At 46.2% G+C, this 115,343-nt stretch carries 100 protein-coding genes and 6 pseudogenes (1 of these 106 only partly in view); 50 read left to right on the top strand and 56 right to left on the bottom strand.

Annotated features, from left to right (window positions below; translation table 11 throughout):
• The 4 genes from K7I13_RS06460 to K7I13_RS06445 all read right to left on the bottom strand — a co-directional run.
• A protein-coding gene (locus tag K7I13_RS06460) for a hypothetical protein (protein ID WP_255948873.1) crosses the window boundary here: on the bottom strand, positions 1-423 show its 5' portion. Its footprint begins 282 nt before the window's first position; only the first 423 of its 705 coding nucleotides appear in the window; the start codon lies at positions 421-423; its stop codon lies off the left edge, out of view.
• An 83-nt stretch (positions 424-506) separates the two neighbouring features.
• Entirely contained in the window at positions 507-1,493 is a 987-nt protein-coding gene (locus K7I13_RS06455) for a hypothetical protein (RefSeq protein WP_255948872.1), read from the bottom strand.
• Positions 1,486-2,478, bottom strand: coding sequence for a hypothetical protein (locus tag K7I13_RS06450; RefSeq protein WP_255948871.1), 993 nt, complete (start codon positions 2,476-2,478; stop codon positions 1,486-1,488). The genes K7I13_RS06455 and K7I13_RS06450 overlap by 8 nt, the downstream gene beginning before the upstream one ends.
• Before the next feature lie 380 nt (positions 2,479-2,858).
• Positions 2,859-3,407 carry an STAS domain-containing protein gene (locus tag K7I13_RS06445; RefSeq protein WP_255948870.1) on the bottom strand — a complete coding sequence of 183 codons (549 nt, stop codon included), beginning with the start codon at positions 3,405-3,407 and terminating at the stop codon, positions 2,859-2,861.
• 341 nt (positions 3,408-3,748) lie between these two features.
• Between K7I13_RS06445 and K7I13_RS06440 the strand changes: the two genes are divergently transcribed.
• The gene (locus K7I13_RS06440; protein ID WP_255948869.1) at positions 3,749-4,477 is read left to right on the top strand and encodes an RNA methyltransferase; all 729 of its coding nucleotides are present in this window, start codon (positions 3,749-3,751) and stop codon (positions 4,475-4,477) included.
• Positions 4,478-4,536: 59 nt separating this feature from the next.
• On the opposite strand, the gene K7I13_RS06435 is transcribed toward K7I13_RS06440, so the two are convergent.
• The 4 genes from K7I13_RS06435 to K7I13_RS06420 are packed head-to-tail and all read right to left on the bottom strand — an operon-like array spanning position 4,537 to position 8,745.
• On the bottom strand, positions 4,537-5,664 hold the full coding sequence (locus K7I13_RS06435) for a sigma-54-dependent transcriptional regulator (RefSeq protein WP_255948868.1): 1,128 nt from the start codon (positions 5,662-5,664) through the stop codon (positions 4,537-4,539).
• 49 nt (positions 5,665-5,713) lie between these two features.
• Positions 5,714-6,457: a WecB/TagA/CpsF family glycosyltransferase gene (locus tag K7I13_RS06430; protein WP_255948867.1), complete on the bottom strand. Its 744-nt coding sequence runs from the start codon at positions 6,455-6,457 to the stop codon at positions 5,714-5,716.
• Complete coding sequence (locus K7I13_RS06425) at positions 6,430-7,266, bottom strand: RsmE family RNA methyltransferase (protein WP_255948866.1); 837 nt, start codon at positions 7,264-7,266, stop codon at positions 6,430-6,432. Before K7I13_RS06425 ends, K7I13_RS06430 begins: the two co-directional genes overlap by 28 nt.
• A gap of 6 nt (positions 7,267-7,272) precedes the next feature.
• Entirely contained in the window at positions 7,273-8,745 is a 1,473-nt protein-coding gene (locus K7I13_RS06420; protein ID WP_255948865.1) for a S41 family peptidase, read from the bottom strand.
• A gap of 126 nt (positions 8,746-8,871) precedes the next feature.
• On the opposite strand from K7I13_RS06420, the gene K7I13_RS06415 reads away from it, so the two are divergent.
• The 5 genes and pseudogenes from K7I13_RS06415 (at position 8,872) to K7I13_RS15630 (ending at position 13,315) form a co-directional block, all read left to right on the top strand.
• Positions 8,872-9,255 carry a hypothetical protein gene (locus K7I13_RS06415; RefSeq protein ID WP_255948863.1) on the top strand — a complete coding sequence of 128 codons (384 nt, stop codon included), beginning with the start codon at positions 8,872-8,874 and terminating at the stop codon, positions 9,253-9,255.
• A pseudogene (locus tag K7I13_RS06410) lies at positions 9,246-10,382 on the top strand (P-loop NTPase). Before K7I13_RS06415 ends, K7I13_RS06410 begins: the two are co-directional and overlap by 10 nt.
• A gap of 222 nt (positions 10,383-10,604) precedes the next feature.
• Positions 10,605-11,051, top strand: coding sequence for a PTS sugar transporter subunit IIA (locus K7I13_RS06405; RefSeq protein WP_255948861.1), 447 nt, complete (start codon positions 10,605-10,607; stop codon positions 11,049-11,051).
• Positions 11,052-11,417: 366 nt separating this feature from the next.
• Positions 11,418-11,915 carry a hypothetical protein gene (locus tag K7I13_RS06400; protein ID WP_255948859.1) on the top strand — a complete coding sequence of 166 codons (498 nt, stop codon included), beginning with the start codon at positions 11,418-11,420 and terminating at the stop codon, positions 11,913-11,915.
• A complete protein-coding gene (locus K7I13_RS15630; protein WP_369413729.1) occupies positions 11,882-13,315 on the top strand; it encodes a cytoplasm protein in 1,434 nt (477 codons plus the stop codon). Before K7I13_RS06400 ends, K7I13_RS15630 begins: the two co-directional genes overlap by 34 nt.
• A gap of 92 nt (positions 13,316-13,407) precedes the next feature.
• Here the strand turns inward: K7I13_RS15630 and K7I13_RS06390 are convergent, their stop codons facing one another.
• The 6 genes and pseudogenes from K7I13_RS06390 to K7I13_RS06365 all read right to left on the bottom strand — a co-directional run bounded on the left by K7I13_RS06390 (position 13,408) and on the right by K7I13_RS06365 (position 19,246).
• Positions 13,408-14,160 (bottom strand): transglycosylase SLT domain-containing protein, encoded by a 753-nt coding sequence (locus K7I13_RS06390; protein ID WP_255948857.1) that lies wholly within the window; start codon positions 14,158-14,160, stop codon positions 13,408-13,410.
• 183 nt (positions 14,161-14,343) lie between these two features.
• On the bottom strand, positions 14,344-15,555 hold the full coding sequence (locus tag K7I13_RS06385) for a phosphoglycerate dehydrogenase (RefSeq protein ID WP_255948855.1): 1,212 nt from the start codon (positions 15,553-15,555) through the stop codon (positions 14,344-14,346).
• Positions 15,556-15,704: 149 nt separating this feature from the next.
• Positions 15,705-16,799 (bottom strand): 3-phosphoserine/phosphohydroxythreonine transaminase, encoded by a 1,095-nt coding sequence (gene serC / locus K7I13_RS06380; RefSeq protein WP_255948853.1) that lies wholly within the window; start codon positions 16,797-16,799, stop codon positions 15,705-15,707.
• Positions 16,796-17,440, bottom strand: coding sequence for a redox-sensing transcriptional repressor Rex (locus K7I13_RS06375; protein ID WP_255948851.1), 645 nt, complete (start codon positions 17,438-17,440; stop codon positions 16,796-16,798). The genes serC and K7I13_RS06375 overlap by 4 nt, the downstream gene beginning before the upstream one ends.
• 128 nt (positions 17,441-17,568) lie before the next feature.
• Positions 17,569-18,230, bottom strand: a pseudogene (locus tag K7I13_RS06370) (methionine ABC transporter permease).
• Positions 18,227-19,246, bottom strand: coding sequence for a methionine ABC transporter ATP-binding protein (locus K7I13_RS06365; protein WP_255948849.1), 1,020 nt, complete (start codon positions 19,244-19,246; stop codon positions 18,227-18,229). The pseudogene K7I13_RS06370 and the gene K7I13_RS06365 overlap by 4 nt, the downstream one beginning before the upstream one ends.
• Positions 19,247-19,721: 475 nt before the next feature.
• Here K7I13_RS06365 and K7I13_RS06360 point away from each other — a divergent pair, with 475 nt between their 5' ends.
• Together K7I13_RS06360 and K7I13_RS06355 are read left to right on the top strand one after the other, a co-directional pair.
• On the top strand, positions 19,722-21,983 hold the full coding sequence (locus K7I13_RS06360) for a glycogen-binding domain-containing protein (protein WP_255948847.1): 2,262 nt from the start codon (positions 19,722-19,724) through the stop codon (positions 21,981-21,983).
• A gap of 19 nt (positions 21,984-22,002) precedes the next feature.
• Positions 22,003-22,857, top strand: coding sequence for a hypothetical protein (locus tag K7I13_RS06355; RefSeq protein ID WP_255948846.1), 855 nt, complete (start codon positions 22,003-22,005; stop codon positions 22,855-22,857).
• 938 nt (positions 22,858-23,795) lie between these two features.
• On the opposite strand, the gene K7I13_RS06350 is transcribed toward K7I13_RS06355, so the two are convergent.
• Both K7I13_RS06350 and K7I13_RS15625 read right to left on the bottom strand, forming a co-directional pair.
• Positions 23,796-26,501: an alpha-amylase family glycosyl hydrolase gene (locus tag K7I13_RS06350; RefSeq protein ID WP_255948845.1), complete on the bottom strand. Its 2,706-nt coding sequence runs from the start codon at positions 26,499-26,501 to the stop codon at positions 23,796-23,798.
• 63 nt (positions 26,502-26,564) lie between these two features.
• Positions 26,565-26,630 (bottom strand): annotated as a pseudogene (locus K7I13_RS15625) (chitobiase/beta-hexosaminidase C-terminal domain-containing protein); the annotation flags it as partial.
• A gap of 717 nt (positions 26,631-27,347) precedes the next feature.
• Here K7I13_RS15625 and K7I13_RS06345 point away from each other — a divergent pair.
• A complete protein-coding gene (locus tag K7I13_RS06345; RefSeq protein WP_255948844.1) occupies positions 27,348-28,055 on the top strand; it encodes an SIMPL domain-containing protein in 708 nt (235 codons plus the stop codon).
• A gap of 209 nt (positions 28,056-28,264) precedes the next feature.
• Positions 28,265-28,552 carry a hypothetical protein gene (locus tag K7I13_RS06340; RefSeq protein WP_255948843.1) on the top strand — a complete coding sequence of 96 codons (288 nt, stop codon included), beginning with the start codon at positions 28,265-28,267 and terminating at the stop codon, positions 28,550-28,552.
• A gap of 91 nt (positions 28,553-28,643) precedes the next feature.
• Here K7I13_RS06340 and K7I13_RS06335 read toward each other — a convergent pair whose 3' ends face one another.
• The 4 genes from K7I13_RS06335 to K7I13_RS06320 form a co-directional block, all read right to left on the bottom strand.
• Complete coding sequence (locus K7I13_RS06335; protein ID WP_255948842.1) at positions 28,644-28,925, bottom strand: PG0541 family transporter-associated protein; 282 nt, start codon at positions 28,923-28,925, stop codon at positions 28,644-28,646.
• Positions 28,926-29,151: 226 nt separating this feature from the next.
• A complete protein-coding gene (locus tag K7I13_RS06330; protein WP_255948841.1) occupies positions 29,152-32,319 on the bottom strand; it encodes an efflux RND transporter permease subunit in 3,168 nt (1,055 codons plus the stop codon).
• Positions 32,316-33,242: an efflux RND transporter periplasmic adaptor subunit gene (locus tag K7I13_RS06325; RefSeq protein WP_255948840.1), complete on the bottom strand. Its 927-nt coding sequence runs from the start codon at positions 33,240-33,242 to the stop codon at positions 32,316-32,318. The genes K7I13_RS06330 and K7I13_RS06325 overlap by 4 nt, the downstream gene beginning before the upstream one ends.
• 1 nt (position 33,243) lies before the next feature.
• On the bottom strand, positions 33,244-34,536 hold the full coding sequence (locus tag K7I13_RS06320) for a TolC family protein (protein WP_255948839.1): 1,293 nt from the start codon (positions 34,534-34,536) through the stop codon (positions 33,244-33,246).
• A 139-nt stretch (positions 34,537-34,675) separates the two neighbouring features.
• On the opposite strand from K7I13_RS06320, the gene K7I13_RS06315 reads away from it, so the two are divergent.
• The 13 genes from K7I13_RS06315 to K7I13_RS06255 all read left to right on the top strand — a co-directional run bounded on the left by K7I13_RS06315 (position 34,676) and on the right by K7I13_RS06255 (position 48,884).
• Complete coding sequence (locus K7I13_RS06315) at positions 34,676-35,371, top strand: response regulator transcription factor (protein WP_255948838.1); 696 nt, start codon at positions 34,676-34,678, stop codon at positions 35,369-35,371.
• Complete coding sequence (locus K7I13_RS06310) at positions 35,368-36,717, top strand: HAMP domain-containing sensor histidine kinase (protein ID WP_255948837.1); 1,350 nt, start codon at positions 35,368-35,370, stop codon at positions 36,715-36,717. Before K7I13_RS06315 ends, K7I13_RS06310 begins: the two co-directional genes overlap by 4 nt.
• A gap of 659 nt (positions 36,718-37,376) precedes the next feature.
• Positions 37,377-37,724, top strand: coding sequence for a DUF4349 domain-containing protein (locus tag K7I13_RS06305; RefSeq protein ID WP_255948835.1), 348 nt, complete (start codon positions 37,377-37,379; stop codon positions 37,722-37,724).
• 26 nt (positions 37,725-37,750) lie between these two features.
• Positions 37,751-38,050 (top strand): DUF4349 domain-containing protein, encoded by a 300-nt coding sequence (locus K7I13_RS06300; RefSeq protein WP_255949232.1) that lies wholly within the window; start codon positions 37,751-37,753, stop codon positions 38,048-38,050.
• A gap of 27 nt (positions 38,051-38,077) precedes the next feature.
• Complete coding sequence (locus K7I13_RS06295; RefSeq protein WP_255948833.1) at positions 38,078-38,350, top strand: DUF3788 family protein; 273 nt, start codon at positions 38,078-38,080, stop codon at positions 38,348-38,350.
• A 211-nt stretch (positions 38,351-38,561) separates the two neighbouring features.
• A complete protein-coding gene (locus K7I13_RS06290) occupies positions 38,562-39,548 on the top strand; it encodes a sugar ABC transporter substrate-binding protein (RefSeq protein WP_255948831.1) in 987 nt (328 codons plus the stop codon).
• A 48-nt stretch (positions 39,549-39,596) separates the two neighbouring features.
• Positions 39,597-41,075: a sensor histidine kinase gene (locus K7I13_RS06285; protein ID WP_255948829.1), complete on the top strand. Its 1,479-nt coding sequence runs from the start codon at positions 39,597-39,599 to the stop codon at positions 41,073-41,075.
• Entirely contained in the window at positions 41,068-42,639 is a 1,572-nt protein-coding gene (locus tag K7I13_RS06280; protein ID WP_255948827.1) for a response regulator transcription factor, read from the top strand. The genes K7I13_RS06285 and K7I13_RS06280 overlap by 8 nt, the downstream gene beginning before the upstream one ends.
• Positions 42,636-43,682 carry a sugar ABC transporter substrate-binding protein gene (locus K7I13_RS06275; RefSeq protein WP_255948825.1) on the top strand — a complete coding sequence of 349 codons (1,047 nt, stop codon included), beginning with the start codon at positions 42,636-42,638 and terminating at the stop codon, positions 43,680-43,682. Before K7I13_RS06280 ends, K7I13_RS06275 begins: the two co-directional genes overlap by 4 nt.
• A gap of 230 nt (positions 43,683-43,912) precedes the next feature.
• A complete protein-coding gene (locus K7I13_RS06270) occupies positions 43,913-45,016 on the top strand; it encodes a sugar ABC transporter substrate-binding protein (RefSeq protein ID WP_255948823.1) in 1,104 nt (367 codons plus the stop codon).
• Between the two features lie 172 nt (positions 45,017-45,188).
• Positions 45,189-46,703, top strand: a complete 1,515-nt coding sequence (locus K7I13_RS06265; RefSeq protein WP_255948821.1) for an ATP-binding cassette domain-containing protein — start codon at positions 45,189-45,191, stop codon at positions 46,701-46,703.
• A gap of 11 nt (positions 46,704-46,714) precedes the next feature.
• Positions 46,715-47,875 carry a sugar ABC transporter permease gene (locus K7I13_RS06260; protein WP_255948819.1) on the top strand — a complete coding sequence of 387 codons (1,161 nt, stop codon included), beginning with the start codon at positions 46,715-46,717 and terminating at the stop codon, positions 47,873-47,875.
• Between the two features lie 328 nt (positions 47,876-48,203).
• Positions 48,204-48,884: a DUF2259 domain-containing protein gene (locus K7I13_RS06255; protein ID WP_255948818.1), complete on the top strand. Its 681-nt coding sequence runs from the start codon at positions 48,204-48,206 to the stop codon at positions 48,882-48,884.
• Positions 48,885-49,041: 157 nt separating this feature from the next.
• Here the strand turns inward: K7I13_RS06255 and K7I13_RS06250 are convergent, their stop codons facing one another.
• Positions 49,042-49,455 (bottom strand): hypothetical protein, encoded by a 414-nt coding sequence (locus K7I13_RS06250; RefSeq protein WP_255948817.1) that lies wholly within the window; start codon positions 49,453-49,455, stop codon positions 49,042-49,044.
• Positions 49,456-49,523: 68 nt separating this feature from the next.
• Between K7I13_RS06250 and K7I13_RS06245 the strand changes: the two genes are divergently transcribed.
• The 4 genes from K7I13_RS06245 to K7I13_RS06230 all read left to right on the top strand — a co-directional run bounded on the left by K7I13_RS06245 (position 49,524) and on the right by K7I13_RS06230 (position 55,546).
• Positions 49,524-50,579, top strand: coding sequence for a lipoprotein TP_1001-related protein (locus K7I13_RS06245; protein ID WP_255948816.1), 1,056 nt, complete (start codon positions 49,524-49,526; stop codon positions 50,577-50,579).
• Positions 50,580-50,634: 55 nt separating this feature from the next.
• Positions 50,635-52,839, top strand: coding sequence for a peptidase U32 family protein (locus tag K7I13_RS06240; RefSeq protein WP_255948815.1), 2,205 nt, complete (start codon positions 50,635-50,637; stop codon positions 52,837-52,839).
• A 143-nt stretch (positions 52,840-52,982) separates the two neighbouring features.
• Positions 52,983-54,389, top strand: a complete 1,407-nt coding sequence (locus K7I13_RS06235; protein ID WP_255948814.1) for a sensor domain-containing diguanylate cyclase — start codon at positions 52,983-52,985, stop codon at positions 54,387-54,389.
• A gap of 2 nt (positions 54,390-54,391) precedes the next feature.
• Positions 54,392-55,546, top strand: a complete 1,155-nt coding sequence (locus tag K7I13_RS06230) for a putative bifunctional diguanylate cyclase/phosphodiesterase (protein ID WP_255948813.1) — start codon at positions 54,392-54,394, stop codon at positions 55,544-55,546.
• Between the two features lie 6 nt (positions 55,547-55,552).
• Here the strand turns inward: K7I13_RS06230 and K7I13_RS06225 are convergent, their stop codons facing one another.
• From K7I13_RS06225 to K7I13_RS15875, 4 genes and pseudogenes are all read right to left on the bottom strand, one after another.
• Positions 55,553-57,997, bottom strand: a complete 2,445-nt coding sequence (locus tag K7I13_RS06225; RefSeq protein WP_255948812.1) for an EAL domain-containing protein — start codon at positions 57,995-57,997, stop codon at positions 55,553-55,555.
• 132 nt (positions 57,998-58,129) lie between these two features.
• Positions 58,130-59,002: a metal ABC transporter permease gene (locus K7I13_RS06220; RefSeq protein ID WP_255948810.1), complete on the bottom strand. Its 873-nt coding sequence runs from the start codon at positions 59,000-59,002 to the stop codon at positions 58,130-58,132.
• A complete protein-coding gene (locus tag K7I13_RS06215; protein ID WP_255948808.1) occupies positions 58,999-59,835 on the bottom strand; it encodes a metal ABC transporter ATP-binding protein in 837 nt (278 codons plus the stop codon). The genes K7I13_RS06220 and K7I13_RS06215 overlap by 4 nt, the downstream gene beginning before the upstream one ends.
• Positions 59,836-59,937: 102 nt before the next feature.
• Positions 59,938-60,839, bottom strand: a pseudogene (locus K7I13_RS15875) (metal ABC transporter solute-binding protein, Zn/Mn family).
• Positions 60,840-62,025: 1,186 nt separating this feature from the next.
• On the opposite strand from K7I13_RS15875, the gene K7I13_RS06200 reads away from it, so the two are divergent.
• The 3 genes from K7I13_RS06200 (at position 62,026) to K7I13_RS06190 (ending at position 66,590) form a co-directional block, all read left to right on the top strand.
• Positions 62,026-62,541, top strand: a complete 516-nt coding sequence (locus K7I13_RS06200; protein WP_255948806.1) for a hypothetical protein — start codon at positions 62,026-62,028, stop codon at positions 62,539-62,541.
• Between the two features lie 232 nt (positions 62,542-62,773).
• The gene (locus K7I13_RS06195; RefSeq protein ID WP_255948804.1) at positions 62,774-64,483 is read left to right on the top strand and encodes a cadherin-like beta sandwich domain-containing protein; all 1,710 of its coding nucleotides are present in this window, start codon (positions 62,774-62,776) and stop codon (positions 64,481-64,483) included.
• A 10-nt stretch (positions 64,484-64,493) separates the two neighbouring features.
• Entirely contained in the window at positions 64,494-66,590 is a 2,097-nt protein-coding gene (locus K7I13_RS06190; protein WP_255948803.1) for a formylglycine-generating enzyme family protein, read from the top strand.
• Between the two features lie 204 nt (positions 66,591-66,794).
• Here K7I13_RS06190 and K7I13_RS06185 read toward each other — a convergent pair whose 3' ends face one another.
• Complete coding sequence (locus K7I13_RS06185; RefSeq protein WP_255948802.1) at positions 66,795-67,094, bottom strand: hypothetical protein; 300 nt, start codon at positions 67,092-67,094, stop codon at positions 66,795-66,797.
• Positions 67,095-67,184: 90 nt separating this feature from the next.
• Positions 67,185-67,757 carry an Rpn family recombination-promoting nuclease/putative transposase gene (locus K7I13_RS06180; protein ID WP_255948801.1) on the bottom strand — a complete coding sequence of 191 codons (573 nt, stop codon included), beginning with the start codon at positions 67,755-67,757 and terminating at the stop codon, positions 67,185-67,187.
• A 774-nt stretch (positions 67,758-68,531) separates the two neighbouring features.
• Between K7I13_RS06180 and K7I13_RS06175 the strand changes: the two genes are divergently transcribed.
• From K7I13_RS06175 to K7I13_RS06145, 7 genes are all read left to right on the top strand, one after another.
• Positions 68,532-68,894, top strand: a complete 363-nt coding sequence (locus tag K7I13_RS06175) for an acyl-CoA thioesterase (RefSeq protein WP_255948800.1) — start codon at positions 68,532-68,534, stop codon at positions 68,892-68,894.
• Between the two features lie 35 nt (positions 68,895-68,929).
• Positions 68,930-70,246 carry a 3-phosphoshikimate 1-carboxyvinyltransferase gene (gene aroA, locus K7I13_RS06170; protein ID WP_255948799.1) on the top strand — a complete coding sequence of 439 codons (1,317 nt, stop codon included), beginning with the start codon at positions 68,930-68,932 and terminating at the stop codon, positions 70,244-70,246.
• Positions 70,247-70,349: 103 nt separating this feature from the next.
• Positions 70,350-70,706: a VOC family protein gene (locus tag K7I13_RS06165; RefSeq protein ID WP_255948798.1), complete on the top strand. Its 357-nt coding sequence runs from the start codon at positions 70,350-70,352 to the stop codon at positions 70,704-70,706.
• Positions 70,707-70,862: 156 nt separating this feature from the next.
• Positions 70,863-71,468: a penicillin-binding protein activator LpoB gene (locus K7I13_RS06160; protein ID WP_255948797.1), complete on the top strand. Its 606-nt coding sequence runs from the start codon at positions 70,863-70,865 to the stop codon at positions 71,466-71,468.
• Positions 71,469-71,612: 144 nt separating this feature from the next.
• Positions 71,613-72,443: a COG3014 family protein gene (locus tag K7I13_RS06155; protein WP_255948796.1), complete on the top strand. Its 831-nt coding sequence runs from the start codon at positions 71,613-71,615 to the stop codon at positions 72,441-72,443.
• Between the two features lie 8 nt (positions 72,444-72,451).
• Positions 72,452-72,934, top strand: a complete 483-nt coding sequence (locus K7I13_RS06150; RefSeq protein ID WP_255948795.1) for a COG3014 family protein — start codon at positions 72,452-72,454, stop codon at positions 72,932-72,934.
• The gene (locus K7I13_RS06145) at positions 72,922-73,989 is read left to right on the top strand and encodes an LPP20 family lipoprotein (protein ID WP_255948793.1); all 1,068 of its coding nucleotides are present in this window, start codon (positions 72,922-72,924) and stop codon (positions 73,987-73,989) included. Before K7I13_RS06150 ends, K7I13_RS06145 begins: the two co-directional genes overlap by 13 nt.
• Before the next feature lie 71 nt (positions 73,990-74,060).
• Here the strand turns inward: K7I13_RS06145 and K7I13_RS06140 are convergent, their stop codons facing one another.
• From K7I13_RS06140 to K7I13_RS06125, 4 genes and pseudogenes are all read right to left on the bottom strand, one after another.
• On the bottom strand, positions 74,061-75,119 hold the full coding sequence (locus K7I13_RS06140) for an MraY family glycosyltransferase (RefSeq protein ID WP_255948791.1): 1,059 nt from the start codon (positions 75,117-75,119) through the stop codon (positions 74,061-74,063).
• A 230-nt stretch (positions 75,120-75,349) separates the two neighbouring features.
• Positions 75,350-75,799 carry a LysM peptidoglycan-binding domain-containing protein gene (locus K7I13_RS06135; protein WP_255948789.1) on the bottom strand — a complete coding sequence of 150 codons (450 nt, stop codon included), beginning with the start codon at positions 75,797-75,799 and terminating at the stop codon, positions 75,350-75,352.
• Between the two features lie 262 nt (positions 75,800-76,061).
• Positions 76,062-77,710: pseudogene (gene purH, locus K7I13_RS06130) on the bottom strand (bifunctional phosphoribosylaminoimidazolecarboxamide formyltransferase/IMP cyclohydrolase).
• Between the two features lie 112 nt (positions 77,711-77,822).
• Positions 77,823-78,818 carry a magnesium transporter CorA family protein gene (locus K7I13_RS06125; protein ID WP_255948788.1) on the bottom strand — a complete coding sequence of 332 codons (996 nt, stop codon included), beginning with the start codon at positions 78,816-78,818 and terminating at the stop codon, positions 77,823-77,825.
• Positions 78,819-79,194: 376 nt separating this feature from the next.
• Here K7I13_RS06125 and K7I13_RS06120 point away from each other — a divergent pair, with 376 nt between their 5' ends.
• The 5 genes from K7I13_RS06120 (at position 79,195) to K7I13_RS06100 (ending at position 84,072) form a co-directional block, all read left to right on the top strand.
• Positions 79,195-80,439: an ABC transporter substrate-binding protein gene (locus K7I13_RS06120; RefSeq protein WP_255948787.1), complete on the top strand. Its 1,245-nt coding sequence runs from the start codon at positions 79,195-79,197 to the stop codon at positions 80,437-80,439.
• Positions 80,440-80,697: 258 nt separating this feature from the next.
• Positions 80,698-82,218, top strand: a complete 1,521-nt coding sequence (locus K7I13_RS06115) for a carbohydrate ABC transporter permease (protein ID WP_255948786.1) — start codon at positions 80,698-80,700, stop codon at positions 82,216-82,218.
• A gap of 211 nt (positions 82,219-82,429) precedes the next feature.
• A complete protein-coding gene (locus tag K7I13_RS06110; protein ID WP_255948785.1) occupies positions 82,430-82,774 on the top strand; it encodes an ABC transporter permease subunit in 345 nt (114 codons plus the stop codon).
• A gap of 119 nt (positions 82,775-82,893) precedes the next feature.
• The gene (locus K7I13_RS06105) at positions 82,894-83,037 is read left to right on the top strand and encodes a hypothetical protein (protein WP_255948784.1); all 144 of its coding nucleotides are present in this window, start codon (positions 82,894-82,896) and stop codon (positions 83,035-83,037) included.
• Between the two features lie 6 nt (positions 83,038-83,043).
• On the top strand, positions 83,044-84,072 hold the full coding sequence (locus tag K7I13_RS06100) for a LacI family DNA-binding transcriptional regulator (protein ID WP_255948783.1): 1,029 nt from the start codon (positions 83,044-83,046) through the stop codon (positions 84,070-84,072).
• A gap of 18 nt (positions 84,073-84,090) precedes the next feature.
• On the opposite strand, the gene K7I13_RS06095 is transcribed toward K7I13_RS06100, so the two are convergent.
• Positions 84,091-85,803, bottom strand: coding sequence for an ATP-binding protein (locus K7I13_RS06095; protein ID WP_255948782.1), 1,713 nt, complete (start codon positions 85,801-85,803; stop codon positions 84,091-84,093).
• 21 nt (positions 85,804-85,824) lie between these two features.
• Positions 85,825-86,988 carry an FIST N-terminal domain-containing protein gene (locus K7I13_RS06090; RefSeq protein WP_255948781.1) on the bottom strand — a complete coding sequence of 388 codons (1,164 nt, stop codon included), beginning with the start codon at positions 86,986-86,988 and terminating at the stop codon, positions 85,825-85,827.
• Positions 86,989-87,258: 270 nt separating this feature from the next.
• Between K7I13_RS06090 and rpmB the strand changes: the two genes are divergently transcribed.
• A complete protein-coding gene (rpmB, locus tag K7I13_RS06085) occupies positions 87,259-87,450 on the top strand; it encodes a 50S ribosomal protein L28 (RefSeq protein WP_255948779.1) in 192 nt (63 codons plus the stop codon).
• 269 nt (positions 87,451-87,719) lie between these two features.
• Here the strand turns inward: rpmB and K7I13_RS06080 are convergent, their stop codons facing one another.
• Positions 87,720-88,517 carry an MBL fold metallo-hydrolase gene (locus K7I13_RS06080; RefSeq protein WP_255948777.1) on the bottom strand — a complete coding sequence of 266 codons (798 nt, stop codon included), beginning with the start codon at positions 88,515-88,517 and terminating at the stop codon, positions 87,720-87,722.
• Between the two features lie 108 nt (positions 88,518-88,625).
• Here K7I13_RS06080 and K7I13_RS06075 point away from each other — a divergent pair, with 108 nt between their 5' ends.
• Complete coding sequence (locus K7I13_RS06075) at positions 88,626-89,255, top strand: hypothetical protein (RefSeq protein WP_255948776.1); 630 nt, start codon at positions 88,626-88,628, stop codon at positions 89,253-89,255.
• Between the two features lie 9 nt (positions 89,256-89,264).
• On the opposite strand, the gene uvrB is transcribed toward K7I13_RS06075, so the two are convergent.
• The 6 genes from uvrB to K7I13_RS06055 all read right to left on the bottom strand — a co-directional run bounded on the left by uvrB (position 89,265) and on the right by K7I13_RS06055 (position 97,412).
• Positions 89,265-91,253 (bottom strand): excinuclease ABC subunit UvrB, encoded by a 1,989-nt coding sequence (gene uvrB / locus K7I13_RS06070; RefSeq protein WP_255948775.1) that lies wholly within the window; start codon positions 91,251-91,253, stop codon positions 89,265-89,267.
• Between the two features lie 19 nt (positions 91,254-91,272).
• Positions 91,273-92,301 (bottom strand): S1C family serine protease, encoded by a 1,029-nt coding sequence (locus K7I13_RS06065; RefSeq protein WP_255948774.1) that lies wholly within the window; start codon positions 92,299-92,301, stop codon positions 91,273-91,275.
• An 834-nt stretch (positions 92,302-93,135) separates the two neighbouring features.
• The gene (locus tag K7I13_RS06060) at positions 93,136-96,789 is read right to left on the bottom strand and encodes a WD40/YVTN/BNR-like repeat-containing protein (protein WP_255948773.1); all 3,654 of its coding nucleotides are present in this window, start codon (positions 96,787-96,789) and stop codon (positions 93,136-93,138) included.
• A 121-nt stretch (positions 96,790-96,910) separates the two neighbouring features.
• Positions 96,911-97,015 (bottom strand): hypothetical protein, encoded by a 105-nt coding sequence (locus tag K7I13_RS15870; protein ID WP_439647482.1) that lies wholly within the window; start codon positions 97,013-97,015, stop codon positions 96,911-96,913.
• Between the two features lie 79 nt (positions 97,016-97,094).
• Entirely contained in the window at positions 97,095-97,259 is a 165-nt protein-coding gene (locus K7I13_RS15610; protein ID WP_369413711.1) for a helix-turn-helix domain-containing protein, read from the bottom strand.
• A gap of 3 nt (positions 97,260-97,262) precedes the next feature.
• Positions 97,263-97,412, bottom strand: a complete 150-nt coding sequence (locus K7I13_RS06055) for a hypothetical protein (protein WP_255948772.1) — start codon at positions 97,410-97,412, stop codon at positions 97,263-97,265.
• A 410-nt stretch (positions 97,413-97,822) separates the two neighbouring features.
• Here K7I13_RS06055 and K7I13_RS06050 point away from each other — a divergent pair, with 410 nt between their 5' ends.
• From K7I13_RS06050 to K7I13_RS15600, 3 genes are all read left to right on the top strand, one after another.
• A complete protein-coding gene (locus K7I13_RS06050) occupies positions 97,823-98,026 on the top strand; it encodes a helix-turn-helix domain-containing protein (protein WP_255948771.1) in 204 nt (67 codons plus the stop codon).
• Between the two features lie 110 nt (positions 98,027-98,136).
• Positions 98,137-98,301 (top strand): helix-turn-helix domain-containing protein, encoded by a 165-nt coding sequence (locus tag K7I13_RS15605; RefSeq protein ID WP_369413710.1) that lies wholly within the window; start codon positions 98,137-98,139, stop codon positions 98,299-98,301.
• Positions 98,276-98,485 (top strand): excisionase family DNA-binding protein, encoded by a 210-nt coding sequence (locus tag K7I13_RS15600; protein ID WP_369413709.1) that lies wholly within the window; start codon positions 98,276-98,278, stop codon positions 98,483-98,485. Before K7I13_RS15605 ends, K7I13_RS15600 begins: the two co-directional genes overlap by 26 nt.
• Here the strand turns inward: K7I13_RS15600 and K7I13_RS06045 are convergent.
• From K7I13_RS06045 to K7I13_RS06015, 7 genes are all read right to left on the bottom strand, one after another.
• Positions 98,474-99,199, bottom strand: coding sequence for a DUF3102 domain-containing protein (locus K7I13_RS06045; RefSeq protein WP_255948770.1), 726 nt, complete (start codon positions 99,197-99,199; stop codon positions 98,474-98,476). The two genes, K7I13_RS15600 and K7I13_RS06045, sit on opposite strands and share 12 nt — an antisense overlap.
• Before the next feature lie 195 nt (positions 99,200-99,394).
• Positions 99,395-99,853, bottom strand: coding sequence for a hypothetical protein (locus tag K7I13_RS06040; protein WP_255948769.1), 459 nt, complete (start codon positions 99,851-99,853; stop codon positions 99,395-99,397).
• Positions 99,850-100,065 (bottom strand): hypothetical protein, encoded by a 216-nt coding sequence (locus K7I13_RS06035; RefSeq protein ID WP_255948768.1) that lies wholly within the window; start codon positions 100,063-100,065, stop codon positions 99,850-99,852. Before K7I13_RS06035 ends, K7I13_RS06040 begins: the two co-directional genes overlap by 4 nt.
• Before the next feature lie 1,140 nt (positions 100,066-101,205).
• On the bottom strand, positions 101,206-102,135 hold the full coding sequence (locus K7I13_RS06030; protein WP_255948767.1) for a dihydroorotate dehydrogenase: 930 nt from the start codon (positions 102,133-102,135) through the stop codon (positions 101,206-101,208).
• Entirely contained in the window at positions 102,132-103,049 is a 918-nt protein-coding gene (locus K7I13_RS06025) for an iron-sulfur cluster-binding protein (protein ID WP_255948766.1), read from the bottom strand. The genes K7I13_RS06030 and K7I13_RS06025 overlap by 4 nt, the downstream gene beginning before the upstream one ends.
• Before the next feature lie 5 nt (positions 103,050-103,054).
• Positions 103,055-103,993 (bottom strand): orotidine-5'-phosphate decarboxylase, encoded by a 939-nt coding sequence (pyrF, locus tag K7I13_RS06020; protein ID WP_255948765.1) that lies wholly within the window; start codon positions 103,991-103,993, stop codon positions 103,055-103,057.
• A 77-nt stretch (positions 103,994-104,070) separates the two neighbouring features.
• A complete protein-coding gene (locus K7I13_RS06015) occupies positions 104,071-104,589 on the bottom strand; it encodes a YcxB family protein (RefSeq protein WP_255948764.1) in 519 nt (172 codons plus the stop codon).
• Positions 104,590-104,762: 173 nt separating this feature from the next.
• On the opposite strand from K7I13_RS06015, the gene K7I13_RS06010 reads away from it, so the two are divergent.
• Positions 104,763-105,404, top strand: coding sequence for a peroxiredoxin (locus K7I13_RS06010; RefSeq protein ID WP_255948763.1), 642 nt, complete (start codon positions 104,763-104,765; stop codon positions 105,402-105,404).
• Positions 105,405-105,832: 428 nt separating this feature from the next.
• Here K7I13_RS06010 and K7I13_RS06005 read toward each other — a convergent pair whose 3' ends face one another.
• From K7I13_RS06005 to K7I13_RS05965, 9 genes are all read right to left on the bottom strand, one after another.
• Positions 105,833-106,561 (bottom strand): amino acid ABC transporter ATP-binding protein, encoded by a 729-nt coding sequence (locus K7I13_RS06005; protein WP_255948761.1) that lies wholly within the window; start codon positions 106,559-106,561, stop codon positions 105,833-105,835.
• Positions 106,530-107,195 carry an amino acid ABC transporter permease gene (locus K7I13_RS06000; protein ID WP_255948759.1) on the bottom strand — a complete coding sequence of 222 codons (666 nt, stop codon included), beginning with the start codon at positions 107,193-107,195 and terminating at the stop codon, positions 106,530-106,532. Before K7I13_RS06000 ends, K7I13_RS06005 begins: the two co-directional genes overlap by 32 nt.
• The gene (locus tag K7I13_RS05995; protein WP_255948757.1) at positions 107,195-107,950 is read right to left on the bottom strand and encodes a transporter substrate-binding domain-containing protein; all 756 of its coding nucleotides are present in this window, start codon (positions 107,948-107,950) and stop codon (positions 107,195-107,197) included. The genes K7I13_RS06000 and K7I13_RS05995 overlap by 1 nt, the downstream gene beginning before the upstream one ends.
• A gap of 245 nt (positions 107,951-108,195) precedes the next feature.
• A complete protein-coding gene (locus K7I13_RS05990; protein ID WP_255948755.1) occupies positions 108,196-109,185 on the bottom strand; it encodes a sugar phosphate isomerase/epimerase family protein in 990 nt (329 codons plus the stop codon).
• Between the two features lie 9 nt (positions 109,186-109,194).
• Positions 109,195-110,283 (bottom strand): Gfo/Idh/MocA family protein, encoded by a 1,089-nt coding sequence (locus K7I13_RS05985; protein WP_255948753.1) that lies wholly within the window; start codon positions 110,281-110,283, stop codon positions 109,195-109,197.
• A 19-nt stretch (positions 110,284-110,302) separates the two neighbouring features.
• The gene (locus K7I13_RS05980; protein ID WP_255948751.1) at positions 110,303-111,289 is read right to left on the bottom strand and encodes an ABC transporter permease; all 987 of its coding nucleotides are present in this window, start codon (positions 111,287-111,289) and stop codon (positions 110,303-110,305) included.
• Positions 111,270-112,583 carry a sugar ABC transporter ATP-binding protein gene (locus tag K7I13_RS05975; protein ID WP_255948749.1) on the bottom strand — a complete coding sequence of 438 codons (1,314 nt, stop codon included), beginning with the start codon at positions 112,581-112,583 and terminating at the stop codon, positions 111,270-111,272. The genes K7I13_RS05980 and K7I13_RS05975 overlap by 20 nt, the downstream gene beginning before the upstream one ends.
• A complete protein-coding gene (locus tag K7I13_RS05970) occupies positions 112,580-112,786 on the bottom strand; it encodes an ATP-binding cassette domain-containing protein (protein ID WP_255948747.1) in 207 nt (68 codons plus the stop codon). Before K7I13_RS05970 ends, K7I13_RS05975 begins: the two co-directional genes overlap by 4 nt.
• Positions 112,787-112,867: 81 nt before the next feature.
• Complete coding sequence (locus K7I13_RS05965; RefSeq protein ID WP_255948745.1) at positions 112,868-113,860, bottom strand: sugar ABC transporter substrate-binding protein; 993 nt, start codon at positions 113,858-113,860, stop codon at positions 112,868-112,870.
• 301 nt (positions 113,861-114,161) lie between these two features.
• On the opposite strand from K7I13_RS05965, the pseudogene K7I13_RS05960 reads away from it, so the two are divergent.
• Positions 114,162-114,248 (top strand): annotated as a pseudogene (locus K7I13_RS05960) (hypothetical protein); the annotation flags it as partial.
• Positions 114,249-114,295: 47 nt separating this feature from the next.
• The gene (locus K7I13_RS05955) at positions 114,296-115,195 is read left to right on the top strand and encodes a substrate-binding domain-containing protein (protein WP_255948743.1); all 900 of its coding nucleotides are present in this window, start codon (positions 114,296-114,298) and stop codon (positions 115,193-115,195) included.
• Positions 115,196-115,343: the final 148 nt, after the last annotated feature.

Raw genomic sequence — 115,343 nt, 5'->3', positions numbered from 1 at the left:
CGACAGGCGCCTGATAATTTCCTGTAAATATACTCCCCCGGAGTAACTGTAAGTTTCCGCCTTGTCAAAAAAACGGAAAAGTGAAAGAAGGTTCATGGATTCAGGCCCCTTGTTGGAGGCAACCAGCAGGCTGAAATCCTCATACGCCATATCAAGAAGCAGAATGTTTTTTTCCAGTTCAGGAATTTTTCCGTAAATAACCTGGGGGACGCTGTCTTTTCCGGGGCTGTTCCTGTCAACCGCTCTCATCATTATTTCCGGTCTGGTGTACCCGCCGGAAAGGAAGGGGAACATTTTTGCATAGGGAACAAGTATCTGATACTGCAGGGTGTCCGTATTGTCAAAGCGGGCAAATTCAAATCCTCTGAAATATGCGACATCCTGGCCGCCGCTTTTTTTCCATGAAATTCCCCGGATATACACTGTGTCACGTTCGCCGCCTGCCCGGTTTATTACAAAAAAAAGGTCCCTGACCGTTTCAAAAAGCTGCAGATTTTCAGTTTCATCTATGAAAAAAATGTTTCCTGCAATCCCCGTTTTGCAATGTCAAGAAACCGTACGATATCAGGATCAAATTTCAGGTCGCCGGTCCGGTTATATTTTTCGTCCAAATCATTAAAAAGATAATAGGCTTTCAGATAGTCGCCGGCCTGCAGGGCGTCATAACCGCGTTTTTTTTCCGCAAATAATTCTTCATCCTGCCGTGAAGTAAGCATATCGGTTCCAAGCGTAATCTGGTTCCAGGCATTTGCCGCTATCCGCAATGCCGTATCGCGGATCGGGTCCGAGGGTTTTGCGAGCTGCCAGGCCAGCATGGCAAAATAATGAGCGTTAAAGAAATCGTAATCCTCCTCTGCCTCAATTGCCTTATCCAGCGCATCCATGACTGTAAGTCCGGGAACTGAAGGTACAATCCGCGTTTCTTCTTCGGGCGCAGGTTCTTGTTCCTGAGAGGATTCTGCCATCCTGTACTTGCTCAGTTCCGCTAATTCCGCCGCTTCCGCGCTTTTCGGCCAGATACGCTGGGCCGCATAGGCATTAAAACCAGCTTCATACAAAGCGCCTGAAACAAGAGAGGTCCGGGCTATTTCAATATAATCATAATAGTCTTCCGTGTTTGCGCGGGCCGTAGTCTGGGCTTCCTTGGCAAAGGGAACAAAACCTTCATTGAGAATAACATATAAGCCGATACAGCACAGACAGATAATAAAGGCGCCCTGCAGATAGGAAAGAAGAATTGCCGACCAGCGGCCGACCTGCGTAAATGCCGTTTTGCTGAAAGCAAAGGCATATCCGACAAGAATACCGCTTATCTGCAGAGCGGGCAGCAGCGAAACAAAAAGAATAAAAGCTTCGCGCATCCGGTACTGAAAAACAAAGGGCGGGATGAGGTCAGCGGAAAGAGGAGAAACAAATACATATATAACAGAGACAATAAACCCTGCGAGAAAGTGCAGCAAAATTACCGGTATAATCCGTTTCAGCTCAGACACGGTTTTCCCCTTTTGTCCTGAGTTTTCTTTTCAGCCAGATAAAAAGTTCGCAGAAAAAAAGAATCACTGAAATCAGAATATAACAGCAGGATGAAATGATCCCGGCGTCCGCAGGAACCGGCAGAACACCCGCTATAAGATTGAAAAAGGGTCCTCCGGAAATATATGGGTATATAAAGAAGAGCAGCAAAAAGGCCGTAATCAGGAGCAGCACATTCAGCATGCGCCAGTCTGTCAGATAACAAAATCCCCACAGTGCGCCGAAGGCAAGAAAAAAGCTTCCGGCAAGAAAAATATAACGCAAATAACTTTCCGCAAGAGCAGACCGGAATGATTCCAGCAGATTTTCCATGTTCCCCAAAAAAGACGCAATAAAGGCAGGCTGTCTGAGATATGAAACAATATGAGGATCCCTGCCTCCGATTCCGGGAAGCTCCAGGCCGTCCGGCATCCGGGCCGTCTTTGTTATGGCGTTATAGGAAGCCTCGCTGTAAATGGAAAGATGCGGAGAGGCAAACCGCGTTCTTGTATCAGCAATGATAACAGGAGAAATCCGTTCCCCGTCCTCCGAAGTGTGGTACCATACCGCCCTGTAATAGTTGTTAATAGCCCGGATATGTCCTGATGAAAAGGCCTGATTTGATACTGACTCTGTTTTTTCTCTTGCCCTTGCCAGCGCCGGTGAGTAGGCATTATAAAGCCTGTATCCTACCGGCAGAATAATTGCAACTGACAGTGCAAATAATAAAACAGTTATTGAAACGGAAATAATCCGTATGGTTTTGTGACGCATTAAAAACAAAAAAACTACCAGAAATGACAGCATGAGTGAAACAGGAAGTAAATACAGCCCTGTTCCCAGCAATTCTATTAAAAAAAAGCTGAAATTTCCCGAGGCCAGTGCGATGAGTGAATCATAATTCGTAAGTAACAGGCAAAACGGTAAAACAAAAAACCACACCACGAGATTCACTAAAAATGTCAATGGCACCATCAGGGTATTTTTCATGATTAGTATAAGATTATCACAGCCTGCTTTGGATTACAAGAATATTTCTCCGGTCAAAAAGTAAACAAGTTATCCACAGGTTTTCCTGTATACTTTTTTGAACGTATCACATTTCTTTACCAGATAAGAACTTCCGAAAATAAGGGAAAAAACTGTATACTTTTTTCTAACTATTTAAATCGTTATAATATATAGATTTAGAAAAACACACGTTTTTTGATTAAAAAGACTTATTTTTTTCATATGATTTTTTTACGGGAAATAAGAAAAAATCCCATTTTGGCCAAGTTATCCACAGGATATGCACAAGAGCTGAAGCCATACTGTATACTTTTATGTATGGTAAAATAACATATTTATCCTAAACTAATCAGGCCCTTTGTGTCAATAGAAATTACGGCTTCGCATTCAGAACATCTGAATTTTCCCGACTGTGTGGATTTGATTTTTCGCGAGCAGGAAGGACAGTAGAAAAATTTCGGGAAGATATCTTCATCACTCCCGCCTGTTTCCAAAAAGTAATCAAGGGCCTCATTCATAGACTGTTTTGTATTAAAAAACTGGGAAAACCCCAAAAGCTGGAATACTTCATAGGTCTTGGGCTGAATTTCAAGTAAAACTATGTCGCCGCCGTCAGGACGGACTGTTTTCAGGAATGTTGTAAAAGAGCCTATCCCGGTGGAAGAAATATAATTAAGGTCTGAACAATTAAAAATCAGGCGGACAAAGCCTGAGTCAATCAACTTGGTGATACGCGCCTGGAAAAAAGCGGAATTATACGTATCAATATATCCTGCCAGAAAAATCAGTGCGCATCCGGGTAAAGTGTCAACTTTTTCCAAACGAATCTTCAAGCTTGTATCTTCTTCATCGTCAAAACCAGGAACAATTTCATTATTTGTCATATATCCACCGCCCTGCTCATTGGAAATTCTCCAAGTATAAGGTGTTTTTACCCCCATGAATTCCAAAATACCTCTGTGTATTATAAACCCCATATATATAACTTGTCAAAATTTATTTATCGTTCTGCCTGATCGTAATTCTTTCCCGGTTCTGTCCGCATTATTTAATAAGACTCATTTATTCCGCAGTAATATACTCCTTTACGTTACATTTCTGATATAAAGAATCAGCTGATTCTTTATATCAGAAACACTTACAATCGGAGATAGTCAAATGCTTTGAGATTGTTTGACTATAGCGCTCTATTGACATAATAGCCGGCTTCCGTGAAAATCTTCCCGTGGAAGCCTTACCCTGCGCAATAGTTTTATCCCGCCCTGAGGAAAGCCGGAATATCGGTTCGGTCTGCCGGGCTATGATGAATATGGACTGTTATGACCTGCGGATTGTGGGAAACAGGGATGATTATTCCGAAAATCAGATAAAGACGCTGGCTCTTCACGCCTTTCCGCTATGGGAATCCGCAGTTTTTTTTGAACCTTCAGTAAAAGGTCTCCGGGAGGCTGTTGCGGACTGTTCCATCGCGGCCGGAACGACCAGACGCATGGGGCAAAAAAGGAAGTCCTGGGGAATGACCCCTGAACAGTTCGCCCGGACAGTCAGGGAAAACAGCTTTTCAAAGGCGGCCATTGTCTTTGGAAATGAGAGAACAGGGTTAACTGACGAAGAACTCGACTGCTGTTCCGTTGCCCTTAATATCCCTTCCTCAAAAAAATTCGGGTCCCTCAATCTTTCCCATGCGGTACAGATTATCACTTATACCCTGTTTTGCATTCTGGACGAACGAAAACGGGGATATGAACCCATTTCACTTTCCCGGGTTCAAACAATGACCGATTCAGTCTGCGGATATATTGACAGGCTCGGGCTGTATAAAAAAGCGGGGGGTGAAGAAAACCGGAATTTCCTTGAATCCGTATTTGCCCGGACCGCCCTGTCCGAGCGCGAGGCCCAGCGTCTGGAAAAACTCTTCAAGAGGATGGCTTTTATCCGCAGAGACGGGGAATAAGCTGTTCCCGCAAAAACGTTTGTCCGGGACTTGATTTGCATGGAATGTCCTGAATGTATTCAAAACTGGATTTTATCGGGATAAATTATATTGTCTTGTGAAAGACAGGCCGCGCGGGTAAGACAATTAAAAAGCTGCCGGACATTTCCGGGCCATTTATATGCCTGTAATTTATCAAGCGCAGCGCTTGAAAGTTTTTTGCTGTATTTTTTCAGGCAAAAGGCGGATAATTCCGGAATATCTTCCAGGTGAGTCCGCAATGGCGGTACCTGGATACGCAAAACATCGAGCCGGTAGAACAAATCTTCCCGGAATAAGCCTGATTTTACCGCCTGGGTCATGTTTCTGTTTGTTGCGCAAATAAGGCGGAAACTGACTTTTCGTTTTTTTGCCTCGCCCAGCCGGGTCACCTGTTTTTCTTCAAGGACCCGTAAAAACTTCGGCTGCAAAAATATCGGAAGTTCCGCAATTTCATCAAGAAAGAGGGTCCCTCCGTCTGCATGCTCAAAAAGCCCCTGTTTATTCTGGGCGTCAGTAAAGCTGCCTCTTGCGGTCCCGAAAAGAAGGCTTTCAGCAAGGGTATCAGGGATACAGCTCACATTGGACGCCATATACTGCCCTTCTGAAACAGGGGAGTATGTATGAACCATTTTTGCCACAAGTTCTTTTCCTGAACCGGTTTCCCCATAAATAAGAACAGGTTCATTTCGGTCACGTATCTGAAGAATATCCCTGCGGACTCTTTCCATTACCCCGCTGCTTCCGAGAATATTCTGAAATAAGATTTCTTCCGTACTGTCCGGATTTTTTCCCGGATGATCATTATTTTTTGCCGCGGTAAAATACTGTTCCAGTTTTTCCGCAATGTTCGCAAAGGTGTAGGGGATATGAAAGTATCCGCTGGCACCGAGCCGATAGCTCAGGGTTATAAAACAATAGGCATATTCTCTGGATAAGATAAAAACAGGCGGACAGTTTTCAATGGATGTTATTTTTGAAAGAAGATCAGGCGCATATCCGCCTGTTAACCCTATATCAAATAATACACAGTCATAAAATTCTGATTCTATGCGCTCCGGGGCGTCAAATATATTTGCCGCAGCGGTTATATCCCATACTTCGCGGGATTCATATACAAGACGCCGGATATCATTTAAGTTTGAAGTAACAAAAATAACTTTTCGCACAGGCGATCCTTTCCGGACGTGTCTTATAAGCCAATGCGGGTAATTATAGTTAAGAATTTCTTTTAAGCAGCCGGTAACATAATAATAAAATGTTATACCATAAATATTGGAAAATTCTGAAAATTCTTAAGGGATTCTTTAAAATTTGCGGAAAATATTCCAGGCCCCGTTTAAAGGTTTTTTCTGAAATACGTCTTTTCCGTTCTGAAAAAATATCAATAACATCAGGGTCCCATATAAAAAGACCGCTGTTAAGTTTCAGTCTGTTCCGGTTAATCCAGCGCTGGGCTCCCGGTATTCCATTCCCTGCAAGTATCAGGGACGGTTCCGCCTTTGTGATGGCTGTAAGAATGTTTTTTTCCATAGTCTTATGATAATATCCGGGGAAGCGGCCTACAATGCTCAGGTTCGGAAAAGTTGACCGGACATTTTTTTCTGCCTGCAGGAGACTCCGCTGATGCGCACCGAACAGATATAATGATTTATAATGCTTTTCCAGAATGCCCAGTACTTTTATAATAAGCGAAAAAGACTGATAGCGGTCCGGCGTATTCTTTTTCAGAAAGCGGATGCCGCGGATTAAACTTTTTGAGACAGGCAAAACCAGCGCCGCGTTTACGACCATCGTATGGAATTCTCCCCGGTGCCTTGCCCTCAGAAAGTCCCATAAAGAGAGAAGCATAATATGCTGGGGTCCTTTTTTCGCAAGTAAGTCAAGAATGGTCTGTTCAAAGTCCTCTTCCGGTACTACATCAAAAGGGACTTTCATAAATTGTATTCTTTCAGTTGCCACTTTCCTAACTCCGTCAAAGCGTTTTGTATAGCAGCGACCCCGTATAAGGCCGCTGTTTCCGAACGCAGAATATTGGTATTAAAATGAATTTTCAGAAAATTATTTTCCGTTAATGTCTCTGTTTCCTGTTCTGTCATCCCTCCCTCAGGTCCGACAGCCAGGGCTGCGCATACGGGAATATCTTCCCCGTCCTTGATATGTCTTCCAAGATACTCATGAAGCGTTTTTCGTTCAAGAGGTGTTTCCGTTAAAACAAAGGCAATTTTTCTGTTTTCCGGAATATCGCCTGATATATCATTCCAAATCCGGACAGCTTCGGAAAGCGACACCGGATTGAAAATTCCTGTTGGTATTGAAGACCCGCTCTGCTGCCGGGCTTCCCGTATAATCCGTTCCCATCTTTCCTGTTTTACCGGATAACTTTCTTTTTCGTTCCTGAACAGGGATCGCTCTCCTGTCACCGGTATAATTTCGCTTACACCCATTTCAGTCGCCTGGCGTACAAGCTGTTCCATTTTCGGGTTTTTAATCATCCATTGAAAAAGAATTATTCTGGGAAAAAAAGACGGAATGTCGGGCATGTTCTGTCCGCTCTGTCCGTTTTCTTCGGCGGCGGAAAGCCGGATTTCTTTTGTCTCTCTGGTTATATCAAGGATGCGGAACGTCCGGATGGAGCCGTCGGGCAGCCTGGCTTCTACACTGCTTCCGGATGTTTTCCGGAGGACCTTTGCCAGGTAATGATAATTACTGCCGCCCAGAACAAGAATCCCGTTCCTGTCCGGAAATTCGGAAAGAACAAGCTGCCTCATTTCCGGTCAGCTTGCTTCCGCTTCTTTTTCCGACATTTGCTGCATATCAAAAACCGTATAGGTGGTTTTCAGCAGTTCAGGAATATTCTCGGTATTCAGAATATCCACCGCAGCTTTCAGCTGTATATCATATTCAAGATCGTACAGGGGACTGATATGTGTACGGTAAAACTGCTGCATGACCAGACGTTTAAGGACCCGGAGTTCTACCGGATATGTTGCTGCAAGTTTCCGGGCGAAATCTTCCGCCTGGGAATTTGTCAGTTCTGGATTTGCCTCAACAAAATCCGCTATTTCCGTAGTCTGAAGGAGATCCGTGAGGGCTTTTTCTTCCGCCTCAGTCAGTTCTGGAAAAAGGACCTCTCTGTCAGGGATAATACCGGAGGAATCAATATTTGCGCCGCTTGGTGTATAATAGCGGGCCATGGTTATTTTCATTGCGTCGCCGTTCAGTAAATCGATAACCTGCTGAACAGAACCCTTGCCATAGCTGGTTTCTCCCACAAGATAGGCAAGCTTGTAATCCTTCAGCGCGCCCGCAAGTATTTCCGATGCGCTGGCCGCGCCCCTGTTTATCAGGACGACAATAGGGATATTCTTATCAAAAGTTGTTCTGTCAGGTCTGGCCCTGAATTCCCGGTTTTCAAAAGAAATCCTTGAACGTGTTGAAACAATAACTCCCGAATCAATGAATTTATTGGCCACATCAACAACGCTGGTAATCAGCCCGCCCGGATTATTGCGGAGATCTATAAGAAGTTTTGTGTACCCTTCTTTTTCAAAGAAATCAAGCGCATCCTGAACCCTCGCGGGAGTAAGCGGTGTGAACTCAACAATTCTGAGATACCCGATGCCGTTTTCCATCATGGCATACTTGACTGTCGGAACTTCAATAAGGGCGCGCGTAAGAGTTGCCTTGAATTCAAGCGATTTCCCCCGCCTGATTGTAACTGTTACATCGGTTCCGACCGGGCCGCGCAGAATGGCAAGAACTTCTTCCATTGTAATTTCAGCCGTATCTGTCCCGTCTATATCGAGAAGCAGATCGCCAGGCTGAATCCCGGCCTTCCATCCCGGCGAGTCTTCTATGGGAGACGCCACTTCAACATAGGCCGGTTTTTCAAATGTAGACACCACTGGTTTGGTAATTGAAAGCCCGACTCCCCCAAATGAACCTGTTGTCGTGTCTTTCAGATTTGTCCCCATAAGGCTGGAAGGGTCAATATATGAAGTATAGGGATCGTCAAGCGCTTCGAGCATTCCCTTCATTGCCCCCTCATATAATATACGGGGGTCAACCTCGTCCACATAGTTATTCTGGACAAAAGCGAATACATACTCAAAAAGCTGCAAATATCTGCCTGCGGATTTGTCAGTGGATGTGTTTCCCTGGGCAAAAACAGAAGGTGAAAACAGTACAAAAATGAGCAATACCGCGGAAAAAAGACCTGCCGTAAACCATATTTTTTCGGGTTTCATACTGATATTGTCAGTATATCTTCATTCTTTGTCAAGGGAAGAAGGGAATTACCTTTATCCGGGAAATTCCGGAAATAAAAAACCCTTGACCAATACTGGTTATCCTGCGTACACTTATAAGAACTTATGGAAACAAAAACAGTTTTTTATCCCTTTTTTCTTCTACTATATGAACTCTTAAGACTGTTTTTATTGCTGAGGCAGGGAATTGCGCTTGAAATTTCTTCATCCCTTGCGGTATATGCCGCCGCGCCTCTTTTAGTCATAACCCCGGTCCTTTTTTTTATGCTCATCTTTAGTGAGGACCAGTTTAAAACATGGCTGCCTCTTATAAGCCTGATAAAAATTATTGGAATACCTTTTCTCCTTCTTTTTATTATCCGGAATTTTTCATTAATATATGAAGAATTTGATCAAATTTCCGTTCTCTTGATTGCAATTTTTATCACAGTTGCCGATATAATAATTGCAGCGTTTTGTCTGGGGAGAAATCGAACATTATGCAAATAATACCTATAGCAAGCGGAAAGGGCGGTGTCGGCAAAAGCCTTCTTTCCGCAAACCTTGCAATTGCTCTCGGCCAGTCGGGAAAAAAGGTCCTGCTTGCGGACCTTGATCTTGGCGCATCAAATTTGCACCTGGTTCTCGGTGTTCAGTCACCCGGCGTCGGGATCGGGACTTTTTTAACAAAGACTACCCCGTTCAGCAGTATTATCCTGGAAACGCCCTATCCGAATGTGTCTTTTATTCCCGGAGATTCTGAAATTCCCGGCCTTACTTCTCTGAGGGCCCCCAGAAAAAATCGCTTACAAAAACCTCCTGGCCGCCGATGCAGATTACCTGCTTCTCGATCTCGGGGCCGGGACCCATCTCAGCATCCTTGATTTTTTTCTCATGTCGCCTCAGGGTATTGTAGTCACGGCGCCCTCGGTAACAGCTACGCTTAACGCCTATCTCTTTCTGAAAAACGCTGTTTTCCGTCTGATGTACGGGTGTTTTAAAAAAGACAGTCCGGCGTATAAATTCCTGGAGACAATGAAATCCCAGGGATCTTCCCTGCAGCGGATGTACATCCCGAAAATTACGGAAGAAATCGCCCGTATTGATCCTGAAAACGCCGCGAAATTCCGGGAACAGCTGTCCCGTTTTCATCCCAGGCTTGTGATGAATATGATCGAGGACCCAAAAGACGCGGACAAGGCCCTTAAAATCAGACGGTCGTGCCGGGAATATCTGAACATTGACCTTGAACATTTGGGGGTCATTTACCGTGATTCCCTTCAGGATACGGCCCTGTCATCGCGCCTTCCGATAATAATATATAAGCCCAGTCTCTATTATCCCAGGCAATTTACCGTATTGCCGATAAAATCCTCCAGTCCGAAACGGAAACATTCGGTGACTTTACCGCCTTTGTTGATGAAAGTTTTCAGTCAGCCGAGATGGAAGCTTCAATTGATTATGAATCCCGGATGAATTACATAGAAGAATTGATAGGCAGCGGGGCCCTGACAATGGGCGATCTTGCGGAAACAGTTAAATCACAGCAATTTGAAATCAATACCCTGAAAAAAGAAAACACCATGCTGAAAAACAGGCTGCTTAAGGCTATCCAGCAGGGATATACAGTCAAATAATCTCATATTATTTGACTGTTTCCGGTTGTAAGTATTTCTGATGAAAAGAATTGGTTAGTTCTTTACATCAGAAACTTAAATAAAAGGTGTATACAATCTGATTTTCAGCCGCAATATACCAGAAAAACCCTCCCGAATCCTGAAAACCTGAATTCCCGACATTTTCAAAAATGCCGCAATAAAAACCTTGACTTTTCCAATGAAGAACCGTACACTGATTCTATGAACTTGAAAACTGTTTTGACGCCGGACATTGTGGATTTACACCTGAAGGGTACAACAAAAGAGGAAATTATTGATGAACTGCTTGATATTCTTGTTCGGGCAGGGAAGGTGAAAGACAAGGAAGCCGCACGGGCCTGTGTTCTTGACCGTGAACGGAAAATGTCTACAGGAATGAAGCATGGTATTGCCATTCCCCATGGAAAGACCGATTCCGTTGATGATCTTGTCGCCTGTATGGGTATTTCCGATAATCCGGTCGATTTTGACTCCCTTGATCAGGAGCCATGCCGTATTTTCATTATGACGCTTTCTCCTGTCGATAAAACAGGCCCTCACCTGCAGTTCCTTGCGGAAGTAAGTCTGCTTTTCAAGAGTGCTGAAAAACGGCAGGAAATTCTCAAGTCTAATGATAAGGCTGAGGTTATCAGAATTTTAACTGAGTAGCTGTACCCGGGGACATGTAATGTGTTTTACCGCTTTTATATGTAACGTTTTGAACGTTATACTGTAATGTATTGTCATTCTGCTGCCTGCAGAGAGAAGGCCCCGCTGTAAGGGGTCTTTTTTCGTGCCGGCGGCGGATGAAATAAGTAAATGAGCCAATTTCAGAACTTGCTTAGTTTTGAAATTGGCACTCTGGAAAGCGTGTTGAACACGCTTTCTGCACTACATATAGAGAAACGATTTCAAAATCTGACATTTTGAAATCGCCTCAAATATTTGGTTCCGGCAGCCGATTGTTAAGCAAGGGGCTGCCTCCGGTGAAGAGCTTCGGGCATCCCGGGTATAACCCGGTAAAGAGGTGTGCAAATGAAAACTGAACCGAAATATCTGGTCGATGGTATCCACATAAAAGATCGGGACGGCAGAGCTGTAATTCTGCGCGGCTGCAATCTTGGCGGGGACAGTAAAATTCCCTTTTCCCCGGAGGGCAATCCGCTGAAGTATGACGTTTCCTTCTGCGGACGGCCTTTCCCCGAGGAGGAAGCCGACATACATTTTGCGCGGCTTGCCGGATGGGGCTTTACTTTTTTGCGGATGGTTATCACCTGGGAGGCCGTGGAACATGCCGGCCCCGGATATTATGATGAAGACTATCTTGCCTATCTCCGGTCTATTCTCAAAAAGCTGAAGCGTACGGAATATCCGTTTTTATTGATCCCCATCAGGATGTGTGGAGCCGCTGGACAGGCGGCGACGGCGCGCCGGGCTGGACACTTGAGGCCGCGGGTTTTGACCTCGACAGCATTACCGAGGCGGGCGCCGCCTTTACCATGGAGTCCGAGGGAGAAAACTATGCCCAGATGAGCTGGTCGCTCAATTATCTGCGCTATGCGGCCGCGACAATGAATACACTCTTTTTCGGTGGGAATATTTTCGCTCCCTCGCGCTATATTGACGGGACGCCGATCCAGGACTGGCTGCAGGATCATTTTATTGAAGCGATGAAGCATACTGCACGCCGGCTCAAGGATTGTTCTGCCGTTGTCGGTTTCGGCACCTTTAATGAACCTCATTATGGCTTTATCGGCCTGAAGGATCTGAACAAACATTATGCCGTAAACGCGGTTTCCGGAGCTGTCCCCACTGCCTTTCAGGCAATGGCATCCGCCTCGGGGTTTCCCCAGGATATTGTGCGGTATACGCTGGCCGGAAAAATAAAGAAGCCTGGGAAGGAAAAACTGAATCCTTCGGGGATATCCGTTTTCCGCAAGGGCTATACCTGTCCGTGGAGGGAAGCAGGAGTCTGGACTGTCGAGAATGATGTTCCTGTACTCAAAAAAAAGGATTTCTTTGCGACAATTCCGTCCCAAAGCGATACTGTAGGCGTCCGCCCGGCTGATTTCTGTGAATACTTCCTTAAACCGTTCCAGAAAAAATTTATGGAAACCGTTTCAAAAAAACATAAACATTATATATTTTTTACGGAAAGCGTTCCAATGTCTGAATGTGTTATATGGCATCCTGATGAACGAACCGGCCCTGACGGCAACCCTTTCAGTATTGTCGATGCCGTGCACTGGTACGACGGGCCGACCCTGCTCCTGAAAAAATGGCGTCCGGTGATAACCGCCGATTCGCTGAACCGGTCTCCCGTGATCGGAAAAGGGGCGACAAAGGAGAATATCAAGAAGCAGATTGCCGAAATTGCGGACAGGCCCCGCTCAAAGGGCGTAGCTTCATTCATTGGTGAATTCGGAGTGCCTTTTGATCTCGATGACGGCAAGTCATACCGGACAGGCGATTATTCGGCGCAGGAAGAGGCGCTCGGCGTTTATTATGACGGGATTGACGCGGCCCTGGTGCATTCGACAATATGGAATTATTCCGCATCGAATACTCATGAACACGGTGACGGCTGGAATAAGGAAGATCTCTCAATTTATTCCGCAAGTACAGGCGAGGGGCGTGCTGTAAAGGGTTTTTGCAGGCCCTATGCCATGGCAATAGCGGGCATCCCGGTCTTAATGCAGTTTGATCAGACAAAAAGAGAGTTTATTCTCGAATGGGAAGCTGTCCCCGGTGTGACGGAAATTTTTGTCCCGGAGATCTGGTACCCGGAAGGTTGGGAAGCAGAACTGGAATCCCTTCTTGCAAAAATTGACGCCGACGCCGTGATGGAAAAAAGTCCTGAAAAACAGAGATTGTACATTACCCTTACCCGAGGCAGCCATCTAAGAGTAAGAGTCTTTCCCCTTTCCGTATAGCGGCGGCTCAAAAAATAAAACCCCCGGTACCTCCGGGGTTTTATAAAAGTAAAGGAAGGTTTTTCGTGCTGACCGGCACGCGGTTTTAAAAGCTATCTTCTCGCGAGAGCGCTGACTGTTTCAGTTTCATCGGCAATAACATATTTAACAACAACGTCCTGGTTGAACATTCTCGTCAGGTTATCCCTGTTATTCAATATGCGCGATACATAATCAAGCGTCCGTTTCGGTGTTTTATCATTACTCACCTTTCCGGGGCCTGCATTATACATTGCCAGGGCTGTTACTTCATTGCCCGAGTGGTCCAGGCAATATCTCAGATGGGAAAGCCCGTAATAGGCATTGGTTTCAGGAGTGAAAAAATCCGTTTCAGTCAGTTTCGGGAAAGCCTTATTGTTAAGCTGGAAAAGGCCCCTGTCTACGGACGACGCGTTTTTATTAACAGCCATAATCTGGAATCTGCTCTCTTCCCATGCAAGCGCGAAGGCAAGGGGAGGCGCAATATTGTTTTTGCTGGCATTGTCCAGAATAATGCGGGTTATGCTCTCGTCGCCGGTAATCTGATTATAGAAGTTTACGACATCTTCGCGGGAAACTTCCGCCCGGTACAGAGCCAGACCCCGGTCAATCTGTTTTCGTGCGGTCATTGTTTTCTGCCGGAACAATTCCGGTTCAACCGCTGAAGCCAGCTGAGGCTCCGCTTCTGTTTCTGCGGAAAAAGCTACAGCGATTATATTGAACTGAGAATAAATGGATTTCCCTGCAAGAATTATTACGCCAAAAATAAAGACAGCAAGGAGAACCTTTTTCGGGTAAACCGTGTAAATTGTGCTTTTCTGTTCCATAATGCGAAATACTCCATCATTTTCAAGATTTTTCTTTCTTCTTGCATTAAACTATACTAATAGCGGAGAACTTAATCAAGCAGTTATTCGTAAAACTTTATAAAAAAAGGCAAAATTCAGTAACTATTATATAATATAGTAAGAATTTTGCCTTTTGCCAAATTATCCGTCTGTCGGAATATTTTAGTCTTCTTCGGTTACCGGAATAGTGTGTTTTCTTCCCGGAATTTCACGCACGGCAATAACACCGTCAATATTTATCAGATTTTCAATAACTTCGGGACCCAGTTTATCTTCCACATCGATAAGATTGTAGGCAACATCAGCCTTATTCTGGTTAGTCATTGAGGAAATATTGAGCTTGGCATTTGCAAGGATACTGGTGATCTGCCCTATCATGTTCGGAACATTTTTATTTGCAATGCACAAACGCACTCCGTCCTGGGGAATGGGGCCGTCGATTCTGCATTTGGGAAAATTGACCGAATTGGTTATATTTCCGTTTTCAAGAAAGTCCATGAGCTGGCGGACCGCCATAAATGCGCAGTTGTCCTCGGCTTCCGGAGTTGATGCGCCCAGATGGGGCAGGCAGATAACATTTTCGGTTTTGAGGAGCTCCTCATCGGCAAAATCGGTAACATAGCAGGCTACCTGGCCTTCGTTAATGGCCGCAATCATATCGGCGTTATTGACCAGTCCGCCGCGGGCAAAATTGAGTATCCTCACGCCCTTTTTCATTAAGCGGAGTTTTTCGGCATTTATGAATCCCTTTGTTTCATTTGTCTGGGGGATGTGGATGGTAATATAGTCGGTTTTTGCAAGAAGGGCGTCCAGGGTTTCCGCCTTGTGCACATTGCAGGAAAGAGACCAGGCCCCGTCAACGGAAATAAAAGGATCATATCCGATAACATCCATGCCCAATGCCAGCGCGTCGTTCGCTACCATGGCGCCGATTGCGCCAAGTCCGATAACGCCGAGTGTTTTCCCCTTGATTTCCGGCCCGACGAACTGGCTTTTTCCTTTTTCGGCAAGCGCCGGAATTTCATCCCCCTTGCCGATCAGGGTTTTTACCCATTCCGCGGCCTTGGTTACCGGCCGGCTTGAGAAAAGAAGGGCTGCGAGGACCAGTTCTTTTACCGCATTCGCATTGGCTCCCGGCGTATTGAACACAACAATGCCCTTTTCAGTGCATTTCGGGACCGGAATATTATTCACGCCGGCCCCTGCCCGGGCAATAGCCTTAACGCTCATGGGGATGTCCGTTTCATGCATTTCCGCCGAGCGGACCAGTACCGCGTCCGGGTTCAGGATTTCACTTGCGATTTCATAGCTGTCCCGCGGAAAAAGGGCAAGCCCTTCCGGGGCGATTTTATTAAGGGTCTGTATTTTAAACATAGCTATACTCCTTTAGCTTAAGTTTCTGATGCAAAGAATTGGTTAATTCATCACATCAGAAACACTTACGATCGGAAATAGTCAAATAATACGGATTATTTGACTATAAAATCTCCTTGCATGGTATCGGTCTGAAATTCTTCAGAATATCAGGCGTTTTCCTTCGCAAATTTTTCCATAAAAGCGATAAGCGCCTTTACGCCTTCAAGAGGCATCGCGTTGTAAATTGATGCCCTCATTCCGCCGACCAGCCGGTGTCCGGCCAGATTGACCAGCCCCGCTTTTTCCGCTTCGGCGACGAATTTTTTATTGATCACATCGGCTTTTTCAGGGTCGGTTTCTTTTGTTACAAACGGTATATTCATCAGTGACCGGCTGCCATTTTCCGCGGTCGCGGCATAATAGGGAGAAGCATCGAGATAGTCATACAGCATCGAAGCTTTTTCGGTATTCCGCTTTGCCATACCCTCGGCACCGCCGTTTTTCTGTATCCATTCGAGTACAAGTCCCATTACATAGATGGTGTAACAGGGCGGTGTGTTATACATGGAACCTTCTTTTACATGAGTGTCATAGCGGAGCATTGCGGGTGTATTTTCTACCGGTGTATCGGTAATCAGGTCTTCCCGGATAATAACCAGCGTAACTCCTGCCGGCGCCAGATTTTTCTGCGCTCCCGCATAGAGGATTCCGAATTTTGAAACATCCAGAGGTTCCGAAAGAACGCAGGAAGAAATATCGGCGACAAGCGGAATTGAACCTGTCTCGGGGATTTTTGCCCATTTTGTTCCCATGATTGTATTATTGAGCGTAATATGCGCATAGTCATAATCTCCCGAAATGGTGCCGACGTCCGGAATCATGCGGTAATTTGAGTCCTTTGAAGAAGCAATAACATCTACTTCCATCCATTTTCCTGCTTCCTTGATGGCCTTTTCCGCCCAGACGCCGGTGTTGACATACGCGGCCTTTCCATTCTTTTTAAGGTTAAGAGGAACCATGGCAAACTGCAGACTCGCACCGCCCTGTAAAAAAAGAACCTTGTAATTTTCCGGTACATTCATCAGTTCCCGGACCAGGGCCTCGGTTTTTTCCATGATGGGCTTGAACGCTTTTGAGCGGTGGCTCATTTCCATAACGGACTGTCCGGTGCCGTTGTAATCGGTCATTTCCGAGGCTGCTTTTTCAAGCACTTCCAGCGGCAGCATGGAAGGCCCTGCTGAAAAATTGTATACGCGACTCATCTATCACTCCTTTTGACAGCAATCCTGGCAGCCAGCGCCCCAAGTGCGTCTATTGTTGATACATTTTCAATCTCGGTTTCCGCGGAAACCGAGAGAATTGCTGGTGTAAAATTAACAATGCCTGCAATGCCGCAGGCTATCAGTTTTTCCGCGGTTTGCTGGGCCTGGTTCTCCGGAACGCACAGAATGGCATAGCGTATGGCAAGACGCGGAATAACGTCCTTCATTTTAAATGTGGGGTAGAGGGGAAACGCCGCTTTCAGAATCTCGACACGGTTTACATTGGAATCAAACCCCGCGCAGAGCGTAAAATGACTCCCCCTGAATCCCGAATAATCCAAAAAAGCCGAACCCAGCCGCCCGAGACCGACAATACAGCAGTTCTGGGCCTGGTCGGAAAAACCCAGCGCGTTTCTGATTACAGCCGCTAGTTTTTCCGGGTTATATCCCGTACTGGTTGAAATTTCCGTTCCCGCATTCAACAGGGAAATATCCTTCCGGATAGTATGGCTCGGCCAGCCTGTATACTGTTCGATTTCCGCGGAAGAAATAGCCGGCTCCGCCTTTCCCTCTCTGACCCGGGTTTCCAAAAGGCGTAAAAGAAGTGCAAGCCGCTCTGCCGTCGGTTTCGATAATGCCATTATCTTCCTTCTGTGAATAATTTCACAATAAAAATACCAAATTCTTTTTGCTTTGTCAATGGATTTTTCCGGTTTGTTGTGAAATTTTTCTCAGCTCGGAGTCGGTAAATTCCGTAATCCCCCGGCTTTCAGCGTTTCGCTATCAGCCGGTTGCTGATGCGGGTCCCGATAAACTGAATAAGCTCGACCAGTACAAGAATAACAATAACCGCCGCAATCATTATATCGCTGCGGAAGCGGTGGTAGCCGTAACTTATAGCAAGGTGTCCCAGACCTCCGCCTCCGATAACGCCGGCCATTGCCGAATATCCGATCAGATTAATAATTGTCAGTGTAATGCCGGATACAAGGGAGGGCAGGGCCTCCGGGATCAGGACCTTGAATATAATCTGGTAGTTCCGGGAACCCATCGCGCGGGCGGCCTGAATCACTCCGGGGTCAACCTCTTTCAGCGCTGTTTCAATTATCCGGGCCACAAAGGGCGCGGCCGCAATCGAGAGCGGAACAATGGCGGCCGTTGTTCCTATGCTTGTTCCGATAATAATCCGGGAAAGAGGAAACAGGAGAATCATTAATATTATAAAGGGAAATGATCTCAGCACATTTACGATTCTGCTTATAATCTGGTTCAGAACCGGTTTCGGGGAAATCCCGGCCGGATCCGTAACGTACAGGAAAACCCCAGCGGGGCTCCGAGCAGAAGGGAAAAAAAAGTCGAACACAGTACCATCACAAGAGTTTCTCCTGTCGCGGTTCCGACAAGGCGGACAAGAATTTCAATTCTGCTCATATGTTTTTCTCCACTGTAACTCCCTGGCGGGAAAGATATTCAATGGCCCTGTTGATTTCGGCCTCATCTCCTGAAATATCCGCAATCATTGTCCCTATTGGAGTGCCGCTGACATTCTGTACCCCACCGGCTCTGATATTGAATTCAATATTGAACTGTTTTGACAGCCTGCTCAGTACCGGCTCTCCGGTTAATTCTCCCCGGAACCTGATTGTGTACGCCCCGCCTTCATGGGACCATCTGATAAGACCCTCCGGGGCCTGTAAACTCAGGCTGTCTTCATCTTCCATAGGATTAAGGTGCGACAGAAATTCCCGGGTTATCGCCGCTTTCGGGCGGGCGAAGATATCCGTTACACGGCCTTCTTCCACCACACGGCCCTCATCAAGGACAGCGACCAGCTCGCAGGCGTCCCGGACAACTTCCATCTGGTGGGTAATCATTACAATACTCAGGCTCAGCTCCCTCTGCAGCTTTTTCAGCAGATCCAGAATTGAGCGGGTCGTCTGCGGGTCAAGCGCGCTGGTGGCCTCATCGCAGAACAGAATGTCCGGATTTACAGCCAGCGCCCTGGCAACGGCGACGCGCTGTTTCTGGCCTCCTGACAGGGTACTTATCGGCGAGTCACCGCGGCCTTCAAGTCCGACATGTTCAAGCAGGTCCGAAACCCTCCTGCGTATGTCTTTCCGGGGCATCCCGCCGATTTCCAGGGGATAGGCAATATTGCCGGCCGCGGAACGCGAACTGAACAGATTGAAATTCTGGAAAATCATGCCGATCCGCCGCCGCCGGGCAATCAGTTCATCTCCGGTAAGGTTATCGACCCGTTTTCCAGAAAACAGGATTTCCCCGGAATCGGGCCTTTCCAGCAGACTGATAAGCCTGACCAGGGTGGATTTTCCGGCCCCGCTTTTTCCGATAATGCCATAGATAGTGTTGGAAGGTATTTCGAGGCTTACCGAATCCACCGCGGCGACCTCTCCGTATCTTTTTTTCAGATTTTCCAGACTAATCATTTTATAGTCCTTTAATGTAAGTTTCTGACACAAGGAATTAACTGATTCCTTGTGTCGGAAACATTTATAATCAAATAATTTAAATTATTTGATTATAAATCCTCAAGAATGAAACTGCTTTTTCAAAAGCCGGGAACCAGGGACTCGCCGTTTTTTCAGACGGGTTCCGGGCAGGTATTCTGATAATACAAAAAACGGGGGAAATTCCCTTTTTCAGGATACATGATAATGGAGCGCTCTGCAAGAAAAGAAAAAATAAAAAAGCAGGGCCGCCTGCAGATACATAAAGTTTTCAATCTGATGCATATTATAGAAAGATATGCATCAGATTGATTACAGCAATGTAAAAAGGTTACAGGGAAAGCCCCAAAAACAGGCTTTTTTTTGCTTTTTTTCTTTACAAATTGTTCAAAGCGGCGTATGATGAATCAAACTGGTTGTAAAATCGGTTTAAAAGTATTAGGAGGAATTAAGGATGAAGAAGCTTTTTGCATTCATCACAGCTTTGCTGGTGCTTTCTTGCTTTGTATTTGCAGAGGTAACGGTAAAGGATGTCGGTGGAGGTAACGCAGAGGTTACCTTCTTCTATGGCAATCCCCGGGCATCCGAGGTTGTTATAGCTGGTACTTGGACAGACTGGCAGAATGCCGCTGAACCAATGACCTTGATCGAAGGCAAAGGATGGGAATATACGGTTACTGTTCCTGTTGCTACAGAAATGAGATATAAATTCATTTCCGATGGAAACTGGACAGCTGACCTGAAGGCTCCCGACTTTGTAGACGACGGTTTCGGCGGAAAGAACGGTTTCGTAGACGTAGCCTATCTGGTTGCTGCATCTGCTGCAAGCGCTGACGGCGCACCCGTTGCGGCCGGCGGAAGAATCAAATTCATCTGCTGGAGCATGTTCGGTGTACAGGCTCAGTACAGGACCAGCGCTATAGCCGACCCGTCAAAGACCGGTATCGACCTTGACAACGCTACTGTCGGTGCGAAGACCTATGCCAAATTTGATGGTAATTTCCTTGGAAGGAACCCCTTCTTTATTGAAATTGCCCTTTTTGAAACAGAACTGGACCCTGAACAGAGTGACGGCAAATTGTATCTGTATAAGAAAGATGCTTCCGGTAATGATGAAGTCGCGTGGGGCGACGGCGTAAAGACTTTCTTTAATGATGTCTTCAGCAATCCCCTTGCCTATCTCGCAAAGACAACAGATAATACGGCAAGCAGTGCCGGACCGGGATCAAATCCCTTCCTCGGCCACCTGAAATTCGGTTTTAACACCCGTTTCGTTAACTATCTGACCGGTTTCAACTATGCAAAACCTGAAATCAATAACACAATCCTGTGGACCACTATTGATGGTAACTGGGATGCTGGTTATCAGCATGCCGGTGGTTTCTCGGTGTTCTCTCTCGGCGACGGCATCCGCGAAATTGGTCCCGCAAAAATCAATTTCACCTTCGCGCCGAACAAGAGCGCTGACCGCAAGGGAACCAAATACGGTCTGTGGACATTCGCCAATGTTGATATCAACGGATTCGTGGCGGAAGTTCAGTACAACACGTTCTTCACAGGCGAAACCCTGTTCGACAAACCCTTCGAGCACGATATTATTATCGGTACAAAGGGCAGCGTTGCAGGATTTACCTACGGAGTACAGGCCCTTATCAACATCTATCAGAACCTCGATCAGATCCCCAACGGCTCAGCCGGACAGACTGGTATCTGGGCGACCGATATGATGGATTATTCAGGTTACAGCCGTTCAGCAGTTTATATGACCGACAAGTTTGATGTTACCAAGCACATGGCCGCAGAAGCCCGCGTTGGCTACACACTGCCCAACAAGTTCGGTGAACTGACACTCGGCTACCGCTTCCGCGGACTTGAATCAAACATGCTCTTCGTTGCCGACCACCACAATGATTTCGGAAAAGATACCCAGACTGCACAGCTTGGTACTCTGAACAGCCAGCGGATTTATCTCGACGCTGTTGTAAACGTAATCGATGGTCTGACAATCAAGCTCAGCCCCTATTTTGAAATGCCGTTCACCACAAAAGACTGGGACGACTATTTCTCGATTTATGACAATGCTGCAAACAACAGCCGCTGGGATTTCGGCGCAAAAGAAAGCAAGAGAATCGTTGCTCAGCTCGGTGTAGATTACAATCTTTCCAACCTGATCGGCCTCACTTCTTCTGTTTCAGTTTACGGAAAAATCAAGTACGTAACTGACGACGCTGACAAATATATCGGCTATGACAGCAACTTCCTGTTCTCGAACGCCGGTCTGAAATTCACAATTTCAAACATCTCGGATATTTTCAAAGGCATCGATTTCTACTATGGACTCGATAACACTGATGACTTCCAGATGTTCAACACCTTCATCGCGTCCGTAAGGCTGCCGATGGACTTCAATGTTGACGTTGCTTTCGCTCTCCGGTCTGCTACACCCGAAATGAACTATGATGTATATCATCCCTTCGGTTTCGCAATCGGCGCCGCAAAGAAATTCTCAAAACTGGCTAAACCCACCGTTTATGTACAGTTTGTATATGACATGGACCCCTATGCCAACTTTGGTGACGGACAGAACAACCTGAACCTTGATGGTTACTGCATTGGAAACAAAGTCAGATATCGTGGCGATGATCTTGAACAGAATGCGGTTAACATCTATGAAGGCTGGGCAGCATTCCGCGTTGGTATCCGCTGGGATATCTAATAGAAGGAGAATATAACAGATGAAAAAGATTATGACATTTTTACTCGCAGGCCTTCTGCTTGTGAGCCTCATCGGTTGTTCCGGCGATCTGCATGACTCAAACGAGCACACCGGAACGACAGGCGACTGGGGATACTGGTGGTCAATAGCTATTGATACCACCGGGGTCGCGGCGGACGGAACAGTGTCCGTTATCTTCAAGAATGACAACAAGCAGTCTTCGGACATCACCGGCGCGCCTCTGACAGGTTCCGTATACTATGAATTCGATTCAGGGACAGGAACTGTCATACCAAACACCCGCGGCGATAACCCCGCGTCTACAGCAGGCGCAGGCGAACTGTTTGTCGCGGTATATACACAGCTGAATCCTGTGCACCTGCACGCGTGGGGATCCGACGGATACCCTATTACAGGCGCATGGGCATCCGCTCCGCTGATGACTTCAAGCGCTCCGCCTCCCGACCTTGACAACTACACAATGGTTATTAAGGTTATCAATGCTACCGGCGGTGCAACAGTATTCCTGAACGGAACAGTATGGGGATGGGACACATGGCCCTTCACGGCTTGGGGGCCTTCCGCGGCTGACGTAGCTGAAGTTATTGCCACACAGTCTGCCCGTTTCCTCGTTGCCAATGCTGGCGGTGAAACCAATACAGTAACCAAGGTTGTTACCAGTCCTCAGGGAACCCCTTACAGCGGAGAAATCATGGTTGTTGAATGCACTCCGGTTGGTAGTCCTCCTACGGATTATACTGTAGACAGCCAGTCAGGTAATATCCCTGTTTCACTTGGTTCAGGTCCCGGTACTTATGATGTAACGATTACCTACGCCGCAGGCGGAGGAACTGCAGTAGTTTCCAAACAGTAAATTGTTTTGATTATGGCGCTGTCCCCTGGATGACGCCATATCATGGAAACATGAAGCTGAAGCCTTTTCCGTATATACGGAAAAGGCTTCTTTTTTGTCCGCTGAGGCGGGCGTCTGTAAAGTAGCCGCAAAAACCGGTGTGTTTCCGGCGGTGTCTGCGGGAGAATGTAATAACCCAAATCCTGTTACGCGGAGTAGATACGTTTATAAATAAGGATGCGAAACCTGTAGGTATCCTGAACAGCCCATGATTTGTGATTTATCATCCTGTCCGGGACGGCCGGGACAGTTTTCCTGCGGTCAAATTCCCTGAATATCAATACAATCACATAAAAAAAAGCACTTCACTGTTTTTGTCCGCACATTCATTTATAATATGTCCGGTGTTTATAGTGGAAAATATCGCTGTATCAGTCATTATATATCCTGGTTTCCATAAAAACGGATAGATTCTTTTGCCTTGTTGTTTTCTGTCACAGGATGGCCGTTCAGCGGGTCCTGCGGAGCAGCACATAAACAGAAAATTCACTTGAAAGCAGGACCGGGGCGCAGTTTCAGGATGGGGAGACCGCGCTGCCGGATACATGAAAAATCATGCAAAAAAATTGACAGGGGTTTTTCATACATATTCCATCGGAAAGATGTTATTGAATTTTATTCAGGACAGGATAGCCGGGTATTTCGATGGCAACAAGGAAACCGATACAGATAATTTTTGCGGAGGAATGGTGTTCCCGTATTTCCCGCATATTCCGGTATCCTATACATCAGCATTCCTGCGGAAAGTATATTTCTGCTTTTCCTGTACAATAACCGATTGGTTCTGCTCAACCCCAACTGATAAAAAAAGCGCCGGAATGTGTATTCCGGCGCCTGATTACCCGTTTGGCAGTCCCCGGATTGCCGGAGGCGCCGAACAGTTTTATGCAGTCAGCAGCTTAATTTGTACTGACTATTGTGATAATAGCGGTTTCATCTATGACCAGGGGATCCGTGTCCATATTTCCGCCGCTGAATTTCCATTCATCCGGAGCCTGTACCATACCGCGGAGTTTTCCGGTATCCATATCGTAGGTATTGATATAGATTTTCCATCCGGCGAGCGACGCCGGCCGCCCGATTGATTCGGCCTTGATCCGGAATTTTATGATACCGGGACTCTGGGTCGTATTGGCGCCTTCCCATTCAACGATGGATGTCGGTGCCGGAGTTACGGATGTTCCGTTATTTGTCGCGTCCGCGCCTTCGCTGCTGTAGAACGCGGTACTCCAGCCTTCGGCTTTCATCATATAGTCCCAAGCAAAATTGTCCGGGAGCGTATAATTGTGGTTCGGCTGTACAGTGCAGCCCTCTGTTGATCCAGGTTTTGCCAGGAAGATGTTGAACAGGACATGGTCATACATGTTCTTTGTCGGGTTCCAGCCTTTGGACATGGACGGAGTCGTTATCGTGATTTCAAGGTCCGATCCTGAGGCCCGTACTTCTACTCCGGTTATATCCATCTGGTGACCTGAGAATGTAGTGTTGGTCGGCAGACCGTAAGTCTTTCCGGGAGGTCCGTTATCATCGCCTTCCGGATCGGTTATAACTGCCGGGTCCGTCACAACCAGCTCATAGGGCCGCTCGATTGTAAACGTAACGCTGTTTGAATACGCGTAGGAATTGGATCCTTCATTAATAACCAGAAGGGCCTTTACCGTATTTTCACCGTTTGAAAGGGTCGAAATGTCGCAGGGAATACTGAATGCTGTGCCGGTTACCGTTTCGTTCTGGACATTGGTAAAGTTATCGTTGAATACGATTTTGATGTCCGCGGCATGGCTCAGCGTGCCTTCCAGCGTAATTTCATTGGTAGAAATGGCAGTCGGATAGGTGGAGGTAATTTCAATTGTGTTTGTGCCGTCATCGACCGGCTGGCCTACATCTGTGAGCAGGAAAATGCCGTAGCCCTTTGCCGGAACGATTGCCTTAACAGTCCCGCCTGTCTGAACGATAATGTCTGCCGGGAACCCTGTGGTTGACGGGGAGAGCAGCTCGAGTTTATCGCCGGCGGTAAAGCTTGATGTGACATCAAAGACCTGACTGGTTTCGGATGTATTCATGATCACGAGAGCCTCATGATTGATACCGGACATAAGGCTTCCGCCCGCGTCCTTTTCAGTTAACCGGTATGAGAAGATTCCCGAGGAAAAACTGGTATCTTTTACCACTTCGAGCGCGTTATACCGGAAAATCCGGTTGTTCTTTCTCAGGGAAATAATGTCCTGGAAGAAGGTATACCAGGTGTTTGAAGTATCGAAAAGGTCCGCCGCATTTGTCATCCCGGCCTCGCCTGCATAGCCTCCCGCGAACATAGCGCGCCTCGCGCCTTCTTCATCAAAGCCCTGTTCGGAACCATAGTAAATCTGCGGAATTCCGGGGATTGTCATAATAAGGGCGTAGGCAGCTTTTACCAGTTCAGGATCGGTTGTTCTGAGAAGCCGGTCCATATCATGGTTATCAATAAAGGTTACCAGTCTGTCAGGATTATCGTATCCGACAGTGTATCTTCTGTTCAGGATTGTTGAAATATTGTTTGTCGCGCCGCCTGTCGAGAAGGTATCCCTGATGGCAAATGTCAGCGGGAAATAGATGAGCGAGTCCATTCTCTTTGCGCCGGTTGACGGATTTACCGTATATCTGGCGATCTTTGTATCGTCCGTATTCCAGGTTTCGCCGAAAGAAATGAAGTCATCCTTGCCCACTGTCTGCGCATATGTCCTCACGCCCTGGTTGCCGGTTTCATTGCTGTTAATAAAGCCTTCAAAGAAGGTTTCTTCAACATACACCGCGGTATCAATGCGGTAACCGTCAATATTTGCCTTGTCTATCCAGTATCTGAAGTATCCGCGGAGGAGGTTCTGCACTACCGGATTGGCTGTTTTCATATCATCAAGATCACTCATCTGATAGGTCAGGAGCTGACTTGCGTTATTATAGTCAGTTACATTGGGGTTCCAGTTGTAGAATGACGAATATTTCAGTTCATCCGGGGTATAGTCGTTGGGGTCATTCATTGACCACGGAAGCTGGACCGGTTTGTTTGTAGGAAGTGAAGCCGCGTTGAGTTTGAATATGGATTCGCTCAGCGGTTTATTTTTCAGCATATCGGAGGTGACTGTCTGTCCGATTTTCATGTAATCGCCGGTATGGTTGACTACAATGTCCTGGACCACATACATTCCCTTGTTATGGGCCGCGCTGACGAGGCTCTGGTATTCCGCAAGGGTCCCGAAATGGAAATCCGTCTGGGTGAAGTCGCTTGCCCAGTATCCGTGATATCCGTGATACCAGCCTTCATGGACCTGGTTTTTTACCGGCGGGGTCAGCCATACGGTTGTCGCGCCAATTCCCTGGATATAGTCCAGTTTCTGCTGGATACCGGCAAAATCGCCTCCGTTATAGCCTGAATCGGGCTGTCCCGCGATCGGAACGCGTTCATCATAGGTCGGAAGCTCGGTGGTGTCCCTGTCATTTGAGGTATTGCCGTTATAGAAACGGTCGGTTACCACAAAGTAAATGATCTGGTCCTGCCACTCCGGCGAGGCGGCTGTCGTTCCGCTGAAGTCGGTGCTTCTATCCAGGTCATAATCAAAGACCGTCATCGCGTAGCTTTTCGCGCCGTTGGAATTTACAGCTAGGGCCCGGACTATTGACGGAGATGATACTTCGACCGGCGCGGCATATTGGGCGGAGGCCGTTGTCGGTTCGGTACCGTCGAGTGTGTAGTAAATCGTATTTGTCTCCGCGTGGGAAATGGTTACGGTTTGAACACTCTTATAGAATCCCCCTATGGGAGAAAACTGAGGATACTCGGTCGTTGTCGGATCTTTTTTCGGCGGATCGTCATTGCCGGCCTGCTTACAGGCAACCAGCGTGCAGCATAATATAATTGCCGCTGCTAAAAAAGGCGGAAAATTGTTTTCCTTGTCTTTTTCATTGCGTAAAACTCCTTGTTATAGCAAAATGTGTTAAATACATCCTGTTTTGCAGGGACATATTCCTGATATATATAAATATAAATGCGGTTTAGTCATACAGCATCCGAAAGAACCCCGTTAAAAGAAGACGGGGAAACAGCCGGTTTGGCATTATCACCTCCTTAATACATTATCTGGGTAATTTGCCGGTCGTACCTGGTCTCAGGTTATTCATAAGCAGGTAAAAAGAAAAAGGACTTTTAACTGAACCGGATATGCAGGCCGGAGGATAAAACAGATTTTCCATGGAAAATAGTTTATCCTTAAATAGGAAAGATAACTTTTTCCCGATTGAAGATTCTTTTCTATATAAAGCAATACTTTCCATATATAAAAATGATAACATAGAATCACCGAAAGTCAAGATTTTTTCGCTGCGGCGGGATATACCCGTCCGAATTCCGGAATTTTGGGAACAAAAAACGCTTTTCTTGATTGTTTTCCGCCCGTTTTCGGTGTATGCTGGAAGATATGAAAGGAAAAGCATATTATATTACCGCATCTATTCTTGCGGCAGGACTCATGATTACCGGGCTGGTTCTGGCTATGGGAATTGCCAGTATCCGCAGCGACGAACGGACCGTGAGTGTCCGAGGACTCTCTGAACGGGAATTCCCGGCTGATATGGCTGTCTGGCCGTTAACATTTTCTGTCGGCGGAAACAGTCTTCCTGCGATCAGGCAGGATATTATCAAAAAAATAGACATAATTACCGATTATCTGGAAAAACACGGACTTTCATCCGAAGAATTTACCGTGAAGGAACCTTCCATTACGGATACATCGACTGATCCCTATATGAACCGTAATGAACAGACCTGGACATATATCGCCAAAAATGTCGTACTCGTGCGGTCGTCAAATATTGAGGCTGTCACCCGGGCCCTTGCGGATTCACTCCAGCTTCTGGATGCGGGAATCGCGCTGGCAAGAAGTTATGACAGCCAGGTTCAGTATCTTTTTACGGCTCTGAATGATGTCAAACCGGACATGATCGCCGAAGCCACGCAGAACGCGCGGAAAGCAGCCGAGCAGTTCGCAAGGGATTCGGGCAGCAAGGTCGGAAAAATCAAATGGGCCAGTCAGGGCCTTTTTTCCATTGATGACGCGGCCCCCGGTCTTCCGGAGAAAAAAACGGTCCGTGTTGTGACAACGATTGAGTATATTCTGGCTGACTGATTAATTGTGCATTTGCCCGCGGAGGAGGCGGGCCATCTATTGCAAACTGTCTGCAGGCAGGATTTGACGTGGTACAGAAAGTCCTGCCGCATAGAGGTTTATAAAAAGGGGTGTTGAATGAGAAAGTGTATAGCTGTATTGGTTGTTTTTTTATTGTTAATGGTGTCGGCATGTAAAAAGATGATGATACGGGAACGCTCAGAATTACCGTGACGGATATTCCTGCCCAGTATGATACATGGATAGCGACTGTTAATGTTTATGAGGGTGCGACCCAGGTAGGGATCGCCATGGAAGTAGTTTCAGATTCTTCTGTGACTGTCACATTACTGGATGGAAACGGTAAAACCTGGGAAGATTCTTCCGCTTCGGTTAAATACAGAGTAATTATGTATTTGACTGATGGGACGCCGCCCGCCGAGGGATTTGAATATAATAAGACTGTTTCAGGAAATGCGTCCCATACCCTGTCATTCGCTGATTTTACGTCGATATAACAGCCGGGGGCCCCTTTAATAATGTGAAAGCTGCCCGAGGCGGGTACAATTTTCCGGTAACAGCGGTTCCGGGCAGCCTGTTTTTTACTTTTTACTCGGCTTTCAGCAGGAAGAATTTGATCCCTTCTTCGGGAAATCTGTTTTTTATTTCCTGAATTACCCGGACCGCTGATTCCGCGTTTTTATCATCAAGATAGCTGATGGCGAGGAAGTTTTCTTCCGGCCAGACAGCGCTTCCCGTTTTATAGTCATTTTTTCCCCTGCCGTGAACAACCGGGATAAGGGTATAATAAAAATCGGCTACAGTATTCTCAAGGCCTGTCAGTATTTCATCCTGAACCGATTTATTGGCAATAATTTCAAGCCGTTTCATTTTATGCTCCTTTATCAAGTTTCTGATGTAAAGAATTGAATAATTCTTTACATCAGAAACACTTACCATTGGAAATAATAGATCTCCTGTAAAAAATCAAGCGGACAGGCTGAAAACGATACTTTGCAGCTTGTCAATTATAAAAAAGTACGGGAACGCCCCGGCATATAATGGAGTTTTCAGGAAAGAAAGCTGTTTTCTCCGCTGAAAACCCCATATATGTTTTTTACTTATCCGGACCGGAAATTTCCGGCCGGTTTTCATCAGTATGAATGTCTTCAAGCTCCAGGGTCTGTTTCTTTTTTCCTTTCCGCCGTTCATTCAGGAATGAGTACATTACCGGGATGAAGAGCAGCGTTATAAAGGTAGAAGACGTCAGTCCGCCTATAACAGTCAGACCGATCGGCTGGATCATCATAGATGATTCTCCGGGGAAAAACGCCATTGGTACAAGGCCCAGAATCGTCGTAAGAGTTGTCATAAGTACGGGGCGCAGTCTGGATTCACCGGCGTCGATACAGGCTTCCCGGACTGAGACGCCTCTTCCGACCAGCAGGTTGGTATAGTCAACCAGAATGATTCCATTGTTAACAACAATACCGACCAGCATGACAATACCGACCAGGGTAAAGGTACTGATAGTTTGTCCTGTCAGCAGATAGATGAGGACAACGCCGATGAGCATAAGCGGGATGGTACACAGGTTGATAATCGGGTCTTTGAAGGATTCGTATTGGCCGGCCATTACACCGAAGACCAGCAATATGGCAAGCGTCGCGATGAGGATAAAGGTCACGAGTGTTTCCATAATATCATTCCATTGTCCCTCAAAACCGACCGTTACTCCGGTTGGGGCAACAAAATTGTCCGTAAGCGCTGCCTTTATTTTGCTCTCGACCGCGTCCGCACGATTGCCTTCGGCCATTGAACCGGTGACATGTATAACTCTGGTCTGGTTTTCCCTGTTTATGGACACCGGACCCAGTCCCTTTTCGAGCCGGGCAAAGTTTGATACCGGAACGAGGTTTCCGGCCGTGGACGCGACAAAAATCCGTTCGAGGTCAGGAAGTTTTTTCCTGTCGCTTTCCTGGAGCATGAGTACGACAGAGTATTCATCTCCGCTGTGACGGAAGGTGGTTGCTGTGACGCCGTTCATGCTTGCGCTTATTTCGCTCGCGATGTTTGAGATATTCAGGCCCATATTGTACGCCCGGTTGCGGTCTATAACAACTTCAACCTGCGGAAGTCCTTCGGTTGTATCAATTGACACCTCTGTAAGTTCAGGCACGAATTCTTCAATAACCGCGGCAATTTCATTCGCGGCCGCGAGTCCTGTGTGTATATCATCAACCCGGAGAACTATGTCTATATCCGATCCGCCTGCTATTGCCTGAGACCGGCTCTGTCCGAAACTGAGATTCGCGTTCGGGAAGTCTTTGAAATGGGTGCGGAGTTTTTCTCTGACCTGCTCGCTGGTATCGGCATTTTTATTGTTGATATCCAGATTGACGGTCATGTCGCCCTTGTGAGTGTTCTGCCCTGTGTTCATTGCGCGGCCGGTACTTCCGACATTAACGGTAATACTCTTTGCGCCCACGATTTCATCAATCGCAAATTCCTGGAGCTGCAGCATTACTGCTTTTGTTTCCTCATACGTGGTTCCGAGCGGAAGTTCGAGATTGAGCGTGACCGAATCGTCGTTCATCGGGGGAATAAAGGTAATGTTCATTTTGCTCAGAGCCCCGACGCTGCCGATAAATGCGGCGATTACCAGGACGACTGTTACCACGCGGTGGTTTATCGCTGCGGTAAGCAGTCTGCGGTATCCCCGGGTAATGGCTTTCAGCGCGGCGTCAACTGCATCGTCAATTTTTTTCAGTACGCCGTTCTTGAGCGGTTTCTGTTTTCTTGTATTGATGGGCAGATAGGTGCTTGCCAGAACAGGAACAAGAAATATGGCCACCATAAGACTTGCCGCCAGCGCGATGGCAACAGTGAAAATCATTCCCTGAAAAAGTTCCCCTATCATTCCGAGCCTGTTTTTGAAGAGCAGAATCGGGACGAATACACAAATTGTTGTAAGCGTGGAAGATATAATTGAGGACATGACTTCCTGGCTGCCCAGGATTGCGGCGATAGTCGGCTTCGCGCCCCGTTCCCTGAACTTGTAAATGTTTTCAAGTATTACTATGGACGAGTCTACAATCATACCGACACCAAGGATAAGTCCTGTCAGAGTCATCATATTGAGTGTAATTCCCGCCAGGCTCATTACGAGGAGTGTGACAAGGATAGAGAAGGGAATGGAAATGCCGATAATGATGGTACTTTTAATATTCCGCAGGAAGATGAAAAGTATTATTACCGCAAGGATGATTCCAAGTACGGCGGAGTTTATAAGTTCATTAATCATTCCCCGGATCTGGTCCGTATTGTCCGAAATAATTTCCAGTGTAATATCTGCGGGCAGATCGGCCCTTATTTCATCAATTCTTGTGTATACTTTGTCTGCAACACTGACGGAATTTGTCCCGCTCTGTTTTGTGACTGATATATATACACCGCTTTCGCCGTTGATATATACGGTAGAGGTTTCATCTTCGAACCCCATTGAAACCGTACCAATGTCCTGCAGGCGTATGTCGCTGCCGTTTTTCTGCGCTACGACAGTTCCCGCTATGTCCTGTATGCTTGTATACTCGCCTGTGGTCCGGATACTGTAATTTTTATCGCCGTCTTCAATTGATCCGGCGCCAAGTTCCACATTCTGCTGCGCCAGTTTTGACGCAATTGAGGTGATGGTTAATCCGTATGCCTCAAGGCGGTTCTGCGACAGGGCAACTTTTACGATTTCACTTTGCCCGCCGCGTACGCTTGTCGAAGCGACGCCGTCTATCTGTTCGAGCCTATCCTGGATTGTATCTTCAGCAATGCTGCGAAGTTCATTCTGCGTCCGGTTACCCCTGATCGCAATGCTCATTATCGGCATTGAGGAAGGATCAAACTGCATGATTATCGGCGTGTCGACATCATCAGGAAGGCTTCTTTTTATCCGGTCCAGTTTATCCCTGACTTCATTGATTTTATTATCAAGATCAGTGCCGTATTCGAATTCAAGCATAACCAGACTCGAATTTTCAGACGAGGTCGAAGTCATTTCCTTTAACCCGCTTAAATTCACAAGGGAGGATTCAAGGAGTTTGGTAACGGTTTTTTCAACTGTTTCCGGACCTGCCCCGCTATATGTGGCAGAAACTACAAGGAGGGGCATGTTCGTTTCAGGAAACATATCTATGGCAACATCAAATACCAGATAAATTCCCACAATTGCGATGAGAGCGAAAATGACGGCCAGCAGTACCGGCCGTCCTACTACCTGTTTTGCAATACTCATGACAGAATCCCCGCATTCACGACGCGTACTTTCGCATTGTCAGACAGAAACTGCTGGCCCTGGATAATTACGATATCGTTTTCAGCGAGGCCTGTTTTTATTTCAGTAAGATCATCCACCGAGACTCCTGTGGAAACTTCCTGGAGCCGCACAGTGTCCGCACCTTCCAGTACATATACATAGGTTGATCCGCGGAGCGTTACGAGTGAATTGGACGGCACCGTGATAACATCGGCATAGGTGCGCGTATTCAGTTTGATCCGTGCGAACATTCCCGCGTTAATGCGGGAATCATCCGTATCGAAGGTAAGGACAATCTTTTTTGTCCGTGAGTTGGGGTCAAGTACCGGAGACACACGGATAACTGTCGCGGAAAAAATTTCGCCGGGGAAGGCTTCAAGCGTGACTTCCGCGGTCAGGCCGACTTTTAACTGGCCGACTTCGCGTTCCGGTATTAATGCTTCGATTTCAAGGTTTTCCATTACGGAAACAACCGCGATATTGGAAGCCTGGGTCACGGTGGAGCCGACCGCAAGCGGGGTGGATGTAATTGTGCCGGAAATCGGAGAGTAGACAGGGCTCATGGAATATGAGACGCCGGGTTTTGACGGATCAACTTCGGCTATTACCTGGCCCTTTCTGACAACTGATCCGACCTCCACTTTCAGGGAGGATAATTTCCCCGATGTGTCCGGAACGACTGATACCTGCTGTTCAGTTATAATATCTCCATTGATTTCGATATATGCCTGCAGGGTCTGTCTTTCCGCTGCGTCGACGCGGACCGAGAAAACCGATTCGGTTGAACTGATCGGGGGCCTGCGGGCCGCCGTGGAACTTTCGCTCCCGGCCAGCATTGTCGGAATAGTAATAAGCGCTGCGGCAGCAATAATGGTTACAATGACTGTTACTCTCTTTTTCATGTTAAATTCTCCCCAATGTTCCGAACGGAACATTTAATTCATTTTCAAGATCAAGGGTCGCAGATAAGAGATTATACAATTCTTCCTGTACCCTGTTTTGCGCGGTTGAAAGGCTGTCGGCCGCGGACCTCAGGTTTTGCAGGTCCGTGGTTCCTTTTTGATAGGATTCTTCATACATGGCGTAACTCTGTTCCGCCAGATCGACATTCAGTTTAAGAGCTTCAATTGTTTCCAGCGATTGTTCTATAGTACGCACAAGCTGCCGTACCTGCAGGTCCGAGTTCATTTTTGCTTCCGCAAGATTGCTCTGGTATATGGCGACACTTGTTTTCAAAGAATCAATCTGGGTTTTTGTCGCCGACCAGGGCAGAAGACTGTCCAGACTGAAGGTCAGGCGGGCGGTAAAAGATCCGCTGTCAGACCATGTGCTGTTTGAATAAGAAGGTGAAGTATTCCACGATACCGAGACGGAAGGCGTATATGCCTGGAGCTTTGCGGCTTTCAGCTGGGCTTCAATTATTTCAAGAGACATTCTCAGGCTCGTTACCGAAGCCGATTCTCCGTTTTTCTGAATGTTTTCGGTGTTAATGAAGGAAATAGTATCATCCAGGCTTCCGGCGAGTGTTATTTCTTCATCGAGCGGAATACCGATAACCTGTTTGAAAGACTCCAGTGCGTTGTTATAGCCTGACTGTACTGTCCTGAGTGTCGGTTTCATATTTTCCAGATCAACCCTGGCGGACAGTTCTTCCAGAGCTGAGGCCTGGCCATGCCGTGCCAGCGCGGCTGTCTGATCATAGCGGGACTGGGCTGTTCCTATGCTTTGTTCCGTCAGGCTGATATTCGCCTCAAGCAGCAGCAGCTGATAAAACGCCTTCCGGACCTGAAGTTCCAGCGTCTGTCGTGCCGTTTCATAGGAAATCAGCCCTGCCTGATACTGAAGGCGGGCCTGTTCAATATTTGTAAAAATGGAAGTAGTAAGAGTCATGGATGCAGACAGAGAAAATCCCGGGATCCACTCATCTATCGATGCCGGCGAAGGATCGCCGATAAGCGTGGTCGCATGACTGGCCGAGGCTGACGCAGATACGGACGGTATAAGTCCGTTCCAGGACCGGTTGGATTCCCGCTTTTTCTGATCAGTTTCCAGTTTTGTTCTTTCAAGGCTCAGGTTGTTTTCCAGGCCAAGACGTACAGCTTCTTCAACACTGAGTACCGTCTGTGCCGAAACAGCCGGTATAATGCAGAAAAAGACAGCGGCAATCAAAATCCATTTTTTTTGTTTACGTTTCATACCGAAAATATAGCTCACCAAATGTTTAATTTATATAAACAGCGGGTAAAGAGTTTATAACATTTTGTTATATCCGGGGCTTTTTCGTTGCAGAGATAATAATCATTATATATATTTTTAATTAAGAGGATAAATAACCATGAAAGCCAATGTTTTGATTATAGAAGACGTCCGCGAACTTTCCGAACTGGTGGAATTATATCTCACAAAGGAAGGTTTGGCTGTTAAATCTGCGGAAAGCGCGGAAGACGCCCTCGCTATCCTTGAATCCTGGACGCCCGATCTTATTATTCTTGATATAAATCTCCCTGGCATGGACGGTTTTGAGTTTCTGCACCAGTACCGCCGGTCTGAAACTACGCCAGTTCTTATTGTTTCCGCCAGAAGCGCGGATGAGGATATTATTTCAGGACTTGGCTACGGCGCTGATGAATTTGTAACAAAACCCTTTTCTCCGAGGGTTCTTGTTGCGCGGGTCCGGGCCATGCTCCGGCGGAACAGGGAAGACCAGACGAAAAGCGAAGCAAAACTTTTCAGATTCGGACCTTTTACCATTGATTTTGACGCCTGCATACTGAAAAAGGAAAACGAGAAAATTCCTCTTTCGGCAAAAGAATACGGCGTACTGGCCTTTCTTGCGGAAGCGGCAGGAAAACCCCAGTCTCCTGAACAGATTTATTCGGCTGTCTGGAAAAACCTGTACGGAGATATTACTACAGTTGCGGTATATATCCAGCGTCTCAGGAAAAAGATTGAAGACGATCCTTCCGTTCCCGTATACCTTGAAACGGTCCACGGTATGGGCTACCGTCTGAATACCGGAGCGGACTCATGAAAATAAAGACACAGTTTTATGTTCTGATAGGCGGCATTATTATGGTGCCTTTACTGGCTTTCGCCGCAATATTCATAATCCTTCATTCGCAGAAACAGACCGCAGATTTTGACGTTCCGGCATATGAAGAAGTGCTCCCGCTTTTCAACGGAGAACTTGAACGCGGTGAATGGGAAAATATAGAACGTTATGTTGCCCGCGCCCATGCGGATACAAATATGACGGTTTTCAGCAAGGATTTAATGGTTGTCTATTCAACCGGCGATGAATTCCATCCGGGAGAATATGTAACGAAGAATCAGCTTCTCGAAATTATGCAGCTCGCGACTTCCCAGTACGGATATATTTTGGAATCACCCGGATGGGTAAAAGAGAGCCACGCGATTATTCTTGTAAGAATAGACAGTTCAATGCGCAAGCCTCCGCAGCCCGTTGTGTTTATGTTACGGACTTTTTTAACCGTAATAGGCGTTCTGCTGGTCTTTGTTGTTACGGTCATGATAGCCATTACCCGCTCAATTACGGAATCCGTGCTGATACTTGAAAATGAGACCCGCAGGCTGGCTTCGGGAGAACTTGATTTGCCTATAGACGTAAAGGGAAGCAATGAAATAACTTCCCTCACCAGTTCCCTGAATACCATGCGGCTGGCACTTAAGGAAGAAGAAGCAACCCGGACCCGGTTTATCATGGGAGTCACCCATGATCTTAAAACGCCTCTTGCTCTGATAAAGGGATATGCCGAAGCTATTGTCGACGGAATTGCCGATGACGCCGCATCGCGCATTCATTCAGTTGAAATAATAGTAGCAAAGGTTGATCTGCTTGAAGGTATGATTGATGATCTGATTGAATTCGTAAAGGTGAATACCGGCGAGTGGCGGCGTTCTCTTGATCATGTGGATCTTTTCAAATTTCTTTCCATGTATACCCGCCGGGCCCTGCGGGACGCCGAACTCCTTGACCGGAAAATGGAAGTTTCAAATACCATTCCGGAAAACACAATGGTGCCGATGGACGAGCGTCTGGCGCTCAGGGCAATAGAAAATCTTGTAAACAATGCGCTCCGGTATACATCCGCCGGCGGTATAATAAGAATTAATGCCTTTGTTGAGGATAACCGCGCCGTAATTGAAATATGTGATAATGGGCCGGGCATAGATACAAATGATTTATCTCATATTTTTGATATGTTTTATCGCGGGACTTCCTCACGGAGAGAGCAGGGTATGGGCCTGGGGCTCTCGGTTGTAAAAGGCGTTATTGATTCACATGGCTGGGAAATTTCGGTACAGTCGGAAAAGGGAGTCGGGAGCTGTTTTATCATTTTCATTCCCCTTGACTGATACAATGAATACACTGTTCCCGGAAAACCGTTCCGGTAAAAACATACTATTTTGATATATTCTTTATGCTGTGTATGTGCAGCTTTTTGACTGATATTGGAACTGATTTCAAAAGTTGCCGGTTTTGAAATCAGTTTTTTAAAAACTGTTCTGTTTCTTTCGCAGGCAGTCCGTTTTATAAACTGATCTTCAAATTATTGACTTTGGTGAAATCAATATGTGAGAGGGTTTGCAGCAATAATTTTTGATGTGTATACTTTTCTGTTTTTATACACCAATGATAACACTGTTATGTTTTTGTATCCGCAGGGCGCCGGTATGCGGAAAATGGATATCACCCATTCTGAAAGAAACCTGACAGTCCAATGCCGTAATTTTTTTATATTTTCCTGTGTTTTTTTAATCCGGAAAACCCGGTTCGCCTGGTTCGCCGGAATTCCGGCATGCATAGGCAAGGCCGGGCATATAACCATATCCTCCGGAATCTCCGTTTTCAGACAAAAAAGATGATAAACTCTTTTAATTTACATCAGAAACACGTATGACCGGAAATGGTCAAATAATTTAAATTATTTGACCATATTTCATTATTTTTTGAACGCAATACGCTAACTGTGTTATACTGGCAGAAGGAAAAAGCCTACTTCAGGAGGATCCTTATGAGGAAAATTATGGCTGCGGCATTTCCTGCCGCTGTGCTTGCTGTCCTTTTTATTTCCTGCTCAAGCGGAAAGCAGATGAGCGCAGCGTCAGAAGCCCGGGCATACGGATATGATTCGGAAACTGAAGCTAGTTATGCCGAAGAACAGCCTGAAAGAATGATAGCATATACGGCCTATTATGTTCTCGACGTAAAAGACAGCGAAGAAGTCCGGACCCAGCTGGTAAAGCAGGCGCAGGAACTGAGAGGATTTGTTGTCCGCGATTCAACCGACTATGTATCGGTCAGAATCCCTGCGTCTTCCTTTAATACATTTATTGAAGCGGTAAAAAGAGCGGAAAGGTAGAAGAAGAACGGGTAGAAGGTACGGACATTACCGACAGTTATCATGATACGGTAACCCGGCTTGAAAGTCTGCGGAAAATAAAAACAAGATATGAAGAGCTGCTGAATAAGGCTATAGATGTTAAGGATATGCTTACAATAGAAAGAGAGCTGGAGCGCATCGATCTTGAAATTGACAGACTGGAGGGACGTAAAAAATACGCCGAGCAGACTGTTGCGTATTCCCTGGTTTCAGTGCATTTCGGAAAAAAGACCCGTCCCGGACCTTTGGGCTGGGTTTTTTACGGCCTTTACCGGGGAATCAAATGGCTCTTTGTCTGGGATTGAACATAAGCGTGTTATGTGGGGGATCATATGAATAATCAATTGCTGAGGGATGCGTCAGTATTTCCCGATGGAAAAATACTCGAATCCGCTCTGGGTAAGGCTTATCCTGTATACAGTGAGTTTATGGATACAATAACTTCCGGGGAATATAATCTGGAGCCTGAATGGCGTTATTATAATGACGGTAAGGCCTGGCTTTGTAAAATACAGTACAAAAAAAAGACTGTACTGTGGCTCTCTGTCTGGGAACGTTTTTTTAAAACAAGTTTTTTCTTTACTGAAAAAACAGTGACGGAATAAACGCCCTCGATATTGATGAGTCTATAAAGGAATCTTTTTTGCAGAATAAGGCTGTTGGAAAGCTGAAGCCGGTGATCATTGATGCGCGGTTTAAAAAACAGATCCCCGATATTCTGAAACTTATTGCTTTCAAAAAAGCTTTGAAATAACGGATGCTTTGCACATGATTCCAGACAGACTGCGCTGAAGAATATATGGAGATTAAAACAAAATGGCGGTACGGAAATTAACACTGCTGGTACTCTTTCTCATTTTTGCGGCAGTGCTTATCCTTTTTTCCGCCGTCCTTTTACTCTGGAATACCATTCCCGTTAAGGAAGCGGCCCGCTGGCCGACAGACAATCCGCCTGCCTATTATATTGTTATGATAGGAAGGCGGATTGATACGCCTTTCTGGCAGCGTGTATATGCTGAAGCGAGAACGGCGGCCGAAGAACATAACATGATAATTGAGTTTATTGGTCCTTCATCCGACGCTGACCGCAATCAGATAGATGAATATATGAATTATGCCGTCGCCGCCCGCGCCGACGGTATTCTTTCATATATCAATGACAGCTCTTCAATACGCGAGGTCCTGGAATTTGCGGGGAAAAAGGGTATACCAGTTGTGGTTCTGGAAAATGACACCGTAACAGGCAGCCGGCAATCCTTTGTCGGAATCAGCAGTTATGAACTCGGGAAGAACCTCGGCACATTAATTTTAGAGGCCGGAGGAGAAAACAGTACAGTCCTTGTTCTTCCCGATACTTCTTCTTCAAGGACCTCAGGTATGATTATGATGTCCGGAATCCAGGAAACCCTGCGGGAATATCCGAAGATTGAGATTTCGGTTGATGGTTCCGAACAGGCAGGATCTTCGGCCTACGAACAGTTTATACGCAACAGAATAATGACTGATGATGATCTGGATATTATAGTTACCCTGAATGTGAATGACACCATGCGGGCAGCGCAGGCCGTAATTGAGTTAAACAAAATGGATGATATTTCAATTATAGCGTTCCGGGAAAACGAGAATATTCTTGAATATGTCAGGAGAGGAATTATCTATGCAGTTGTAGTTCCCGACGCCGAGCAGATCGGACGAAGGGCCGTGGAAGTGATGCACGAGTTTCTGGAAAAGAAATATACGAATGATTATGTTATCACAGATATGTATATCATATATCAGGATACTGACTCCGGATTGTACTGATGAAATCCTTTCAGTGGTCTGATATATAGTTGATGGAGCAGGTATGCCGTGAAAAAACGCAGAGCTTACAGTATCAGGGAACGGCTTTTCTATTCTTTTTTTGTTACAGCGGCATTAATGTGCGTAATTGTGCTGTACAGTTTTGTTATAATCAATTCCGTTACTTTTTCAATCACTAATGCCTATGAATCAAACCTTATGCTTCGGGAGTATCAGAATGCCCTGAAAATGGTTGAATCAGGACTTGAAAATTACATTACTTTACGGACGTTTGAAGGTATAGAAAATTATTATACCTGGCGCGGCAAACTGGACGCGCTTTCATTGAATTTTAACAGGGAACCTTCGCCGGAACCTATGCTGCTTCAGGAATATAAAATCGGGAATCTGATGGAGTCCTTTCTCGAATATGCGGACAAGGCTGTATATGCCCGCCGGGGAAATAATGTTACGGAATATATGTATAATTATTATACCGCACAGCGAATATACAGTTATCTCACTGATTCGATCCGGGAACTGAATACATTGTATTTTGAACGGAACGTATCGGGCTATAACCGCATACTCAATAATATGCATATCCTTGAACTTGTAAGTATTCTTCTTGTCGCTACGGGGATCACGATCAATTTTTTAATCGTGTATATTCTTATCAACAGGATTACCGGGCCTCTGGTTGATTTATCGGACGCCGCAAATGAACTTGCATCAGGCAATTTCGATGTTGAAATAGCGAAAATTAAAACAAATGATGAACTCGGAAATATTTACCGTGCGTTTGACCGTATGATTGTAAGTATCAGGGAATATATCGAAACAATTCAGACCAAAGCCATGATAGAAAACAATCTGCGCCGGCAGGAAATGGAAATGAGGGAGCTGTATAAAGATGCCCAACTCAGGACTCTGCAGGCGCAGATAAATCCGCACTTTCTCTTTAACACGCTCAACGCAGGAGCCCAGCTTGCCATGATGGAAGGCGCGGATAATACCTGTGCCTTTATTGAAAATACCGCTGACTTTTTCCGGTATAATATCCAGAATCTTGAAAAGGATGCCCTGTTGTCCGGTGAAATAAATCTGGTTGATAATTATATGCATATTATGAAGGTCCGTTTTGCTGACCGCCTGACCTATATCAGGGATATCCACTGCGAAAATCTTGATATCCCAATGCCGAGCATGATACTTCAGCCTCTTGTAGAAAACGCAGTAAAGCATGGTATAGCTGAAATGAGTTCAGGCGGAACAGTAACACTGCGGGTGTACCGCAGTGCTGATTTTCTCAATATAGAAATAAGCGATAACGGCAAACAGTTTGATCCTGCTGTGCGGCAGCGCCTTTTATCCGCTTCCGGAAAAACTGAAACGGAAGAACCGGTGTCAGGGACTTCCGTCGGAATCGGAATGGTCAATGTAATAACCCGTCTCCGAATGTTTTTTGATGACCCCGATATTTTTGACATTGTTGATAATTATCCCGAACCAGGAAAAACTTTTGTTATAAGGATAAAGAATGTATAAGGTATTGCTTTCAGATGATGAACAGATTGTTATTGATTCGCTGCGTTATATTCTGGAACGGAATTTTCCCGAGCAAGTTGAGTTTTATTTTGCGCGTTCAGGGGGAGAAGCTGTTGAGGTTTGCCAGACAGAGAAAATCGATGTTCTGTTTATAGATATACATATGCCCGGGCTGAACGGTATTGAAGCGATAAAGGCAATTAAAAATTTCAGCCCTGCGCTTGTAATTATTGTGCTTACTGCTTTTGACCGTTTTGATTATGCCCAGCAGGCTATAAATCTTGGTGTTTATGAGTATTTATCGAAACCGGTCAACAGGAACAGAATTATAGAAACGATGCGGAATGCAATGCAAAGTGTTGATACCGTCAGAAGAAAACGGGTTTCCGAAATTCAAATCCGGGAAAAACTTGATTCGGTAATCAATATTGTTGAAAGCGATTTTATTTATTCACTTATATTCCCGTCTGAAAAGAACTGTGATATAGAAGCCTATTTTGACTTTTTTGACATTCAGAATTCATTCTTTTATTTTATGGTTATGGAAGTTTATGATATTATGCAGCAGGACCGGGCAGGATTGTATACCACTATCCGCAGTGTTCTGTCTGCATCCGAAACCTGTATCACCGGTCCGCTTGTTCAAAACCGGATTGTTATTTTCGTTCCGCTTTCCGGAACGCAGGACCCAACGGCCGAACAGTATGATGCAATCAGACAGACTGTTAATCTGATATATTCCCGCATTACAGCTCACTCCGGGGTCCGGCTGAAAATAGCCGTAAGTACTATTGAACAGGATTTTTCCCGTTCGTTTTCACTTTACAACGAAACACTCCGTTCGCTGGTTAACAGCGGAACCAGTGACGGTATTGTATTCTGCAATGATATTACCGAAACGGATATTGTTTCCGATACATATTTTTCCGGCCCTGAAAAGAAACTGTTTGACAGGGCAACTGCCGGGGATATTCAGGCCGTACACACTCTGGTTTCCTCTGTTTTCCAGCAGCTGGAAAAACAGTATCCTGGCGCCATCGATATACAAAAAGGCAAGCTTTTTGAAATCCTTGCAGTTATCAGATTTCAAACCAGGCAAATGTATCCCGACTTCGGGGGATTTTCCGACTGGAAAAACACCTACTCCGATATTGAAAAAATTCCCGATAGCGGAGAGCTTCTGAAGTATATTATGAGAGGTATAGATGAATGTCTTATGGTGATAAATGAACATAAAAAAAACAGGATGAGTCCTCTTATCTCGCAGGCATGTAAAATTATTACCGAACATCTGGCCCATGATATTTCCCAGGAAGAAATTTCCAGGAGATTGAAGATCAGCCCTTTTTATTTCAGTAAATTGTTCAAGGAAGAAACAGGCGAAAACTTTATTGACTATGTGACTGCCGCGCGGATGCAGAAGGCAAAAGAAATGCTGCGGGAGCGCTCATACAGTATTAAGGAAATCAGCGCGGAAACCGGTTATTCCGATCCGAATTATTTCAGTAAAATTTTTAAAAAAAATGTCGGTATTACTCCGACTGAATACAGGGAAACATTATGAGAAAAACCTATTTTTCATTCTCTTTACTGCTGTTTTGTCTGATATGTATTTTCATGTCGGGCTGCAGCGGAAAAAAAACAGCGGCAGAACCGTCAATTCAGGAGAGCAAAAGAATAACCATAGGTTTTTCCCTTGATTCTCTCATTGTTGAGCGATGGATACGCGACCGGGATGTTTTTGTCGCGGCTGCCGGCGCACTGGGTGCAGATGTTATCTTCCAGAATGCCGCCAATGACGCCTATGAACAGGTCAACCAGGTCAAGTACCTGGTTGACAGCAATGTGGATGTACTGGTAATTATTCCCCAATATGCCGATCTGTTGTCTGATATAGTGCAGAAAGCCCGCACAAAGGGAATTAAGGTTATTTCATATGACCGTCTCATACGAAATGCAAATGTCGATTTATATATTTCCGTTAATTCCATAGAAGTCGGGAAATTAATGGCGGAAGCGGTCGCCGAAAAAGTCCCTGCCGGAAATTATGCTTTTATAAACGGACCCCAGTCAGACTATAATGTAAATCTGATGAGGCAGGGTTTTGATTCTGTTTTGCGGAATTATCCGGATGTAACCCGGGCCTGCGATTTTTTTGCCGAAAACTGGAGCTATGACAAAGCCTTTGAACAGGCTTCTTTTCTGCTTGATGCGGGAATCCCTTTTGACGCGGTAATCTGCGGGAACGACGGTCTTGCCGGCGGCGTAATCCGGGCTCTTTCCGAACACCGCATTGCCGGAACTATTCCGGTCGTAGGTCAGGATGCGGATATTGCCGCCTGTCAGCATATCGCAGAAGGGCTTCAGCTGATGACTGTATATAAGCCTATTTCAGAGCTTGCCCGGACCGCGGCCGCGGTGGCTGTACAGATGGCCTCCGGCGCGTTTGTCTTCCCGGAAGAAAAAATTAATGACGGAACCTTTGATGTCCCGGTATACTGGATCCCACCGGTTGCCGTTACCCGCGAAAATATGGATGACATTATCATTGATTCAGGATTTCATACTGCGGAAGAGGTATACCGGTATAAAACCGCTGTAAACTGAATATTCCGCTGCCACAGGGTCCACGCAGTAACCCGATTTGAGGGTAATTTTTTGACACCAACAAATTACCCTTCCGTTTTACATATTCCCCATCTCTTTTTTCTGATTCCAGCAAAAAACAAAAAACGCCAGAATTTTAGCCGTCGGGAGAGGCTTTTATCCGGTATTATAATTTTGAAAGCGGAAATACATATGTATTTCAAATTCGCATTATTCCTAAGGAGGATTACATGAAGAAGTTTTCAAAAATCATTATTGCCGGACTCGCATTGCTGATGATCGGTTCATTCGCATTTGCAGGCGGCGGTCAGCAGAAATCAAAGGTTGATGTAGGTATTGTTCTGCCGACAAAGGATGAGCCGCGCTGGGTACAGGATGAGACCCGCTTTCTTGATGCTCTGAAAGGACAGGCAAATGTTGAGCTGTTATTCAGTCAGGGTGATTCCGGGAAGGAAAAACAGAATGTGGAAACCCTTTTGACAAAGGGGATTAAAGTTTTAATCATATGCCCGCATGATGGTACTGCCGCTGCCGCAGCTGCAGAAGCCGCCAAAAAAGAAGGCGTAACCGTTATCGCTTATGACAGGCTTATAAATGATACAACTGCTGTTGATTATTATGTAACATTTGACAGCGTGTCCGTCGGTAAAGCCCAGGCGCAGTATCTGGTTGACCAGCTCAAGGGCAAAACTAAAGCCCCTCTGTATCTCTATGCAGGCGCCGCTTCCGATAATAACGCATTCCTCTTTTTCCAGGGAGCATGGGAAGTTCTTCAGCCGCTTATTGCAAACGGAACCTTTGTAATCAAAAATTCTTCCGAAGCTGTGGCTCTCCAGGGGAAAAAAGATTTAACCCGCGCCGAAATGGCAAAAATTATCGGCCAGATTTCAACCAACTGGGATTTCAATGACGCAAAACGCAAGGCAGCCGACAATCTGACTTCAGCTTCAACCGCAGACAAGGGTGAAGTATTCATTCTTGCGCCGAATGACGGAACCGCCCGCGCTATTGCCGACGAATTCGCAAAAGATACGGCAGTAACGAAATATTATGTTACCGGGCAGGACGCTGAAAAAGCTTCCGTGCAGTATATAATTGACGGGAAACAATCAATGACTGTTTTCAAGGATGTCCGGACGCTCGTTTCAGACGCAGTTGCAATGGCAAAAGACGTTCTTGCGGGAAAAACACCGATAACCACCGGTTCGTATAACAATGGGAAGAAAGATGTTGCTGCAAAGCAGACTGAAGTTGTTACAGTTGATAAGAACAATGTAAAAGCTGCTCTTATTGATTCAGGATATTATCCTGCTTCAGATTTCACAGGACTGTAATTAATTATATAAAACAGGCAGCATGAATATGCTGCCTGTTTTATAGTTAAACAATTTGAATTGTTTAACTATAGTATTTCCGGTGAAAAGAATTAACCATTTTTTTTCACCGGAAACCTGAATTAGGGGAGTATAGTATTATTCCGTAATAAACCGAGTGCGGGAGTAAGTTATGGATAAACCCATTTTGGAAATGTCTCACATCACAAAAGAATTCCCCGGAGTCAGGGCTCTGGATGATGTAACTTTTAAAGTTGCAAAAGGGGAAATACATTTTGTTGTTGGAGAAAATGGCGCAGGCAAGTCAACACTGATGAAGGTTTTAAGCGGGATTTATCCGTATGGAACATATGAAGGAGATATCCTTATTGACGGAGAAATCCAGCGGTATAATTCGATACGGGACAGCGAACACGCCGGACTTGCAATTATTTACCAGGAACTTGCCCTGGTTCCCGATCTATCTATATATGAAAATATTTACCTGGGGAATGAGCAGAAAAAAGGCCATTTGATTGACTGGAATGAAACAATCCGGAAAGCAAAAAGCCAACTGGAAAAAGTCCGGCTTAATATTGATCCCAGTACAAAGGTTCGCAATCTTTCTGTCGGAACCCAGCAATTAATTGAAATTGCGAAAGCGCTGAGCAAGGATGTCCGGCTTCTTATTCTTGATGAACCCACCGCTGCACTTAATGATGATGACAGTGATAATCTTTTAAATCTTATTCTTGAGCTGAAAAAACAGGGTGTTACCTGTATTATGATTTCGCACAAGCTGAAAGAAGTAATGCAGATCGCCGATACCGTAACAATTCTCAGGGACGGTAAAACGGTAAAAACCCTTAAGCGGGATGAATTAAATGAAGAAGTAATTATCAAAAACATGGTCGGACGCGAAATAGAAAATATTTATCCAAAACGGGAAAATGTAAAAATAGGTGATGTTCAATTTGAAGTTAAGAACTGGACTGTATATGATTATTCCGTAAGCCGTGAAATTCTGACTGATATAAATCTCTATGTCCGAAAGGGCGAGGTGCTCGGGATTGCCGGGCTTATGGGCGCGGGCAGAACGGAATTTGCCCTGAGCATTTTCGGGAATCCGAGAAATTACCGGGTCTCTGGCGAAATGATTATCAAGGGACAGCATATCCAGCCTGGACATCCTAAAAATGCGATTGACGCGGGTCTCGCCTATGTTTCGGAAGACCGGAAAAAAGACGGGCTGATACTTGATCAGGATGTAAAACAGAATCTTTCAATCGCAAGTTTAAAGGACCTGACAAACCGGCTTACAATAAATAAAAACGAGGAAATTCTTATTGCGGAAGAAATAAGGAAAGACCTTAAAATAAAAACTCCTTCTGTTGAGGCAAAGGTCCGCAACCTGAGCGGCGGCAATCAGCAAAAAGTATCGCTTGGCAAATGGCTTATTGCAAAGCCCGATATACTTATTCTCGATGAACCGACCAGAGGTATAGATGTCGGCGCGAAATACGAAATTTACACAATTATGAATAAACTGGTAGAACAAGGGATGAGTATAATTATGATTTCATCAGAACTGCCGGAAATTCTCGGGATGAGTGACAGAATATATGTGATTGCTGAAGGCCGCATAACCGGTGAAATTTCCGGGACTGAGGCAACCCAGGAAAAAATTATGAAAATGGCAACAGTATAAGGGGGTACAGAATGAATATAAAAATGCTGAAGCAAAATGCCCGTGAATACGGAATGTATATTGCGCTTTTGGTAATTATGGTTTTATTTACTATTTTGTCCGGCGGTGTTTTTATGTCACCCCGCAATTTAAGTAATCTGTTCGATCAAACCGGTTATGTTGCCGTGCTTGCGGTTGGAATGACTCTCATTCTGATAATCCGGCACATTGATCTGTCGGTCGGCTTTGTCGCGGGTTTTATCGGAGCTATCGCAGCCGTACTGATGAGAATGGGTAATGTTCCCCTTGTATTTGTATTTATTATTGCTATCGCTGTGGGTATTGTTATTGGGCTGTATCATGGCTGGCTGGTCGCTTTTATGGGCGTCCCCGCGTTTGTTGTGTCGCTTGCCAGTATGTTTATTTTCCGGGGCGCTCTTCTCCGCCTTACGGAAGGCAGCGGGACCATTATCGTGACCAATAAGTTCTTTAACGCTCTGGGAAACGGGTTTATTCCCGATATTTTCAACATAAGCGGAACCCATGTTCTTACCCTGATTATCGGCGTTGTCGCGATTATAGCTTTTATTATAAATGAAATCAGGACCCGCGAAAAACGGAAAAAATATAATTTTGAAACATCAACGCTTGATATGTTTATAGGAAAGCTTGTATTTATATCCCTGCTCATTCTCTTTTTCGCGTGGCAGTTGGCGCAATACCGCGGAATTTCATGGACTGTGGTTATTGTTATCGTTATTGTCGCGATATACCATTTCTTTATGAATAATACCGTACTCGGCCGCCATATTTATGCAATCGGAGGGAACCCCGAAGCTGCCGAACTGAGCGGTATCAAGGTTAAAGCGGTAACCATGTTTGTTTTTGCCTCAATGAGCGCCCTCGCCGCCCTTGCGGGAATTCTGTATACTGCCCGGCTCCAGTCGGCCACAACAACGGCAGGAAACGGTTTTGAACTTGATGCCATAGCTTCCGCCTATGTCGGCGGCGTTTCAGCTTCCGGCGGCGTAGGCAAGGTTACGGGAACCATTATCGGCGCGATCGTAATGTCTTCATTGTCAAACGGAATGAACCTGCTCGGAGTCGGTATTTCTTATCAGTATATTGTGCGCGGTCTCGTTCTTGTTATTGCGGTTTTGTTTGATGTCCGGTCCCGCAGAGTAAAAATCTGATTTGAAAGACAGGTTTAATACATTTCCGCTCGAATGAACCTCCCCGGGGAGGTTCATTTAAAGATTATACAGTATGAAAAGGCCCGCGCGCATTTATTCAGGCGCGGTTTTTTTATTTTTATGAAAAAATCGGAACACGGGTCTTTTCCGTCCGGAAATATGGGTTAAATTTTTTCATAAAGCTCAAGCCGGCCCTTTTTTCTGTCGATATGTAAGTATTCCGGTCTGTGTGTTTTATTTTACGCCGGATAGGAATAAATAATAGGATTTTGCAGTAAAAATCCTGGTAATGACGGGAAAAGTTCATTATTTCAGGGGAGGATCGTATATGCGGAAACTGGCAGTACTGTTCTTGGGTGTTTTTTTTACAGCCTTTGTACACGCAGGTGATGTCGCTACCTTTATGGATCTGGGTTTTTCGGCTGATGGGAAAACATATACTTTCGGGCAATATGGAATAACCGATACCCGGTTTCAGGCCTACGCGGATATATTCTGTGTCGATGTAAGTACAAATAAGTTTATTCCCGGCGGGACTTTTTCAACCAACCCGGACTCGAAAACCTCCGGGCAGGAAGGCCGTATAGTTTTTGCCTCCTTGCAGAAAAATACCGCGGATTTTATGAAAAAACTGGTGGTTGACGGAAGCAATGCGGGGCGCCCGCTGTATGTCGAAACTGAAGAGAGCATGAATCTGAAAGAAATATCTTTCAGGGACTTTGAAACGGGAAATGTTTATAAAATAACCATGAATGTACTTACATCAGGCAGGGGAGCGTCTGTCCAGTCTTCGTTCTATCTTTCCGTACAGATTACCGATTCCTCCGGGAAGGTAACAACCAGGACAGTCGGGCTTCCTGGTTATAAACGGCCAGGCGTAAGCAATTATGGTATCCGCCGTATTGTGACCGATAACACAGGTAAATCCGTTGTCTTCATTATTGAAAAAGAGATGTATGAAGAAAAGGGCAGCTCAATACGTTATATGGTTGAAACCTTCCGGTTCTGATTTTATTCGAAACGAGGGTTTAATCAGCCTGCGGCTGGTTCTGTAAGGTATGTAACGGCCGCTTCCGCGACCTGCTAATACCCTGCTGCTTTGGTATTAAACCCGAGACCAATTTCACGGGAGAGAAAAATACTCCGCTACTCTGCGGCGGAGTATTTTATTTTTGTTCTTCAATGATTTCCCTGAAAATCTGAAAAACTGTTTTTGAATCTTCCGACAGGATCCGTACCAGAATCCTGTCGTTTTTAAATTCTTTCTTCATCCATAATGATTCGAGCCAGATCGCTTCCGAAACCTCCCGCCATTTTTCTTCCGCAGCTAATTTGTCCTGTCTGTCAGCGTTAATTTTGAAATCGCCTGCGGGTATCTGTGAAAACAGGTATGTCCCTGCCGGAATAATCCCTGTTTTTTTCCCTTCACCCAAAAGATGTTCCTTCCGGTCCGGTTCAAGGTTATTCTTTTTGACAGACGAATAGTATTCCATAATTTCAAGTGTGCCGTCATCAGCCGGCTTATCATCCGGAACTGATATATCTTTATGCAAAAGAAGTTTATATATGCTGAATTTCATATAAAAAAAGTATCAGAAATCAGGCCAAAATGCGAGATACTCCTGATAAAAAAGCAGGAGGTAATAAAATGCGAAATCTTTTTTCTGTTATCTGCAGGGATCCGCCTGCATTGGCCGGCCATCTGACAAACCTGTCCGGGTTAATTTTATGTTTTATATTATGCGTGCTCACTGCTTCCTGTATGGTCCATCAGGAAGCTCTGACTATTCTGGGAGGTGATATAACTATCCCGAAGCTGGAAAACTTTGAGGTCACAGGCGGGAGAGAACTGCGGGCTGTTTTTTCCCGTCCGGTTAAAATACTATCAGCCCGCGCGGTGACCGCAAATGAAAACCCTGAAAATCTTAATATAACTTTTCCTGATGAGCAGGAGGCTTCTGAAGTCAGTTTTTTTCTTGAGTATGATATGGAAACTGGAGCAAAAGCCGTTTTATCCGCGCTGGTGGCCGATAAAAAAGGCAATACGCTTTCTTTTTCCGTTCCTTTTTCAGGTTACAATAACTGTCCTGCAGAATTACTGATAAATGAACTGCGGGCTGTATATTCAAAACCCAAAGTTGAATATATAGAATTTCTTGTGCTTGGATCGGGAAATCTGAGCGGGATTGAAGTATTTAACGCAATGAATCCCGATAATCCATATATATTTCCGGCTGCTGAGGTTACGGCAGGGGAGTTTATAATTCTGCATCTTCGCTCTATCGAAGACGGAATCCTGGATGAAATAACAACGGAGATCATTTCAGGCGGTACGGAGGCTTCTCCCCACGCCAGGGATTTTTGGGCTGTTCATATTCCGAACAAGGTTCCGCTTAAACCAACCAGCGTAATCATTGTCCGTGAAAGGGAAAATGGGCGGATTATGGATGCTGTTTTATGCATTCAGGAAGGATCCGAAGTGTGGCCGAATGATACGGTAAAAAAGTATGCTGAGCTGGCCGCTGAAACGGGAGCCTGGCATCCTTCCGCGCTTACAGAAGACGCGGTGGTTATGCCGAATTCGAGCGCGACGACCCGCAGCCTCGGACGGAATGAATATTCGGATGACAGCAACGGAGCTCCAGACTGGAAGTTCTGTGCAACCGGAAAATATTCACCGGGAAAAGTAAATGAACCCCATTAAACTTATAGGCAGAAAGGGGCAATTTGGGGTAAGATAAGCCAATACGGAGGCGGATATGGCAGAATTATTGGCACCGGCGGGAAGTCCGGAAGCACTTGATGCAGCAATTGGAGAAGGTGCTGACGCCGTATATCTTGGGTTAAAGAGTTTTAATGCCCGCCTGCGTTCCTCAAATTTTGCGTGGTCACAGTTTGAAGCCGCTGTTGAAGCCCTTCATAAAAGAAACAAAAAAATATTCGTAACGGTAAATACTGTTTCCATGGAATCTGAAATGGAGCGGATGTACCGTTTTTTAGGCTATCTGAACAGAATAGGTCCGGATGGACTGATTGTCCAGGATTTTGGCGTCCTCAATATGATAAGGAGCTGTTATCCGAAACTGCGTATCCATGCATCGACACAAATGAATATCGCCAGCGCAAAGGCTGTAAATACACTGAGCCGGGCCGGTGTTTCGCGGGTAGTTCTGGCCAGGGAACTGAATCTGCCTGAAATACAGAGTATAAAAGAGCAAACCTCCTGCGAGCTTGAGGTTTTCGTCCACGGTGCGCTCTGTGTCAGCGAGTCCGGTTTATGTCTTTTTTCCAGCTTTCTCGGCGGTAAATCGGCTAACAGGGGCCTTTGCGCCCAGGCCTGCCGGCGGCTCTATACCGCTGAAAATCCTGACGGAATCCGTGAAGGATACTTTTTCTCCCCTCATGATCTTCAGCTTATAGACAGGATTCCGGATCTTGTTCAGGCAGGCGTCCATTCTTTTAAGATAGAAGGAAGAATGAAAAGCGCTGAATATGTGGGTACCGTTGTATCAGCTTACCGCTATATGCTTGACAATTGGGAGAGCGACCGGAAAAATGCCGCTGAAACAGCCCGGCGAATACTTGCAAATGACTTCGCCCGGGCAAAAACCCGTTACTGGTATGATTCTGAAAAAGCTGAAGATGTTTTAAACCCTGATCAGGCCGGGGGTACGGGATTATCGCTTGGTAAAATTGACAGAATTACTACCAAAAACGATATGTCTTTTGCCTGTCTGAAAAATGACGGATATGAACCGGAACAAGGCGATTCAATACGGCTGCATAAAAAAGATGATTCGGGACGTGAAAGTCATAAAATAAGGGAAGTTGTTATTGAAAAGAATAAACGATGGATAGATATTCCCGCCGGATTCGGAACAGGAGATTCAGTTTACCTGCTCCAGACAAAAAATATGACAAAGCGTTATCCTCACCTGCTACCAAGGGATCTGTCGCCGTACCGGAGTCAGCCCGGCGGAGAACCAATACCTGACCTTCAGATTGATTTTTCAAAGGCCGTAAAGGAGAAAAAAACGGACACTCCGTCTCCTCCAAAACGGAAGGGTCGGGATGCGCAGGCATTTCCTGAAGGTTTGTATGTGCAGGTTTCCGAAATCGACGAACTGTATACAATTCTCCCTGACAGGCCGGTCCGTGCGATTATCGAACTGAATTCGCGTACAATTCCTGCGCTCACCGGTTCAGAACCCGCTCATACCCAAAAAAAGGCCGGGAATCTTCCTTTTGCCCGGGACAATATCATTATTTCTCTTAATCCGTTTTTTCCCCAGAATAAGGAAGATGAGCTTGACGGCATACTCGAAGCTCTTATAAAACGCGGTTTTTCCCAATTCATTTTAAATAACCCGGGCCATATCGGATTATTGCGGAAATATGATGTTAAGCGTATTGCCGGCCCTTATTTATATACGTTCAACCGCTGGGCTGTCGATTGGTTAATCGGGCAGGGGCTGCAGTTTTTTATAACGCCCCTCGAAAATTCACGGAAAAATCTTGAAAAAACCTTTGCCCCACCGGCCCGCAGCCGGGTTATGGTTACTCTTTTTGCCTATCCCGCCCTGTTCCGCATGAGGTTTTCTCTTCCGGCGAGTTATCAGGCAACCTGGTTTTCAGACAGGCAGGAGGGGGTGTTTACCACCATTTCTACCGATGATGGATCGTATGTGTTTCCAGATGTACCCTTTTCCCTTACGGATAAGGCCGCTTCCATAAAAAAAGCCGGATTCAGGCATCAGCTTATTGATCTGTCCGAAACCCGGCTCAAAAAGAACCAGTACCGGATGGTTATGGACTCATACAAAAAGGGACAGGTTTTATCGGAATTTTCCCGGTTTAACTGGAAAGACGGATTTTATGATCCGGTAAAAATGGAAGAGATAAAGCAGATGAACGAACGCAATAATTCCGGAAAAAAACAGGGAAAGAAAACACTGAAAAAGTAACATGGTAATAAAAAATAATACTTGTATATAAAAAAACAACATATTAATATACAGACATATTCCAGGCTCCCGCAGTCAAGATATACAGTGAGAAAGGGCCTGATTGACCATAACTTACGGAATACCCATTATGAGGTCCCGGTATGAAAACCCAGAACAGAGCAAACCAGGATTTGGAAGAAATTCTTGAACATGTCCCTGCTGTTGTTTTTCGCCTCTCAAAAGAAGAAAATGGCTGGCGGACCTGGTATGTTAATAATACCATAACAACATACGGATACACCACAACAGAATTTATGGATGGCGCCATTCAGTGGTTTGATATTGTGCATCCTGATGACAAAACCGTACTGGTCCAGACCATTAATGATTATGAGAGCCGGAAGATTGATGAATTCCGGCTGTATTACCGGATAATTACAAAAAGCGGGGACAGCGTTCCCATAACCGAATATAATACGGCAAACAGGGACAGTAATGGACAGGTTTACTGCTATGATACGGTAATTCTGAGCAATTCCCAGTCGGAATCCGGACAGCTGCTGATTAAAGACTATTACAAACAGCAGCTGGTTCTTAATGATATTTTAATGAGTCTGCATGATTCCGATCTGGATAATGCAATCAGAATTACTCTGGACAGGACAGGGGTTTATCTTGACACAAGCAGGGTCCTTCTTTTTAAGGATGCTCCTGATAAGAAAACCTGCAGGGTTGTCTATGAATGGTGCAATAAGGGAATTCCTTCCTATAAGGCAATGAATGATGTTATTTCATATACGACTGATATTCCCGAAGTATACAAGGCAATGGAAAGTACCGGAGTCATGCTCGTAAATTACAGCGAAATTCCTGAAAACAGCGCCGGTGAATTTGAAAAAGAGGAAGTCATCGCTGCGGCCATTTTTGCAGTCTATTTATACGGGCAGCGCTACGGTTTTATATGTTTTGATGACTGTATTATAAAACGGAAATGGGATCAGGATACCGCACGGTTTTTAAAAAATATTTCAAACCTTATCTCTACTGTTCTGGTCAGGCAGCGCGCCGCCGATCAGCTTGAAGTTTCACGGAAAACCTGTGAAGCTGTGCTGGATAATATAGATTCCTATATTTTCGCGGAACATCTCGGGTCAGGAGAAATCATATTCGCGAACAGAGCATTCAGGCAGGCTTTTGGAACTGACTGTATCGGTAAACCGGGAATGGATTACTTTCCGGCCGCTTCCGGCGCAGGCAATCCTTCGCCGGCTTATTCATTTATAAATAAACCTTCTTCCGGTAATAAAATCTATGAAACATACTGCGGCAAAACGGATGAATGGCTTGCCGTCGATGAAGAAATTATCCCCTGGATTGACGGACAGATGGTCCGGCTCGTAACCTGTTATGATATGACTGCGAAAAAACTGTATGCAGACGCCATTGAGCGGCAGGCTTTTCTGGATCATTTGACCGGATTGCCGAACCGTTTCCGGTGCGATGTTGATTTGCAGGAAGCAATGGAACAATCCGCCATATCGGGAAAATCCGGCTGTGTTTTTTTATAGATATGGATGACTTTAAAGTCGTAAATGACTGTTACGGACATGATTACGGAGACGGCATCCTGAAATCTTTTGCGGCTTTTCTCAACACAATGTTCAGCGAACCGAATAAGGTTTTCAGATTCGGCGGAGATGAATTTGTTATACTGATTAATCATGAAAATATCGGTAATGTGGCGGATTACCTGCGCATACTCTTGGAGCGGTCCGGCACGCCCTGGCAGGCTCTTGATAAACAGTTTTACTGTACGCTCAGCATAGGGGTAGTAGAATTTTCAGGAAAGGATGAAGAGTGGAAAACAATCATAAAGCACGCTGATATTGCCATGTATGAAGCAAAACGGCGGGGCAAGAATAATTATGAATACTACCAGAGCCGATATAATGATAAGGCTGTCCAGCGTTCCCGGATGGAATCGCTTCTCAGAAAGGCAATGAATAATAATTTTGAAGGCTTTGAAGTTCATTACCAGCCCATTGTTTCAGCTGAATCAGGAAATATAACCGGTATGGAGGCCCTGCTCCGAATGTACGATTATGATAATATCATCCTGCCCAATGAATTCATTCCGTTAGCTGAATATCTCGGATTTATGATTCCCATAGGTGAGTATGTCCTCCGGAGCGCCGCCCGGGAATGTATGAAAATAAACCAGACGGGGCAAAAAGATTTTTCCGTAACAATCAATCTTTCGGCAAAGCAGTTTAACCAGAAAGAAATTGTAAACAGGATCGAAAATATCCTTGATGATACCGGCGTAGATTACCGTAACATTATTATCAGTATCAGCGAGAGTATTGCTGTTGGTGACAGTGAACGCATGTTTATGGTTTGCAAACAGCTCCGCAGCAGGGGTATACAAATAGCTCTGGATAATTTCGGCGGCGGGAACTCTTCCTTTCTGCATTTGAGAGATCTTCCGATAGATATTATAAAAATTTCTTCCGTTTTTGTGCAGACAATCAATGAAGAATACTCAAGGGAATTCATTGAAATCATAATAAAGCTGAGCCGTTCCATGCACAAGAAAATCTGCATAAACGGTATTGAAACTGAATTTCAGTACGAACAGTGCAAAACCTTCGGCGCTGTTGATCTGCAGGGATTTTACCTGTACCGCCCTGCAAAGCAGTCCGAATTGAAGATGGAGAATCTTTGATCCCCGCTATAAATTCATGCCTTTCCGGTTATTATTCCATTGTTTCATAAAATCAATGTATTCATCGTATGGCAGCGGCTTGCTGATGTAATATCCCTGTATTTCGTCACACTTGATACTTTTCAGGAAAGCATATTGGGATTCATCCTCCACTCCTTCCGCCGTTATTACCATGTGGAGACTCTTGCCCATTGCTACAATCGCGTTAATAATAGCCTTATCATCATCTTCTTCATCAATTCTTATAATAAAAGAACGGTCTATTTTAATCCGGTCAACTGAAAGTTTATGCAGATAACTCAGGGAAGAATACCCAGTCCCGAAATCATCTACGGATATTTCCATTCCTACATTATGCAATTCGCGCAGGATAGTATTTACTTTCTCCATATCATCAAGCAGGGTCGACTCGGTTATTTCTATATCAAGTTTTCTTACATCAATCCCGGTTTCTTCTATAGCGCTCCTGATTACCGGAATAAAATCTTCATGGAGCAAAACCTGGGCTGAAATATTTATTGCAATGGTATTATCAATACCTTCCTGCTCGAATAATTTTCCGATCCTGCAGCATTCCCTTATCATCCACCAGCTCAGGGGAATAATCAGGCCGGATTCTTCAGCCTGTGGAATAAATTCCAGCGGGCCTATAACTCCCTCCGGCGACATCCAGCGGATTAAAGCTTCACTGCTTGTAATTTCTCCCGTTTCAACGGAAAGCTTGGGCTGGAAAAATGCCCGGAATTCCCTGCAGTTATTATTAATCGCACTCCGGATTTTATTTTCTATATAAATCTTTCTCTGAAGCGCGGCGTGAAATTCTTTTTTATACGGAACATAGGAATTTTCACCCTGATCTTTGGCCCGGTACATGGCAATATCGGCTGTTTTTATCATTGTTTCGGCATCCTGTCCGTCTTCCGGATAACTGCTGGACCCTATTGCAACGTTGATAAGAAACTCTCTTTCCTTCATACGGAAGGGCGTTTTAAATACATTAAAAATTCTCTCTGCGAAAAACTGCTCTTCAACATCATCTTTGAGGGATTCAATAACAATTGCAAATTCATCTCCGCCCATACGCGAAAGCAGCGCGTCTTCACCGAATTCCTTTTTCAGTCTGTTCGCGACGAGGATAATGAAATTATTCCCGAGATTATGTCCCAGCGTATCATTGATAAACTTGAACCTGTTTAAATCAATGAAAAAAACGGTGATGGTATTCAGATTTGCTTTTGCTTTCTGGATGATAGTATTTAAGTCTTTTATTGTACTTGTTCTGTTTTTCAGGCCGGTTAAAATGTCATAATTTGCGCTGTAATTAAGTATTTCGTTGCTTGTCCGTATAATATCACGGTCATTTTTTATGCGGAAAAGCATATCATTTATGGCATTCGCGATGTTATCCATTTCCTTTGTATTACTTTTGAAATTCAATGAGGCCCCTGTTTTTTCCATATTAATATTTTTTATTTCCGCGGCCATTTCAGTTAAGGGGACAGCTATTGTTTTATTGAGCAGATTGAAAATTACAAATAATACAATAATACAGCAGAGCGCCGCGACGCCAAGCACAATATTAATGAAATTGCTTCCTTCAGAATACAGCGTTCTCGGACTCGAAATGGATACTGCAAGGGTATCATTGCCGAAGATATCGGCAAACAATTCAAATGTGGTTGCACTATCATCGTGAGCTATCACTATACTCCGGTTTGCCAGTAAGGATTCCCTTTCGCCCGCGGAGATATCCGTATTATTAATTTCTGAAACTGAAAAGCTTATTTCAGAGTCTTTTGTCAGAAAAGCCATTTCCGCGTCATCAATGATTCTTCCGAAAATAAAAGCTCCGGCGCAGGGCCCTGTTTCATCTGAACGCAAGACCGGATATGAACTCAGATAGTATATGGACTGATCATGGCTCACAAATCCGGCCATGCCAATCTGTGTTGTATTGGTCAGATCAAGCAGTTCTTTTTCATCAAACGTTGATACCGTCAGAGGGCCGATGACTTCATACAAGCCGGACAGATCCGGCGGATTTTCCATAAAAGCTGCGTTCCAGAAATCATAATAGCCTTCATATACAATATCACCCCTGACATCAAGAACCGCGAGGAAATTCAGTCTGAACAGCTGGAAGGGATATTCGGTGAGATAATCGTCAAGAAATTCATCATAATCGCCAAGAACATAGTCATAGGTATAATCCCAGCTTGACCAGTCTCTTGTAATGCTAGGCAGATAACTGACAGAAGACACCAGGACATTCTCCGCCAGTTTTGCCTGGTTTATCATATTATCGAGTTCCCTTTCCCCGAGGAGGCTTCTCATACTTATAAAGAAAACCGCGTAAAGGAGCAGGAACATAAATATAAACGGTATGGCCATTGTCTGGAGGATTCTTGTTTTTATCGACTTTTTTTCTTTCTCATGATGAGATATTGTCACCCCAATCTTCCTCCGGCTGCATAATTATACAGCAAAAAAAACAATAAATATTTTTCTTAATTATATACATGTTTTATAAAAACAGAAAGTACTAAAACATATGACCTGGAAAAATACCCCTTTTCTGTCCTGTTACGCCTGTCCCTGCTTTATTTTACCCCGCATTTTTTTCTTTGCAAGAGACAGAATTGTTACACATAAAAATACGGCTCCGGCAATAACAACAGTCATAGCTCCTACAGGAACATCAAGTACCCAGCCGGCGGCGAGTCCCGCGCAGGAAAACAGCGCGGAAAAAATGCTTGCAAACACCATCATCCCTGCTATATTTTTAACAAAATAGCCCGCTGTGCCGGAAGGCAGTGTCAGCATTGCAATTACCATCAGAATCCCGACAAACGTCTGGAGCAGGACAATGGCAATGGCAATTATTGCAAGAAGGATCAAAAAAAACATGTTGGTTTTTACCCCGCGAAGGCGGGCAAATTCCTCATCAAATGATGAAGCTTCTATCTGCGGGTAGAATTTCCATGCTAAAAGCAGTACTGCAACATCAAGCCCTGCCAATAATATAAGGTCCTGATTGGAAATAAGCAACATATTTCCGAAAAGATAGCTGGAAGGATCGGTATAACCAGGGGTTTTTGCCATAAATAAAACGCCTATGCTCATTCCTATTGCCCAGATAGCATTGATAACAGTATCTTCCCGCTGTTTTGCGCGCAGGGATACAAGGCCTATAATAAGAGCGGACAGGACGGCGAAAATAATCGCGCCTGCCATAGGACTCATCCCTGGAATAATCCCTGTCGCCGACAGAAAAAGTGCCATGCCGATGCCGCCGAGTACTGCGTGCGAAATCGCGCCCGCCAGTCCCGCTATCCGTTTTACGGTAACAATAGAACCAAGAGTCCCGAAAAGGACCGAAGAGAGGAGTCCTGCGATGAGAGCATTGCGTATAAAGATTATATCAGGATTGAATAGTATATTTGTCAGGAAATTCATGTAATTTTGTCCTTTCCGGCCATATCCCGATTTTTGTGCTGGCAGTGAATGCAGTGATCGGAAATATCACTGTTATGCAGTATTCTGTATTCATTTCCTCCTGCCGTCTGCCCTTTTTCTTCCTCTACCTTGCTTATATTGTGTCTGACCACAGAGCGGTTGCTTTTTCCCGTTTCAGGATTATACTCGCCGACACAGAAAACGGAATCAGTCAGGGAAGATACAAAATCAGTATCATGGGTAACAATGAGAATGGTTGTTTTTCCTTTTAAATCGCCAAGCGTCCGGTACAGACGGTTTTCACTTTCCACATCCATATTTGCGGTCGGCTCATCAAGTATAAGCAGATCCGGCTCAATAGACAGGGCCCTCGCAAGCAGGACTCTCCGGCGCTGGCCCCCGGACAGGGCCGCGTAAGGCCTGTTTCCCAGTTCGGAAATATCAGCCTGTGATAAGGCGCGTTCAACAGCCTCATTATCTTCAGCGGAAAATTTGCGTGAAAGGGGGTGGAGCCTGCCCATTTTTACGACTTCCTTTACGGAAACCGGGAAGGCGGGATCATAAATAGTCTGCTGGGGTATATATCCGATCTTTCTGCATCCTTCGGAAGGGGACCTGCCAAACAGTTCAATGGTCCCGGCTGAGGCTTTCTCTATTCCCAGAATCAGCTTGAGTATTGTTGTTTTTCCCGCCCCGTTTTTTCCCACAAGAGTTGCAAAATCTCCTTCATGAATGTGGAGATTCACATGTTCGAGAACCGGCGTTGTATCATATGAAAATGATACATCATCAAAACAGAGAATAACTGATTTTTCACCGGATTGTTCTGCCATATTTATTCCGCTTTTATAATAGTATACACCTTTAATTTAAGTTTTTGATGTAAAGAATCAACCAATTCTTCACATCAAAAACACATACACAAATAATTTAAATTATTTGGCGATAGTTTTCAGCATATTTCCCATTACACGGATATTGTCCAGCCAGTCTTCGGCAAGGGGATCAAGCATAATAACTTTCGCGCCGGCCGCCTCGGCCACGGTTTCGGCCGCCTTAACCGGAAACTGTTTTTGCACGAAAATTGCCGGTGGTTTTTCCTCTTTCGCCTTTTCGATAAGCTGAACAAGATTTTTTGCTGTCGGCTCTTTTCCTCCGGTTTCAACGGCTTCCTGAATAATGCCGAATTCATCGAAAAAGTATCCGAATGAGGGATGAAACACAAAAACCGTTTTTCCCTTCAGAGGCGCAAGCTCAACGGAAAGTTCATCGAAAACCTGATCAATATCCGACAGGAGTGCCGAGTAATTTTCAGCATACATTTCGGAATTTTCCGGCAGAAGGTCCGTAACGGAATCAAAAATATGCCCTGCCATAATTTTTGAGGCTTCCCTGCCAAGCCAGGTATGCTGGTCATGCAAAATGGAGCTATCATGGCCCGGATGATCATCGTGATCATCCTCGTCAAGCAGGCGGAAGGTAACTCCTTCTGTCCCGTCAACAATACGGAGCTTGGGGAGCTGCTTTTTATTTTCGGCAGCAGACCCCTTTCAAAATCTATTCCGGATGTAATCCACACCGCGGCCTTTGCCAGTTCCTGCATTTGTCTGGGGGTTGGTTCATATGAATGAGGATCCTGCCCCTGCTGGACCAGAACAAGCGGTTTTACGGTATCTTCCGCAATCCGGTCGAGAAAGTATTGCTGGGGAAGAATGCTGAGGACCACAATAGGTTTTTCGTTTTGTGAAGAGTCTTTGCTGTTTTTAGTATTACCGCAGGAGAAAAAAGCCAAAGAAACTATGACCACAGATAATGCAAAAAGTATATTTTTATTCATAATTAAATCCTTATTTTAAAGAATATATTTTTTTATCGCGGATATTGCAAGCGATTCAGAAGGAAATTCAGGAATTCTTTTCCTGAAAATTCTGCCTGTAAAATGCTTTGAGGCCAGTACAGTTTTTTTTGCGCCTGCCGTGAGTTGCGGAAAATTCCGCAACTCACGGCACCGCGTGCTCCGCTTGAATCTTGAGTTCGCAAGGGTATCCTTGCGAACTCAAGGATACCGCTCGCCCGCTGGCGCTGGGACCGATTTCAGCGCCTCCCCGTGCAGGGCAGGCTTTCTCTGAAAAAAACAGTTGCCTGGATGCGGAATCCGTGGTACTATGGTAAAAATACAAAGAAAACCGGTGCAGGTATAACATGGCTGTAGAAGCATACAAGCATACAAGCATACAAGCATACAAGCATACAAGCATACAAGCATACAAGCATACAAGCATACAAGCATACAAGCATACAAGCATACAAGCATACAAGCATACAAGCATACACTTTACTGACTAAAATATTCCGCGGCAAAACCAGCTTTCTCATACATAACGGCGTGAGCGCAGCCAGGCCGGTGCTTTTTTATACGCTGCCGGGTTCTGCCCCGAAGAGCTTCCGCCAAACGGGACGCGGGAAGGGCAGGGGCGCGCTCCGTTTGTCAGCCGGGAACGCAAAATGGTTACACATGGCAATGTGTAGAAAGAATGGAGCTTACACATCCTGATGTGTAGGAAATAAAAAGCCTGCACACTCTGTTGTGCAGGAAACACAGGCGCGGGTACACCCGTCATCCTCGGTTCCCGCCTGCGCGGGAATGACGGAGTAGGGGGCGGGGATGACCCGGGGATCTACACGGTGTGTTATGTGCGCGGATTCCCGCCTTCGGGGGAATGACGTGGCGAGTAATCGTCATCCCTGGTTCCCGCCTGCGCGCAACCTGCAATCGTCATTCTCGGGCTTGTCCCGGGGATCTCACGGTGTGTTACGTGCGGTGGATTCCCGCCTTCGCGGGAATGACGGAAAGGGGCGCGGGTCCGCCTGACTTTTTACCGCAGGCAGATAAGGAGAAAAAAGTGAAAAAAAGATGTACCAGGCCCTTCTCCCTTCTTATCCCCAATGCCACTGCTTTTTTCTTTACAAGGCAGATTTTCTGCCCCATACCTGACGTAATATCATCATAAAGGAGTTTTCAGGTGAATAAAATCGTATGCAGTATGCTTCTCATTTTTCTCTTCCTCCCGCCGCTTGCGGCGCAGGAGCCGGCGGCCGGAGAAAGTGCCGAACTGTCCAGTCCTGCCGCAGGCATACCCAAAATGTCGGCGGGCCTCTTGCTTGAGGCGAACGCGAACACAAGGGAAGGCGTGTCCTTCGGAGGCGGTCTCCGCTTTGACTACCTGGTGCTCGACTTCCTCGCGGTCGGGACCCAGGTCTCGGTAAGCAGTGATTTCGCAGAACTTGTGACCCTTGAGCCGTCGGCGCTTGTGCGCTGGTATGTGCCTGTGCTCGGCGGAGACGGGAAGGGTCTTTTTGTGCAGGGAAACCTGGGGGCCAGCCTCATTTTTGAGGAGGGGGAACTGACGCCCGCCATTCTCGGAGGCCTTGCCGCCGGCTACAGGTTTGTGTTCGGCTCCTGGTTTGTGGAACCCTTTGGCCGGGGCGGGTACCCCTTTTTATGGGGAGCGGGCGTGAGCGCCGGGCTCCGGTTCTAGTTCGAGGATATTGACTTGAACAGTCTACACATAGGTATGTGTAAGAAATGAATATATTCACACATGGTATTGTGTAGAGAATATGAGTCTTACACATAGAGATGTGTAATGAATAAAGATTTTACACAATGTCATGTGTAAAAAATAAGCGTCTTACACACGGGTATATGTAAGAAAAACACCAGGGGTAGCGGTTGAGTTCCGGCCCTGTTCTGTATGAGGAGAGGAAAAAGTGAAAAGAAAAGCCATTGGGTTAATATGTATACTGGCGCTTGTCGCGGGGGGACTGTTCACGGCGTGTGAAAACCCCTTCATTATAGCCCTGCTGAGGAAGACGTGGACCGTGACCTACCACGTGAACGGCGGGAGCGGGACAGCCCCGAAAAAGCTGGAAGTTGAAGACGGCGAAAGAATAACGGCTGCGCAGGGGACCGGCCTTTCGAGGCCCGGCTTCACGTTTATGGGCTGGAACACCAGGGCCGACGGGAACGGCGCCTTGTACGCGGCCGGATCGAAAATAAAGGTGAGCGGAGATCTGAAGCTTTTTGCCCGGTGGGCAAGCTCAGGGAAAACAATAACGGCCGGAGACATCAGCCTGGCCGGCGGGTCGGTTGTTGTTGATGAGGAGAGCAAGACCATAACCATAACGGCGCCCTACGGGACCGATGAAACAGATCTTGCTCTTGACATAAGCGTGGACGGGGCTGTGGTAAGCCCGGGGCCGGGAGAGGGCCAGGACTTTACGGACCCGGTGACCTACACGGTAACCGCCGAGGACGGGAGTAGCGAGGATTACACAGTGACTGTGATAGTCGCTCCTCCGAGCGGTAACGCGGATTTGAGCGGCATCACGCTGAGCGCGGGGACCCTGACCCCTGCCTTTGACGAAACAACAGTCAGTTACACGGTAAGCGTGGGTAACAGCGTAACAAGCATAACGGCAACGGGCGTAAAAGCCGACGCCACGGCGACTGTCGGCGGGGACAGCGGAACCGCGAAACCCCTGTCTGTTGGGCCAAACACCATAACGATAACGGTGACCGCGCAGGACGGGACAATACAGGACTACACGGTGACGGTCACACGGGCGAAGAGCAGCAACGCGGTCTTAAGCGGCATCACAGTGAGCGAAGGTACCCTGGGTCCTGCCTTTGCGGCAAACACGACGAGTTACACGGTGAGCGTAGCCAACAGTGTGACCGGCATCACGGTAACCGGCATAAAAGCCGACACCACGGCAACCCTGAGCGCCAACAATGGTGTCGAGCAGACCCTTGCTGTCGGAGCAAACACCATAACGATACGGGTGACCGCGGAAGATGGGACAATAAAGGACTATACGGTGACGGTAACGCGAGCGCCGAGCAGCAACGCGACCTTAAGCGGCGTCACGGTGAGCGAGGGTACCCTGGTCCCTGCCTTTGACGCAAATACCATAAGTTACACAGTAAGCGTGGGGAACAGCGTGGCAGGCATCACGGTAACGGGCACAAAGGCGGACTCGACGGCGACTGTCGGCGGTGACAGCGGGACCGCGAAGACTCTGGCTGTCGGAGCAAACACCATAACCATCACGGTGACCGCGGAGGACGGAACAACAAAAGACTACACGGTGACGGTAACACGCTCGGGCCAGCGGGGCCTTGGTATAACCTTTACCGGAAACGCGGCCGAAAGCATAAATCTCACGGGCGAACCGGCCTCCGCCATATCAAGGACTGCTGCGGACGCGGCCGACCGGGAAATAAAACTGACGGTCACGGGCAGCTACAGCGGGTACCGGTGGTTTGCGGACGGAACAGAGTTAACCGGCGAGACGGGAGCGGGCCTTACTCTTGACGCGGCCGACCTGAGCGCGGGAGTTCACCGGATACTGGTGATAGTGCGGACAGAGGGCGGCGCGGTGTATTCAAAAGAAGCCGTCTTTACGGTGAGTGAATAAGGGGACAAAAATGAAACGGAAGAATAACGGATTGATATATACCTTGCTGGCAGCGGTAACGCTGACGGCTCTTGTGAGCCTTGGCTGCTCGAACAGCTTTACCGAACGGCAGAGCGCGGCAAACCCAGCGGCGGGAAATGGCCGGGTGACCGTACTGATAAACGGCGGAGACGCGGAAGCGAGAACGCTGTTGCCGCACGGGAACTCCTTTACGCGGTACGGCCTCGTGTTTACGGCTGAAGGAAAGACGCCGGTAGAGACCGGCAGTACGGGCGCGAGTAAGACGGTCGATCTTGAAGTGGGAGAATGGACGCTGACGGTGACGGGCTATGTTGAGATAGCCGGGACTGAATACGAAGCGGCGACGGGAAGCGCGGGCTTTGAGGTGACGGCGGAAAGCCGGACCGCTGTGAACGTGAGCATCAGCTCCCGGATCTCTGACGCGGCGCCGGGCTATTTCACCTATGAGGTCGCTATTCCAACGGGACAGAACTTTTCTGCGGCCGCGCTCAGTCTCATTTCTCTTGCAGACGGGAGTGTGCTGTATGACATTGACCTGTTGGACGGGGACACGGAAAACCCGGGAACGGTGGAACTGGACGCGGGTTATTACCTGATGAAACTTTCCCTCACGAACGAGTATGAGAGCGCGGTGACCATGGAGGCGGTGCATATCCACTCGTATATGGAGACAAAGGCGGTGTACGGCGAAACCTACGACTGGCAATTTGAGAGCTTTGTGCCCGTGGGCGGCACGCTCACGGTGAACACCATAGCTGGCCATAGCATCACCGGAGCGGACATCAAGTTGTACAGCGACTCGAACCGCCTCGATCTGATAAAAACAATGCCTGCTGACCTGACGGAAACCGGGAATCCGTGGATCACATACATATCGGCGAGGTACACTGAAGTGTATATCGGGATAGAAATGGAAGACGGCGGTTCGCGCACATTCACGCGTATGGTGGGCCCCTTCGACGTGACGGACGGCGGGGATGAGGCGGTAGCGCTTGCCGTGACCCTGGGCGGGAGCATTACCGTAAGCCTTGACAGTCCCGCGAACGGGAGCATGAGTGTAACGGTAAACGGTGAAGCCGCCGCGGCCGCGGTCGAGGGCGACACGGTGGTGCTGACAGGAACCCTTGACACCGGGTATGTCCTGAAGACTGGCAGCCCGAAAGTTACATACGCAGGCGGAACAGATATTTACCCTGACTGGAATGACGGCTTTTATACTTTTATAATGGCGGGGGCGGATGTAACGGTACATGCCGTCTTTGAAGCATTCCCGTTTGATGCAAGCCGTGATATGAAAACAGCCGGAAATGTGTATTGGATTGCAGACAGCGAAGTGACTTGGGAACTATGGAATACAGTACACACCTGGGCGACAGATGAAGCGCGGGGCGAAAAAAGATATACGTTGAGTGCGGGACAGGCGGGGAGTAATTCCTCGGGCGGAAATATTCATGAACCGGTAACTATGGTGAACTGGTATGATTGCGTGGCATGGTGCAACGCGCTGACCGAATGGTACAATGTACATAAAATATCAAACCTGGCAATGGTGTATACCTACGGAGGAGAACCGGTACGGGATTCCGTCGGGGCAGCAGTCCTGGGGCCTTGGTCTATCGGACAAAATGGGAACGCGAAAGGTTTCCGGCTCCCCAGCGATACTGAGTGGCTTTCTGCCGCATTGTGGCAGGGTGGCGGGTACACCTATGCCAGCGGCGCGACGGCGCCTTATACGGATGCGGCCGCTACCGACGCCGTCGCCTGGTACTATGATTCTGATTACAACGCTTATAACGGTGACGGGACCAGGAAGACGCAGATAGTAAAGAAAAAAAATCCGAATGTCTTGGGTCTTTATGATATGAGCGGGAATGTGTGGGAGTGGAGTTTTCACTTATTTCACTCTTACGGTGGACGTGTTCACGGAGGGTCTTACCTCCATGCGGCGTTTTATCTTGCAAATGAAGGTGTTATGACTGAAGGCCCATCCGAAACCGAAATTTGGACTAGTATCGACGGCTACTCTTATACTGCCCAGTCAAGCGCTATGAATTATATAGGTTTCCGTTTAGCACGGAGTGATTAGGCCATAGACGGTGACGACAGGAGCGGGTAATAAAGAAACAGGTTTAGACGGACGGAACCCGCAAGCACTTCTACTGGTAGCAAGGACACCTGGGGCCGGAATGTCCCAGTGTGCAACCCGTCATTCTTGGTCCCCGCCTTCGCGGGGATGACCCGGGGATCTACACGGTGCGTCGGGTTTCAGCAGGCCGGTTACTGCGCTTTCCTACAGTTCCGCAATCTGTTCAGCAGAAAGACCGGTAAAGGTTATGATATCGTCAACGGAAATTTCCGCGGCTTTCATTTTCCGGGCGGTTTCAAGAGCCTTTCCCTTTGCCCCTTCTTCCAGGCCCATTGCACGGCCTTTTTCAAAGCCTGCCGCCTCACCGTCGGCACGGGATTGGTTATAACCCAGGACCCATTTCATGTGGGCTTCATAGGCGTCCCTGAGTTCCGCCGTCTTGCTGAACTTTTCGTATTCTTCTTTGGCCTCATGGATGGTCTTGTTGTCTATGGCGTATTTCATCAACACATCTCCATATACTCCTATAACCTTGTTACTGATACAAAGAATTTTCTAATTCTTTGTATCAGTAACATGTACAATCGGAAATAGTCAAATTATTTGACTATAATTTCCTTCCCGGAAAAACACCAGCCACTCATACAGTCCCCTGGTCATGGTATTTTCGCATTGCTCCGTCAGAAGGGGCATCTGCAGAAAGTGTATCTGAAAATGGTCGTTCATGAATAGTACCTGGTCATCTTTCTCTCTTGCCATAAAACAGGTGTGAATCCGGTACGTCCCCTTAAGCAGGGAAAAATTGAGTATGTTGATGCAGATGACGGGCTGCAGGCTGTTATAGTTTTCTCCGCTTTTCAACTGGGCGGCGTAGTTCTTAGCCCAGTAGTATAGTGTCCGGTTAGAAAAAGAAGATTCAGAGCCAACCTGCACTTCAATATCATAGACGCGGCCATTTTCGTCTTCAGCCTTTACGTCAAGGATGCTTTCCTTTAACGAGGCCAGGTTTGCCAGGTTAAAGGGGTTTTCTACGGTGACCTTTGCGACGCGGGCAAAGCCTGAGTCGGTGAGTACGGCATTGATAAAGTCCAGGAGAATCCCTGAATTGTCCTGTTTTCCGAACAGATAGCGGAAAAAGATATCGGTAGTAATTAAAACCTCTGACAAGCTTTCCTTCTTTTACGTGAAGCCGGATAGAAGTCCGGGTATACCTGTTTTATAGGAAGAAACCCTATGTTTTGCCAAAGATCAGGATAAGAAAGCAGTGAAAAGGTATTGGCGGCTGGGGCAGGGTTTACACATGGTGTTGTGTATGATTTAATGTGTGTGCAGGGGTGGCTTTACACAGTAATGTGTAAGGCCGTTGTTTTTCGCTGAGTGCCAACGGCCGACAAGCGCCAGCGATTGAAGCGGAAAGCCCTGCTTGGAGCGGAACTCACGGCAGGCGCCCAAATGTTACACATACTATTGTGTAAACGTTATGTTTTCTTACACATCGTCATGTGTATAATTTTCAAGCGGCGCTGAAGTGGATTCCCGCCTGTGCGGGAATGACGGGGCGCGGTGGACGGGAATGATGGAGCCGCGTGCAAGCGTCATCCGTGGTTCCCGCCAGGCAGGAACGGCCTGAGTCTGATATATTGGCATCCGGAATACACCTCTTTATATCAGAAACACGTATAATCGGAAATAGTCAAATAATGCGTAAAATGGGCTAAAAGATATCTTTGTACGGTTTTCAAAATCTTACACATAGCTATGTGTAAGATATCATGACTTTACACATTACCTTGTGTAAACTTTATGCTTTTTACACATCCTCATGTGTAAGATTTGCTGCTGTTCACTGCTCACCGGAAAAGGGATTTCCAGGAATAACCTCCGGGAAAACGCAAAATTTTGCCTATTCCCGTTTCTCAAACTTGCTGATACTATACCTGTATGGATACATATACGCTTGTGCGGACAGCGCACCTGAATCATAATGGTAAACTGTTCGGGGGGCAATTACTGCAGTGGGTCGATGAATTTGCCTGGCTTGCGGCCGCCCGGGATTTTCCCGACGTAATTCTGGTAACAAGGGCCATGGATAACAGCGAATTCCGCCATTCAGTAGCAAACGGATCAATTCTGCGCTTCCATATCGGTCTTCAGCACACGGGAACAACATCGGCTACCTATCAGGTCGATGTATATGCGGCGATGCCGGCATGTCAGGAAGAAAAACTGGTTTTTTCAAACCGGGTTGTTTTTGTGGCAATAGATGAAAAAGGAAATAAGACAAAGCTGTTCCCTGCCCATTGACCGGCAGGACCATATATTAAGGTTTATTATAGAAGATGAATATCCTGAGTAAAAAAAGCAGTCTGTCCGGAACCGTAACCGTCCCCGGATCAAAAAGCCATACCATCCGCGCCTGTATTATGGCCGCCCTCGCGTCCGGAACTTCTGAAATCCTGAATCCGCTGACCGGTGCCGACTGTCTTTCCTGCGCGGAAGTAATACAGGCCTTCGGCGCCCTTGTGGAAATGGATGGCAATATCTGGCGGATTACAGCCCCCGAAAAAGGGCTCCGTCTTCCATCCTCTCCGGTCGATGTGGGAAATTCCGGTTCAGTGCTTTATTTTATGGCTCCGATAGCCGCGACCCTGCCGGGATGGACGGAATTCACCGGAGACGCATCAATATGTACCCGTCCGGTGGGACAGATTATACAGGCAATAAAGGATCTGGGCGGCGACGGATTTACCGCCAGGAAAGATATCGACGCCCCTCCTTTTTCAGTCAGAGGTCCCATCCATGCCGGCAGGGTCGAACACGAAGGCGCCTTCTCGCAGCAGATCAGCGGACTTATGATGGCCGCGCCCCTGCTTCACGGACAAACGGAAATTATTCTCCGGAACCCGAAAGAAATGCCTTTTCTGCAAATGACCTGTGACTGGCTGGATTTTACAGGGATACATGTCCGGTATGACCGCGAAAAACTTAACCGCTTTGAAATAGAAGGCCCGCAGAAATACCGGTCATTCCGCCGCGAAATTCCATCTGACTGGGGGAGTACCGCCTTTCCTCTGGTCGCCGCCGTTATAACCGGTTCAAAACTGGAAATAGCCAATATTGATACTTCCGGAAGTCAGGGTGACTCGGCGATTGCCGGTGTCCTGTCCGCAATGGGCGCTGATATCGTTATGGATTCTGAAAAGAAAAGTCTTTTGGTCAATCATTCCGGAAAGGGCCGGTTATCGTGCCTCCGGGGCGGAACCTTTAACTGCTCCGGGTTTCCCGATGCTGTTCCTGCCCTGTCTGTCGCAGCCTGTTTTGCCGAAGGAGATACCCATCTAACCGATATCGGGATAGTCCGCCATAAGGAGACGGACAGAATTGCCCTGATGCGGACAGAATTGGCAAAACTCGGCGCCGGTCTCGAAGAAGGAAGTGATTATCTCCTCATCCATGGCACAGGCGGCAAAGGTCTTCATGATGCGGCGGTAAACAGTTATGATGATCACAGAATAGCCATGTCCCTCGCTGTTGCCGGACTGGGTATTGAAGGAAACGGAGTCCTCATCGAGAACGCCGAATGCTGTACGGTCTCCTTTCCCGGATTTTACCGGATTATGGGCGAGATTGGTGCCGGTTTTGTTTGCATGGACTGAAATCATATAGTATTATGTAAGTAAGAAGGGAATCTTTAAAATGATATTTTGAAGATTCCCTGTTTTTATAAATCAGCACGATCAAGGAGCGACTACCGTGAAAATGAAAAGTGTTGTTATCAGGACTTCCGACATTCAGAAGTCGATAGCATTTTATGAAAAAATACTGGGATTTACCTTTGATTCAATGATATCTCCCTCTCCGGGCAAACAGATTGCATTTCTGAGCGAACCGGACACAAACTGTACCATTGAATTACTGCACAACGATAACGCAAATCCGGTTCCCGGAAACAGCGTGTCCCTGACCTTTGTGGTTGAACAGATAGGCGAAGCCGAAAAATTCCTGACAGCAAACAAGGTTCATATTATTTCAGCTCCGAAAACCATTAAGGACGGAAAAAAGATAATGACTGCTGTTGATCCGAACGGAATTGAACTTGATTTTATAGAAGAATAATAGCTCTTTTAGCTGTTTTTACTGAAAAAGGCGGGCTTATTGTCCGCCTTCTTTTTTAAATAACCATGTGAAAAAGGCAAAATTATTGTGTTTTCATACAAAGTGTGATAAACTGAATCTTGAATATATTTTCGGATATTGATTTAGGAGGATAAAATGAAAATTCACCATCCGCTGATACTTGTATTAACCGCGATCTTTCTCGTTTCCTGTTCATCATCACCAAAGGTGACCCGTGTGGATTCCGAAACCCAGACAGATCTGAGCGGATACTGGAATGACAGCGATTTGCGCATTGTATGTACCACTCTGATAAATGACTGTCTTGACGCTCCAAGGGTAGCGAGCTTTGAAAGGCAGAATAACAGACTTCCCGTTATTATTGTCGGCGCATTCAGAAATGACAGTGATGAGCATATAGATACTTCACTGATCACAAGAAGAATGGAAACGGCTATTCTGAACAGCGGGCGGGCGGAATTTGTCGCCAGCAGCGATGAACGGTCCGGCATCCGTGACGAACGCCAGCAGCAGCAGGTATGGGCTGATGAGGAATCCGCGAAAGCCCTTGCGAATGAAACGGGCGCGGATTTTATGCTCATGGGATCGGTAAAAACAATTGTGGACCGCGCCGGCAATACGGCGACCCGCACATACTATGTATATGCCGATCTGATTGATATTGAGACAAACAGAAAAATCTGGGTAGGTGAAAACAACGAAATAAAGAAGATTATTAAAACACCTTCAGTCAAATTCTAAACAGCACCGATTTTTTCCGGTTTGGGGCGGATAGTTCTTCAAACCGGAAGAAAGAGGGCCGCGGGCTGAAAAAAGTGAAACGGAGTTTTTTCCCGAAACCCTGTTCCGTTTTCCCGGATGCTAATAAGCCTGGAGATTAATTCCATGAAAATCAAAAAGAGTATTTTTTTTGCAGGATTCATCCTCATATTCTTTATTTCCTGTTCTTCTATGGCCCATTATGAAGAAATAGACTCCGCTGTTTTTACCGGAGATTATCACGGCGGCCTTGAGATGATCAAAAAAGCCAAGGAAGGCGGCGCCTATGCGGACACGGACGCAATACTGTTTTATCTTGACGCGGGAATGCTTTCCCATTATGCGGGAGAATATAAAGAGTCAATTGACTACCTGTCGACAGCCGAGCGGAGCATAGAGGCCGCTTTTACAAAAAGCGTGTCTCTTGAAATTACTTCATATGTGCTTAATGATAATATAAAAGAATACGCCGGCGAGGATTACGAAGATATTTATCTGAATGTTTTTAATGCGCTTAATTATTACTATAATGGAGCGCTTGAGAGTTCCCTTGTGGAAATCAGGCGCAGTGACAATAAACTTAAACATCTGGCGACAAAATACGGGGCGGTAACAACCAACGCCCAGCAGGCTGTCCTCGCAAAATCGTCTGATGTTCCCTATGATCCTGAGGCGGTTCAGACAAATTTTTCCAATTCCGCGCTGGCCCGCTATCTTGGAATGCTGTTTTACCGAGGCGAGGGTAAACGGGATGACGCCCGGATTGACCGGGACCAGGTAAAGCTCGCCTTTGCGAACCAGCCCACGGTATACAACTTTCCGCTCCCGTCCACACTTGACGATGAACTGAATGTTCCGGCGGGCATGGCTCGACTTAACGTAATCAGTTTTAACGGATTTTCTCCGGTTAAACAGGATGAAACCATACGTATACCCTGGGCGGTACGGATTATCTGAAAATAACAATGCCAATTCTTGTAATGCGCCCTTCAAGTATTGCCAGGACGCAGGTTGTGCTGGATACGGGCGAGTCGTTTAATCTGGAACTGATTGAAGATATGGGCGCTGTTTCGGCGGAAACCTTTAAACTCAACGCGGGATTTATTTATCTCAAAACCGTACTCAGGTCCCTGACAAAGACAGGTGTTTCCATGGCTTTCAAGCAGACAGCAAATGAGGCCGAGTCTTCCGAACAGATGCTCATTCTCGGGCTGATCGGTTTCGGCGCTCAGATTTTCGCGGAAACAAGTGAACAGGCCGATTTGCGCATGTCCAGATATTTTCCTTCAAAAGCCCTCGTAGGGGGGATAAATCTTGAACCCGGGACATATTCCTTTACGGTTAATTATTACGATAAAGCCGGACGGCTGCTTCATCATCTCAGATATGAAAATGTGCCGGTCCAGGCAAACAGGCTAAATCTTTCGGAGGCAGTATGTATAAAATAATTCGGAACAGTATTCTGGCGGTATTCTTTTGTGTCATTCTGATGCCTGTTTTTGGCGGAGGATCTTCCGATAAAAAAACGAAAAATTCACAGCCCGAATGGGTTATGAACCCGAAAACGGTCTATCCGGATGCGCAGTATGTTTCAGCTGTCGGATCGGGACGAAACCGCGAAGCCGCTGAAAAAAGCGCGTTCGCCGCTCTGGTGGGTGTTTTCGGCCAGAATGTAAAGGGTGAAATAACCGTTTCTGCGCGTTACAGCGAAGCTGTAGCGGAAGGCAGAGTCCAGTCTTCAACGGAAAGCGCGACAATTGACGAAGCCATTAAAACTTCTGTGGACATGGATACGCTTGTAGGCGCTGAAATAAAAAGCACCTGGTCAGACGGGGATAAAACAACCTATGCCGTTGCCGTTATGGAAAAAGCGAAGGCCACTCTTCTTTATTCGGACCTTCTTAAAACCAATGAAGCGACAATCACGAAACTTGTTGATATTCCCGCTGGTGAAAAGGAAACCCTTGACGCCTATGCCCGCTTTAATCTTGCGGCTGAAATAGGCGACGCGAACACTACCTTCCTCAATGTGCTTTCCGTCATCAGTCCTGCGACGGCGGCGGCCAGCCGGGGCAGCGTCAGAACCGGTGATGAATTCCGTCTGGAATGCGTTAAAATAGCCCAGGCAATACCCATTTCCGTTACGGTTCAAAATGATGTAGACGGCCGGATCAAAGCCGCGTTTACCCAGGTTTTTTCCGCCGCCGGTTTCAAGAGCGGCGGCGCCGGTTCCCGGTATGCGCTGAATGCGGTGCTTTCATTTTCGCCTGTTGATATGGGGCAGGGCGGGGCCGATAATAAGTTTGTGCGCTACACAATTGACGCGCGCCTGACCGATACGCAGACAGGTCTGGTCCTGATCCCCTATAGCGCCAACGGAAGGGAAGGTCATCTGACTGTTTCCGAGGCGGAAAACCGCGCGCTGCGTACTGCGGAAAAGAAAGTAAATACGGATTTCAGCGATAAATTTGCACAGTATTTGTCACATCTTTCGACAAAGTAAAATATCAAACCGGAAGAAAAAACCCGCGGAATTCCGCAGGTTTTTTTATGGTGACGTTTGTGTGATAGAATTCAGCGGACTTTAAAGAATATTCCGACAACGGCAAGCGTAATAAGCACCTGCATAATCATGAATTTCAGAAGAATCTGGGTCGGAGACCATTGCAGGTTCTTTCTCATGTGGTCATGCAGAGGGAATCGTATTGAATGCAGTATTTTTATATTGAAAAACCGCAGGAGGGCAACTTTCAGGAGGCCTGTTCCTCCGTTAATAAGCATTACGCTGCTGGTCATCAGAATCAGGAAGGGGTTGCCTGAAATCATGACCCCTACTCCGATAAAGAACCCGAGCGCCCGGGACCCCGCGTCGCCCATTAAAACCTTGCTGGGAAACGCGTTGTGCCACAAATATCCCATCAGAACACCCGACAGGGCAAACACTATAACCGCCCATGTTGCCCCGTCCGCAAGATGGGGAACCAGAAGGTAGGCGGCGATATCGGTGTGTCCGAGAACAAAATAAAAAATGATTCCAAGTGAAAGAAGGGCAATCAGAACAAGCGTTCCGGAAAGACCGTCAACTCCGTCAGTACAATTCGTAGTATTTATTGAAATCCATATGATAACTGTGGAAACAATAACAAAAACGACAGGATGTACGGCAACTGCGTTTGTTATAAAGGGAAGCCAGAAAAAAACCTTGCCGTTAAAATTAAGATAAAGGAGCGCTACCGACATTCCGACGGAAAGCAGCAGATCAAGTCCTCCTTTCAGATATTCACTCCAGGACTTGACCGAGCGGTCATCGAGGAACCCTGTCAGCATAGCCAGAAAGGTAAAAACCATTACGGCAATCTGGCTGGCGTTAAGCGGAATAAGTAGTATCGAAATAACAATAAAAAGTGATATGAATATTATCCCGGCCCCTGTCGGTTTGCCGATGGCGGCTTCCGCATTCGGAGTAAATTCTCTTCCGCGGTCTTTGGGCAGATATTTGTATGTTTTCGGCAGGAGAAAAACCGTAAGAAAAAAACCGGCGTACAGCGCAAGACTGATAAGAACGGCAAAAGACTGCAAAAGTCTGAATGGACCGAAATGTTGCTGGAGGGCGGAGGCAAGATAATATAACATTACGACAGTTTATCCCTAAATCAGCAGTTTTTCAATAGCGGTTATTTTCATATTCAGGGAAACTGTTTTTTAAGCGATTTCCGGAAATACCGGTAAAAAAACGGCGGCATGAACTGCCGCCGGAATATACACATCTATTTTACGTTTCTGATATAATGAATAGTCAAATTTTCTATATCAGAAACACTTATAATCGGAAATAGTCAAATAATTTAGATTATTTGACTATATTACAGGGAATCAGCTATTTCGTTCAGCTTATCGCGTATAAAAAGATTACCTTTTTTCTGATAAACGGTAGCTATCTCTTTAAAGAAGCTTTTCATTTTTGCGCGGGACGCAGGATTGTCCAGATTTTTCTGCAGGTCAGGAACAGTCAGTTTCATGCCGGGTTTGATCAGGTCGGGGTCCAGGACTACATCGCTGGAAGCCAGCATAATAACCGGAAAATAGTACCCCTTGTCGGAACCGTAATACTTCACTGTGATAGCGGAAAGCGTGTCTTTTTCCACAACCTGGTACGTTTTTGCGCCGTCGAGAATCAGACTTGATACATATTTGTCATATACTTTCTCGAATGCCGTGTTCACCTCATCCTGCGTATATTCTTTATTTGTTGCGCAGGAAAGGGTGACGAATGACAGCGCAATAGCCGCTGCCATAAAAACTATTTTTTTCATAGTTAACCTCCGAATACAGAGTATACACCTTTAATTGGGTTTCTGGTATAAAGAATTGGCTGATTTTTTATATCAGAAACACTTATGATCGGAAATAGTCAAATAATATAAATTATTTGACTATATAACACAGGTTTAATACACACGGAACCCGTTTTTCCGGGAATTTGCCTGTAAAAAACGGGTTCGGATTGTATGGAATTCGGTCCGGTAAACGGAGCCGTCTGTTTTCGGCTGCGGATTAGCTCCGGTATCGCTGTTTTCAGTGCTTGAAATGGCGCGTCCCGGAAAAAATCATGGCAATCCCAAGGCGGTTTGCAGCATCTATCGATTCCTGGTCCCTCATGGACCCTCCCGGCTGGATAATAGCTGTAATTCCGTATTTTGCTGCCATTTCCACACAGTCCGCAAAGGGGAAAAAGGCGTCGGAAATCATAACCCGGGCCGGTTCTTTCGAAATGGCATTGTTTTCATCAGGAAATCCGGCATCAGTTAGCACTTTTGCCCTTGAAAGGGCCTGCTCCGTAGGCCATACGCGGTTTACCTGTCCTCCCGCGATTCCGACCGCGACATTGTCCCTTACAGTCACAATTGCGTTTGATTTGACAAAAAGGGCTATGGTCATTCCGAAGACCATTTCGGAAATTTCTTTTTCGGTCGGCTGTTTTTCCGTAACAACCTTCCATTCGCTGAACAGCCGGTTATCCCTGTCCTGTATCAGAACTCCGCCGTCCACGCTCACCATTTCCGTCAGATTGTCCGGCTCAATTTCAGCCCTGATAACGCGCAGGTTCTTTTTTGCGGAAAAAACAGCAAGGGCGTCATCGTCGTAATCCGGGGCCACAATTACCTCAAGAAAAATTTTGGTCATTTCCTCCGCGGCCGCTTTATCTATTTTTTGTTGCAGCCTATGATCCCTCCGTAAATCGAAACGGGATCACAGAGATAGGTTTTCTGATACGCCTCGAGGACAGTCCCTCCGAGGGCCGCCCCGCAGGGGGAATTGTGTTTGAGCGCAACGCACATAACCGTTTTTTCCGATATGGTTTTTCCTCCCGGAAAGTCTGATGGGAGATTTTTCCGGAAAACATCATAGGCACAGGCCGCCTTCCATGCTATATCAAGGTCCCTGATATTATTATAGGACAATTCCTTTCCCTGGAGCTGCTTCATTCCGGCCATTGCGCCTTTTGTATCAGCCGTTACATACAGGGCTGCCTGCTGGTGTCCGTTTTCTCCATACCGGAGGCTCTGGCTTATTTTCAGGGGAACTGTCAGATATTCGGGCCACAGGGGAGAATTTCCGGAAACGGGCTTGCCCGCTTCCCCGAGCATAAACCGTGAAATGGCCGCGTCATAGGCGCTGGTTACATTGAAGACCTTTCCCGCCAGCCGCCGCTTTAAATCCTGCGGAATCAGGGAAATATCCTGTTTCGCGGTTTCCAGGGAAGAAATCACTTCCTGATAATCCGAAGGGTCCGCTAGAACAAGCACATCCTGATGGTTTTTTGCCGCGGAACGGAGCATTGTCGGCCCCCCTATATCGATAAATTCCACGGTTTCCTTAAATGAAAGATAGTCCTGAACCTTTTCAAAGAACGGATACAGATTCACGCATACGAGATCAATATATTCTATATCCAGATCATTCATGGTTTTCACATGTTCCGGATTGCCGCGGATGGCAAGAAGCCCCGCATGTATTTTCGGGTGAAGGGTTTTGACTCTGCCGTCAAGGCATTCGGGAAATCCGGTGACTGAACTCACATCGGTAACGGCAAGCCCGGCGTCACTTAAGTATTTTTTTGTGCCTCCGGTTGAAAGAATTTCCCATCCGTTATCCGCAAGATATTTCGCGAGATCCAGAATACCGTCTTTATAGAAAACACTGATTAAGGCACGTTTTTTCATTATGCTCCCCTATGGCCTGGTGTCGTAAAAACAGCAATCAGCTGTCTATTACCGGATAAAGCCTAACAAAAATTGCGGATCTCTGCAATTGGAACGGGAGCATAATGACTGGTTACTGGGCCGCCCGGTTTTTGATCCGCCGCCTTTTGCGTTCTGTTTCGGTAATTTTCGGCTTCTTTATTTTTTTGTCGCGCAGCAGAAACATGGCTAAAATTGAAGACAGAAAGCAGAGGAAAAGAATCACCGCCAGGGCCCCGTAGCCAAGCCAGTTTCCCATCGGAAGATTGATATTCATGCCGAAAAAGCTTGTTATCATGGTCGGAATCATCAGGACCAGTGATATTACGGTAAGGCGTTTCATGACAATACTGAGATTGTTTGAGATTACCGAGGCAAAGGCATCCATCATTCCCGAAAGGATGTTGCTGTAAATATCGGCCATTTCAATGGCCTGCCGGTTGTCGGTCGCAACATCTTCCATCCATTCCCTGTCCTCTTCATCAAGAAGAATCAGCTTGGTTTTCATAAGCTTTTCAAAAAGAAGCTGGTTGCTTTTGAGGGATGTCGTAAAATATACCAGGGATTTTTCAAGATTCAGGAGCTGGATCAATTCGAGGTTTCTCACCGATTTTTGCAGTTCTAGCTCGATACTGTTTGATCTCCGGTTAATTTCCTTCAGATAACGGAGGAAGATTAAATCGGCCCGGGCAAGAACCCGTACCACAAACGCGGGAAGGTCATTAAGTGACAGGCCCCGCACGCGGTTATTTGATAAGTCGGACAAAACCGTACAGTCCGCCCAGCAGATTGTCAGTACCATATTGGGAAACAGAATAATACCAAGCGGAAGGGTAAAATAGCTGACTTCATTTGTGGCTATGAATATCGGCAGTCTGACGATAATCAGCGTATAATTGTCTTCCTTTTCAATCCGGGACAGCTCGTCCTGGTCAAGGATATCCATGATTATCTCAGTATCAACACCGTATTCGGTTTCAATGGTGCGGATATCTTCGCGGGTAACATTCCGCGCGTCTACCCAGATCGGGCTGTCGGAACTGGTTCCTTCTACAAGTTTTTGGTTTTCCTGCTTCCAGATTGTTATCATATTGTTGGTCCTCTCATATTTACGGAATTGAGATTCCCCCGCAGGAAAAGCCGCTTTGAAAAATCAGATTTGGTGGTTTGTCCGGGGAGGAAAGGCTGGTTCAGATACAAATTCGTAACTACTACTGCCAGGGTCTGTATCCATACTGATACTCCTCCTCGATAATTGGGATGTTTTTCAAAGTATATCAGGCGGAAAATAAAATGGCAAGCTGTCCGCAATATGAACATTTCTATAAACGAATGAAATATTTAAAATCTTTTTACAATGCTAAAAATTCTGTTGACAAATCGGTAAACCGGTTTAATAATTGAATTCATACAGGGATAACCCTGTGCAATTTTATTTTTGTCTTAAAAGAAAATGGAGGAGACACATGAAGAAGGTTCTTTTTGCCTTAATCAGCATTGTCCTGATCGCAGGTATCGGATTTGTCGGCTGTCAGAAAGCCGAAAGTCTGGAACTGTATTATTACAAGCAGGAAAATCAGGAGGGCCTTAAAAAGCTTGTTGACACATACACCGAGAAAACAGGTGTTCAGATTTCTCTGCTCATTGTTCCCAATGACGCTGACGCGACCCTTATAGCCCGCGCCGCACAGGGAAAACTTCCCGATATTATCCAGATGCAGACCTATGCCCGCGTATGGGAATATGCGGCAAACGGTTATATCGTTGATATTACGGACCAGCCTGTCATGTCAAAGGTTGTGGAAAATTCAAAGCCTTCCGTAACATATAATGGCAGACAGTACGCTCTTCCCATGGATTATGCCGGTATTGGAATTATCTATAATAAGGACATTTTTGCCCAGTATGACATTGCGCCGCCCACCACACTCCGTGATCTGGAACGCGCCTGCTCGACCTTGAAACGGCATAATATTCTTCCGTTTGCCGGTCTTCTCGCGGAAAACTGGTCGGTCGGTCATTTCATTACACTTGTTCACACCTCACTTCTTGTAGGAGAAAACAAGACTTCCGTTCCTGATTTTGTCGCCGCTATGGACGCGGGCGAAACTTCCTATGGCGTTGTAGATACAACCAAACTGTTTGGCGCTCTTGATTTCTACAATGACAACATGGACCCCAAGTCTTCAGAATGGGCATGGAACGAGCAGGTTGCGGCATTCAGTGAGGGAAAGGCCGCCATGATGGTTCAGGGGCTCTGGTCCTACGGCGCGGCAATCAGCGCAAATCCCGATCTTAACTGCGGATTTATTCCCTATCCTGTTTTCAATGACGCCTCTCTTAACAAGATTTATGCGGATATTGACTCCTGCTTCGGTGTTTCGGCACAGTCACCAAAGGCAAAACAGGAAGCGGCCATTGCTTTCCTGAACTGGCTTTCAACTCCCGAAGCCCAGAAGATATGGATTGAAGATTACAAACTGGTTCCCGCATTTGCGGACGCGGACCTGAGCAGCATGCAGCAGCCCTTCCAGGACCTGCTGGCCATGGTCGCCCTGAAAGGTTCCTATCCCTGGGCTTTCTCTTCATATCCGACAGTAGTCTTTGAAGACGCCTGCAAAAACGGCGCCCAGCAGTATATGTTCAAGAGAATGTCCGCACAAGATGTTATTAAAAATATTGATGCGACATGGGCTTCAGCCGTAAAATAATATCAGCTGAGGCGATTTCACAAAATGTCAGATTTTGAAATCGCTGCCCTATATGTAGTCCGGAAAGCGTGTTTAACACGTTTTCCGGAGAACCAGTTTCAAAACCAACCAGGTTTTGGAACTGGTTCAGCTTACTGATATTTTGAAATACGTGCGGGAAACATTTTCCGTGCGCATAACTTCAAATAATTATTCTGCATCAATAAACGGGCCGTGATATTCTTCGGATATCACGGTTTTTTTGAGGAGTCCCGGACTATGGTAGAATCCAGATCACGGAAAGCTTTCTATTTTATAATTTTTCTTTTACCCTGTTTGGTTTTATACACACTCTTTTTTATTTATCCGTTTATTAACGGATTCTACATATCGATGACAAACTGGGACGGTCTTACTCCGAAATCTCCCATTTCAATGAAGGCCGATGAATTTGAAAACCGCATTCTCAATAACGTCGAAAAGGAATCCGACAGGAAGTTTCTCCTTTCAGTGTACGAGAAAAATGAGAATACCAATACGTGGAGCCGTCTTTCGATAGGCGGATTAAAGCGTTACCGTGTGGAACGGATTATGCGTAAGGCAGGTTATGAACCGGAATCCAACAGATTTGTCGGGTTCGATAATTATAAACGGATTCTGTCCGGCAAAATTGAAAGCTCCTTTTATCCCCGTTCGTTTGAGCGAACCCATTACAATAAAACATCCGGGCTTCCGGTCCGGATAGAGAAAAAGGGGTTCCAGCGTAATTTTCTTTCAAAACTTACACCGCAGGAAAAAACGGTTTTTGATATGTATTACATGGAAGAAGACAAATTCTATACGCTTGACCCTGCCTACAGTGAATTTGAATTTGAAGAGATGATATGGCTTATTCCCGAGGTTGAAACAGAAAACCGCATTTCAACCGCTGCCGTTTCCGGATTTATTTCCGAACTGAAAACACTGTCTCTCGCACAGAATGAAGAGACCTTTGACGCCGTTGTTTCCTCGTTTATTACGGAAAACCCGCTTTCTTCCGAAAGCCTTTATGCCGTAAAAGCCGGCTCCGACGGTCTGTTCAATCTGGGTGAGGTAAAAAACCTGCTGTCGGATAAATGGCGGTCAAAAGGCTTTGATATGGGCGTTATCGGCTTTACCCTGTTTTTTGCCTTTTTCTCCGTAATAGGTATTAATGTTCTGGCCTTTGCGCTCGCGCTGGCGCTTGATTCCGGTATTAAGGGCCAGAAAATTCTGCGTTCGGTTTTCTTTTTGCCGAATGTACTTTCCATGATTATTGTAGCGCTTATCTGGAAAATGCTTTTTTTCCAGCTTTTTCCCAAGCTCACCGGGATAGACCAGTGGCTCAGCGACGCCGCAAAAACTCCCTGGCTCCTTGTGATGGTCGCGGTCTGGCAGGGGGCCGGATATTATATGATCGTATACCTTGCCGGTTTGCAGAATATTCCGACAGATGTAATAGAAGCAACCAAAATTGACGGGGCCAAGTCCTGGCAGCGTTTTTTCAATATAACCCTGCCTCTTCTTGTTCCCGCAATAACAATATCTCTGTTCCTTTCAATCGCAAATGCGCTCAAGAGTTTTGATTTAATATACGCAATGACCAGCGGATCAGCCTATACCTATGGCACGGTCCCTGTTGTTCTTGATATATACTTTGACGCCTTTGCCAGAAAACAGGCAGGACTGGCAACAGCTAAAGCAATGCTTCTGTTCATAATTATTTTTGCGGTCACAGGTCTCCAGCTTTATGTTATGAAGAGAAAGGAGGTCGAACAATAATGGCTGAACAACGGCAAACCCTTAACAAAACGATATTAAATGTTTTCATGATACTGTTCGCGCTCGTGTTTTTTACCCGATTCTGTATGTCCTGATTAATGCGTTCAAGCCGGACTCCCTGATAGTGCTTGAACCCATGGCTCTTCCCAAGTCTTTTTATCCCGATAACTTTATAAAGGCTTGGACACAGATGAACTTTCCGCGTGTTTTCATGAACACGCTGTTTATTACTGTTTTCGGTCTGGTCGGGATTATTTTAAGCAGCGCCATGGCCGCCTACATTCTGGCCCGGACAAAGACCAGACTTTCATGGGTCATATATGCTTATTTTGTGTTCGCGCTTGTTATTCCCTTCCAGATTATTATGGTCCCGATTGCGGTCCTTGCTTCGGACCTTCACCTGATGAGCATTCCCGGGATTATTCCCATGTACTGGGGACTGGGCTGTCCGACCGCTATCTTTATGTTCCACGGATTTGTAAAGAGCGTCCCGCAGGAGCTGGAGGAATCCGCCGCGATAGACGGCGCGGGAAGGTTTTATATCTTTTTACCATAGTTTTTCCGCTCCTTAAAACCATTATTGCAACAATAGCCGTAATTGATGCGCTCTGGCTCTGGAACGACTTTCTTCTGCCCCTGATTGTAGTAAAGCAGGGGACAATTCAGCTTGCCCAGATGATCTTTAATGGCCAGTTCCTTAAGGAATACGGGGCGATGTGTGCGTCTCTCACGCTTTCCGCGCTGCCCATTGTTATATTTTACCTGTTTTTGCAGAAATATATTATAAAGGGTATTGCCGCCGGCGCAGTAAAGGGATAGTGTCCCATGCGGTCAACTATAAATGATATTGCGCTCAGGGCCGGGGTTTCAAAGGCCACGGTTTCCTTTGCGTTTAACAATCCTTCAAAAATCTCGAAGGATACGTATACACGGATTATGGAAATTGCCGGAGAACTCGGCTACGTCCCTGATCCCGTTGCCCGGACTCTGGCAAAAAAACATACCGGTTCTATCGGGTTTCTTGTTCCCCAGGCAGTGCATGAGGTCCTGCAGAATCCCTATATTTCCGAAATAATCCGGGGCATAGGCTATGTCTGCGACAACGAGGGCCTTTCCCTCAGCATATTGTCTCCGCTGAAAGGTGTATTATCCCAAACCATACGGAACGCCGCCGTCGACGGGCTGGTAACGCTTGGTATAGGACCCGGAATGTCCATTCTCGAACTGTTTTACCAGAGAGGCCTTCCCTTTGTTACCATCGATGGAAAATCCGATAAAATGCTGGTAAATATCGGAATCGATGATTCCGCGGCTGCTGAAAACCTTATGGATACTGTTCTGGCTTACGGACACAGAAAGATCGCGATTTACGTACTCAAAGATGTTTTGCTGCCGGATGACGCCGATTTTTCCAGTATTGTAAATGAGTGCCGCCTGGAGGGTTTCCGGCGGTCCCTGGCAAAAAAGGGTATTCCTCTTGAGAAGAATTCCGATATCCAGATATTTTATACTGATTCATCTATGGAAGATGCCAGGGATATTACCCATGATTTGCTTGCGTTAAAGAATTCACCTTCGGTTATCATCTGTTTTGCGGATATTCAGACTTTTGGCGTATATGAAGAATGCAAGCGGCAGGGCTTTGTTATTCCCGATACTATTTCCGTTATCAGTTTTGATGATATTCCCTTTGCACGTTTTATGTCGCCTCCGCTGACGACGGTCAGACAGCCCGGCTTTCTCAAAGGACAGGTCGCGGCGGAAGTCCTTATGGATATGCTCGCGAAACGGACTGTTTCGTCAATTGTTATGGATACGGAACTGATTATACGTTCTTCCCTTGCTTCAGTGTAATTCTGTTACAGGGAATTGTCAGTCTGCTTCTATAATCAGTTTTTCCGGAAGCCACTTGTACAGACATTGGGCAAGTGATAATAAATCCATCGGCTTTGCGAGAAGATCATCAAAACTGTTTTCCAAAAACATTTTTTCCGCCCCGTTAATAACATTTGCCGTGAGTGCTATGATAGGAACCGTTTTGTAATAATCATTAATCGTGCGTATAAGTTTCGTCGCTTCAATTCCGTCCATTCCCGGCATCATGTGATCCATAAAAATAAGGTCATAGTTATTCTGTCCCGCAAGTTCGATGGAGTCTTTTCCGTTTTGCGCCAGATCGGGCTTGATTCCAAAGGTATTGAGCATTGCTTCGGTAACGGCGAGGTTTATTTCTATGTCATCAACAACAAGGATTTTTGCTTTGGGCGCGGTAAAGACCTTTACTGCCCGCGCGGTGTTTTTTTCAACAGCTTCTTTTGCGGAAATATAGGGTATGGAAACGGAAAATGTTGAGCCGGATCCATATTCGCTTTCAAGCCACAAATCTCCGCCCATAAGTTTGCAGAGTTTATAGCTGATGGCCAGCCCAAGTCCCGTACCCACTACATTTCTGTTTTTCCTCGTATCAAGCTGCTCAAAGGGTTTGAATAATTTCACGGTATCTTCCCTGCGTATCCCTATGCCTGTATCCTGTACGTCAAAACGGAGCATGTCCTCATCTGAAAGCCAGGCAGAAAAAACAACCTTCCCTTCATACGTATATTTTAAGGCATTGGACAGCAGATTGGTAAGAATTTGCCTGAGTCGGTTTTCATCCCCATACGCGGTTTTCGGAATACTGTCGCTGGTATTGAAAATAAGCGTCAGGCCTTTTCCCTTGAACATAATTTCAAACATTGAGTTCAGGCTTTCAAGCAGCGTGGGGAGGTCATAGTCCGAATTGATAATATCAAGTTTCCCCGCTTCTATTTTTGAAAAATCAAGAATATCATTTATTATTGTCAGCAGGGACTGGGAAGAATTCTGTATATCCGAGAGGTATTTGTGCTGGAGCGGATTCAGATCGGTTCGGCTGAGCAGTTCATTCAGTCCGAGAATCGCGTTCATCGGTGTTCTGATTTCATGGGACATAGCCGCAAGAAAGTCCGATTTTGCATTATTTGCGTCTTCCGCCCGCTGTTTTTCCCGCAGAAAATCGGTAAGATCCGAAAATACGGCAAGAACGCCGGACGTGATACCGGCGTCTCCGCCCTTTGCGCTGCCTATACTCGTCAGTTCAATGGAATAATACCGCATATCACCGGTTCCGGTAAAATCTATCCAGTTATTAATGACAGACGTTTCCTTGGCGGAAATAACCGTATTAATCGCAATCTCAAGTTCTTCTGCAACCTCCGGCTGGAGATGTTTGAACATGACTTCCTGATATGTCCGGTTTTTTATGTAGTCAAAATTATGGGTGCCGGTCAATGTCAGAAACATTTTTGTGCTGAGAACAAGGCGTCCGTCATCATCAAGAAGAAGGATAATATTGGGACAGCTTTCCAGGAGTATGTCGGTATACGCCCGCTGTTTTGCATTAGCGATGGATAATACATTGCCCAGAGTAATCTTGGATTCTACGGTTTTTGAAACCTTGTCCAGAAAACTCCTGGTTGTCCTCAGTTCGCGGGAAAGCTGTGAATTTTCATGTTTCAGCCGCTTTATTTCTTCTTCAAGGCTGCTCATATCCTGATTTACAGACACCGGAAATACCTCTCTACCGGTTCAGAAAATGCATAAAATGAAGGCGTTATTATGGAAGCGGTTAACAGCCTTTGATTCGCTTACCTGAGTTGGGCAGATTTCGCCGCCTGAATAGGCCATCATAAAGGGGACTTTTCCGCCCGATTCCCTGTTCAGCAGCTCCATTTCCGCCATCAGATCACTGCCGAGTGACATGCTGCGGGATATACAGGAATAAATAAGCATTCCTGACGCTCCGGGTGATTCGCTGAGGGCCGCGTGGATGGCGTTTCCTGTTGTAAGAAGAACATCGTCCTTGTCAAAAACACCCATATAGAGTGTTGAGCCTATCGGCATTGTTCCTGCGCATATGGCCTGCCGGTTTTCGTTTAGTCCGATAAAAACCTTTGAAACCGGCGGTGTCCCGTCGCCGTAATCAAGCATAAAGGGAAGCGAGGTCATGGCGTAACTTGTTTCGCTCGCCTTTGTCAGCCCCAGGTCCTCGAAATAATCCGCGACAGGCCTTCCGTTCACTTCTTTGAGAATATGTCCTTCGGCGGAGGTCACCAGGGCGGCCCTGTCAAGGATTTTGTTTTCCGATATTGTAGCAATATAAAATTTCGGATCAAGGTTTCCATAGACCAGTATCATTGACATCCGGTCCCGGTAATGCTCCCCGTTAAACAGCATGTAGCAGTCACGGAAATCAGCGGAATCATCAACCGAAAGAGTCCCGAAACAGGGCGCCCCACCCGAAACTTCCGTAAGCACATTGACATATTCATCTCCTGAATTTTCCACCATAAAAGGCGCGAAAGAAAAAACAAGAACGGGTTTTTCGGCGCCTGTTCCGGCGGCTTCTCTGTAACCTTCCCGGATAGCATTCGCCGGATCCGTTTTGAGCGAGGGCGTCATGACGGCCTTGAAGGATATATCATCGCTGGTAAGAACCATCAGCGTAAGGAGCAGGGTCCCGGAATGTTCATTAATAGCCTGCACGGTTGTTATGGTGCCTGCAATATCAAAGGGCAGGCTTTCACATATCGCCTTAAGTACGCCGGAAAATACAAATTCCAGGTGGCAGGTAATAATTCCGACCGTGTTTTTGAGCAGGTTTTTATCCATATCAAGCTGGGCCTGTATTTCAGCTACAGCTTCCTGCACATCGTCAATATTTTCCGTTGAAACAACAAGGGTTCTGACCATGCTTTGCTCCTTCTAACATTTGCAGACTTCCGCTACTTACCTAATATTACTACTTTTTTCCGCCGATTGGAAGAAATTTATTATGCGCTGCTGGTACGATTATATCATTATCCGGGAATAAATACGCGTTTTTTTTCTGAAAACCACGTTTTGTTCTGTCTGCCGTCATGTTTTTTATACTTTACACGGATGCTTTTTTTTGGTATTGTATACTTCCATTAATGTAAAATAATAGGGATTACACAGTCCCTTTCTAAAGGTAGGTAGAATATGTCTCGGAGATGTGAAATTTGCGGTAAAGGGACGGTCAGCGGAAACAAGGTTAGCAAAGCCTATAATCATACCCGGCGTTTGTGGAAACCGAATCTGGTTAAGGTAAAAACCATACTGAACGGTTCAACCGTGACGATAAAAATGTGTACCCGCTGTCTGAGAAGCGGATACGTAGTAAAAAAGGTCTGATATAATACTTTTTCCCGTTTAACAGCCTGATTGTACGTTTTTCCGCGCTGAGATCTTCATTGGGCTTTCTCCGGCGGCGGTACCCGGATAGATAAGGGTTCCGCCGGAAGAGAGGCTGTTCAAAAAAATATTCTGTGAATAAGGCTTCCCCGTCTGTTAATAAAACTGACATTATGGTTCATTTCCTGGAAAAGGGTGTGGAAATGATGCGTTTTTATATGTACGCAGACGTTTTCGGCATATGTCGGGATTAATGCATAAAAGTGTTTTTACTCATGTACCGGTATTATGAGTCCGTCCCAGGCAGGCTCTATTTTTTTCCCCGGCGCGTGGATTTGCAGCCATTCCTGGATGCCGGTATGGGAAAAGTCATGGGTAATGTGGGTAAACCATGCCCGTTCCGGTCCTATTCTTTCTATCTGCTCCAGGGCCTGTGAAAAATTAAAATGTGTTGAATGGGGCCTTTCGCGGATCGCATCTATTATAAGATTTTTTATGCCTCTCAGCTGTGATACCGAAGCATCGGGGATTTCGGAACAGTCGGTTATATATGCCGTGTCTCCGATCCGCCAGCCGGTTATCGGCAAACCGCCGTGAAATACCAATACCGGCAGAACATCAGTCCCGGCTATTTGTATGGCCTGTCCGTGTATGACTTCGCATAATTTCAGATGGGGTTTTCCTCCGCCTTCCTGGCTTTCGCTGAACACATAGGAAAAGCGGTCATGAATATCATTCAGGCAGACCGCGTCGGCATAAATGGGCATATCCGTTTTGTGGGAAAAGATACGGAGGTCGTCAATTCCGTGAATATGATCGGCATGGGAATGCGTGATCAATACCGCGTCCAGACGGCTGATATGCGAACGGAGGGCCTGGATGCGGAATTCCGGCCCTGCATCAATCAGAATAGTTCTGCCGTCCGTATGACGGATTACTGCGCTGGCGCGCATTCTGTTATCCCTGGGGTCCCGCGATGTGCAGACTGCGCAGTCGCAGCCGATTACGGGGACTCCGTGGCTTGTCCCTGATCCTAATATTTCCAGTTCCATTTGAAGTATCAGCATAATTCCGGAAAGCCCGAAGGTCAAGTACGGTTAATACAGGCCGCCGATTCTTCCCGGAAAGACGGTAATCTTGCTTAAATCGGAAATCGGCTGTATGCTGAAATCAGGATGCCTGGTAAAAAAAACGACATTAATCTTATGACAGTCCTTGATTATATTCTCAACCATGCCGGTTTGCGGGAAATTGACGCTCTGGAAGCCGCTGTTGAACGCCGGCGGCGGGACCTGACTGCTTCCAGCGGAATCATATCCCTTGATCCCGCCCGGGCCGCCCGTGAGATGAGCGATGCGGTGCAGCGGTCAATAGACAACAGTATGGACGGTGTGCGGAATACCGTGCGGAATATGATTTCGGATATGCTCCAGAGGGAGGCTCCTGAATTAACCCGGGAGCAGATGGCGGAACTGATGGATGAATGGATGCCGGACGGTGATACCCTGCGGAACGCAATTGTTCCCGGGCAGAATTCGGACAAATATCTGGGCCTGGCCCATAAGGGTCTTATTAACGGTATCCCTTCCGATGCCATGCAGGAAATGGTATACCAGTTTATAGCGTACAGCCTTGGTCAGATGAGCCTGAACGATGAATCCCTGCTGCGCGATTCCATAGGCGACTGGACTTCCGTATACTGGAAAAGTTTTCCCGCCCCAATTCAGTCAGCAATCAGAAAACTGCTCGACGGTGAAATGTCAATGGGCGAATTTGATGTGCTTTTAAGCCGGATACTTGAGTAGCCCCTGTTCTTATTCTCCCATCCGCTTTATTTCCAGGATTTTATCACGGATAACCGCGGCTTCTTCGAACTGAAGCATTTCGGCGTATTCATTCATTTCCTTTTCAAGGGCTTTAATCAGTTTTTTGCGCTCGGCCGGGATAAATAAATTGAAACTGTTAACAAGCACGGAGGATTCCGTTTCCGCGGCTTCTTTTTTCAGTTCATTTTCCCGTACCAGAATATCATTCACTGCCTTTTTAATAGTCGTCGGGGTGATATTATGGGCTGTATTCCATTCTTCCTGGATTTTCCGTCTGCGCGAGGTTTCGTCAATGGCCGTCTGCATGGCGTCGCTCATACGGTCGCAGTACATGACAACCATGCCGTTTTCATTTCTCGCGGCGCGGCCTATAATCTGAATAAGACTGGTCGCCGAACGCAGAAAGCCTATCTTGTCGGCGTCGAGAATACCTATGAAGGAAACTTCGGGCAGATCAATACCTTCACGGAGAAGATTGATTCCCACGAGAATATCAAATTCCCCGCTGCGCAGCCCCTTCAGTATTTCAACCCGCTCAATTGTCTCCACTTCGGAATGAATATATTTTACTTTCAGGCCGAGTCCCGCCAGATAATCGGTCAGGTCTTCGGCCATGCGTTTTGTCAGCGTTAAAATGAGACTGCGCTCGTTTTTCTCTATCCGCTTTTTTACTTCCTGATAAATGTTTTCCATCTGTCCTTCGCTCGGCCTGACTTCTATAAGAGGATCAATAAGTCCCGTCGGGCGGATAACCTGTTCAACAATCTGTGAGGACCGTTTCAGTTCTGTCTCCCGCGGAGTAGCGGAAACGAATATTACCTGATTCAGCATGGATTCGAATTCATTGAGTTTCAGGGGACGGTTATCAAGCGCGCAGGGAAGTCTGAATCCGAAGTCTACAAGATTCTGTTTGCGTGAGCGGTCGCCTTCGTACATTGCACCGATCTGGGGAAATGTTACATGGCTTTCGTCCATGAAAAGAAGGAAATCCCCGGGAAAATAATGAAACAGTGTCGCCGGCGGTTCTCCCGGCAGGCGGTCGGCTATTGGGGCCGAATAGTTTTCAATTCCCGGACAGTAGCCCATTTCCGCGAGCATTTCCATATCATATTCCGTGCGGGTTTTCAGTCTTTCAGCTTCCACGATTTTCCCCTGGCTTTTGAAAAAAGCAAGCTGATCTTCAAGCTGTGTCCGGATTCTTCCGAGCGCGTTGGGAATAGCGTTTTCGGGAAGAACAAAATGTTTGGCGGGATAAATTGAAAGTTCGTCAAATTCCATTATCATATCGCCGGATATAGGATTAAATTTCCTGATCCGCGTTATTTCTTCCCAGTCGAATTCAATGCGGTAGGCTTCTTCCATATAAGCCGGAAAAATTTCCAGAACATCGCCGCGGGAACGGAAGCGTCCGCGTTCAAGAACAGCGTCATTTCTTTCATACTGAAGCGAGATAAGTTTCTTTTTTAACTCGGCAGGATCGACCGACATTCCTTTTTCAATATGGATACGCATGTCCCGGTATGATTCCGGCAGACCGAGCCCGTAAATGCAGGAAACAGTTGAAACAACGATAACATCCCGGCGTTCCATCAGGCTGAATGTTGCTGAAAGCCGCATGCGGTCTATTTCATCGTTTATTGAAGCGTCCTTTTCTATGTACAAATCCCTCGCCGGAACATAGGCTTCGGGCTGATAATAATCGTAATACGAAACAAAGTATTCGACCGCGTTATCCGGAAAAAAGCTTTTGAATTCCCGGTATAATTGCGCTGCCAGCGTTTTATTATGGCTGATTACCAGGGTCGGTTTCTGGACAGACTCGATAATTTTTGCCATGGTAAATGTTTTTCCGGAACCGGTAACACCTTTCAGCGTCTGGAAACGGTCGCCGCGCGCGAGTCCGCCTACCAGACTCTTAATTGCTTCAGGCTGATCTCCGGAAGGTTCGTATTCGGAGATAACTTGAAAAGGTCTCATGCATTATCCTCTCTGCAGATTACTTGGTCCGTTCCGCCAGTGTTACGTTCAGCGTCACCTGCTGCTTGCCCCTCAAGACAATAACAGGGACAACTTCTCCCGGCTTGCGTGATTCGAGCGCCGAATAATAGTCGGTGAGGCTTTCGATATTTTGCCCCGCAATGGAAATAATTATATCCCCTCCCAGGTAAATGACCGAACTGTTCCGGAATGATCCGTATCTTACCGCCTCCGTGCCGCCCTTAAGTCCTGCCTTTTCGGCATTGCTTCCGGGTACGACCCGGGATACCAGCAGTCCCTTATTGGTTGAAAGTTTCGCGTAGTTCGCAATCGAATTATTAAGCTGTACAAGTTCCGCATCAATGGAACCTCTTATGACTTTTCCGTGCTGGATAATTTCCGCGACGACCCGTTTAGCCGTGTTAACCGGGATCGCAAATCCGATTCCCGCGGAGCTCCCCGAAGTTGAATAAATCATGGTGTTTATGCCTATCATTCTTCCCTGCGTATCAAGAAGCGGCCCTCCTGAATTTCCGGGATTGATGGCGGTATCAGTCTGGATCATATCTTTTATTATAGTATTGGCCTCTATTTTTATCGGCCGCCCCAGCGCGGAAACTATTCCTGTTGTCAGGGTGCGGTCCAGCCCGAACGGATTTCCTATGGCCATTACTTTCTGCCCGACTTTCAGCGCGGAGGAATCCCCGAAGGGGATAGTCTTAAGGGCAGTGTTATTCGGCGGATCGAATTTCAGGACCGCTATATCATTTTCCTTATCAACACCTATAACTTTCCCTTCATACTGGCTTCCGTCAGACAGCGATATATATATTTTTACCGCATCGCTGATAACATGGCAGTTTGTTACTACATAGCCCCGGTTGTCAATAATGGACCCTGAACCCGATCCGCCTTCCTGCGGGACCGGTTCAAGAAACCAGTTTATTCCGACTGTTTCCGTCGTGATATTTACAACAGCTTCATTCGCCTGTTCATATACGGTAATATTCTGGATTTCTTCAATGGTATATCCTGAATTATCCAGCACGGGGACAGATACCGGCGTCGAGTTAAAAATAAAAGGCTCGGGTTCACTGCTGCCCTGGTTCCAGGTTTCCGTCTGCCCGGTGTTTGCATTATTGCCGGAGAATTCAAAATATTTGTTTTATCGACTACAAAAAAGACAATGCAAAGAACGGCAACGACTAATGCAATTATGCCAAATACCTGACTTCTGCTGTATAAACGCATAGATTCCTCCGCTTCATTTGTTAAAGTATAGATAATATTTGCCTGTTCGGCAATTCTTCTTTATGGAAATGTTCCTTATTTCAGACGCTTTCCCGTTATATGGCTGAATGCGGTCCTTTCTTTCCCTGGCGGCCGGACATCCATATTCCGGCCGGATTTGGAAATTTCCGCGCCATACCGGATTTCTGTCCTGTGAAAAGGCTGATTCCTGTTTGAAAATTAACGCTCCGGCCATGCAGGGAAAAACGGACAAACAATTATTCAGCCTGTACCGCAGTTATCGTCCCGCTGTTTCCCGGCGCTGGATGTAACGCGCCCCGAAGAATGACAAAAATAATCATGGAGTTTGACAAAAACTGACATTTTTTCCTTGTTATATCATGTTATAGCCTGTAATATCATGCAGAAAAATCATACTTTTTCCTGTTTTTGCATATTGATAAACCGTCTCACGGATTCCCTGCTTACATTCTTTTTCTTTTTAGTTCGTATAAGCGATTCAATTTCAGTTAATGTTTTTCTTTTATTGAAATATAAATCTAAAACATACTGTTCTAACTTATACCGGAATATTTTACATCGCATATCCATATCACGCATCCTCCTTTTTTTCACATGCACAAGTAAACCCTCATAAAACGGTCAACGTTGCCTTCATCCGCATGGTGATATTTGCCGTCGATAGCTGATACCTCCCGCTCCCCCAATAATACATAGCTCCGGATGATGAGTCTGCTATGTTATAGGATATCTTTAGGTATTGGTTATTGTATACACGAGCATGTGCAATTCGTGTATTGCTTCCGGTCTCATTTGCATTCGTTGAAAGATATCCAACCCCGACTAACGCATTAATCGGGTGTATTCTTGTATCTATTCTCAGGTTATCCGGAAGTTTTAACAGGTAATCCCCGCTGCCGGCAGCTCCGGAGGAACTTTGTTTGTAGTTATATACCAGTGATAATTCTTTACCGACCAGGCGTTTCTGTGCGTTACTTTCTACAACACCCCCTTTTGTGGGATTTGTAGTCACAGCTTCTATGACCATATCGAAAGGTACCCATACTCCTGAATAATCGGCAATATTCTGGTATTTTGCTTCATAGGTTATGTAATTATAATCACTTATGCCCTGGCCGGAAAGGAACGCGATCGTCTTTTTGAAAAGCCTGGAACGCGCGACGCAGCTGATTACTCTGGTTACAGAATTTCCCACAACATTTTTATTATAATCCAGCAGGTCAAAGCTGTATGTCCATGACGACCTGGCAAGTATTTCCGTACAAAACACAAAGCCGCTGTCTGTGTATACATTGCTGGTTCCCGCACAATACACGCCGTCATTTCCTGAAAAGAAGATATATGAAAGTCCTGCCCTTGGGGTAACATCTACAAGATCGCTGCCGGTTGTAGTATAAAAACAGCCATCACCGCAGGCAAGCAAAAACTTACCGTCATAAAATTGCGCTGAAAGAATACTTTTATTAATCGTACGCAAATAGGTAAAGTTTTTCCTGTCGGTACATATCCAAATGCGTCCGTCAGCCGCGAAGGCAAGGAAAATTCCGTTACCGCCGCATAAAAACTTTGCAGCATACGCGCCGCCATTATTTCCATTCTGGCTCCAGGTTAAAATAGAATCTGCTGTTGTATAGCCAACCAGAGATGAAGTTGAAAACGCCGCAGGAAGACATACAAAATGTCCACCGTCAAAGGCAACCTTGCCGATAAAAACAGAAGACGGTAGCCCGTATACTTCACTCCAGCTTGCGCCCTCATCTGTAGTAATTCGTAAAAGCCCGGCGCCGGCAAGCGCACAGACAATAGCGCCATCCCCATACGTGATATCAAGTATTGTAAGCGGACTTCCGTTTTTCATAATGGGATTAAAATATACACCATCGTTCGTGTAATGAGCCTGCGAAGTAATTTCACCGCCCCGATACGGGATAAGCATTGTTCCTGTTTCAATATACGCATAGGGATTTAATCCAGTAATGGAAGCTGCAGGATCAGATCCGGGGTTCGACATAAGCTCCTGCCAGTCATATACATTCCCGGCATAAAATCCTCGGGAAGCATATACGCCGCCGGTGACAACAATATTAAAGGCTTCTTTTACGCGTTCGGTTATAAAATGTGTGAGCCATGATTCTATGCTGCCATTTTTTGATACCAGTTCCTTTATGGCAAACTCATAATTTAAGGGATCCTCCTTACGGGGATCGAGGCCCATATAGATAAGCTGATCTCCTGCCTGAGGTACAGAACGGGGGATGGAAGAAACTGTTTTCTGAAAAAGGAACCATTTCCCCAGAAAAATACTTGCGGCCTGTATGTCGGTCTCCGGATTTGCCCGCGATAATTCGAGCGCATCTGCGGCTGAGACCATTGCCTTGTCAGTATCTGTTGTTATCGCCCAGACAGAGCCATTCCACTGGTATAATGATCCGATTGTGTGTCCCGCCCCGGCCCCGGAAGTGCATAGAAAAAAATCATTTGTATTTGCGGTAACCTGCGTTATGGTGTCATTTTTTATAATAGTTACTATGGGATTAGTACCTGCCGTTGCATAGCCGGTATACAGATATTTAGCTGCCGGTGCGCCCTGGGGACCGGTAGCTCCCGTGGCTCCATCGTCACCCTTTGGCCCTGACAGGCGGACAGGACTCCAGGCCGTCAGCCGGTCTTCTCCTTGCCAGCGCGAGGTAATTTGCCAAAGATATTCGCCCTCATTCAATGCGGGCGGTTCTATTGTCCATGCGGCTCCAGGGTTATCTGCGTCAGCGGTGTATGAAGGAGGCGTGGTAAGTGACGTATTCTTTGCGAACAGGACAGACAGCGATTGTCCGTCATTACCATTGTCACCTTTCTCTCCTTTTGAGTCATCGGTCTGTGTTAGTTTGAACCGCGACACATCAACTGCGGCGGCGCGGACAGAAATTGCTTTGTATGTGTAAATCCCGGTAGCGGCGTCAACGGTGGATAAGAGAATCAGTACATCAACAATAAATCCAGACAAACCCATATCAAGGTGCACGAATGTTCCTGGTTCTATTTCTTGGTTATCAGTAGAAAAGGTAATTGAAAAATTTCCCTTTGACACATACCGGTACAGAGTCCGGGCAAGGGCTTCAGCATGGTCGGCGGTATAAATAAACTCGACATCAGAAGAAAAAAGACGGTCTGTCTTACCGCTGCCAGCAGAAACATATCCTATCTCGTTCCGGTAGATTACATCCGCCCGGATTGCGAACTGCCTGAGGCGCGCGTCCACCGTTCCGTTATTGAGAAAACGGACAGACGCCCGCTGGGCCCCGAACTCTGTACGGTTTATAATAAGGCTTCCCTCCCAGTCTTCGACAACATAGTGATTCCGTGTGTACAGCAGCGTAGTATTTTTTGACCGTCGGTAATCAAGTTCACCGTTATATTTCCGTATGGTCTCCGCGTATCCGGAGGCAAAGGACTGATAAACCTGGCCTTCCGTTTCTTCTATGACCGGCGAGGCGTCAAAGGGATAGTATACACCCGGCTGAATTACGACCGGCGTCGGAGCGTTATTTGAATCATAGCCGAAAGACTCAAAATACACCTGTTCGTTTTCTTTCGTCGATAAAGTGTTGTATCCGATTTTTACCGCATCATATTTTTTCTTTGATTTCTTGACCTGAACTTTGCTGAGTATGGTGGAAGCGTCGATAGTGTCCGGGACAGATGGCATCTCTCCAAAGTTAAAGAACTGGCAGCGTCCAAGATTATCGAAACTGAAGGCAATCTGATACTGATAACACAGGGCATCGATAGTCTGTAGATATTGTGTCCCCTCGGCCATTACGAAAACCGGCAGAATGACTGCTGGAATATTATCAGTGACTATCTGTATATGTAGATCGTCACAAAGGGCAGTGAGGATGTCAGTAAGTGCGGTATTTAAGAACACCCGCTCAGATTCGGTATTCACTGAAAACAGTGAGGTGTAGTCCTTTATGGTAAGGGAAATGTCCCCGATTGGATAAGGATTCCCCATATCTTCCCATGATGTGTCCGCACTGATAGTACCGGTAAACTGTATCACGTCATCTTCTTTTACGACCGCGGCAAATTCTTCATGTGAGGTAATCTGTGCAAAAAGGTCTGCGTCATACGGAATCTTTATCGCAACTGAATCTTCGACGTGCTGCAGCGCATCATTGCATGCGGAACGTGTGAGTACACAAGCAGACGGAATAACTGTCACGACGTCTGCCGAAAAATAAAAAGTGATTTCGATTTTTTTTCCCATCTCATTGTCCTTTTAAATCAAGTTTTGTCAGTGTGGTTCTTTTATTGCAATATCATATATGGTCATTTCGGTTGCATCTGGATGCTTTGTTTCCCCATATCAATTTTTTTCTCTTTTGCAGTTATAGATTTGATTGTCTGGAACAAAACTTTTTTATATCCTGTCGGAGTATGCACCATTGACCATCGTCATCTTTGTATGCGTCTATTTTCTTTTTTTGTATCATACGGAATATGGTCATGTAATGAACTGAAAAGAAGTCGGCCACTTCTTGTATAGATAAAATTGCGGGTAACAAATTTATTTTATTTTTTGTAGTGTCGCTCAGCATAATCGCCTACCGATTTAGGGCAAATTCTCCATACTCTACCTATTTTGATTGCTTCAATGTATCCCATGAGTACAAGGTACTGCACTTGGTATGTTTTCAGATGTAAATAGGCTGCCGTTTGTCCAACCGTATAAAACATACTTTACCTCGGCATATCATACAGCCAAATTGTTACCAGGGCTGATTTACATTCATAGGTTTCAGTCATTTCTATTAAATCGCCGGAACGGACTGCGGTGCCCTGTTGGCCGTGTATGCCTTCCTTGCATAATTTAAGAATCTTTGTCAGCACAAAAGCCTCCTGTAATTGTAGTTCTTGAAATAAGCATACACGCTAAAACACAGGTGTTTCTCTGGAAGAGTTAAGAGAGTGAGTACGCGGTCTGATAATGGCGGGTGCGGGTGTATGGTTATTTGCCCCGGAGCGGCACGAGAAGGTGTTCGAAAAGCGTTCGAAAGAAATTATGAATCCCTATTCACGGTGCCGGCAAAAACACCCCCATTTAAGCGAAATTTAAAGGGGTAGAAGCGGCCTTTATGGCCATTGCCGCGTCTTTTCCTGTTTATGCCTAAATCATGCCCTTTTAGGCAAAATTCAAAAATACAGAACACCCGCTTTTTTTTGCCGGCGCCGTATATCAGATGTAGAGTACCAGTATATTCCTCATGTATTCTTATACACATGAACAGGAGGAACATACCGTGTTATTAACTGTTTTTGAAGCCGCAAAAATAATGGGAAAAAAGCCGCGTCATATCCGCTACCTGATTGACATGGGATACCTGGAGGGAATCAAGCCGGGCCGGGCAATGCGCGTTTCAATGGGCGCGATAAGAGAATATTATGCAGCATACGGAGACACGATTCCTGAACAAAAAGAAGCCGCGCCGAAACCCGTCGCGTAACGGCGGTTCCCGTCTCCTCCAGTAAACCGCCAAAGAAGCATGTATCTTTAAGTCATAACGCTATGTGCGGCAGTGGATGTTTCCATCTCCGCATATAATAAGGATACAGTGTGTTTTGTACGGTTGAACAAGCGGCACATTTTTTAGGTCTCGAAAACCATCAGGTGTATTACCTTTTGGCCATGGGATATATTGAAGCTATAAAAATAGGGAATCTCTGGCGTATAGTTCCGGAGTCGGTAACAGACTATGATAAGCGCCGTAACAGTAACTAAAATACAAACCCTCCCTGCAATCGTGTCAACAAAAGAAGCCGCTGATTTCTTTTCTGTACATTACCTGACTATACTTCGCTTGATTATGAGAAAAGAACTTCCCGCGTATAAAGACTGTGACGGGCAGTGGTGCATTTCCCGGCAGGACATAAAAGCCTTTTGTTCAAGGCAATCAAACCTGTGATGTATTATTGCTTAACTGCTTTTCTGCATATTTAGTGCTTAAGCGGGTAATAAACATTTCTATAACTGGTAAAAGGAGTGTTTCTATATAGTCGTCATCCAGCAACGCCATTTTATCAGCGTTGTTTTCAATCTCGGTATAGATGCGGAGATATTCAGCCGCTTCTTCCAGCGAGAAATCAGACATCTCCGGAATACAGATTTTTATCTTTTCAAGCGGGGCGATTGCTTGCAGTTTTGAAATATTCTGACCATATTCATATATCTCTTTTATTAATTCACGGTTGTTATTTGTAATTTCTTCAGAAAGTTTTCTCATTTGTTCATATTCTTGTGCGCGCGTGTCTTCTAATGCGGGAAGCTGTGTTTTTGGTTTTATAACACCAGCTTCTATCATGGCGGCATTAAGATTTTTTGTACTCAAATCGGCAAATTTTGCCGATTTGAAATAACTATACAATGCCATATAACTTCTTGCTGTTCTTTCAGAAAATGGAAATTTTTCTTCCAGCCAGGGCAGGAATCTTCCATGTCCTAATTTTTCTTTTGCAACACACAGGCGTTTCCCTATTTCAAAGGCAAAGACTGCCGTCATTTTTTTTAACCCTTCGTGGCACACAATGATTTCATTTTCTAAGGATTTCCAATCTTTGAAAACATACTCAGGGTTCACTTCGGTTGGTATAAGTTTTTTCAATTTCATCGCATCGTTCATGTCCTGCTCCTTTCGCCTTGACGGCACTGCATAAAAAAAGGGCCGCGCGGTGGATCAGTCACCTTGCGGCCCGGCTTTGTTGCCAAAGCCGTTAAGACGTCTGATCCCCGTCTTAACGGCTCTTGCATTATACTGGTATTTTACCTGATGCAAGTATTACTCTCTCTAGGAGAGTTAATGCCCATTTCTTATCTGTCAATTTTCATAGCATTCAAAAAAGGATTTGTAATTATAGAAAAGCTTATTGAACGATGTCATGTTGTTTTTTATAACCCAAATAACGCAGCCTATTATGTGGATTCTGTTTTCACCGGCACTGTATTCAGGAAGGGTATTTGGACATATTATTTCTGTCCTCTTACCTGCGCCTTCCCGGTATGTGGTTGCGGCGATCCTATTCGTCTCATGGTCAAATTCAAGCTCACTCACATAGACACGCCTGTTATGTGTGTATACATATATATCAAGGCCGCATTCTCCTTCAACCGGTTTATACAGAAGAATGTCTCCCCTGTGTATACCCCATTCCTGCATTGAGTCGTCGGGCATGGTAATTGCTTCAAGTTCGGGGAAGGCTGATAAAACGCAATCCCGAAGACGGTCTGATGATGAGCGCGGCGGTTCAGGGGTATTGATATTGGCTAACTCATTCATCCTTCTACCCTCCTGTTGCCCGTGTAGGGTTTCAGTTCGGCGATGATGTTGTATGTTTCATCGTGGGCAGACCGGATACAGCTTTCAACTTCTCCGATGTGATAGGATAAAAGCGCACGGGCCTTTTGGCGGTCAAGAGGGATTCCGAGAAAAAGTCTGATTGATTGCGCGGGGATGATTCCGGGGCGGAATCCGGTTTGTTTCGATGTCATAGTGACACCTCCTGTAAGTTTGGTGTTTCGGCAAAAAAGAAAAGCCGAACTGTTACCACGCCTTACAGGGCGCCCGGCCCTCACGGGTCCCCGGACAGTTCGGCTATTATTCAATAGTCGGGGTCTTTCAGGTAATCATTAACTGAAAAAAAATCAGCAAGATTATGAAAAGACAAAAAAATCCGCATTTGTGACGGTGCGGGCATCCGCTGTAAGTTTGGTATCTTTATTATCGACGGATACCGGAAAAAAGTCAAGCGGCGGATTAAAATTCTGTGGATTAAAAATTCTTGGTTAACGTGTTAACCTCGTTTTGCGTACTACAAAAAAAACCGGGTTAACACGTTAACCATATTTGATTCTTGGGTGTTTTTATTTATCGTGGTTATAGTTATAACCCTATTTTACAAGCGGTGTAAAAACTGGTTATAACTATAACCACGCATTAGGGGTTGCATGAGTGCTGGTTGTGGTCACAACCTCATTTTGCAACCAGTGCAAAAACTGGTTGTGGTCGTAACCTTATTTTGTAGACAGCATAAAAACTGGTTACGGTCGTAACCCACAAAAAAAAGACTTACTCAAAGTCGATATGATTTATATCTACTTTGTTATTGATGGCAAAGCAGCGCTGTTTAAAATAAAACTGCCCCTCGCGGGAGGGGCCGGGCTCTCCGTACGCAACATTGCTGTCACACACCGAGACACGTATAATAATACTGTTTTTGCATAAAAATTCAAGTGCTACAAAGCCGGTCAAATAAAGGAATATCCATCAGCGTAACATAAAAAACGGCCCTGCTTTCGCGGGGCCCAGCTACCCATGCGTAGTATTTCTACTACACACCGGCAATTATGATTTTACCATTTTTTCCTGTTTCGCCAATGGAAAAAAGCAAAAAAAAGTAAGGTAACAACTTAGGTAACAAAAACCCTTAAAAAGGGCTTAAATTCGGGTAAAAATGGCTGTTTTTCGGGTATTTAAGGGTTTTTCGATTGACATGAGAAAATATTAGATTTTCTTGCTAAATGCTTATATTATAAAGACTTACACGCACTTCCGGGGCTTTCCCCTTTTTGCAATACTTCATGATAAATTACACTGGAGGAAGATAAGGGTAAAATAGCAGCCGGACTCTATTATAGAGCGATGCCCCTCATTGAGGGAATATCCGGATATCGTTTTCTGTCCATAAAAGAGGAAAGTCCGTCTATTATATCGGTCATGGTGTGGGGCCGGGCGAAGGTCGCGGTTCCGACCTGCACCGCGGAAGCCCCGGTCATAATAAATTCAACGGCATCCTGCCAGGTTGAAATTCCCCCGAGTCCGATAACCGGAACAGGTCCGCCCGGCGCGCATTCGGGAACGCCGAGTACAATATCACGGAGAATTCTCAGGGCAATGGGTTTGATCGCTGGCCCTGAAAGGCCCGCGGTAATATTATCAAAAAAAGGTTCTCCCGTTTCAATATTAACGGAAAAGGCCTGAAAGGTATTTACCAGGCTGAGGGCGTCCGCTCCGGCGCTCACGGCAGTCTTTGCGACAGCTACCGGGTCCGGAGCATTCGGAGAAAGTTTAACAATCAGGGGTTTTTCCGGCGCGGCATTTTTTACTGCCGAAATAACAAGGGCCGCCGAGGCCGGGTCCAGCCCCCAGGCCATTCCGCCCGATTTTACATTCGGACAGGATATATTGAGTTCTATCAGGGGTACCCTGGTGCGGGCAAGCAGTTTTGCCCCCTCAACATATGTTTCGATTGTCGAGCCTGAAAGATTCGCAATAATCACGGGGCCGAGCCGGAGCATTTTCTTCAGTTCATGTTTTACAAAATGCGGGATACCGGGATTTTCAAGCCCGATTGAATTAATAAGACCCGAAGCTGTTTCAAGGAGGCGGATGCCGGTGTTCCCCTGTCTGGGTTCCAGCGTCAGTCCCTTTGAGCATATTCCTCCCAGACGGGACACATCAATTATTTTTCCGTACTCGGTCCCGTATCCGAAGGTTCCCGAGGCCGCGATAACCGGATTTGCGAATTCCACACCCGCGATGGTTACTGAAAGATTGCTCACAGAATCACCTCCGCTGCATTAAAAACAGGGCCATCCACACAGCAGCGCCGGTTGCCGTGTATGGTTTTTACTGTACATCCGAGACAGGCGCCGGCCCCGCAGGCCATACGCTGTTCAAGGCTCAAAAAGGCAAATGGTTTATGACCGGGACAGCAGTTCTGAATGTATTTAAGCATGGGAACCGGGCCGCAGGCGTAGACCAGGTCATATTTTGACGGATCAAAAATATCGGAAAGAATTCCGCGCGTTCCCGCCGAACCGTCCTCGGTAGTTATATAGAGATTTTTTGCCCGGTTCGCTATATCTTCAATTCCATAAGGATCGGAACGGAAGCAGGCGTAAAAATCAAACGAGGAAGGAGGCAATGTCTGGGCGAAACCGGCTACCGGCGCGATGCCTATGCCTCCGCCTGCGATCGCTATACGGAGCGGGCCTGTTTCACCGGCCTGCATTGTCTCAAGCAGATAGGAGATCGCCGATGCAAGCAATCCGTCATTTTTACCGGCGACAAGTTCTTTTTTTCTTTCCTCGGAAAAAAGCTCGTCAGGCTGCATAAAGTGGTTGCCGACCGGCCCCAGAATATCAACATGGTCGCCTTTCCGGAGAGAGCAGAGTTCTTCGGTGCCGGCGCCTTTTTTAAGTATCAAAAAAGTCAGTGTGGTTTTATCGGATTTGAAAATGCTTATCGGCCGCCCGAGAAGGACTCCGGAGGGCCTGGCCCTGAGCATAAAAAACTGTCCCGGACACGGAGCAGGAATGGAAACTGTCTTCTCCGCAGGGCCGGTCTCAGGCCCTGTTTCATATGCCGTTATTTTCCGCTCAATTACGAGTTCGAAAACCGACTGTTCGATTTCCCTGTTTGCCCGTACGCGCGCCGAACAGGCTATCCGGGGGATGGAGGAAGGACACTTCATTTCTTTCAGCCTCCTGCAAGTGTTTTTTTCGCGCCGGTCAGTTCCGCCTTTGAGTTAAAGGCCGCCCTGGCGGCTGATTCGACTATATCATCAAGTGTAAGGGAATTGGATGTCATCTTCAGCGAGAGTGAAGGGTCCTTTTGCCAGGCGCATAGAATACCTCTTGAAGAGTTGACCGTGCCGCCTGCGCGGCCGAGAAGCAGTGCCGCGATCCGCGCCACACCTCCCTGTGACCCGTAACCGGGTATCAGAAAGAAGAGATTGGGATACCGACTGCGGATAGCTTCAGCTTCTTCTTCGTCGGTACAGCCTACAACAACGCCGACAGGTGAGCAGTCTTTCGCTAAATATTGTCCGAACCGGCCCGAAATGTTTTCAATGCCGCTGCCGACTACGTCCAGCACCCGCACCTCCCTGCTGTGTTCCGGATCGAGCCGGAGCCATTCAATATCTTTCATTCCGGGATTTGAAGTTTTGAGGAGCACAAAAATACCCTTGCCTGTCTGTCCTACAAATTCAAGGAAGGGCGCAAGGGTGTCAAAGCCCATATAGGGATTCAGCGTAATAATATCAGCCTCAAAGTCGCCTGAAAAATGGGCCCGGGCATAGGCCTTTGCCGTGTCCGCTATATCGCCCCGTTTTATATCGGCAATAACGGGAATCCCGGCCGAGCGGACGGTTTTCAGCGTTTCCGAATATACGGAAAGTCCTTCAATACCCATTGCCTCATAATAGGCAATCTGTACTTTGAAGCAGGCCGCGTGCCGGGCTGTTTCTGATATAAGAGCTCTGTTATAGGCAAGCACAGCCTGCGCGGGTGAATCATGCAGGCGGAGAATTTCGGGCGGAATATAGGAAGGATCAGTATCCAGTCCTATACACAGGGGCCCCTTTTCGCTGCACAGCGCCTGCAGGCGCGTCATTTCATAAGCTTTTTTATCCATATCTTTAATTCTAGCATGAAATTAAAACGGAATCCAGCGGAGCGGAAACATTTTTACCCTTTCGCCTGCTCCGGGCCTTACATATAATTAATCCTGATGAAGTTTTTCACTTCATCAAAGATTGCTTCATCAGCAAAATAGCTCTGTTTCAGGATATGCGCCATATTTTCCGCGATAAAAATATACACAACATCCTTATCAAAAAGGATGCGGTAAATTTTATCTTTCGTTAATTTTTCGGCGCTGCTTTCGGAAGAAATACGGATTTCATTTTCAGTTATTACATATTCCACTTTTTCAGTAAAAAATTTATTTGATTCATATGTTTTCCTGTATGTCTTTTTCTGGAAAAAAAGGAGTATAAAAATAATACCGACAGCGAGAAACAGTCCCCAGCCGATAAGGCTTATTCTCTGCGCTGAATATGCCGGCAGAAAATAAAATGAGCAGACGGTTATGATTGATAAAGCGGCCGCGCATATGATATACCAGCGCATATTTTTTCTGAGCAGAAATTCGGAAAGATACTTTCTGATAAACCGGATATAATCCTCGAAGGTTATAAAACCTGAACCTCTGTATTCTGTTTCTTCCATGGGTACCACAGTACAATTCTTTATATAGCTTATGCAAGTTACCAGAAGCAATACGTTGTTTTTTTTATTTCCCGCGGATAAAATTTGTTTTTTTTGTTTAATTTGGTTAACTTATATTCTGGTACAGTTTATCCGGAAATGTTCCGGTATATAAAAATACAGAGGAGGAAAATATGGAAGAAATGAATATGCCCCTGCTGGGCGATATGTTTCCCGAGATTGAGGTAAAGACTACCCAGGGGCCCATGAAGCTGCCCCAGGATATGAAGGGAAGCTGGTTTATCCTTTTCAGCCATCCTGCGGATTTTACACCGGTATGTACAACTGAATTTGCCGGCTTCCAGAAGCTCATGCCCGAATTCGACAAAATAGGCGTCAAGCTGATCGGAATGTCCATTGATCAGATAACCAGCCATATCAAATGGATTGAGTGGATAAAAGAAAACCTTGATATTGATATAACCTTTCCGGTAATCGCGGCGAACGATGCCCTCGCAATGAAACTGGGTATGCTGCATCCGGGCAAGGGGACCAATACAGTCCGCGCCGTTTTTATTGTTGATCCGGCGGGAAAGCTCCGGCTTACGCTGTATTATCCGCAGGAGATCGGGCGCAATATGCAGGAAATACTCCGCGCGGTAACCGCCCTCCAGATTTCCGACAGGGAAGGCGTAGCCATGCCGGCAAACTGGCCGAGCAATGACCTTATCGGCGAAAAGGTTATTATTCCGCCTCCGGGAACAGTCAAGGGCGCTGAAGAATTCAAGAAAAAATATGAAGGCTACGACTGGTGGTTCAGCTATAAATCACTATAAGCAGTTTTTTCATGCGTTGCTCCTTACGGCCTTTCGGAAAACTTCCGTGGAAGTTTTCCGGGAGGTTTTTTTGTGCGGACATATGTGAAGCGTTAGCGCCTCGGGGCTTTACACATACTGATGTGTAAGTTTTTCCGCATAAGATATTCATAAAACCGGAAACGGTATATTTCTGATTTTTTACACAATAGTATGTGTAAAAATCCGGGTGGAAATATATGTAAAAACAGCGCCGGAAAATTTCTGTTTTTTCTTACACATTACTATGTGTAAGAAAAAAATATATTCCGCCTTTCTTCCGGATATATTAATGTATAATATAAAATGCGGCAGGAGGGCAGACTGTTTACACATAGCAATGTGTAAACGGTTATATAAGATATGCCGCCGCCGGCCGCGGGGTATCTGAATTAATTGCAAAAAAAACCTTACAGTATTTTATTCAGAAAGTCGATGGTTCGCTGGTTTTGGGGCGACTGGAAGAGCTGATCGGGAGGGCCTTCCTCGATTATTTTTCCCTCATCCATAAAAATGACCCTGTCGGAGACTTCCCGGGCAAAACCCATTTCGTGGGTAACTATTATCATGGTCATCCCTCCGGCTGCGAGCTGCTGGATAACCGACAAAACCTCTCCGACCATTTCCGGATCGAGAGCGCTGGTCGGTTCATCAAAAAGCATGAGGTCGGGATCCATTGCCAGGGCCCGGGCTATGGCGACACGCTGCTGCTGTCCGCCTGAAAGATTATCGGGATATTCATTTGCCTTGTCTGATAGTCCGACCCGGTCGAGCAGTTCCATAGCCTTTTTTTCGGCCTGGTCCTTTGTCAGTTTTTTTCTGTCGACAGGGGCCATCATGATATTTTTCTTTACCGTTAAATGGGGAAACAAATTGAACTGCTGAAAAACCATTCCGATGTTTTCCCTCAGCTTATTGATATTGGCATGACTCGCCGTTATTTCATGTCCGTCAACAATGATACAGCCTGCGCTCGCCCGCTCCAGGGCGTTTATGCAGCGGAGAAGGGTACTCTTGCCTGATCCGGACGGCCCTATAATGCAGAGGACTTCTCCGGTTTCGACAGTAAGATCAACTCCGAGCAATACTTCCAGCGCCCCGAAATCCTTACGAAGCTGCCTTACTTCGACTTTTGCCATAAGTGAGTCCTTTCTCGATCCGTTTTGACAGCACGGACAGAATTTTTATAATTACCAGATACATGAGGGCGACCATTGCCCAGACCTTGAATGATTCGAAATTTACCGCAATTATCAGCTTGCCTGTCTGGGTCAGTTCCCTGATTCCGATAACCGAAAGAATGGAAGTATCCTTGAGCGTGATAATAAACTGGTTTACCAGCGAGGGAATAATAATCCGGACCGCCTGCGGCAAAACCACTTTTATCATTGCCCTGCCGTAAGGCAGCCCCAGACTTCGTGCCGCTTCCATTTGTCCTGAGCTGACCGCGTTAATACCTCCCCTGAAAATTTCCGCCATGTACGCGCCGGCGTTAAGGCTGAGCGTAATAATACCGGCCATGTCAGGTGAAAAACGTATGCCCAGAGCCTGGGGAATACCAAAATAAATAAAGAAGGCCTGAACAAGGAGAGGGGTTCCGCGGATTATATCAAGATATGCGTTTGAAATTATTTTCAGAACCCTGTTTCTTGAAATATTCATGAAACAGAATATCAATCCAAGTATGGTCGCAAAGAAAAGCGATATAAGTGTCAGGCGGATGGTAACGCCGAGGCTCTGGACGAGCCTCAGCAGGATATCAACTGTTCCCATCAGTTCGTTTTTATGTATGTATCCAGAATTTCCTGATATTTTCCGTTTGCCCTCAGGTTGGCCAGCCCCGCGTTGAATTTGCTCAGCAATTCCCCGTTAAGGCCCTTGTTTACCGCGAAGCCGTAGGAGGACCCCCTTTCCCTTTCCGTCACAATCTTGAGGCCTATTCCCTGGGATACCGCGTACCCGAGAACCGGGTAGTCTTCAAAACAGGCCGCCGAACTTCCGCGCTTTACTTCCTCATACATATTGGCCGAATCCTCAAAGTAGATTACGGTGAAACCATAGGTGTTCATTATGGACTCCGCAAACATGGCTCCCTCGGTGCCTGTTTTTAAGGCGACTTTTTTTCCGCTGAGGTCGGAATAGCTTTTTATGTCATTGTTTGATTCCGCTATTCCCATAACAACACCGGAATCAAAATAGGGATCTGAAAAATCGAATTTTTTCTTTCGTTCCTCTGTGATACTCATTCCCGCGATAACGCCGTCGGACTGGCGGGATTCGAGCGACTGGACTGCGGCATTGAACCCAAGTACCTGTATCTGATATGTAAATCCCTGGTCTTCGGCTATGGCCGCAAGAAGGTCCATGTCTATGCCGACAAAATTACCCTTGCTGTCTTCAAATTCAAACGGCGCAAAGGTTGTATCCGTTGCTATAAGATATTCTGTTTTTTTCTTTTCCGCGCAGCCGGAAAAAACCAGTACGCCCGCCACGAGCAGACATACAATTGTTTTGTGCATAGCTTTCATTTTTGCTCCTCCGAGAATAGTATAGCTAAAAAAAGTTTATATCTCTATTATATAGGTATTCCCGGAAATTGTGGTAAAAAATTTAGCAATTCGGAGAGTTATTTCCGTAATTTCAGCCGGCGGAGGCCGGAACCGGATTAATCAGTGCGGCTTTTCGTATGAATTTATTTTATTGCGCTGGTCCGGTTTCGGAATTGTTCTTTACGGAAACCGGACCAGTCAGCCCTGAACAGGCGTTTCTCTGGTCAGTTATTCTTCAGCGCGCTGTCAAAGGCAATGGCGGAGGCAGAAAAGTTCATCTTTTTCACATATTCGCAGCTTTCCGTCGCTCCGAATTCCCTGTCCATGCCCGAGTCCTCCCATTCAACCGAGAGGGGGCCAGTATAACCGGCCTGATTGAGTTCCCTGATGATGCCGTCAAAATCGGTATCGCCATGACCGATGGAAACAAAATTCCATGCGCGGCGGGTATCCCCGAAAGGAAGAAATGAACCCAGTATGCCAGCCCTGTCATTTTTGAACAGTTTTACGTCCTTCATGTGGACATGATAAATTCTGTCCGCGAAATCCCTCACAAAGCCGACTTCATCAACTCCCTGCCATACCAGATGGCTCGGATCAAAGTTGAGCCCGAGCGCCGGGCGGTAATCAAAAAGGTTGAGGAGGCGCTCTGTTGTGTAATAATCGAAAGCAATTTCCGAAGGGTGTATTTCCAGGGCAAAACGTATGCCGCATTCATCGAAGACATCCAGTATGGGCGTCCACAGGTCATAGATAAGTTTAAAGCCCGCTGTAATCATTTCTTCCGAAGTCTGCGGATAGGAATACCATCGCGCCCAGATCGGAGAGCCGGTAAAGCCGTTCACTATCTTTACTCCGAATTTCCGGGCGGCCCGGGCTGTCGCTTTCATCTCTTCTATTGCCCACGCCCGGATTTCGTCAGGTTTACCGGCCAGCCGGGCCGGCGCGAAATTATCGAGACGCTCATCCCAGAGATCTCCCACGCACTGACCTGTTAAATGGGCGCTGATAGCCACGCAGGCAAGGTTATACTTTTCCAGAGTGGCGCGGATTTGGGGAATATATGAGTCATCCTCAAGGGCTTTTGTAACATTGAAGTGCGCGTGCGTGGCGAGCTCAAGTCCGTCGTATCCCATCTTTGCCGCCAGTTTGCACAGGTCTTCCAGACCAAGATCACCGAATTGCCCGGAGGCAAGTGTTATAAGCCTTCCCATAATTCTCTCCTATTTGATCTGAACCGGCTTGCCCGCCGAGGCCGACTCATAAATGGCGTCGGTTATTTTCATGAGGCTCAGAGCCTGTTCCGGTGTGCTGAGGGGTTCAGACGTACCCTGGATGCTTTCAATGAAATTCGCGGCGGAAGCGATCCTTCCCATTGTTTCATCTTTTTCAACAAGAATATCGCGGTTAACCTGATTGCCGTTTTCTTCAGTAAACAGTCTGCAGGAATCAATGCTGGTTTCATCGAATCCATCCCGTCCGAACAGACGTTCGACCTTGCCCCCCGCTTTCTTGCCCTGGAACACAACGGAAACTACTTCCCGCTCATTCATTTCAGCCCAGGAATTCCGGATCATCAGGCTTTGTCCGCTTTTAAAAGTAAGCATCGCATGGCATGACGACTCCACATCAGTAATGCCGGATGCCGCATCGGGGATGCCCCATGGGCCTTTGAAATTTTTGTTATCCATAAAATTATAAAAGGTCCGGGCCAGAACATAGTCGGGTTCAGGATAATCCATAAAATACAGGGCAAGGTCAATCATATGCAAAAGATCGATAACAGGTCCGCCTCCCGAAAGTTCCTTTGTTGTAAACCAGCCGCCGAAGCCGGGAATGCCTGCCCGCCGTATCCAGGTGGCCTGGGCGGAATTTATCGCGCCGACCCGACCGTTTCTGATATATTTCATTATTGCCTGCGACTCGGGCCTTGCCCGGTTATTAAAGGCAAACATGAGGCGTTTCCCCGATCTTTTTGCTTCATCAAGCATTACCTTCATTTCTGAAGCGTTAAGCGCCGGTGGTTTTTCACAGTATACATGCTTTCCGTTTGCAAGCGCTTCTATCGCAAGGGGCATGTGAAATTTGTTCGGCGTCAGAACCGAGACTGCGTTGATGTCGGGATTGTCCTCAATCATGCGGATCAGGCTGTCATAGGTTTTCTCGATGCCGTATGGGGCTGCCGCTGTCTTTGCCTTTTCCGTATTCGCATCGGCAATCGCGACAACCTGGGCTCCGGCCTTTGTGAATCCCTTGTAATGGTAGGGGAGCATGCCTCCCGCGCCGATAATTCCTATTTTGATATTTTCCATAATTGATCTACACTCCTGCCTATTTTTTTCTGTTCTGGGCAAGAACAGCAATGATGATAATTATACCCTGCACCAGGCCATTGAGGAACGGAGGGACATTCGCCATTACCAGAACCGTGCTGATAATCCTGAGCATCAGTACCCCGAGGAAGGTCCCGATAATTTTGCCGCGTCCGCCATCCATGGAGGTGCCTCCGATGGCAACCGCCGCGATCGCGTCCATCTCATAGCCGGAACCGGCGCTTGCGGCCTGAATTGAGGTGAGCCGGCTGGCGAGCAAAAAGGCCGCGAGACCGTACAGGGTTCCCGCATAGGTGAAGATCAGGGTTTTAACCCGGTCCACACTGATACCGGAAAGCCTCGCGGCCTGCTGGTTTGAACCGATCGCATACACATAGGTCCCGAATTTTGTCTTTGACATCAGGATCGCGGTAATAATGGTTATAGCTATAAAAAACAGCATGAGATTCGGGATGCCGAGGACCTTGCCGGCCGCGATATGCCTGAAAGAAGCGTACATTGTTCTTGATACCGTAAACGGGCCGCCTTGGCCGAGCTGGTTAATGACTGACCGCCAGGCCGACATGGACGCAAGCGTAACAATGAACGGCGCGATTTTTCCCTTTGTAACCAGCAGTCCATTGATAAGGCCGGCAATCATGCCCGCGCCGAGACAGAAAAGCAGGCAGAGGAATATACTTTCAGTCCTGTTAAGAACGGTAATCCCCATTCCCGAAACAAACGCGACTACTGCGCCCACTGAAAGGTCTATCATTCCCGCGGAAATAATCAGACTCATTCCCATTGCGCAGATGCCTACGATCGCGCCCTGCACAAAAAGATTGCTTATATTGCTCCAGGTGAGAAATGACTGGGCGAGGAATATCCTGTTGACAATAATGGCTACCAGTACAAGAATAATGAAGCTCAGCCAGTGGCTGTAATTCGATGTTATATTGTGCCACGCACCTTTAATATCCTTTCCGTTAATTTTTGGTATGTTCATTCTGTCCCTCCAAATGTGCGCCTGTAGAATATTCCATTATTTTCACTTCCGTTATTTCCTTGTCAGTCATCACCGCGCTTATGGCGCCCTTATACATAGCAATACAGCGGTCCGCCAGCTGGTGGATTTCGGGATATTCATTGCTGAATACCAGAATGGCCTTGCCCTCTCCGGCAAGTTCATGTATCAGTTTATAAATCGCGTATTTTGAGCCGACGTCGATACCCTGGGTCGGATTATCCATGATATAGACATCCGCTTTGATCTCAAGCCATTTTCCTATAATAACTTTTTGCTGGTTTCCGCCGGACAGGGAAGTAATGGGGTCTTTTTCGCTCCTGACTTTTATATCCATTTTTTCCCGGTTCCGGTTAAACCGCTCTGTTTCTTCTTTTGTTGAAATAAACGGTTTTTTATGTTTTGCTACAAAATAGGCAAGGGAATTATTGTTCCGGATACTCAGGTCGGGAATGATTCCCCGTTCCTTTCTGTTCCGCGGAATCATTCCGATTCCGCTCTTCATAATGTTTTTTATACTTTTCATATTGAGGCGGCCTTCGCGTGTTTCTATATAGCCGCTTTGAATGGGGCTCGCTCCGAAAAGGGCGGTCGCGAGTTCGTCCATACCGGACCCCTGCAGTCCTGTTATAACGATGATTTCTCCTTTGTGGATATCAAAGGAAATGTCCCTGAATGTATGGCCGGTCAGATTATGGACGGACAGCAGGATTTCATTGGAGGCCATCCACTTCATTCCATCACGCAGATTTGTTGCGACAAAACTTTTTCCTATGAGCAGCTCGGTCGCCTGCTGTTCTGTTATATCTTTAAAATAGCCGCATTGGATAAATTCGCCGTCCCGCAGGACAGTATAACGGTCACAGATGGTAAATAATTCAGGCATTTTATGTGAAATATAGATGAAGCTGACTCCCTCGGCTTTCAGCTGACTCATAATAGAAAAAAGATTTTCAATTTCCTGATTATTCAGCGCCGTTGTCGGCTCATCCATAATGATTAATTCTGATTTAAAGAGAAGCGCCCGGGCAATCTCAACAAGCTGTTTTTGCGCCGTTTCAAGGTCTGCGACAAGGGCTGTTGCCTGTATCCCGGTATTCATAGTATCAAGGACTTCCTGGGCCCTTTTTATTTCCGCTTTTTTGTTTACGAGTCCTGCCTTGAAGGCATACTCTTCACCGAGGAACATATTCTGGTACACTTTCAAATCATTGCACAGATTCAGTTCCTGGTGGATAAACCGTATTTTCATTTCAGCTGATTTATGTGGAGTCATTCCCGGATTTCCCTGCCGTCAATAATTATCTGCCCTGAATCCGGCGGAAAGGTCCCGGCAAGAACATTCATAAGAGTAGTTTTACCGGCCCCGTTTTCCCCAAGCAGTCCATGGATCTCTCCGGGCTGTACGCTGAACGAAACTTTTTTTAAAGCCTCAACAGGACCGAAGGACTTTGATATGTTTTTCATTTCCAGAATCATACTGCTGAAATCTCCTGTTTCCCATGAAGAAGCTGTCTGCGGGTTTCCCCGCAGACAGCCGGTAGTTTTGCAGAACTGGTGTTAGAGGCTGTAGCGGATTTTATACAGATCGCTCTGCATATACTCCTTGTAATTTGTTTTGTCGATCATTTCAGTGGGAATCTTGTAGCTCTTTTCAAGTGTTTCGCCCTGCATTGCCCTGTAGCCGAGATCAATAGCGTCGCGGACCATTGAGGGTGAGAAGGTGTAGGTCATAAAGTCAATGCCGGTCAGCCCGGAGTGTTCAAACAGGTCCATAAAACCTTCACCGGCGGAAACGCCGCTTACAAGCTTGATGTTGATTTTCGCGGGGCCATGATAGTTTTTCAGAGCCTCAACAATACCGAAAACGATTTCATCGTCATGGGTAAAGATAGCCTGGATTGATTCAATTTCCGCCCTGCTCTTTGTGCTCAGGTAATTTTCCATCTGTTCCATGGAAGTCTGCTGGCTCCAGTTGGTAACAAAGGACTGGACAACATTGAAATTCTTGTCTGCAGTGGAAAGGAAACCGTTGGTCCTCTCCATAGGTACTGTTGAGCTGTCTCCCTTGAATTCCAGATAATTGACTTTTCCCCTGGCAAGTTCATTCTTGAAGTAATTATTGAAGTACTGTCCTGCGCCTTCTCCGATGGCGACATTATCCCCGGAAATTTCTGCGGTCGGAACAAGCCCATCGATAAAGCGGTCATACACAATAAGGGGAACGCCGGCATCCATTACAGACTGAGCCGCGCTTCTGAGTTCATCCCCGGTAACCGGCCACAAAACAATAACAGATGGTTTCATGCCGAGAATGGTTTCTACGGCGTTGCTCTGTTCGCCAGATTCCGCCGCGGTCATATAGCGGTAATCAAAACCATGCTCTGCAGCCAGGGCCTTGGCCTCTGCTTCGCCGTGCCGGATTGATTCTGCCGTAAAGCCATGATCAGCGCTTGGCGTAACCACTCCCATCAGCTGTTTTTTCTCGGTTTTGGCACATGATGTCCCTGCGATAACCATCAGGGCAATAAGTACCAATGTTAGTTTTTTCATGCGATCCTCCTTGGATAATTGCTGTGTCCTTTCCGGTACAACAGTTAATGAAAAATACAACGCTTTTTCTGAAAAAAACATACTATGGTTTTACGCTGCTGTCAATTAAAAAAAACAGGCAGGGCATGGAATTTACAGGTTTCTCTTATTTTTACATAAAAACCCATTTATTTTTCAGTTTATATGTAAATTTTTCTGAAAAAAAATATTTTTGCATGAAAAATGTAAAGACAGTATGTAAAACTCTTTACCATTATTCATTTTTGTTTTATACTGTGTTTAATCAGGAGTAATAACATACGTGAGTACCGATAAAACCAAAGCAACATATCAGCAGATCGCAAAAGAGTCAGGGGTTTCTATCGCGACTATTTCCCGGATTCTGACCGGCTCCACGAAGGTAAAAAAGAAACCCGTGAAAAAGTACTCCAAATTATGCAGGATCACGGATATACCGTATCGGACCTTCAGGCAAAGGAAAAACCGAAAAACAGCGGTCTTATCATTTTCAATATCCCTTCAATGGAAAATCCCTTTTACAGCCAGATCGTGCGCGGGGCGAAATCCGCCGCGGACCGCCACGGCTACCAGATGGTAATTAATGAGGAACACATCAATGATGGGACCATAGCCCGGCTGACAGATCTCATCCGGAAGGTAAATGCCGCCGGTCTTATTACTACAAACCATGTATCAACCCAGCTTCTCCAGAAACTGAAAAATGAAGTCCCTCTTGTCCAGTGCTGTGAATTCGATTCCAGTCTGGATATTCCCCATGTTTCCATAGATGATATTGCCGCCGCAAAAAACACCATGGAATATCTTCTTTCCCTGGGCCGCAGGAACATTGCTTTTATAAATGGTCCCCTGAGGTACAAGTACGCCCGCCACCGGCTTCGCGGATATCTTGATTCCCTTGAACAGGCCGGCATCCCGGAGGATCCTGGGCTGATTATTCAGCTCCCCGAAATCAATTATGATATGGCTGTCTCATCGGTCATACAGCTCCTGAACGCGGGCAGACGTCCTGACGCCTTTTTCTGTGTTTCCGATGTTTACGCGGCTGCGGTAATCAAGGCCTGTACCCGGATGGGCCTGAATGTTCCGAGGGATGTTATGGTTTCCGGTTTTGACAATGTCAATATTTCCTTTATGACTTCACCTACCATTACTACTGTCAAGCAGCCGAAATTCCAGCTTGGTTTTTCCAGCTGTGAACTCCTTATCCAGCATATTGCGAATCCCGAATCGACCGTCCGCAGCATCCTTCTTGAAACCGAACTCATTGTCCGCGAGTCAACAGCTTCGCCGGTGAATGCCGTCGCCGTCCCCTGAATGATTTTACACATTGTCATGTGTAAGTTTTTATTTTTCTACACATAGGTATGTGTAAGATTCTGTTTTTCTACACATACTTATGTGTAGAAAATGTCAGCGCTATATTAAAAAAAATATGGAAAATATATAAATCAAAGCCGGCACC

It is taken from the genome of Brucepastera parasyntrophica (assembly GCF_022376835.1).
Taxonomy (GTDB): domain Bacteria; phylum Spirochaetota; class Spirochaetia; order Treponematales; family Treponemataceae; genus Brucepastera; species Brucepastera parasyntrophica.
Note: the sequence above shows the minus strand (reverse complement) of the source record. Positions and strands in the feature narration are given on the sequence as shown.

Bases quoted from the DNA above. Each gene is read 5' to 3' on its own strand.
- K7I13_RS06360 (WP_255948847.1), top strand. From the start codon at position 19,722: ATGAAGAAGCTTTTTGCATTCATCACAGCTTTGCTGGTGCTTTCTTGC.
- K7I13_RS06375 (WP_255948851.1), bottom strand. From the start codon at position 17,440: ATGGCATTATCGAAACCGACGGCAGAGCGGCTTGCACTTCTTTTACGC.
- K7I13_RS05955 (WP_255948743.1), top strand. From the start codon at position 114,296: ATGCAGGATCACGGATATACCGTATCGGACCTTCAGGCAAAGGAAAAA.
- K7I13_RS06400 (WP_255948859.1), top strand. From the start codon at position 11,418: ATGAAAACTGAACCGAAATATCTGGTCGATGGTATCCACATAAAAGAT.
- K7I13_RS06315 (WP_255948838.1), top strand. From the start codon at position 34,676: ATGAAAGCCAATGTTTTGATTATAGAAGACGTCCGCGAACTTTCCGAA.
- K7I13_RS06025 (WP_255948766.1), bottom strand. From the start codon at position 103,049: ATGAAGTGTCCTTCCTCCATCCCCCGGATAGCCTGTTCGGCGCGCGTA.
- K7I13_RS05985 (WP_255948753.1), bottom strand. From the start codon at position 110,283: ATGGAAAATATCAAAATAGGAATTATCGGCGCGGGAGGCATGCTCCCC.
- K7I13_RS06165 (WP_255948798.1), top strand. From the start codon at position 70,350: ATGAAAAGTGTTGTTATCAGGACTTCCGACATTCAGAAGTCGATAGCA.
- K7I13_RS06335 (WP_255948842.1), bottom strand. From the start codon at position 28,925: ATGAAACGGCTTGAAATTATTGCCAATAAATCGGTTCAGGATGAAATA.
- K7I13_RS06230 (WP_255948813.1), top strand. From the start codon at position 54,392: ATGGATGACTTTAAAGTCGTAAATGACTGTTACGGACATGATTACGGA.
- K7I13_RS06005 (WP_255948761.1), bottom strand. From the start codon at position 106,561: ATGGCAAAAGTCGAAGTAAGGCAGCTTCGTAAGGATTTCGGGGCGCTG.
- K7I13_RS06080 (WP_255948777.1), bottom strand. From the start codon at position 88,517: ATGCTGATACTTCAAATGGAACTGGAAATATTAGGATCAGGGACAAGC.
- K7I13_RS06215 (WP_255948808.1), bottom strand. From the start codon at position 59,835: ATGGCAGAACAATCCGGTGAAAAATCAGTTATTCTCTGTTTTGATGAT.
- K7I13_RS06280 (WP_255948827.1), top strand. From the start codon at position 41,068: ATGTATAAGGTATTGCTTTCAGATGATGAACAGATTGTTATTGATTCG.
- K7I13_RS06090 (WP_255948781.1), bottom strand. From the start codon at position 86,988: ATGGTCAGAACCCTTGTTGTTTCAACGGAAAATATTGACGATGTGCAG.
- K7I13_RS06035 (WP_255948768.1), bottom strand. From the start codon at position 100,065: ATGACATCGAAACAAACCGGATTCCGCCCCGGAATCATCCCCGCGCAA.
- K7I13_RS06345 (WP_255948844.1), top strand. From the start codon at position 27,348: ATGAAAGGAAAAGCATATTATATTACCGCATCTATTCTTGCGGCAGGA.
- K7I13_RS06425 (WP_255948866.1), bottom strand. From the start codon at position 7,266: ATGAGGCAGCTTGTTCTTTCCGAATTTCCGGACAGGAACGGGATTCTT.
- uvrB (WP_255948775.1), bottom strand. From the start codon at position 91,253: ATGAGACCTTTTCAAGTTATCTCCGAATACGAACCTTCCGGAGATCAG.
- K7I13_RS05970 (WP_255948747.1), bottom strand. From the start codon at position 112,786: ATGATTCTGGAAATGAAAAACATATCAAAGTCCTTCGGTCCTGTTGAG.
- K7I13_RS06325 (WP_255948840.1), bottom strand. From the start codon at position 33,242: ATGAAAAAGAGAGTAACAGTCATTGTAACCATTATTGCTGCCGCAGCG.
- K7I13_RS06320 (WP_255948839.1), bottom strand. From the start codon at position 34,536: ATGAAACGTAAACAAAAAAAATGGATTTTGATTGCCGCTGTCTTTTTC.
- K7I13_RS06120 (WP_255948787.1), top strand. From the start codon at position 79,195: ATGAAGAAGGTTCTTTTTGCCTTAATCAGCATTGTCCTGATCGCAGGT.
- K7I13_RS06235 (WP_255948814.1), top strand. From the start codon at position 52,983: ATGAAAACCCAGAACAGAGCAAACCAGGATTTGGAAGAAATTCTTGAA.
- K7I13_RS06160 (WP_255948797.1), top strand. From the start codon at position 70,863: ATGAAAATTCACCATCCGCTGATACTTGTATTAACCGCGATCTTTCTC.
- K7I13_RS06270 (WP_255948823.1), top strand. From the start codon at position 43,913: ATGAAGAAGTTTTCAAAAATCATTATTGCCGGACTCGCATTGCTGATG.
- K7I13_RS06150 (WP_255948795.1), top strand. From the start codon at position 72,452: ATGCCAATTCTTGTAATGCGCCCTTCAAGTATTGCCAGGACGCAGGTT.
- K7I13_RS06015 (WP_255948764.1), bottom strand. From the start codon at position 104,589: ATGGAAGAAACAGAATACAGAGGTTCAGGTTTTATAACCTTCGAGGAT.
- K7I13_RS15610 (WP_369413711.1), bottom strand. From the start codon at position 97,259: ATGTTTTATACGGTTGGACAAACGGCAGCCTATTTACATCTGAAAACA.
- pyrF (WP_255948765.1), bottom strand. From the start codon at position 103,993: ATGGATAAAAAAGCTTATGAAATGACGCGCCTGCAGGCGCTGTGCAGC.
- K7I13_RS06140 (WP_255948791.1), bottom strand. From the start codon at position 75,119: ATGTTATATTATCTTGCCTCCGCCCTCCAGCAACATTTCGGTCCATTC.
- aroA (WP_255948799.1), top strand. From the start codon at position 68,930: ATGAATATCCTGAGTAAAAAAAGCAGTCTGTCCGGAACCGTAACCGTC.
- K7I13_RS06100 (WP_255948783.1), top strand. From the start codon at position 83,044: ATGCGGTCAACTATAAATGATATTGCGCTCAGGGCCGGGGTTTCAAAG.
- K7I13_RS05990 (WP_255948755.1), bottom strand. From the start codon at position 109,185: ATGGGAAGGCTTATAACACTTGCCTCCGGGCAATTCGGTGATCTTGGT.
- K7I13_RS06350 (WP_255948845.1), bottom strand. From the start codon at position 26,501: ATGACGGTCTTTGATTATGACCTGGATAGAAGCACCGACTTCAGCGGA.
- K7I13_RS06330 (WP_255948841.1), bottom strand. From the start codon at position 32,319: ATGAGTATTGCAAAACAGGTAGTAGGACGGCCGGTACTGCTGGCCGTC.
- K7I13_RS06125 (WP_255948788.1), bottom strand. From the start codon at position 78,818: ATGATAACAATCTGGAAGCAGGAAAACCAAAAACTTGTAGAAGGAACC.
- K7I13_RS06000 (WP_255948759.1), bottom strand. From the start codon at position 107,195: ATGGGAACAGTTGATATCCTGCTGAGGCTCGTCCAGAGCCTCGGCGTT.
- K7I13_RS06290 (WP_255948831.1), top strand. From the start codon at position 38,562: ATGGCGGTACGGAAATTAACACTGCTGGTACTCTTTCTCATTTTTGCG.
- K7I13_RS06415 (WP_255948863.1), top strand. From the start codon at position 8,872: ATGGAAACAAAAACAGTTTTTTATCCCTTTTTTCTTCTACTATATGAA.
- K7I13_RS06190 (WP_255948803.1), top strand. From the start codon at position 64,494: ATGAAACGGAAGAATAACGGATTGATATATACCTTGCTGGCAGCGGTA.
- K7I13_RS06135 (WP_255948789.1), bottom strand. From the start codon at position 75,799: ATGAAAAAAATAGTTTTTATGGCAGCGGCTATTGCGCTGTCATTCGTC.
- K7I13_RS06255 (WP_255948818.1), top strand. From the start codon at position 48,204: ATGCGGAAACTGGCAGTACTGTTCTTGGGTGTTTTTTTTACAGCCTTT.
- K7I13_RS06385 (WP_255948855.1), bottom strand. From the start codon at position 15,555: ATGTTTAAAATACAGACCCTTAATAAAATCGCCCCGGAAGGGCTTGCC.
- K7I13_RS06185 (WP_255948802.1), bottom strand. From the start codon at position 67,094: ATGAAATACGCCATAGACAACAAGACCATCCATGAGGCCAAAGAAGAA.
- K7I13_RS15870 (WP_439647482.1), bottom strand. From the start codon at position 97,015: ATGATACAAAAAAAGAAAATAGACGCATACAAAGATGACGATGGTCAA.
- K7I13_RS06390 (WP_255948857.1), bottom strand. From the start codon at position 14,160: ATGGAACAGAAAAGCACAATTTACACGGTTTACCCGAAAAAGGTTCTC.
- K7I13_RS06045 (WP_255948770.1), bottom strand. From the start codon at position 99,199: ATGAACGATGCGATGAAATTGAAAAAACTTATACCAACCGAAGTGAAC.
- serC (WP_255948853.1), bottom strand. From the start codon at position 16,799: ATGAGTCGCGTATACAATTTTTCAGCAGGGCCTTCCATGCTGCCGCTG.
- K7I13_RS06010 (WP_255948763.1), top strand. From the start codon at position 104,763: ATGGAAGAAATGAATATGCCCCTGCTGGGCGATATGTTTCCCGAGATT.
- K7I13_RS06305 (WP_255948835.1), top strand. From the start codon at position 37,377: ATGAGGAAAATTATGGCTGCGGCATTTCCTGCCGCTGTGCTTGCTGTC.
- K7I13_RS06445 (WP_255948870.1), bottom strand. From the start codon at position 3,407: ATGACAAATAATGAAATTGTTCCTGGTTTTGACGATGAAGAAGATACA.
- K7I13_RS06220 (WP_255948810.1), bottom strand. From the start codon at position 59,002: ATGAATTTCCTGACAAATATACTATTCAATCCTGATATAATCTTTATA.
- K7I13_RS06310 (WP_255948837.1), top strand. From the start codon at position 35,368: ATGAAAATAAAGACACAGTTTTATGTTCTGATAGGCGGCATTATTATG.
- K7I13_RS06405 (WP_255948861.1), top strand. From the start codon at position 10,605: ATGAACTTGAAAACTGTTTTGACGCCGGACATTGTGGATTTACACCTG.
- K7I13_RS15600 (WP_369413709.1), top strand. From the start codon at position 98,276: ATGATAAGCGCCGTAACAGTAACTAAAATACAAACCCTCCCTGCAATC.
- K7I13_RS06365 (WP_255948849.1), bottom strand. From the start codon at position 19,246: ATGATTAGTCTGGAAAATCTGAAAAAAAGATACGGAGAGGTCGCCGCG.
- K7I13_RS06245 (WP_255948816.1), top strand. From the start codon at position 49,524: ATGCGAAATCTTTTTTCTGTTATCTGCAGGGATCCGCCTGCATTGGCC.
- K7I13_RS06175 (WP_255948800.1), top strand. From the start codon at position 68,532: ATGGATACATATACGCTTGTGCGGACAGCGCACCTGAATCATAATGGT.
- K7I13_RS06250 (WP_255948817.1), bottom strand. From the start codon at position 49,455: ATGAAATTCAGCATATATAAACTTCTTTTGCATAAAGATATATCAGTT.
- K7I13_RS06265 (WP_255948821.1), top strand. From the start codon at position 45,189: ATGGATAAACCCATTTTGGAAATGTCTCACATCACAAAAGAATTCCCC.
- K7I13_RS06295 (WP_255948833.1), top strand. From the start codon at position 38,078: ATGAATAATCAATTGCTGAGGGATGCGTCAGTATTTCCCGATGGAAAA.
- K7I13_RS06110 (WP_255948785.1), top strand. From the start codon at position 82,430: ATGAACACGCTGTTTATTACTGTTTTCGGTCTGGTCGGGATTATTTTA.
- K7I13_RS06075 (WP_255948776.1), top strand. From the start codon at position 88,626: ATGCCTGGTAAAAAAAACGACATTAATCTTATGACAGTCCTTGATTAT.
- K7I13_RS06355 (WP_255948846.1), top strand. From the start codon at position 22,003: ATGAAAAAGATTATGACATTTTTACTCGCAGGCCTTCTGCTTGTGAGC.
- K7I13_RS05975 (WP_255948749.1), bottom strand. From the start codon at position 112,583: ATGACTCCACATAAATCAGCTGAAATGAAAATACGGTTTATCCACCAG.
- K7I13_RS06240 (WP_255948815.1), top strand. From the start codon at position 50,635: ATGGCAGAATTATTGGCACCGGCGGGAAGTCCGGAAGCACTTGATGCA.
- K7I13_RS06105 (WP_255948784.1), top strand. From the start codon at position 82,894: ATGATCTTTAATGGCCAGTTCCTTAAGGAATACGGGGCGATGTGTGCG.
- K7I13_RS06115 (WP_255948786.1), top strand. From the start codon at position 80,698: ATGGTAGAATCCAGATCACGGAAAGCTTTCTATTTTATAATTTTTCTT.
- K7I13_RS05980 (WP_255948751.1), bottom strand. From the start codon at position 111,289: ATGAACATACCAAAAATTAACGGAAAGGATATTAAAGGTGCGTGGCAC.
- K7I13_RS06145 (WP_255948793.1), top strand. From the start codon at position 72,922: ATGTATAAAATAATTCGGAACAGTATTCTGGCGGTATTCTTTTGTGTC.
- K7I13_RS06260 (WP_255948819.1), top strand. From the start codon at position 46,715: ATGAATATAAAAATGCTGAAGCAAAATGCCCGTGAATACGGAATGTAT.
- K7I13_RS15630 (WP_369413729.1), top strand. From the start codon at position 11,882: ATGGAGTCCGAGGGAGAAAACTATGCCCAGATGAGCTGGTCGCTCAAT.
- K7I13_RS06155 (WP_255948796.1), top strand. From the start codon at position 71,613: ATGAAAATCAAAAAGAGTATTTTTTTTGCAGGATTCATCCTCATATTC.
- K7I13_RS06060 (WP_255948773.1), bottom strand. From the start codon at position 96,789: ATGGGAAAAAAAATCGAAATCACTTTTTATTTTTCGGCAGACGTCGTG.
- K7I13_RS06275 (WP_255948825.1), top strand. From the start codon at position 42,636: ATGAGAAAAACCTATTTTTCATTCTCTTTACTGCTGTTTTGTCTGATA.
- K7I13_RS06040 (WP_255948769.1), bottom strand. From the start codon at position 99,853: ATGAATGAGTTAGCCAATATCAATACCCCTGAACCGCCGCGCTCATCA.
- K7I13_RS05995 (WP_255948757.1), bottom strand. From the start codon at position 107,950: ATGAAAGCTATGCACAAAACAATTGTATGTCTGCTCGTGGCGGGCGTA.
- K7I13_RS06420 (WP_255948865.1), bottom strand. From the start codon at position 8,745: ATGAAACCCGAAAAAATATGGTTTACGGCAGGTCTTTTTTCCGCGGTA.
- rpmB (WP_255948779.1), top strand. From the start codon at position 87,259: ATGTCTCGGAGATGTGAAATTTGCGGTAAAGGGACGGTCAGCGGAAAC.
- K7I13_RS05965 (WP_255948745.1), bottom strand. From the start codon at position 113,860: ATGAAAAAACTAACATTGGTACTTATTGCCCTGATGGTTATCGCAGGG.